This is a genomic window from Pseudoalteromonas sp. 2CM39R, from assembly GCF_023161845.1.
The window spans coordinates 288,358-403,700 of record NZ_JALNTM010000003.1; the positions used below are offsets into that span (position 1 = coordinate 288,358).

Annotated in this window: 106 protein-coding genes (2 of these 106 only partly in view); 39 read left to right on the forward strand and 67 right to left on the reverse strand. The window is 39.5% G+C overall.

Features of this window, described 5'->3' with window-relative positions; all coding sequences use genetic code 11:
- The 3 genes from MTF66_RS08595 to MTF66_RS08605 all read right to left on the reverse strand — a co-directional run.
- Nucleotides 1–313 carry the start of a GGDEF domain-containing protein gene (locus MTF66_RS08595; protein WP_138621378.1) on the reverse strand. Its footprint begins 596 nt before the window's first position, so 313 of the gene's 909 nt are visible here — the first part of the coding sequence; its start codon is at nucleotides 311–313; its stop codon lies beyond the left edge, outside the window.
- A gap of 5 nt (nucleotides 314–318) precedes the next feature.
- Nucleotides 319–1,125, reverse strand: a complete 807-nt coding sequence (locus MTF66_RS08600; RefSeq protein WP_010388977.1) for an alpha/beta fold hydrolase — start codon at nucleotides 1,123–1,125, stop codon at nucleotides 319–321.
- Between the two features lie 277 nt (nucleotides 1,126–1,402).
- Nucleotides 1,403–1,672, reverse strand: a complete 270-nt coding sequence (locus MTF66_RS08605; RefSeq protein ID WP_010388978.1) for a hypothetical protein — start codon at nucleotides 1,670–1,672, stop codon at nucleotides 1,403–1,405.
- A gap of 232 nt (nucleotides 1,673–1,904) precedes the next feature.
- On the opposite strand from MTF66_RS08605, the gene MTF66_RS08610 reads away from it, so the two are divergent.
- Nucleotides 1,905–2,171, forward strand: a complete 267-nt coding sequence (locus MTF66_RS08610; protein WP_008463845.1) for a type B 50S ribosomal protein L31 — start codon at nucleotides 1,905–1,907, stop codon at nucleotides 2,169–2,171.
- Nucleotides 2,168–2,302, forward strand: a complete 135-nt coding sequence (ykgO, locus tag MTF66_RS08615) for a type B 50S ribosomal protein L36 (protein WP_004586489.1) — start codon at nucleotides 2,168–2,170, stop codon at nucleotides 2,300–2,302. Before MTF66_RS08610 ends, ykgO begins: the two co-directional genes overlap by 4 nt.
- Nucleotides 2,303–2,352: 50 nt before the next feature.
- On the opposite strand, the gene MTF66_RS08620 is transcribed toward ykgO, so the two are convergent.
- Nucleotides 2,353–2,739 carry an OsmC family protein gene (locus MTF66_RS08620; RefSeq protein WP_008463841.1) on the reverse strand — a complete coding sequence of 129 codons (387 nt, stop codon included), beginning with the start codon at nucleotides 2,737–2,739 and terminating at the stop codon, nucleotides 2,353–2,355.
- A 9-nt stretch (nucleotides 2,740–2,748) separates the two neighbouring features.
- The gene (locus MTF66_RS08625; RefSeq protein WP_054201221.1) at nucleotides 2,749–3,138 is read right to left on the reverse strand and encodes a cytochrome b562; all 390 of its coding nucleotides are present in this window, start codon (nucleotides 3,136–3,138) and stop codon (nucleotides 2,749–2,751) included.
- A 133-nt stretch (nucleotides 3,139–3,271) separates the two neighbouring features.
- Between MTF66_RS08625 and MTF66_RS08630 the strand changes: the two genes are divergently transcribed.
- Nucleotides 3,272–4,351 carry an ABC transporter substrate-binding protein gene (locus tag MTF66_RS08630; protein ID WP_248527040.1) on the forward strand — a complete coding sequence of 360 codons (1,080 nt, stop codon included), beginning with the start codon at nucleotides 3,272–3,274 and terminating at the stop codon, nucleotides 4,349–4,351.
- A 66-nt stretch (nucleotides 4,352–4,417) separates the two neighbouring features.
- Here the strand turns inward: MTF66_RS08630 and MTF66_RS08635 are convergent, their stop codons facing one another.
- From MTF66_RS08635 to MTF66_RS08725, 19 genes are all read right to left on the reverse strand, one after another.
- Nucleotides 4,418–6,196 (reverse strand): alpha-amylase family glycosyl hydrolase, encoded by a 1,779-nt coding sequence (locus MTF66_RS08635; RefSeq protein ID WP_248527041.1) that lies wholly within the window; start codon nucleotides 6,194–6,196, stop codon nucleotides 4,418–4,420.
- 25 nt (nucleotides 6,197–6,221) lie between these two features.
- Entirely contained in the window at nucleotides 6,222–7,442 is a 1,221-nt protein-coding gene (locus tag MTF66_RS08640) for a glycosyl transferase (protein ID WP_075170245.1), read from the reverse strand.
- Entirely contained in the window at nucleotides 7,435–9,174 is a 1,740-nt protein-coding gene (locus MTF66_RS08645) for an HAD-IIB family hydrolase (RefSeq protein WP_248527042.1), read from the reverse strand. Before MTF66_RS08645 ends, MTF66_RS08640 begins: the two co-directional genes overlap by 8 nt.
- A 148-nt stretch (nucleotides 9,175–9,322) precedes the next feature.
- Nucleotides 9,323–10,561, reverse strand: coding sequence for a uracil-xanthine permease family protein (locus MTF66_RS08650; RefSeq protein ID WP_010388985.1), 1,239 nt, complete (start codon nucleotides 10,559–10,561; stop codon nucleotides 9,323–9,325).
- A 9-nt stretch (nucleotides 10,562–10,570) separates the two neighbouring features.
- On the reverse strand, nucleotides 10,571–11,203 hold the full coding sequence (gene upp / locus MTF66_RS08655) for a uracil phosphoribosyltransferase (protein ID WP_008466150.1): 633 nt from the start codon (nucleotides 11,201–11,203) through the stop codon (nucleotides 10,571–10,573).
- 133 nt (nucleotides 11,204–11,336) lie between these two features.
- Complete coding sequence (locus MTF66_RS08660; protein ID WP_248527187.1) at nucleotides 11,337–12,284, reverse strand: ecdysteroid 22-kinase family protein; 948 nt, start codon at nucleotides 12,282–12,284, stop codon at nucleotides 11,337–11,339.
- 211 nt (nucleotides 12,285–12,495) lie between these two features.
- Complete coding sequence (locus MTF66_RS08665) at nucleotides 12,496–13,602, reverse strand: serine hydrolase (RefSeq protein WP_055011978.1); 1,107 nt, start codon at nucleotides 13,600–13,602, stop codon at nucleotides 12,496–12,498.
- 109 nt (nucleotides 13,603–13,711) lie between these two features.
- Nucleotides 13,712–14,026, reverse strand: coding sequence for a hypothetical protein (locus MTF66_RS08670; RefSeq protein ID WP_008466158.1), 315 nt, complete (start codon nucleotides 14,024–14,026; stop codon nucleotides 13,712–13,714).
- 113 nt (nucleotides 14,027–14,139) lie between these two features.
- A complete protein-coding gene (locus MTF66_RS08675) occupies nucleotides 14,140–14,529 on the reverse strand; it encodes a hypothetical protein (RefSeq protein WP_248527043.1) in 390 nt (129 codons plus the stop codon).
- Nucleotides 14,530–14,652: 123 nt separating this feature from the next.
- Nucleotides 14,653–15,039: a hypothetical protein gene (locus tag MTF66_RS08680; protein ID WP_248527044.1), complete on the reverse strand. Its 387-nt coding sequence runs from the start codon at nucleotides 15,037–15,039 to the stop codon at nucleotides 14,653–14,655.
- 136 nt (nucleotides 15,040–15,175) lie between these two features.
- Nucleotides 15,176–15,565 carry a hypothetical protein gene (locus MTF66_RS08685; protein WP_374237036.1) on the reverse strand — a complete coding sequence of 130 codons (390 nt, stop codon included), beginning with the start codon at nucleotides 15,563–15,565 and terminating at the stop codon, nucleotides 15,176–15,178.
- Between the two features lie 113 nt (nucleotides 15,566–15,678).
- The gene (locus MTF66_RS08690) at nucleotides 15,679–16,191 is read right to left on the reverse strand and encodes a DUF4410 domain-containing protein (RefSeq protein ID WP_010388992.1); all 513 of its coding nucleotides are present in this window, start codon (nucleotides 16,189–16,191) and stop codon (nucleotides 15,679–15,681) included.
- A gap of 119 nt (nucleotides 16,192–16,310) precedes the next feature.
- Nucleotides 16,311–17,015: a polysaccharide deacetylase family protein gene (locus tag MTF66_RS08695; RefSeq protein WP_248527046.1), complete on the reverse strand. Its 705-nt coding sequence runs from the start codon at nucleotides 17,013–17,015 to the stop codon at nucleotides 16,311–16,313.
- A gap of 240 nt (nucleotides 17,016–17,255) precedes the next feature.
- The gene (locus MTF66_RS08700) at nucleotides 17,256–17,573 is read right to left on the reverse strand and encodes a heavy metal-binding domain-containing protein (RefSeq protein ID WP_010388994.1); all 318 of its coding nucleotides are present in this window, start codon (nucleotides 17,571–17,573) and stop codon (nucleotides 17,256–17,258) included.
- A 323-nt stretch (nucleotides 17,574–17,896) separates the two neighbouring features.
- Nucleotides 17,897–20,152 carry an acyl-CoA dehydrogenase gene (locus MTF66_RS08705; protein WP_248527047.1) on the reverse strand — a complete coding sequence of 752 codons (2,256 nt, stop codon included), beginning with the start codon at nucleotides 20,150–20,152 and terminating at the stop codon, nucleotides 17,897–17,899.
- Nucleotides 20,153–20,444: 292 nt separating this feature from the next.
- Nucleotides 20,445–21,470: a zinc-binding dehydrogenase gene (locus tag MTF66_RS08710; protein WP_248527048.1), complete on the reverse strand. Its 1,026-nt coding sequence runs from the start codon at nucleotides 21,468–21,470 to the stop codon at nucleotides 20,445–20,447.
- Nucleotides 21,471–21,481: 11 nt separating this feature from the next.
- Nucleotides 21,482–22,891 (reverse strand): TolC family protein, encoded by a 1,410-nt coding sequence (locus MTF66_RS08715; protein ID WP_248527049.1) that lies wholly within the window; start codon nucleotides 22,889–22,891, stop codon nucleotides 21,482–21,484.
- On the reverse strand, nucleotides 22,884–26,033 hold the full coding sequence (locus tag MTF66_RS08720) for an efflux RND transporter permease subunit (protein ID WP_248527050.1): 3,150 nt from the start codon (nucleotides 26,031–26,033) through the stop codon (nucleotides 22,884–22,886). The genes MTF66_RS08715 and MTF66_RS08720 overlap by 8 nt, the downstream gene beginning before the upstream one ends.
- Nucleotides 26,034–26,042: 9 nt before the next feature.
- Complete coding sequence (locus MTF66_RS08725; protein ID WP_055011970.1) at nucleotides 26,043–27,212, reverse strand: efflux RND transporter periplasmic adaptor subunit; 1,170 nt, start codon at nucleotides 27,210–27,212, stop codon at nucleotides 26,043–26,045.
- A gap of 117 nt (nucleotides 27,213–27,329) precedes the next feature.
- Between MTF66_RS08725 and MTF66_RS08730 the strand changes: the two genes are divergently transcribed.
- Entirely contained in the window at nucleotides 27,330–28,268 is a 939-nt protein-coding gene (locus tag MTF66_RS08730; protein WP_010389001.1) for a LysR family transcriptional regulator, read from the forward strand.
- A gap of 12 nt (nucleotides 28,269–28,280) precedes the next feature.
- Here the strand turns inward: MTF66_RS08730 and MTF66_RS08735 are convergent, their stop codons facing one another.
- Both MTF66_RS08735 and MTF66_RS08740 read right to left on the reverse strand, forming a co-directional pair.
- Complete coding sequence (locus MTF66_RS08735) at nucleotides 28,281–29,294, reverse strand: GGDEF domain-containing protein (protein WP_248527051.1); 1,014 nt, start codon at nucleotides 29,292–29,294, stop codon at nucleotides 28,281–28,283.
- A gap of 109 nt (nucleotides 29,295–29,403) precedes the next feature.
- Nucleotides 29,404–30,267 carry a DUF6279 family lipoprotein gene (locus MTF66_RS08740; RefSeq protein WP_138570228.1) on the reverse strand — a complete coding sequence of 288 codons (864 nt, stop codon included), beginning with the start codon at nucleotides 30,265–30,267 and terminating at the stop codon, nucleotides 29,404–29,406.
- Nucleotides 30,268–30,578: 311 nt separating this feature from the next.
- Between MTF66_RS08740 and MTF66_RS08745 the strand changes: the two genes are divergently transcribed.
- Nucleotides 30,579–31,304 (forward strand): tetratricopeptide repeat protein, encoded by a 726-nt coding sequence (locus tag MTF66_RS08745; protein ID WP_248527052.1) that lies wholly within the window; start codon nucleotides 30,579–30,581, stop codon nucleotides 31,302–31,304.
- Between the two features lie 68 nt (nucleotides 31,305–31,372).
- Here MTF66_RS08745 and MTF66_RS08750 read toward each other — a convergent pair whose 3' ends face one another.
- The 11 genes from MTF66_RS08750 to dnaK form a co-directional block, all read right to left on the reverse strand.
- Nucleotides 31,373–32,791 (reverse strand): coniferyl aldehyde dehydrogenase, encoded by a 1,419-nt coding sequence (locus tag MTF66_RS08750; protein ID WP_248527053.1) that lies wholly within the window; start codon nucleotides 32,789–32,791, stop codon nucleotides 31,373–31,375.
- Nucleotides 32,792–32,980: 189 nt separating this feature from the next.
- A complete protein-coding gene (locus tag MTF66_RS08755; RefSeq protein WP_248527054.1) occupies nucleotides 32,981–34,456 on the reverse strand; it encodes a DASS family sodium-coupled anion symporter in 1,476 nt (491 codons plus the stop codon).
- An 11-nt stretch (nucleotides 34,457–34,467) separates the two neighbouring features.
- Nucleotides 34,468–35,424 (reverse strand): porin, encoded by a 957-nt coding sequence (locus MTF66_RS08760; RefSeq protein ID WP_138593878.1) that lies wholly within the window; start codon nucleotides 35,422–35,424, stop codon nucleotides 34,468–34,470.
- Between the two features lie 174 nt (nucleotides 35,425–35,598).
- Entirely contained in the window at nucleotides 35,599–36,966 is a 1,368-nt protein-coding gene (locus MTF66_RS08765; protein WP_036954930.1) for a sigma-54 dependent transcriptional regulator, read from the reverse strand.
- Nucleotides 36,959–38,689, reverse strand: a complete 1,731-nt coding sequence (locus MTF66_RS08770) for an ATP-binding protein (protein ID WP_138621410.1) — start codon at nucleotides 38,687–38,689, stop codon at nucleotides 36,959–36,961. Before MTF66_RS08770 ends, MTF66_RS08765 begins: the two co-directional genes overlap by 8 nt.
- 172 nt (nucleotides 38,690–38,861) lie before the next feature.
- Nucleotides 38,862–39,125 (reverse strand): hypothetical protein, encoded by a 264-nt coding sequence (locus MTF66_RS08775; RefSeq protein ID WP_010389010.1) that lies wholly within the window; start codon nucleotides 39,123–39,125, stop codon nucleotides 38,862–38,864.
- Nucleotides 39,126–39,286: 161 nt separating this feature from the next.
- Complete coding sequence (locus tag MTF66_RS08780; protein ID WP_248527055.1) at nucleotides 39,287–39,538, reverse strand: hypothetical protein; 252 nt, start codon at nucleotides 39,536–39,538, stop codon at nucleotides 39,287–39,289.
- A 131-nt stretch (nucleotides 39,539–39,669) separates the two neighbouring features.
- Complete coding sequence (locus MTF66_RS08785; RefSeq protein ID WP_138621412.1) at nucleotides 39,670–40,038, reverse strand: response regulator; 369 nt, start codon at nucleotides 40,036–40,038, stop codon at nucleotides 39,670–39,672.
- Nucleotides 40,039–40,190: 152 nt separating this feature from the next.
- Nucleotides 40,191–40,652, reverse strand: a complete 462-nt coding sequence (gene ybaK, locus MTF66_RS08790) for a Cys-tRNA(Pro) deacylase (RefSeq protein ID WP_076919711.1) — start codon at nucleotides 40,650–40,652, stop codon at nucleotides 40,191–40,193.
- A 102-nt stretch (nucleotides 40,653–40,754) separates the two neighbouring features.
- Nucleotides 40,755–41,894 carry a molecular chaperone DnaJ gene (dnaJ, locus tag MTF66_RS08795; protein ID WP_138608032.1) on the reverse strand — a complete coding sequence of 380 codons (1,140 nt, stop codon included), beginning with the start codon at nucleotides 41,892–41,894 and terminating at the stop codon, nucleotides 40,755–40,757.
- A gap of 215 nt (nucleotides 41,895–42,109) precedes the next feature.
- Nucleotides 42,110–44,029, reverse strand: coding sequence for a molecular chaperone DnaK (dnaK, locus tag MTF66_RS08800; protein WP_138621414.1), 1,920 nt, complete (start codon nucleotides 44,027–44,029; stop codon nucleotides 42,110–42,112).
- Nucleotides 44,030–44,268: 239 nt separating this feature from the next.
- Between dnaK and MTF66_RS08805 the strand changes: the two genes are divergently transcribed.
- A complete protein-coding gene (locus MTF66_RS08805) occupies nucleotides 44,269–45,078 on the forward strand; it encodes an acyl-CoA thioesterase II (protein ID WP_138621416.1) in 810 nt (269 codons plus the stop codon).
- 3 nt (nucleotides 45,079–45,081) lie between these two features.
- Here the strand turns inward: MTF66_RS08805 and MTF66_RS08810 are convergent, their stop codons facing one another.
- The gene (locus MTF66_RS08810) at nucleotides 45,082–45,852 is read right to left on the reverse strand and encodes an ABC transporter substrate-binding protein (RefSeq protein WP_248527056.1); all 771 of its coding nucleotides are present in this window, start codon (nucleotides 45,850–45,852) and stop codon (nucleotides 45,082–45,084) included.
- 140 nt (nucleotides 45,853–45,992) lie between these two features.
- Between MTF66_RS08810 and MTF66_RS08815 the strand changes: the two genes are divergently transcribed.
- From MTF66_RS08815 to MTF66_RS08825, 3 genes are read left to right on the forward strand one after another with little or no spacing between them, the layout of a single operon-like run.
- Nucleotides 45,993–47,222, forward strand: a complete 1,230-nt coding sequence (locus MTF66_RS08815) for a paraquat-inducible protein A (protein WP_248527057.1) — start codon at nucleotides 45,993–45,995, stop codon at nucleotides 47,220–47,222.
- Complete coding sequence (gene pqiB, locus MTF66_RS08820) at nucleotides 47,219–48,874, forward strand: intermembrane transport protein PqiB (RefSeq protein ID WP_109875241.1); 1,656 nt, start codon at nucleotides 47,219–47,221, stop codon at nucleotides 48,872–48,874. Before MTF66_RS08815 ends, pqiB begins: the two co-directional genes overlap by 4 nt.
- Entirely contained in the window at nucleotides 48,874–49,491 is a 618-nt protein-coding gene (locus MTF66_RS08825; RefSeq protein WP_138621421.1) for a PqiC family protein, read from the forward strand. Before pqiB ends, MTF66_RS08825 begins: the two co-directional genes overlap by 1 nt.
- Here the strand turns inward: MTF66_RS08825 and MTF66_RS08830 are convergent.
- A complete protein-coding gene (locus MTF66_RS08830; RefSeq protein ID WP_075170363.1) occupies nucleotides 49,478–49,981 on the reverse strand; it encodes a GNAT family N-acetyltransferase in 504 nt (167 codons plus the stop codon). The genes MTF66_RS08825 and MTF66_RS08830 overlap by 14 nt on opposite strands.
- 98 nt (nucleotides 49,982–50,079) lie before the next feature.
- Complete coding sequence (locus MTF66_RS08835) at nucleotides 50,080–52,962, reverse strand: insulinase family protein (RefSeq protein ID WP_138621423.1); 2,883 nt, start codon at nucleotides 52,960–52,962, stop codon at nucleotides 50,080–50,082.
- 164 nt (nucleotides 52,963–53,126) lie between these two features.
- Between MTF66_RS08835 and MTF66_RS08840 the strand changes: the two genes are divergently transcribed.
- Nucleotides 53,127–53,546: an MAPEG family protein gene (locus tag MTF66_RS08840; RefSeq protein ID WP_138621425.1), complete on the forward strand. Its 420-nt coding sequence runs from the start codon at nucleotides 53,127–53,129 to the stop codon at nucleotides 53,544–53,546.
- A gap of 46 nt (nucleotides 53,547–53,592) precedes the next feature.
- On the opposite strand, the gene MTF66_RS08845 is transcribed toward MTF66_RS08840, so the two are convergent.
- Nucleotides 53,593–54,336, reverse strand: coding sequence for a peptidylprolyl isomerase (locus MTF66_RS08845; protein ID WP_138621427.1), 744 nt, complete (start codon nucleotides 54,334–54,336; stop codon nucleotides 53,593–53,595).
- A 294-nt stretch (nucleotides 54,337–54,630) separates the two neighbouring features.
- On the opposite strand from MTF66_RS08845, the gene MTF66_RS08850 reads away from it, so the two are divergent.
- Both MTF66_RS08850 and ushA read left to right on the forward strand, forming a co-directional pair.
- A complete protein-coding gene (locus MTF66_RS08850) occupies nucleotides 54,631–54,822 on the forward strand; it encodes a hypothetical protein (RefSeq protein ID WP_010389030.1) in 192 nt (63 codons plus the stop codon).
- Nucleotides 54,823–54,902: 80 nt separating this feature from the next.
- Nucleotides 54,903–56,522: a bifunctional UDP-sugar hydrolase/5'-nucleotidase UshA gene (gene ushA / locus MTF66_RS08855; RefSeq protein ID WP_138621429.1), complete on the forward strand. Its 1,620-nt coding sequence runs from the start codon at nucleotides 54,903–54,905 to the stop codon at nucleotides 56,520–56,522.
- Nucleotides 56,523–56,651: 129 nt separating this feature from the next.
- Here ushA and MTF66_RS08860 read toward each other — a convergent pair whose 3' ends face one another.
- The gene (locus tag MTF66_RS08860; RefSeq protein ID WP_054201248.1) at nucleotides 56,652–57,596 is read right to left on the reverse strand and encodes a hypothetical protein; all 945 of its coding nucleotides are present in this window, start codon (nucleotides 57,594–57,596) and stop codon (nucleotides 56,652–56,654) included.
- The gene (locus tag MTF66_RS08865) at nucleotides 57,596–58,465 is read right to left on the reverse strand and encodes a hypothetical protein (protein ID WP_041709394.1); all 870 of its coding nucleotides are present in this window, start codon (nucleotides 58,463–58,465) and stop codon (nucleotides 57,596–57,598) included. Before MTF66_RS08865 ends, MTF66_RS08860 begins: the two co-directional genes overlap by 1 nt.
- A gap of 236 nt (nucleotides 58,466–58,701) precedes the next feature.
- Here MTF66_RS08865 and MTF66_RS08870 point away from each other — a divergent pair, with 236 nt between their 5' ends.
- From MTF66_RS08870 to MTF66_RS08880, 3 genes are all read left to right on the forward strand, one after another.
- Nucleotides 58,702–59,556 (forward strand): S1/P1 nuclease, encoded by an 855-nt coding sequence (locus tag MTF66_RS08870; protein WP_248527058.1) that lies wholly within the window; start codon nucleotides 58,702–58,704, stop codon nucleotides 59,554–59,556.
- Nucleotides 59,557–59,599: 43 nt separating this feature from the next.
- Nucleotides 59,600–62,806, forward strand: a complete 3,207-nt coding sequence (locus MTF66_RS08875; protein ID WP_138621433.1) for a TonB-dependent receptor — start codon at nucleotides 59,600–59,602, stop codon at nucleotides 62,804–62,806.
- A 327-nt stretch (nucleotides 62,807–63,133) separates the two neighbouring features.
- Nucleotides 63,134–66,283 carry a TonB-dependent receptor gene (locus MTF66_RS08880; protein WP_138621909.1) on the forward strand — a complete coding sequence of 1,050 codons (3,150 nt, stop codon included), beginning with the start codon at nucleotides 63,134–63,136 and terminating at the stop codon, nucleotides 66,281–66,283.
- A gap of 48 nt (nucleotides 66,284–66,331) precedes the next feature.
- Here the strand turns inward: MTF66_RS08880 and MTF66_RS08885 are convergent, their stop codons facing one another.
- Complete coding sequence (locus tag MTF66_RS08885; protein WP_138621907.1) at nucleotides 66,332–66,763, reverse strand: MarR family winged helix-turn-helix transcriptional regulator; 432 nt, start codon at nucleotides 66,761–66,763, stop codon at nucleotides 66,332–66,334.
- Between the two features lie 152 nt (nucleotides 66,764–66,915).
- On the opposite strand from MTF66_RS08885, the gene hmgA reads away from it, so the two are divergent.
- Both hmgA and maiA read left to right on the forward strand, forming a co-directional pair.
- Nucleotides 66,916–68,217, forward strand: a complete 1,302-nt coding sequence (gene hmgA / locus MTF66_RS08890; protein ID WP_055011950.1) for a homogentisate 1,2-dioxygenase — start codon at nucleotides 66,916–66,918, stop codon at nucleotides 68,215–68,217.
- Between the two features lie 7 nt (nucleotides 68,218–68,224).
- A complete protein-coding gene (gene maiA, locus MTF66_RS08895) occupies nucleotides 68,225–68,854 on the forward strand; it encodes a maleylacetoacetate isomerase (protein ID WP_138621905.1) in 630 nt (209 codons plus the stop codon).
- On the opposite strand, the gene MTF66_RS08900 is transcribed toward maiA, so the two are convergent.
- On the reverse strand, nucleotides 68,851–69,084 hold the full coding sequence (locus MTF66_RS08900; RefSeq protein ID WP_008464346.1) for a TIGR02647 family protein: 234 nt from the start codon (nucleotides 69,082–69,084) through the stop codon (nucleotides 68,851–68,853). The two genes, maiA and MTF66_RS08900, sit on opposite strands and share 4 nt — an antisense overlap.
- 104 nt (nucleotides 69,085–69,188) lie before the next feature.
- Between MTF66_RS08900 and MTF66_RS08905 the strand changes: the two genes are divergently transcribed.
- Both MTF66_RS08905 and MTF66_RS08910 read left to right on the forward strand, forming a co-directional pair.
- Nucleotides 69,189–69,491 carry a DUF1496 domain-containing protein gene (locus MTF66_RS08905; protein ID WP_054201254.1) on the forward strand — a complete coding sequence of 101 codons (303 nt, stop codon included), beginning with the start codon at nucleotides 69,189–69,191 and terminating at the stop codon, nucleotides 69,489–69,491.
- Nucleotides 69,492–69,588: 97 nt separating this feature from the next.
- Nucleotides 69,589–69,900: a VF530 family DNA-binding protein gene (locus MTF66_RS08910; RefSeq protein WP_010389056.1), complete on the forward strand. Its 312-nt coding sequence runs from the start codon at nucleotides 69,589–69,591 to the stop codon at nucleotides 69,898–69,900.
- Between the two features lie 40 nt (nucleotides 69,901–69,940).
- Here the strand turns inward: MTF66_RS08910 and MTF66_RS08915 are convergent, their stop codons facing one another.
- Entirely contained in the window at nucleotides 69,941–71,569 is a 1,629-nt protein-coding gene (locus MTF66_RS08915; protein WP_138621904.1) for a diacylglycerol kinase family protein, read from the reverse strand.
- A gap of 320 nt (nucleotides 71,570–71,889) precedes the next feature.
- Between MTF66_RS08915 and MTF66_RS08920 the strand changes: the two genes are divergently transcribed.
- The 6 genes from MTF66_RS08920 to MTF66_RS08945 all read left to right on the forward strand — a co-directional run bounded on the left by MTF66_RS08920 (nucleotide 71,890) and on the right by MTF66_RS08945 (nucleotide 77,516).
- Complete coding sequence (locus MTF66_RS08920) at nucleotides 71,890–72,414, forward strand: sigma-70 family RNA polymerase sigma factor (protein WP_138621902.1); 525 nt, start codon at nucleotides 71,890–71,892, stop codon at nucleotides 72,412–72,414.
- A complete protein-coding gene (locus MTF66_RS08925; protein ID WP_138621900.1) occupies nucleotides 72,411–73,094 on the forward strand; it encodes an anti-sigma factor domain-containing protein in 684 nt (227 codons plus the stop codon). Before MTF66_RS08920 ends, MTF66_RS08925 begins: the two co-directional genes overlap by 4 nt.
- Nucleotides 73,095–73,230: 136 nt before the next feature.
- Nucleotides 73,231–74,823 (forward strand): DUF4331 domain-containing protein, encoded by a 1,593-nt coding sequence (locus MTF66_RS08930; protein WP_248527059.1) that lies wholly within the window; start codon nucleotides 73,231–73,233, stop codon nucleotides 74,821–74,823.
- An 11-nt stretch (nucleotides 74,824–74,834) separates the two neighbouring features.
- Nucleotides 74,835–75,347 (forward strand): Ig-like domain-containing protein, encoded by a 513-nt coding sequence (locus MTF66_RS08935; protein WP_248527060.1) that lies wholly within the window; start codon nucleotides 74,835–74,837, stop codon nucleotides 75,345–75,347.
- A gap of 46 nt (nucleotides 75,348–75,393) precedes the next feature.
- Nucleotides 75,394–76,419: a lipopolysaccharide assembly protein LapB gene (locus MTF66_RS08940; RefSeq protein ID WP_248527061.1), complete on the forward strand. Its 1,026-nt coding sequence runs from the start codon at nucleotides 75,394–75,396 to the stop codon at nucleotides 76,417–76,419.
- Nucleotides 76,416–77,516, forward strand: coding sequence for a HupE/UreJ family protein (locus MTF66_RS08945; RefSeq protein ID WP_010389071.1), 1,101 nt, complete (start codon nucleotides 76,416–76,418; stop codon nucleotides 77,514–77,516). The genes MTF66_RS08940 and MTF66_RS08945 overlap by 4 nt, the downstream gene beginning before the upstream one ends.
- Before the next feature lie 62 nt (nucleotides 77,517–77,578).
- On the opposite strand, the gene MTF66_RS08950 is transcribed toward MTF66_RS08945, so the two are convergent.
- The 7 genes from MTF66_RS08950 to MTF66_RS08980 all read right to left on the reverse strand — a co-directional run bounded on the left by MTF66_RS08950 (nucleotide 77,579) and on the right by MTF66_RS08980 (nucleotide 87,567).
- The gene (locus MTF66_RS08950) at nucleotides 77,579–78,202 is read right to left on the reverse strand and encodes a TetR/AcrR family transcriptional regulator (RefSeq protein ID WP_010389073.1); all 624 of its coding nucleotides are present in this window, start codon (nucleotides 78,200–78,202) and stop codon (nucleotides 77,579–77,581) included.
- A 129-nt stretch (nucleotides 78,203–78,331) separates the two neighbouring features.
- Nucleotides 78,332–79,741: an efflux transporter outer membrane subunit gene (locus MTF66_RS08955; protein ID WP_248527062.1), complete on the reverse strand. Its 1,410-nt coding sequence runs from the start codon at nucleotides 79,739–79,741 to the stop codon at nucleotides 78,332–78,334.
- Entirely contained in the window at nucleotides 79,741–82,872 is a 3,132-nt protein-coding gene (locus tag MTF66_RS08960; protein ID WP_248527063.1) for an efflux RND transporter permease subunit, read from the reverse strand. Before MTF66_RS08960 ends, MTF66_RS08955 begins: the two co-directional genes overlap by 1 nt.
- A gap of 11 nt (nucleotides 82,873–82,883) precedes the next feature.
- Complete coding sequence (locus MTF66_RS08965; protein ID WP_010389081.1) at nucleotides 82,884–84,047, reverse strand: efflux RND transporter periplasmic adaptor subunit; 1,164 nt, start codon at nucleotides 84,045–84,047, stop codon at nucleotides 82,884–82,886.
- A 218-nt stretch (nucleotides 84,048–84,265) separates the two neighbouring features.
- Nucleotides 84,266–85,555: a hemolysin family protein gene (locus MTF66_RS08970; protein ID WP_138621892.1), complete on the reverse strand. Its 1,290-nt coding sequence runs from the start codon at nucleotides 85,553–85,555 to the stop codon at nucleotides 84,266–84,268.
- Between the two features lie 103 nt (nucleotides 85,556–85,658).
- Nucleotides 85,659–86,360 carry an ABC transporter substrate-binding protein gene (locus tag MTF66_RS08975; protein ID WP_138621890.1) on the reverse strand — a complete coding sequence of 234 codons (702 nt, stop codon included), beginning with the start codon at nucleotides 86,358–86,360 and terminating at the stop codon, nucleotides 85,659–85,661.
- Between the two features lie 97 nt (nucleotides 86,361–86,457).
- The gene (locus MTF66_RS08980) at nucleotides 86,458–87,567 is read right to left on the reverse strand and encodes an arginase family protein (RefSeq protein ID WP_075170290.1); all 1,110 of its coding nucleotides are present in this window, start codon (nucleotides 87,565–87,567) and stop codon (nucleotides 86,458–86,460) included.
- 422 nt (nucleotides 87,568–87,989) lie between these two features.
- On the opposite strand from MTF66_RS08980, the gene udp reads away from it, so the two are divergent.
- Nucleotides 87,990–88,745: a uridine phosphorylase gene (gene udp / locus MTF66_RS08985; RefSeq protein WP_008112319.1), complete on the forward strand. Its 756-nt coding sequence runs from the start codon at nucleotides 87,990–87,992 to the stop codon at nucleotides 88,743–88,745.
- On the opposite strand, the gene cdd is transcribed toward udp, so the two are convergent.
- Complete coding sequence (gene cdd / locus MTF66_RS08990) at nucleotides 88,734–89,663, reverse strand: cytidine deaminase (protein ID WP_075170364.1); 930 nt, start codon at nucleotides 89,661–89,663, stop codon at nucleotides 88,734–88,736. The two genes, udp and cdd, sit on opposite strands and share 12 nt — an antisense overlap.
- A 122-nt stretch (nucleotides 89,664–89,785) precedes the next feature.
- On the reverse strand, nucleotides 89,786–92,431 hold the full coding sequence (ppc, locus tag MTF66_RS08995) for a phosphoenolpyruvate carboxylase (RefSeq protein WP_138621888.1): 2,646 nt from the start codon (nucleotides 92,429–92,431) through the stop codon (nucleotides 89,786–89,788).
- A 120-nt stretch (nucleotides 92,432–92,551) separates the two neighbouring features.
- Here ppc and MTF66_RS09000 point away from each other — a divergent pair, with 120 nt between their 5' ends.
- The 5 genes from MTF66_RS09000 to MTF66_RS09020 all read left to right on the forward strand — a co-directional run bounded on the left by MTF66_RS09000 (nucleotide 92,552) and on the right by MTF66_RS09020 (nucleotide 96,426).
- A complete protein-coding gene (locus MTF66_RS09000; protein ID WP_138621886.1) occupies nucleotides 92,552–92,950 on the forward strand; it encodes a thiol-disulfide oxidoreductase DCC family protein in 399 nt (132 codons plus the stop codon).
- Entirely contained in the window at nucleotides 92,947–93,672 is a 726-nt protein-coding gene (locus tag MTF66_RS09005) for an SDR family NAD(P)-dependent oxidoreductase (RefSeq protein ID WP_138570201.1), read from the forward strand. The genes MTF66_RS09000 and MTF66_RS09005 overlap by 4 nt, the downstream gene beginning before the upstream one ends.
- An 11-nt stretch (nucleotides 93,673–93,683) precedes the next feature.
- Entirely contained in the window at nucleotides 93,684–94,292 is a 609-nt protein-coding gene (locus MTF66_RS09010) for a flavin reductase family protein (protein WP_138621884.1), read from the forward strand.
- Nucleotides 94,293–94,431: 139 nt separating this feature from the next.
- Nucleotides 94,432–95,652, forward strand: a complete 1,221-nt coding sequence (locus MTF66_RS09015) for a Xaa-Pro peptidase family protein (RefSeq protein ID WP_138621882.1) — start codon at nucleotides 94,432–94,434, stop codon at nucleotides 95,650–95,652.
- 117 nt (nucleotides 95,653–95,769) lie between these two features.
- Nucleotides 95,770–96,426 carry a DsbA family oxidoreductase gene (locus MTF66_RS09020; protein ID WP_138621880.1) on the forward strand — a complete coding sequence of 219 codons (657 nt, stop codon included), beginning with the start codon at nucleotides 95,770–95,772 and terminating at the stop codon, nucleotides 96,424–96,426.
- 10 nt (nucleotides 96,427–96,436) lie between these two features.
- On the opposite strand, the gene MTF66_RS09025 is transcribed toward MTF66_RS09020, so the two are convergent.
- From MTF66_RS09025 to MTF66_RS09045, 5 genes are all read right to left on the reverse strand, one after another.
- Nucleotides 96,437–97,240: a transporter substrate-binding domain-containing protein gene (locus MTF66_RS09025; protein ID WP_248527064.1), complete on the reverse strand. Its 804-nt coding sequence runs from the start codon at nucleotides 97,238–97,240 to the stop codon at nucleotides 96,437–96,439.
- A gap of 73 nt (nucleotides 97,241–97,313) precedes the next feature.
- Nucleotides 97,314–97,592 (reverse strand): peptidylprolyl isomerase PpiC, encoded by a 279-nt coding sequence (gene ppiC, locus MTF66_RS09030; RefSeq protein ID WP_008464312.1) that lies wholly within the window; start codon nucleotides 97,590–97,592, stop codon nucleotides 97,314–97,316.
- Nucleotides 97,593–97,679: 87 nt separating this feature from the next.
- On the reverse strand, nucleotides 97,680–98,078 hold the full coding sequence (locus tag MTF66_RS09035) for a thiol-disulfide oxidoreductase DCC family protein (RefSeq protein ID WP_138570195.1): 399 nt from the start codon (nucleotides 98,076–98,078) through the stop codon (nucleotides 97,680–97,682).
- Entirely contained in the window at nucleotides 98,078–98,605 is a 528-nt protein-coding gene (locus MTF66_RS09040) for a response regulator transcription factor (RefSeq protein ID WP_109875211.1), read from the reverse strand. The genes MTF66_RS09035 and MTF66_RS09040 overlap by 1 nt, the downstream gene beginning before the upstream one ends.
- A complete protein-coding gene (locus MTF66_RS09045) occupies nucleotides 98,602–99,840 on the reverse strand; it encodes a HAMP domain-containing sensor histidine kinase (protein WP_138570193.1) in 1,239 nt (412 codons plus the stop codon). The genes MTF66_RS09040 and MTF66_RS09045 overlap by 4 nt, the downstream gene beginning before the upstream one ends.
- Before the next feature lie 364 nt (nucleotides 99,841–100,204).
- On the opposite strand from MTF66_RS09045, the gene MTF66_RS09050 reads away from it, so the two are divergent.
- Both MTF66_RS09050 and MTF66_RS09055 read left to right on the forward strand, forming a co-directional pair.
- Nucleotides 100,205–101,284, forward strand: a complete 1,080-nt coding sequence (locus MTF66_RS09050; protein ID WP_010389122.1) for a ketoacyl-ACP synthase III — start codon at nucleotides 100,205–100,207, stop codon at nucleotides 101,282–101,284.
- An 83-nt stretch (nucleotides 101,285–101,367) separates the two neighbouring features.
- Nucleotides 101,368–101,754, forward strand: a complete 387-nt coding sequence (locus MTF66_RS09055; protein ID WP_138621876.1) for a VOC family protein — start codon at nucleotides 101,368–101,370, stop codon at nucleotides 101,752–101,754.
- A 51-nt stretch (nucleotides 101,755–101,805) separates the two neighbouring features.
- On the opposite strand, the gene MTF66_RS09060 is transcribed toward MTF66_RS09055, so the two are convergent.
- Both MTF66_RS09060 and MTF66_RS09065 read right to left on the reverse strand, forming a co-directional pair.
- Nucleotides 101,806–103,167 (reverse strand): M17 family metallopeptidase, encoded by a 1,362-nt coding sequence (locus tag MTF66_RS09060; RefSeq protein ID WP_138621874.1) that lies wholly within the window; start codon nucleotides 103,165–103,167, stop codon nucleotides 101,806–101,808.
- 82 nt (nucleotides 103,168–103,249) lie between these two features.
- On the reverse strand, nucleotides 103,250–103,672 hold the full coding sequence (locus tag MTF66_RS09065; RefSeq protein ID WP_010389125.1) for a hypothetical protein: 423 nt from the start codon (nucleotides 103,670–103,672) through the stop codon (nucleotides 103,250–103,252).
- A 104-nt stretch (nucleotides 103,673–103,776) separates the two neighbouring features.
- Between MTF66_RS09065 and MTF66_RS09070 the strand changes: the two genes are divergently transcribed.
- The 3 genes from MTF66_RS09070 to MTF66_RS09080 all read left to right on the forward strand — a co-directional run bounded on the left by MTF66_RS09070 (nucleotide 103,777) and on the right by MTF66_RS09080 (nucleotide 108,427).
- Entirely contained in the window at nucleotides 103,777–103,935 is a 159-nt protein-coding gene (locus tag MTF66_RS09070) for an oxidoreductase-like domain-containing protein (protein ID WP_010389126.1), read from the forward strand.
- A 334-nt stretch (nucleotides 103,936–104,269) separates the two neighbouring features.
- Complete coding sequence (locus MTF66_RS09075) at nucleotides 104,270–106,840, forward strand: TonB-dependent siderophore receptor (protein WP_054201280.1); 2,571 nt, start codon at nucleotides 104,270–104,272, stop codon at nucleotides 106,838–106,840.
- 144 nt (nucleotides 106,841–106,984) lie between these two features.
- Nucleotides 106,985–108,427 carry a sulfotransferase gene (locus MTF66_RS09080; protein ID WP_138621872.1) on the forward strand — a complete coding sequence of 481 codons (1,443 nt, stop codon included), beginning with the start codon at nucleotides 106,985–106,987 and terminating at the stop codon, nucleotides 108,425–108,427.
- On the opposite strand, the gene MTF66_RS09085 is transcribed toward MTF66_RS09080, so the two are convergent.
- Nucleotides 108,396–109,304 carry an alpha/beta fold hydrolase gene (locus MTF66_RS09085; protein ID WP_075170323.1) on the reverse strand — a complete coding sequence of 303 codons (909 nt, stop codon included), beginning with the start codon at nucleotides 109,302–109,304 and terminating at the stop codon, nucleotides 108,396–108,398. The two genes, MTF66_RS09080 and MTF66_RS09085, sit on opposite strands and share 32 nt — an antisense overlap.
- Before the next feature lie 129 nt (nucleotides 109,305–109,433).
- On the opposite strand from MTF66_RS09085, the gene rlmF reads away from it, so the two are divergent.
- The gene (rlmF, locus tag MTF66_RS09090; RefSeq protein WP_138621868.1) at nucleotides 109,434–110,366 is read left to right on the forward strand and encodes a 23S rRNA (adenine(1618)-N(6))-methyltransferase RlmF; all 933 of its coding nucleotides are present in this window, start codon (nucleotides 109,434–109,436) and stop codon (nucleotides 110,364–110,366) included.
- Nucleotides 110,367–110,385: 19 nt separating this feature from the next.
- Nucleotides 110,386–111,390 (forward strand): low-specificity L-threonine aldolase, encoded by a 1,005-nt coding sequence (ltaE, locus tag MTF66_RS09095; RefSeq protein WP_008112280.1) that lies wholly within the window; start codon nucleotides 110,386–110,388, stop codon nucleotides 111,388–111,390.
- Here the strand turns inward: ltaE and MTF66_RS09100 are convergent.
- The 4 genes from MTF66_RS09100 to MTF66_RS09115 form a co-directional block, all read right to left on the reverse strand.
- On the reverse strand, nucleotides 111,373–111,957 hold the full coding sequence (locus tag MTF66_RS09100) for a thymidine kinase (protein ID WP_008112278.1): 585 nt from the start codon (nucleotides 111,955–111,957) through the stop codon (nucleotides 111,373–111,375). The genes ltaE and MTF66_RS09100 overlap by 18 nt on opposite strands.
- A gap of 77 nt (nucleotides 111,958–112,034) precedes the next feature.
- Nucleotides 112,035–112,502 carry a methylated-DNA--[protein]-cysteine S-methyltransferase gene (locus tag MTF66_RS09105; RefSeq protein WP_138621866.1) on the reverse strand — a complete coding sequence of 156 codons (468 nt, stop codon included), beginning with the start codon at nucleotides 112,500–112,502 and terminating at the stop codon, nucleotides 112,035–112,037.
- Nucleotides 112,499–113,851, reverse strand: a complete 1,353-nt coding sequence (locus tag MTF66_RS09110; RefSeq protein ID WP_138621864.1) for a DNA-3-methyladenine glycosylase 2 family protein — start codon at nucleotides 113,849–113,851, stop codon at nucleotides 112,499–112,501. Before MTF66_RS09110 ends, MTF66_RS09105 begins: the two co-directional genes overlap by 4 nt.
- Before the next feature lie 70 nt (nucleotides 113,852–113,921).
- Entirely contained in the window at nucleotides 113,922–114,410 is a 489-nt protein-coding gene (locus MTF66_RS09115; protein ID WP_010389137.1) for a GNAT family N-acetyltransferase, read from the reverse strand.
- 259 nt (nucleotides 114,411–114,669) lie between these two features.
- Here MTF66_RS09115 and MTF66_RS09120 point away from each other — a divergent pair, with 259 nt between their 5' ends.
- Nucleotides 114,670–115,343: the 5' portion of a cation diffusion facilitator family transporter gene (locus tag MTF66_RS09120; protein ID WP_248527065.1), read on the forward strand. It continues 187 nt past the right edge of the window; 674 of the gene's 861 nt are visible here — the first part of the coding sequence; it begins with the start codon at nucleotides 114,670–114,672; its stop codon lies off the right edge, out of view.

Below are 115,343 nucleotides of genomic sequence, written 5' to 3' on the forward strand. Positions count from 1 at the left end.
CAAGCTGAGCATTAACGGTAACCGCCATTCGCTCCCCCTGAGCACTGAGCATAATTAACTGCATTTCTTGGCATTTTTTTTCGTGTATTAAGGTAGGAAGCACATAACTTTGTAAAAATATTTTTGAAGATTTAGTTAGGATTTTGTCAATATACTTGCCAATAAGTTCATTGCAATGCCAGTGTAGTTCCTTTTTAAAATAAGTATTTACATAAACAATTACGTTATCCGCATTGGTCACCAATGCGCCACTTAAAAAGTAATCAGCAGAGTAATCTGTAACTCTATTATCATCTAATTGATGCAGTGGCATTAAGGTTAACTCACAAAGTCAATAATCGAACGGCCGACTGTTTCTGGGTGAGTCATATGAATACAATGACCATGTGCGCTTATAACTTGGAGCGTAGCGTTAGGTATTTCATTTGCGACAAATTCGCCTACAGATGGCGCGGCTAAAGCATCATGTTCACTTTGTAAAACTAATGATGGCTGTTTTATATGTTTAAGCGTCGCGCGATAATCAGATAAAAAAGTGGCTTCTGCAAAGGTTTTTGCAATCAGTGGATCGGTTGAACAAAAGCTCCCCGATAACTCGGCTATAAATTCATCAGGGTGAGAACTACCCATAACTAAAGGTGCTAAATAATTGGCCCAGCCAATGTAATTTTTATCCATCAGGTTAAGTAGTTCATGCAAGTCTTGTTTTTCAAACCCGCCAAAATAATCAGGGGGTAAATTTAAAAAGCACGGTGAAGGACAAACCATAACAAGCTGAGTAAATAACTCTGGCTGCTCAATGGCGGCAAGCGCCCCAATTGTTGCGCTAACAGAGTGACCTATAAAAGTCACATCGCTTAGAGCAAGTGCGCCACATATCTCAAGTACATCTTTGGCATAGCCATCAAGGGTCGAATAACGCTTTTTGTTGTATTGAGAAATATCAGACTTACCAGAGCCTACATAATCAAACAGCACTAAAGTAAAATGTTGCTCAAGCACTGGAGTAACAAACCGCCACATATTTTGGTCACAACCAAATCCATGAGCCAAAACCAAGGTTTTATCACCCTTGCCAATTATTTTGACGTTGTTTCTTTTGCGTATTTCATTTAAGTGCGGCATTAGAATGATCCTTTTCTTTGTTCACCCAATAAAAGTAGTATATTTATTAAACATAGTGAGGACTACTGTTTATATAAATAAGTTTAACTCATTGCAAAGCTTTATACATCAATTAGTTAGATGAAAAGTCATCAAGAGAAAAAGTACATACTATTGTATTAAAAAGTGTGATTATTTATTTTGCTTAGGGATAAAAACACACACTTTTGTTAACATTAAATTACATCCTTAGCAGCCGGCATCATCTTAAATAAAATGGCTATTACAACCAAACGGATTAGTTCTGGTGCTCGTACTGCCCACGATAAACTTCAAATACTTTTAATACGGTGTGTTGTTCTTTTGAAAGCGCGTCAAACCAATCGTCAAATAATTCATCATCTTCTTGTTCGCTTAATGCTAAATAATGAGCAAGTAATTCAATGATGTCGTTATGAGAACACCCTAACGAATCAACTTGTTTAGCCAATATACTGTGGTCACGCTCTCTGAGAGTATCCATGACTCCTTGGTCGATTTGGTCTTGTTGTGCCTGAGCGTCACTCATAAAACTACCTCTATTAACGTTATTAAATTCTTATTATTTTGTTCGCTGAGTCTAGTTATAGCAGCCTAAATACTAATAGCCAGTACTTTTGATCTAAGTGCTTATTTTTTGACTATTTTGTGCAAATACACAGCAATTACACTGCGTTTAAGGCTATTTAAAATGATTTGCAAAGGGAAAATAAATACGTTAAATTAAATGATATACTATCACATAACACTAAAGGCATTTTATGAAGCCCAATATTCACCCTGATTACCATGTGGTTGCTTTTCATGATACTGCAGCTGATTCTTACTTTATTATTGGTTCAACCATTAAAACCAATCGCACCATAGAAATTGAGGGTAAAACATATCCTTATGTTCCTATTGATGTCTCAAGTGACTCACATCCATTTTATACAGGCAAACAAAAAACGCTCGCTACTGATGGACGCGTTGCGCAATTTAATCGTCGGTTTAAAAACCTCTCTACAGCTAAAAAGGAAAGCAAATGAAAGTTTTAAGTTCATTAAAAAGTGCAAAACAACGACCAGGTTGTCAAATTGTAAAGCGCAAAGGGCGAGTATTCGTGATATGTAAAGATAACCCTAGATTTAAAGCTGTGCAGGGTATGAAGAAAAAGTAGCAAGATAAAATAATGCCGAGTTTATACTCGGCATTATTATTAGGGTCTGTTTATTTAACTACAACAGAAAACTCAGGCACTGCTTGAATAACCTTTTTCACGGTACATGTATTCACCGCAGCAATCAGCGCTTTTTTATATTTAGCTGGGAAACCTTCTGGCAAGCCAATTTCGATTGAAAAAAGCTTCTTACCGTTTTCATCTACATTTTCGTTATTTTGTGTCAGTGTCATCCCCTCGGTCGAGATCTCTCTTTGCTGACAAAATTTACGCGCATAAAAACCAGCACACAACACCATGCTTACTAAAAAATAGTCAAACGGTTCTGGATGTTCTGCATCACCACCAGCGTTTATGCTTTGATCGCTTATAACTTCATGCTCACCAAACTTAGCACTTAACTTTTGACCATCTAACATTGAAACCGAAATTTCCATTACTAATCCTTATTTTCCAAACAATAATTCAAAAAAGCCTGGAGGCTCGTGTAATTCGTGATATTTTTTGCGCAAATTATCAATCGCCTTAAGTGGTTTTTTTGCCGACTCAAGCCCCTGCTCGTTCGCTACTTTTTTGGCTAACTGGGCTTGAATAAGCACCTTATCTAGCCCTTGCACCGACTTTTCAGCTTCTTTATAAAACTTGGCTTGCTTACTTTGCTCTATCAATTTAATAAATTCATCGATAGCGCCATTAAATTCTGCTAACTGGGTTGCTTCAACACTTTGTTTATAAGCAAGCCCAATGTTTTTCATGGTCTTTTCTAAGTCGCTCATTTCATTTGCGGCAACTGTTTGACTAAATATTAATACCATTAACAACAAAACTGCTTTCATTAATACACCCTAAAAAATAATTGTTGCATACATACTAAACTTACTGAGGTATTATATAGCATAACGCCTAGATGTCATACGGAGCACTTGCACAAGGATAAAATTGGGCTTTAAAAAGTTTACAGAGAAATGTATGTCCTTGTTTAAATTATACCGCCTGCTAACGTTTACCTGCCTTCTGTTGGGTAGTTATAGTGCTTATGCCCTAGAAGTCATATTTATTAACCCTGGTTTTTCTAACACGGAAAATGCACAGAACAGCACCGGAAACTTTTGGTTTGATGTTTCTAAAATCATGCAAAATGCAGCCACTGATTTAGATGTTACATTAACGATAAAATACGCCAACCGAAATCATATTTTAATGAAAGAGCTTATTCAGCAGGCTATAAATGATAAGCCCGATTACCTGATCCTCGTAAACGAAAAAAATGTTACCAGTAAGTACCTCTCTAAAATAGACAGTAAACATGTCCCTATTTACTTTTTATTAAATCGCCCTTCGCCTGCGTCACTTGATATGTTACGTAAAAATGACACTAACATAGTCGGTAGTATTACCCCAAATAATCGCGTTGCAGGTAAATCATTGATGCAGCAGCTTTATAAAAAGTTTACCAATAAAACAACAACTAGCGCACATATATTGGCGTTATTAGGCGACTATGCAACGCCTGCTTCTATTATGCGCACTCAAGGGTTAATGGATTTTTTAGCGCAAACGCCGCAAGTTACTTTAATCGCTAAAGAGGTTGCCAATTGGTCTGAACAAGAAGGGTTTACAAAAACTTTGGCGTATATGCATCAAGCCCCTGAAATTAACATTATTTGGTGTGCAAATGACGCCATTGCTTTTGGCGCAAAAAGGGCATTAAAACAGCTAAACATGCAATCTCAGGTTATTGTGGGCGGTATTAACTGGGAGGTTCCACCTAATAATGGTTCAGAGCTTGATGTATCTATAGGAGGTCATGTTTTGTTAGGTGCTTATGCTCTGGTTAATCTGTTCGACAACCATACGCAACCAAAACTTAGTCCTTTGCTTCATCGTTCAGCTGATATTTTTGACCCACTTACTGATGAAAACACCCCCTTATATAAGGCGATAAATACAACAGGTCTAGCAGAAATAAACTTTATACAGTTTAGTAAAACACGCGCTGACTGGCATAAATTCACAATAGAAAATCTACTTTTAGCGCTTAAACAATAGCACTGTAAAGCCCCTTTACAGTGCGGTTACTTTATTTAAAACTCTGAATGTAATTGTTTGCGTTATTTATGCCTTATTAGATAGCCAAAGCGTTTGATAGGGTGCTAACTGCATGGTTTGTAACGCGTCATCGAGTGTTGTATTAGAAATTAGCTCAACCCATTGCTGGGTATTTATTAAGTTTAAGTCGGCTAAGGTTAAGCTTTGTGGCTGACTGCTAATATTATAAACACAAAAAATACTTTGTTGGCGGTCTATACTTTGTCGCCAAAAACCAAATAACCCCTCTCCTAAGTGCAAAGTAAATTGTGTTGCATTAGGATGGAATGCAGCTTGCCTTTTACGCACTGATAATAACTGTTTTATTCCCTTGAACACCTGGTGATGGTGGCTGTATTTTTCTTCAATAGCCGCTAATAATTTTGACTCTTGCCAGCGATGACGATTAATTGCGCGATTGTGCTGCGAATTTTCAAAACGCTCATAGTCATTAGTTGTACCAAGTAAACTATGTATGTATAGCCCCGGTATTCCTTCCATTGCAAACATAATGGCATGGGCACACAAAAAGCGCTCAAGGCCATATTTATCTGCGCCATTATGCGTACCTTGTAAGGCATCAAACAAGGCAATATTTAGCTCATAAGGGGTATGCGTGCCATCGTGACTGGTGCGCATTGAAACACGACCCCCAAATTGCATGGTCGTACTTACTAACGAAGCAACTTCACTCGGTTGTAATAAGCCTTCAATTGGCCTCAAACCAATGCCATCATGAGAGGCTATAAAATTAAAATATGCGGTACCGTTTTGCGCTGGCGGCATGCTCATCATCCAGTGCTTAAGCGCGGTACTATCGCCGCTAAGTAAGGTATGCAATAACAGCGGCGGCAAGGCAAAGTTGTAAATCGCATGGGCTTCGTTGGCATTACCAAAGTAAGATAGATTTTCTTGATTAGGAATATTGGTTTCGGTAATAATCACCACACTGGGCTCAGCATGCTCAATCAGCGTTCGCAATAAACGCACCACTTCATGCGTTTGTGGCAAGTTTATACAACTGGTATTTAGTTGTTTCCATAAAAAGGCCACAGCATCAAGGCGAAATAGGCGAATACCATTATCTAAATAATGGCGAATAATGCCAACAAACTCTTTTAATACCTCCGGATTTTCAAAATTAAAATCCACCTGATCATGACTAAATGTACACCATACATGCTTATCACCGCTTGCTGTGGCAACCGTATGTAATAATGGCGAGGTTCGTGGGCGCACGACTTGGCTTAAATCGTCAGATAAACTGGCTGTTTTAAAGTAGTCTTTCCCTGGGTGAGTATCGGTTAAAAAGTTTTCAAACCAAAGGCTTCGGCTAGAACAATGATTAATCACTAAATCAGCCATTAACTTTACATCGTTGGCAATCGCATTAATGTCTTGCCAGTCACCAAGCGCTTCATTAACTTGCGCATAGTTCATTACCGCAAATCCTTCATCTGAGCTGTACGGATAAAAAGGTAAAATATGCAGTGCATTAAGCTGGTGATCGCACTGCTCTTTTATAAAGCGATGCAAGGTTTTTAGCGGCGCCTCTAGGGGAGTTCCAACTGCTAACTCACTGTCTTCATGATTTATAATAGAATCGCCATAGGCAATTAAAACAATATCTTGTTCATCCCAGCGATTGGTGTGCGGCGTGGGATCGCGAAGTGGGTTATTACCTAGTATCAAGGTGATTAATTCTTCAGCCAACTCAGCTACCGACATAGGTAACTCAACCCCTTGATAAATGGTATGTAAATGTTGTTCGACTCGTTGAAAAAACTGTTCCCTAACTATGTTCACAGGCGCCTCGTTTAAGTATACCAATTTAACTGTATTGTTCGTTATCAAGCTCAACGGCTTCTTTTAATCGATCTAGTACATCGGGCATCGCCGAAGCTACACGGTTCCAACTCGGCACAAATGGCGCTTCCATTGGGTTTTCTAAAAAGTGTTGGCCAGCATTCATAATATTTTGCGCAAACATTTCTACCGCTTTTTCTTCTTGGTGAATATCAAGTGTTAAACCGTTCATTAACGCATCATTATGATAAGTTTCAATAAAGTCTAAACCAATGCGGTAATATGTCGCTTTTAATGAGCGAATGGTTTCGCTGGTAAAGGTAACCCCCTGGGTCGCTAGCTTTCTAAATAACGCTTTGGTTATATCAATAGACATTTTAGAAAGGCCAGCAGTTTGGTCGTCCAGCGATAATTCTTGGTGTTTATGATCGTAGTTATCGGCAATATCAACTTGGCATAAGCGGTTATGGGAGTAATTACGGTACATCTCGCTTAATACGCCAATTTCTAATCCCCAGTCACTAGGAATACGAATATCGTTTAATACATCGCGTCTAAACGAAAATTCACCGGCTAATGGGTAACGAAACGAGTCCATATACTCAAGGTAGTCTCTGCTGCCTAATATGGTTTTAAACGAGCGTAATAACGGAGTAACCAGTAAACGCGATACTCGACCATTTATTTTTCCATTGGCAGTACGCGGGTAAAAGCCTTTACAAAATTCATAGTTAAATCGAGGATGTGCAACGGGATAAATTAATCGCGCTAATAAGCCTCGGTCATAAGTTAAAATATCGCAATCATGTAGTGCTATTGACTCAACCTCCGCGGTAGCGAGTTTATAGCCCATGCAATACCACACATTACGGCCTTTACCGAGCTCGCGTGGCGCCACACCTAAAGCTTGAAGCTCTTTATCAAGCGCCTGCAAACGTGGGCCATCGTTCCACAACACTTTATGGTTTTGATCAAGCGATTTAAAAAAGTTCAATGCATAGCGATACTGGCTTTCGTCGGCTCTGTCTAAGCCTATAGTTATTTGCGATAAATACGGTACTTGTTGCAGCTCTTTAACAATATTTTGTAAAGCAGGGCCTTCTAACTCGCTAAATAATGAAGGCAATATAAGCCCCATTGGTCGCTGTTTACTAAAGCTAAGTAACTCTTTTTCTAAATCGTCTACGGGTCTATTGGCAATGTTATGTAGTGTTGTAATAATGCCATTTTGGTAAAAATCAGCCATGTAAACTATACTCCTCAGAACTGGGTAAAATACTGTTAATACAAGGTAGTGCTGTAATTTCTTCAACCCAGCCTAGCGGTGCCGGCAATTGAGAATAGCGCGCTTTGTTATAGGTTAATTTAACTGGCTTTTTACTCTCTGGATTGGTAATGATGATGGCGATATCAGCCTCTTCTAGCATTTGCTTATCGTTTTCACTATCCCCTAGCGCAATAATGCTCAGCGCTTTAGTAAACTGCGTATTAAACTGCTGCACTAACCATTGCTGAGCCATGCTTTTATCGGTATTTTTTCCAATGTGAACAAAGCGCCCGCCTACTTTAACCTCGTAGCCATATACTGATATCGCATTGATAAATTCATTTAGTTGCTGCTCATCGCCATGCCAGTAGAGCGGATCTGAGTATTGACGGGTTTGTGCTTGCGTTGCTTGTAGCTGGTTTAATCCTGTCATTTTCATTACCTGCTCACTGGTCAGCTCACTAAACAAACTATATTGGTCGCCGAAGTCTTTTTTTAAGCGTTTTAAATCAGTCCATAAATTGCTAATGGGTGCAGCAAACGAGTAACACCAGTAGCCTTGGTATTCGCTGCAGCCAATTGGCCTGAGATTAAAATAATTTTTAGGAATATAAACAGCCGAGCCATTTTCAACAATGAAAGGCTGTGTAATATTAAGCGCTTGTTGCAGTGCCACTACTTCACTAAATGTTTTGCTGGTATTAAATACCACAGGTACACCGCTGTATTGCAGCTCTTGTAATAAGGTATCTACCGCATCGGTGTTGTAATCTCTGTGATTGAGTAATGTGCCATCTAAATCGGTAAAAATGATAGGTTGTACAATACTATCGCTTGTAAGCACCATCGCAGTTACATCTCGATTACTATCGAGCTCTATAAGTGCATTTGCTTTAGCACTAAGGGTGTTGAGGTTTTCACGCGTGATGCGTTCAAAATGAGAAATAAACCACAATAACTGCTCATCAGTCATAGTGCCTGCGCCCTGCCCTTGTTTGGCAATTAACTTGTGTTCTTGCTCTTGGCGCCACGCAAACACATCATCAAAACTCGGGGCTTTGAGCATAATTGTGTAATCGATTTTATCAAAAACGGTTTTATATTCATTGGCTAAACAGCTGTTAATACAGCGACGCCATAACCCTTGTTGATCGTATGATTTTTCTAGCTCGTTAATAGGCTCAACTAAAGTAAAAGGCTGCTGTGGTTCACTGGCTACACACCACCCTTCTAAAATAACAACATCGATCGGCTGACTATTAGTTAACCATTTATTTTTTGCTACGGGTTCATCTTGTTGCTTATCAAAACGCGGCAGCGGTACATTTACTTCAGTATTTAATAAACGGCTAATGGTGTTATCCATCAGCGCAACATCATGTGTACCCGGAACGCCTCTAGTGGCGAATAAACAATGCACATCTTGGGCTAACTGTTGGCGTTTTTGAGTTGATAAATAAAAGTCATCAATAGAAAGCGCAACACAGTTTAGGTGGGTATTTTGGCTAAACCAAGTTACTAAATAATCACCAAGTGTGGTTTTTCCTGAGCCTTGGCAGCCATTAATTGCGACAAATATAGGGGCTGTTTTTTTACTGGTTAGAATGTCCTGCGCAATAGCAGAAAAATACTGCTCGCTAATATACTGATATTTCAACGGCAGTTGGTGTTTTACTAAAAAAGCATTTATATCCACACTCTTGGTCTCCATATAACAATCCCTGAGTCAACTATAGGGTATGACTAAGGAAATGCAGTTACTAGACCAATATTATTTATTGTTACTTTTTAGTAGGTTAAAAAAAAAGCGCATTTAAAATGCGCTTTTTTGGTGCAATATTTTTAACCACAGTGCAAACTTAACTCTGGTCGCTCTGTGCTTTGGGTAATACTAAGTTTAATACTATGCCTAAAATAGCACACAAGCTCACACCTTCTAGGCTGAACTCACTACTACCTATGTACATACCACCAATACCACAAATTAAAATAAGTGCCACAATACTTAAATTACGCGGTTCACTTAAGTCATCGCCCGATTTAACTAAGGTGTTTAAACCAATAACCGCAATAGAGCCAAATAATAAAATCATTATTCCGCCCATTACTGGCACCGGAATGGTTTGCAAACTAGCGCCCATTTTAGCAACAAATGCTAAGCAAATTGCGATAATGGCAGTCCACATCATTACTTTAGGGTTAAAGTTTTTAGTAAGCATTACCGCACCGGTTACCTCTGAGTAAGTGGTGTTCGGTGGGCCGCCAAATAAGGATGCGGCAGACGTGGCTAAACCATCACCAAATAAGGTGCGATGTAATCCTGGTTTTTTCAAATAATCTTTTTTTGTAACTTGGCTAATTGCCATCATATCGCCAATGTGTTCAATAGCAGGTGCAATTGCCACCGGCACCATAAATAATATGGCTTGCCATTTAAACTCTGGTAACACAAAGTTTGGCACAGCTAACCACTGTGCATTACTTACGGCTTCAAATTGCACTATACCCATAAATAACGATAGCGTGTAACCGGCAACAACACCGGCTAAAATAGGTATTAATTTAAATACCCCTTTACCCCACACGGCAAACACTAAAGTCACGAGCAATGAGAACATAGAGATAATAATAGCGCTATCGTAGGCAATAATTTGTGTGCCACCATCGCCACTTTTACCCATCGCCATATTAACCGCCGCAGGCGCAAGCGCTAGACCAATCACCATAATGACTGGGCCTACCACAATTGGCGGCAAAATTTTATGCAAGGTTTTTGTGCCTTTAAACTTCACTAATAAACTTAATAGCATATAAGTAAAGCCCGCCGCCATTAACCCCCCCATAGTGGCGGGTATACCCCACATTTGTACTGAGGCAATAATGGGTGCAATAAACGCAAATGACGAAGCTAAAAAAATAGGCACTTGGCCTTTAGTCACAAATTGAAACAACAAAGTACCTAAACCAGCGGTAAACAAGGCTACGCTAGGATCTAGGCCAGTTAATATTGGCACTAATACCAACGCACCAAATGCAACAAACAGCATTTGGGCACCGGTTAAAATGGTTTTTATAGAAAATGTAGAATTATTTTGCACTGCTAAACCTTAGTAAACCGTACCGAAAATTTTGTCACCTGCATCGCCAAGCCCTGGGATAATGTAACCTTTTTCATTTAAATGGCTATCAACTGAGGCAGTAAAAATCTCAATATCAGGGTGAGCGGCTAATGTTTTTTCAACGCCCTCAGGTGCAGCAACCAGTACGATTACTTTAATTTCTTTACAGCCCGCTTTTTTAAGCATATCAATGGTGGCGATCATAGAACCACCAGTAGCCAGCATTGGGTCAATCACTAAGCTTAAACGCTCATCAATATTACCCACTAGTTTTTCAAAGTAGGGAACTGGCTCAAGAGTTTCTTCATTACGCTCTAAACCCACTACACTCACTTTAGCCGCTGGGAGTAACGACATTACGCCGTCCATCATACCAAGGCCCGCACGTAAAATTGGCACCACGGTAATTTTTTTACCCTTAATGTGCTCAACTTTAAGTTTATTACCGTCCCAGCCTGTAATTTCGTTATCTTCTAATTCTAGATTTTTAGTGGCTTCGTAAGTTAATAATGTGCCCACTTCTGAACACAACTCGCGAAAACTTTTCGTGCTAATTCCATGCGCGCGCATTAAACCTAACTTATGTTGAACAAGGGGATGAGAAATAACGTGAATAGCCATAGTAATAAACCTAGTGATAAAAAATTTGACGTATTTTATATTAAAACAGGCCGTTTGACTGTTAATTTTAGTCTTGATTTCATAGTTCGTGCCAAAATATTTAATTTAGCCACAACTATAAAGATTTTTGTGTTTATGAGTTGTTACTCGCTAACCAATTATTTACCTGATCATGCATGTAGCTGTTAACCTTTTTGTGTTCTGGGCTCCACCCAAGTAAAAACCGATAAAAGTCTGCCCATGCCACTGGCCATAAATGAGCCCATTGTGTAACAACATCATCAGCATTAATGTGTGGTTGATAGTCACTCAGAGCTTGCTTCAATTGGCTAAAATAATAATCAAGGTAGCTCTGTGCGTGTTTATGAAGCTCAGAATCATCCATACAGCTGGTCATAAAATACATTACATCAATCACCCCAACACCCGCACCCACATATTGAAAATCGTAACCGAGAATATGCCCTTGGCTATTAGCGGCAAAGTTAGCAAGCTTGGCATCACCATGAATTAACGTTTTATAATCACACTGCTTTAACGCGCTGTTTAACAGTGATGCAGCCTGTTTAATATCGGACTTTTCAGGTAAGTTATTAAATTCATCAGGGCGTGTATCTAAATGCCAATAACTTCCTTGCTGCCATAAGCCATCAAACTTTGCATTTAAATGAAAGGCATGAAAATGTGCCAACCACTTTAATATTGCTTTTATATTCTCGGTGGTTGCTTGGCTGTACCCCAGCTTTGAAAAATCTGTAAACACCAAGGCAAACTCATCGCCTTTGTTGATTGCTTTAATGCATTCAATAGCTGCCGCTTGCTTGGGCAGCTTATGACTAAATTGCTGATAAAACGTATATTCAACGTGGTAAGAGTCACGCTTTCTATTAAGCGCAAAGCTGCTTTGTTTAATTTTAGGGTGATTAATATGATCGGGTACTTTAATCGCTTTAATCACACAGGCTTGCTCATCAAGTTGACACTTCACAATTTGACCACAGCCACTCCAAAGCGAGGTTAGGGTTTCGCCAATAGCTATACGTTCAAAATACGGGGTAAGTAATGGAAGATAAAAAGACATAGCCATATTAGGTTGCTAAATTTTAGTTAGCTTAACATTAGACGGTGTTTTTAATAAAAGGTCTTAGTAAAAAGCTCTGTATGTTTTTTCACAACCCTGTATGTAAAAAACGAATGCTAGTTTTTGAATGGGCGGCAAAATTAACTATGCCACTACAAACTTATCGTCGAATTGAGCGCTTTACCCGCTGAAATACTTTGTTGTATCCATTTTAGTTATGGCTTTGTTTAACAATAGAAAGGATAAGACTATCAATGTCATTATTCACTGCGCCAATACTACTATTACTTAAAATCACATAACCAAAGTTAAGGTCAGTGATAGAGCGTGATAGCGAGACCCAACCACGATTAAATCCAGCAAAGCCAAGACTGCTATTCTTTGCGTCAACAACATAGCTCATACTCCAGCGCCCATTAGTGTTTGGCGCGGGCTTTATCATCAGATCAATTAATTTTTCTGGTAGCAACCCTAAACCATTATAATCACCATCGTTGTTGCGCAACACAGCCATATTAAAGCGGGCTAAGTCTATTGGCGTTGTCTGTAAACCAGCAGCTGCTTTCTCATTAAAATAAACCATGCCCGTGACTTTGCCGGAATTATCGTAAGGTGTTGCCGACTTTTTGATAACTTTTTTAGTAATTTTAAAAGTAGAATCCTTCATATTTAGAGGCTTAAACACGTATTGCTGCATATAGTCTTCAAATGCCATGCCTGACACATCTTCAATTAAAAGTTGCACCACTGAATACCCACCACCAGAATAAGACCATTTTGTATCGGGCACATGAATAAGTTCAACAGATCCGGCGCCATTGTTATTGCCATTTAGTGAGTCAACTATAGATGTTAACTTTTCTGGAGACTCCCAGCCTGTATATGGGCCAAGTGACAAGCCTGAAGTGTGAGATAAGATATTTCTCAATGTTACTTTTTTTGCGTTAAACTCAGACTTAGGGATCTGCCAACGTTTGAGGTATTGGTTTATTGGCGCATCTAAATCGACTTTGCCTTGAGCTACAAGTTGCATTACTCCCCAAACAGTAACCAGCTTAGAAATAGACCCTACGTTAAACATTGTGCTTTGGGTAATCTCAGTTTTGGCTGCTACGTCGGCAAAACCATAGGATCGAAACTCTAGAACTCTATTTCCATTGACAAATGCAAGTGCAACACCAGGAGCTTTGTGTTTATCTAAAATCTTTGGTATGTCATCTTCCAAGCGCTCTGTGATCTCAGACACATCAGTAAACTCTTCAGCGGTAGCAAGACTAGCTAAAAACAATGTAAATATTATCAGTATTGATTTAATCATAACTTTCCTTAGTTCGTAAAACGCCAATATAAACAGACTTGAAATAGTTGGCTAAAATATTAAACAGTGTGAAAACAGCCAACGGTTTTTTTTCGTTTGAATATTCTTACTAAATACCGTTTGTTACCGATAAGTATTTGCTTTTACCGAAACTGACATAATAAATAGTTAAAAAAAGCAATTTGAATATATTACTACCAAAAGAATTTTTAATAATAATTCCTTTGTCAGTAATTGAGGCTACAGGAAAAGTTTGGCTTGAACACCAATCTATTTTCGCTTGAATAGTTTTAGTTGAATCAGGGATGTTTACTGTTTGCGTAACCCCTCTTTTTATAGTGGCAACTTCTACGTCATCCGCAAACAACTTATAGTCTCTCGCCATATCTACAAATTGTTTTGGTCTAAAAACTTGAATATTCATCTAAACTCCATTTATGTATTTAACACCCCATTAGAGGCAATAAAATAGTTGGTTAAAATAAGCGACGTAGAAACAAAAGCCAACTGTTTTGTCTTGCTTAATGTGTTTGTTGTCTAAATAAAGCTATTAGCAAGTAACCCTACGCCAACCCCTAAACCAAATATAGAAAAGTTGCGTAATATATAGACTTTTTTAGAGATATCATAAATAGTTTTACCTTTTGTTAATGACTCAACTATATATTCTTGAGCAATTAAAGAGTTAAGAATTGAAAAACAAAAACAACCTAAAGGAATATAAACCTTTGAGCCAAAGGTAAGTACTTTTAATTGAATAAGTATAACAACAGCACCTATTATTGCTGATGATAGCCATGCATACTGTTTTAACAACTCAAAATGTAACTCTGTTGTAATAGTTTCATTTTGGATTTTATTTTTTTCTACACTTCGAGATTTCTCTATACTATCTTCATTATTTTCGACTTGAACTGATTCTTCCATAATTAGAATAAAACTCCATATTTTGATAAAAACCTAAAGCCCGCATAATGGGCTGATAATTGTTGGCTAAAGTGTATGTAGCGAAGCTAAGTCAGCTGTTAGCAGCCCGCGCTTAAGCGCCTGTTATGTGCAGTTATTGACTGTTGCTAAACCTAAATCTATATTTGCAACAATATAGCCATACTCTTTCTTAGTTAACTTTTTAGCCTGATATTGTTGCTTAGCTAATTCGTGAGTCCAAGCCTTTTCACATGGAGCTAAGGGAATAGCTGTATCAACCATTAAAAGGTGCTCTTCCTGAATAACGCCGCCTTTTTTAACAATGCTTTTAGCGCAAAGGCTTAAAGCATATTCAACAGCAAATTTATCAACACTTGGCATACCTACAAATTCTACATCACAACCAAGTTTCTCATTACCTTTAGCATCAACATAATAAAGCTGGCCTGACCTAGTACAACCAGATATAAATAAGATGATAACGAGTAATAAAATATGTCTGATATTCACTTTGCCTCCTTGTGCAAATAAGCCCGTATAAAGGGCTAAAACGTAACGGCGATTTAGTTAAACTTGGCCAAGCCCAAACTCAATCACCGCGTAGTTTTGATGTTCCTGCCAGTTTGCGAGCACCTTGATGTGTTTGTTATTTGCCAGACCTTGAATATATTGATAGCAAAGGAAATTTACTTTCACCAAAGTTGATAGTTAGCGATAGTGTCTCATCTGCTTTGAATGATTGTAAAAACTCCAATGGCGCAATTCGCTGCCCATCTGCAACGATAGCCATTAGGTGTTTATTAGTTAGACTTCGTCGACCTGATGCCATATTAGTCAAGGTTACTACCGCCCAACGCTCACCAGAATCATTACTCATTAATACAAAATTATTTACACTAAAATCACTCTGCTCTGGCTGAATGTTTGATTCATTTGGGAAGGCCAAATCAAAACTATTAGGTACAACTCTATCAATAGAAAGTACCTCTTCACTTGAATGGGCACAAAATGTACAAACCAGCAATATCCAAGACATCCTTCTCAACATAAGTTCTCTCCTAATTTCATATAACACCTTACAACAGGTGCTCATGGGAGCGTTTTGGCCGTTGTTTGGCCAACTAGCATTTGTCCCTGCCTGATTGCTTGTTAGCTATTCTTTGCACTTGAATTGATGATATCAACTATCTTTTTAGACATAGCTTCTAACTGTCTAGAAGTTGTAGCACCGAATATTCCTTCACTAAACTCTGAACGAGTGTCTAGTTGCGATTCACTAACTATTTGGTTTGTGGATAGGTCTACGAGCTTAACGTTTAGCATCAATTCGGCATCACCTACCATTACACCTGCCATAAATCGACCAAACCCTGAAACATAACGAAAATGCTCTATTGTTATTTCCACGGAGATATCAGCCTGATTAGATGAGTTGCTTGGTATCAAATTACCTTTGTAATCTGTAGTTATTAATGTATTAAGTTCAGTGATACTTTTAGTTAAATCTCTACTTTTAGAGATTGAATTAGATGAGGATATAGCTACTGATATACTATTTGGTATGGCTCCTTGCTGCATGTTCGATGTTTTTACTGATTGCTTAATGTTTGCAGCACAACCCGCAATTAAGCTTACTAAGATGATTAAAATAAAGTTTTTCATTGAATGCTAAATTTCCTTGAATAGCTAACGCTTTGCTAAGAGGCTAAAATGGTTGGCTGGCTTTTTTGCGGTACTTTGCAAAAAACGAGCAAACTGTTTTAGTCCTTTTAAGCACCTTGTTATGCGCTACTGCCTATTAATTCAGATACTGTAACAAAGCGATAACCTTTATCTTTTAACTGCTGAACAATTAAAGGTACCGCAGCCATTGAATTACTTCTAGATTTAAACATTACATGTAAAAGAATAATTGACCCTGGCTTAGTATTTTGGACAACGTAATCGGATATATCACTTGCACTAGCATTTTTATCTAAATAAGTTTCAGGCTCCACATCCCACGTAACGGTAGTTATATTATTATTATTTAGATAATAAGGTAGCGAAAACAATTTTTTACCATAAGGTGGTCTAAAATGTATTTCACCTTTATAACCTGCCTCTGTAATTAACTCATTAGTTTTTTCTAGCTCATCTGTAACAAAGTTATAACTTTTCAAAACCATACGTTGATGAGTATATGAATGGTTTCCAACTTCATGACCTTTATCAATGATATTTTTTGTTTCTTGAATGTTTTCTTCTATAGCTTTGCCGACTAGGTAAAATGTAGCTTTAATTTCTGATTCATCTAGGATTTGGAGAATTTCTTTTGTTTTAAGTCTAGTCGGACCATCATCAAAAGTTAATGCGACTACTTTTTCAGTTGTTTCTACTCGATCTATAAGGTTACCAAAAAATTGAAATTTTTCATTCTTACTCAGCTGCCATAAAGCAATAAATATGATCAGCACTAATGCTGATAGTTTGATTATTTTACTCATGCAGACTCCATTTGCGCATAACAATTTTATAGTGTGCTCATCGCGCATATCTCTGCCAGCGCCCCACTAATATATTTATTAATTTCTTTTTAACAAATAAGTTAACACATTGCCAACTTTAAACTTTTAGTCAGGCTGTTCTTTTAATACAGTGCAGAAAAGAGGAAAGCGTCCTCATTTCTTGGCTTTGGAAGAAAACACCAAAAATGCCAAGCGTTTCGAATCTGCTTAAATTGTTTGTTATGTTCGAAGTTTAACGGCTGTGCCAAACACTAATATTTCTGATGCCCCATCAGTAACTGAGCTAGTTGTAAATCGTATTCCTACTATTGCATCGGCATTTAACTTTTTTGCATCTTCTATTAATCGTTCTAACGCTACATTTCGAGCTTCCATCAACATCTCGGTATAGCCTTTGAGTTCGCCGCCCACTATTCCTTTTAAACCAGCCATGATATCTCGACCAACATGTTTAGACTGAACCATGTTGCCATTAACTATGCCCAATACAGCTTCGATTTCCTTGCCAGGAACAGTTTCCGTTGTCGTATAAATCATAATTTTTCCCTAAAACATAACAGCTTATTAAACACCACTTTGGGGGTTATAACCTTCAAAACGGCGTATATTACATTCGCTTAATAATTCCACTAAACAACTCTATTGTAAACAAGTAATTACGTAGGTTATTTACCACCCATTGTTAAAACACACTAAAACAACGTTTAATAATGTTCTGTACCATCAAATTAGTCGTAATTAGTTATGAGCTTAAATCACACCCATAAAAAAGCCCCGCTTGATGTTACTCAAGCAGGACTCCACACTAATTTTGTATCAATAAAAGCGCCTAAACTGCAGGCGCTTTGCATTATTGAATTTTATTGGTTAACCACGCTTTTAAGCGGATTAACTGGCTGTGCGTTGTCGTCTAGGATGTTCATATCGAAGTCGAACTCATCAACACGAATCGCTTTTTCACGCTTTTTGTTGTAATCACTTAACTGAACAAATTCAGCGTCGTTAATTACTTTTGCAGCAAGTGCATTTTCAAGTGTGATTGAAAAACGCGTGCCCGGCTTAAAGGTTTTAGCACGTAGCGCTTTTTTCACTTTAGCTAATAGCTCTAATGATGCCATTTTAGCTTTGTAAGCTTGCTCGTTGATGTGATGACCATCACCTTCAATTGGCTTAACTAAATGGGTGATTTGCGCTTTAAATGCCGTATCAAGCTGAGCTTGTTTTGCTAATTCACGAATTAAATCATCGCTAATTTTTGGCATTTTAGTTGAGTAGTTCATAGTAATGAAACGAATGAACTTACGAGTACCACTTGCAGGGAAGTTATCTAAGAACTTGTGCAATGCTTCTTCTGCACTTTGTAGTGCAAAACGAGTCGCATAATGGAAGTAAGGAGCCGCTTGCTCACGCTCGCTGCTTGCTACTTTTTGCTCGTAATACTTAATAGATGCCATAGCTGCATACAAGAAGCTCATTACATCGCCTAAACGTGCTGAAAGCATTTCAGCTTGCTTTAATTTACCGCCAAGTACTAGTAACGAGAAGTCAGCATAGACAGCTAATTTAGCTGATAGTTTTTGCACTGCTTTTTCGTAGTCACGTACTTCTGGTAATGCTGAGTTTGCACTCGCGGTAAACGGTAGCACACCTAAACGGAACGCACGTAAGCTGTTTGCTGTGCTGTAACCAATTGTTTTACGTAAAATACCGTTAAATTCTGCATCTGCGTTTTTATCATCGCTGTGGATAGACTCAACCATAGATTGTAAGTATGGGTGACAACGCATAACACCTTGACCAAAGATCATCAGGTTACGAGTAAGAATGTTTGCGCCCTCTACCGTAATGGCAATTGGCTGCGCCACATAACCGCTAGCAAGCGTGTTTTGAGGACCATTCTGAATTGCTTTACCCGCTTGAATATCCATTGCTGAGTCAAGCACATCACGGCCAAGCTCTGTCATATGGTATTTAGCGATTGCAGTTACTACCGATGGTTTTAAGCCCATGCCTAAACCTTCAGTTGTCAGTACTCGCATTGCTTCTTGTAGGTATGTTTTACCTGCAATGTCAGCTAGCTTTTCTTGAATACCTTCAAATTGGCCAATTGATAAACCAAACTGCTCACGCACTGCTGCGTATTCTGAAGCTGATTTTAACGCCACTTGCGCTGTACTTACACCCAACGCTGGTAATGAAATACCACGACCTGCGCCTAAACAGCTAACTAGCATCTGCCAACCACGGCCGATATTTTTCTGACCACCGATAACAAAATCCATTGGTACAAATACTTTGTTACCACGTGTAGTACCGTTGTAAAAACGAATGCCCATAGGATCATGACGATTACCAAGTTCTACACCTGGGTGCTCTTTTGGAATAAGTGCACAAGTAATACCTAGGTTTTCTTTACCACCTAGTAGACCATCTGGGTCAACTACTTTAAATGCTAAACCAAGTACAGTGGCAATTGGCGCGAGTGTAATGTAGCGCTTGTCCCACGTAATTTCTAGGCCAAGTACTTCTTCGCCGTTGTACATACCTTTAGTAACAGTACCTACATCAGGAATACCGCCTGCGTCAGAACCTGCTTCTGGGCTGGTTAATGCAAAACATGGAATGTCTATACCATTTGCTAAACGTGGTAAGTAATGTGCCTGTTGCTCCTCTGTACCAAAGTGAAGTAGTAACTCACCTGGGCCTAACGAGTTTGGTACCATTACAGTTACCGCAACCGCTGAACTCTTAGTCGCAATAGTACCTACAATTGTTGAGTTAGCGTATGGGCTGAACTCTAAACCGCCAAACGATTTAGGGATGATCAGCGAGAAGAAACGCTCTTTTTTCAAAAACTCTAAAATGTCGTTTGGTAAATGAATACCATTTTGAATGACTGAATCATCAATCATGCTTAGTAGTTCTTGTACTGGACCGTCTAGAAACGCTTGTTCGTCTGCGGTTAGTTTTGCCGCAGGTACATCGCGTAGCGCGCTAAAATCTGGTTTACCTTGGTAGATAGACCCTTCTAGCCATACATCGCCAGCGTCTAGCGCTTCTTGCTCAGTAACTGAAATACTTGGTAATACTTTTTTTAATTTTGTACGTAAACTCATAACGAACTCATCCGACCAGATAAATAATACCTACATTACGTCATAAAAATCGGTTTAGATCAATTACTCTATTCAATTAATTAACAGTTTTTGCAATTTATTTTCTTTACCGGAACGTAAACTGTTGAAATAAAAAGGCTTACAACTGTACGCTGAATTATTATTTTTTTTGTAAAAAATTTAATAATTCAGACCTATATCGCCGTAAATACAGATTTGGTAAGAAAGTAGAAACAAAAAAGCGCAGCCTAAAATTAGGCTGCGCTTTTTAAATATGGGAATGTGAGTAAACCTAGCTTATTTTAACCACTTGTTTACCTGTAAAACCACCTGCAAGCTGTTTATTTAATGCGCTAGAAACAGCCTTTGCGTTAAAATCAACAGCTAATACTTCTGGAGGAGTTATTTCGCCATTAGAGACCGTTTCAAGCAACAAATTACCCATAAAACTCATGCGCTGCTGCGCGCATAGGCTATTGGCTAACCACGCGCCACCTAAGGATACAATACTAATATTGGGTGCTCTACGGTACATTAGCTGCTGTTCAAAATTAGGCAGTGGGTTTAAACAAGCAATACGACCGCAAAAACGCATTAGTTCGATATTTTGAATGGTCGATTCCCCACCCATAATATCAATAACGGCATCAAATCCTTGTGGGCCAAGCTCTCGGCGAATTTTGTCACACAAGGTTTTGTCATTGTAATCAAAAACTACATCAGCCCCTAGCTGCTTAACCAATTTGTGGTTACGCTTGGAGGCGGTTGTAAATACATCGGCACCACGCTGCTTTGCAAATTGAATAGCAAATTGACCTACAGCACCTGCCCCGCCTTCAACAAAGAGGGTATCGCCTTCAGTTACGGCTAATTTATCTAAGCTGATAAGCGCTGCCATTCCGGCGCAGGGCAAAGTAGCAGCCTTATCACTGGCTAATTGCTTGGGAATGATAGACACTGCATAATTAGGCACTTTTGCGTATTCGCTCAATATCCCTTGCTCGCCAATACTGGCGTGCCACATTACACGCTCACCCACGCCAGGAAATACGCCTTTACCCGCTTTAACCACTACACCCACTGCATCCAAGCCTAAAACATGCGGATACTGCCATAAACAAAAGCCAGATTTAGCAAATTGCGCATCCACCGGATTTAAACCAACATACTCCACTTTTACTAACAGCTCATTACCTGTGCATTGAGGCACAGGTAATTGCATATCAACTAAGTGAATATCCTCATTAGGCTCTATTAAGGCAATAGCCTGCATAGATGAAGGAATAGTATTTGGGTTTGTAACTACAGTATTAGGCATCAAAAACTCTACTAGTTAGTACTACTTAACGCGTAACTCCATCGTCCATTAAATGACTGGTAAGCATTTACCTTAGCCAATAACGATGAAATAGTTGAATCAACGGCATTTTCTTGTGCTATTAAAACATCCTGACGTGCATCTAACAACTCTAAGTAAGGAATTTGCCCTTCTTCATACATTGCTTGTGCTTGTAAAAATGCATTATTAGCAAATTGATACCGCTGCTCAGCAAAACGCGATTGCTGTGCTTGATTGACCAAGTATTGCAATGAAAGTTCACTCTCGTTAATGGCTTTTAACACCACTTGTTGATAGTCAGTATAAGCAGCTTGACTTAAAAATTGCTGCGCATCACGCTGAGCCATCAACGCAGGATAACTTAATAAAGACCATTGTACTTGCGGTGCAACTTGCCACTGCTGCTGGGTGTCGCTAAAACCATTACTACCCAGACTTAGTACGCCCGCAAAACCACTTAAGCTGATATCGGGTAATAGAGCTTTACTGGCTGCCACACTTAAACTATTTGCTTGGCTAAAGTCATATATTGCTCGGCTAATATCGGGCCGCAGTGCAATCGCTTGATTAGGCTTTGCTAATGACACTTGAAATGCCTTACTCAATATAGCGCGTTCATCATCAATACTCAGTGATTGCGTTGGTTGTGCACTTAATACCGCTAGTGTAGATAAGTCACGAAACTTAGCATATTCAATCGCCGGAATGAGCGCTTGTTGCTGCCTAAGTTGCGCCATGGTGCGGTTTAAATCAAGCTCATTTGCCACACCTTCATCTACTTGCGCTTGCAGCACTTGAATACTTTGTTCGAGCGCTTCAATTTGCATTTCAATAATTTGTTGCTTTTGCAGGTTGCCCTGATAGCTGGCAAACCCTTTAACCACAGATGACACAATTTCAATTTGTAATAGCCTAACTTGCTCTGCTTGGCTCATAGCTTGTGAATTTGCTGCATCAACCAGTGCAGTTATTCGACCAAATAAGTCGAGCTGCCAGTCAAGTGCAACATTTGCACTTGATTGTCGGCTATTGGTATCGCCTAGTCCACTTCGTTTAGCTCCAACCTCAACACCGCCTTGCGGTAAGTATTGTGCTTGTTGTTCACCAATACGTGCCAACGCACTTTTAAGCACTAACTGACTCGTTTGTAAGTCGTAGTTATTAGCCAAAGCGTTGCTAACAAGCTGGTTTAATTGCGCTGAACCAAGCTTGTGCCACCAGTTTTGCTCATCTTCACCAACATACTGTTCTGCCGATATTGCTTGGGCAACAAACTTGTTTACTTGTTGTTGCTCAGCTGCTGTATCTATTTTGCTCGCACAGCCAGATAACACTGCAATCGCTAACACAGAGCCTAAAAATGCCGGCATTTTAAATTTGTTTAAATGTAATTTAGTCATTTGAAGACTCCTCAGCGCGCTGCTTTTTTACCACCAGCATGTAAAACACTGGCGTAAATAATAGCCCAAATACAGTCACACCAATCATACCTGAGAATACTGCGTTACCCATTGCATGACGCATTTCAGCACCGGCGCCGGTTGCCAACACTAACGGAATTACACCCGCGGTAAAGGCAATTGAGGTCATTAAAATAGGACGTAAACGCATGCGACACGCTGCCAACATAGCCTCAAGGTGCGATAATCCAGTGTCGTGTTTATCTTTGGCAAATTCCACCATTAAAATGGCGTTTTTAGAGGCCAGTGCCACCAGTACAATTAGCGCTATTTGGGTAAATATATTGTTGTCTGAGCCTACAAACCACACCCCTAATAACGCAGAGAATATAGTCATAGGTACAATTAAAATAATGGCCAATGGTAAACGTAGGCTTTCATACTGTGCAGCCAGTACCATAAACACAAGCAATACCACCAGTGGGAACACGTACACCATAGTATTGCCGGCAAGTACTTGCTGATACGTTACCTCAGTCCACTCATATTCAATACCAGTAGGTAGCGTTTTCGCCAATACATTTTCAATCGCTGTTTGCGCTTGGTCTGAGCTGTAACCTGGCGCTGGGCTGCCGTTAAGTTCAGCACTTGGGTAACCGTTGTAGTGCATAACACGATCAGGGCCTATAGTTGGCGTTACCGTAAGCACTGAGCCTAGTGGCACCATATTACCTGCACGATTACGTACTTTTAGGTTTAGTATTTGCTCTGGGTCTACCCTAAATTCAGCATCTGCTTGAGCATTTACTTGGTAAGTACGACCAAACATATTAAAGTCGTTTACATACACTGAGCCTAAATAAATCTGCAATGAGTTAAATACTTCATCAAGCGCAATACCTTGGATAAGTGCTTGTTCGCGGTCAATATCAATATCCATTTGCGGTACTTGAATTCTAAAGCTTGAATACAGCCCCATTAACGCCGGATCTTTTTGCGCCGCAGCAATCACTGATTGCAAGCTATTAAATAATGCTTCAAAGCCTTTGTTTGCTCTATCTTCAATTTGCAGTTTAAAGCCACCTGTAGTGCCTAATCCTTGAATTGGCGGTGGCGGAAATACAGCCACAAACGCTTCATCAATTGCCGCAAAACGCTGATTTAACTGCGCCGCAATAGCCGAAGCCGACATACTCGGATCGGTACGCTCTTCAAAAGGCGCCAAAGGTGTAAACACAATGCCGCTATTAGGGCTATTAGTAAAACCATTTACAGATAGGCCTGGAAACGCCACAGTGTTTGCAACACCTGGAACCTCGAGCGCTATTTGCTGCATTTGTTTTACAACCGCTTCAGTTCTGTCTAAACTTGCTGCATCTGGTAGCTGCGCAATGGCAACTAAGTATTGCTTATCTTGCTGTGGTATAAAGCCACCAGGTACCGCGTCAAACAACTTAATCGTGCCACCAACTAAAGCAACATAAGCAACCATTACCACCACGCTCATACGAATAAGCTTTTGTACTAGCTTTTCATACCCTGTTGCACCACGGTTAAACAGTCGGTTAAATGGCTTGAATAACCAGCGACCAAATAACTTATCTAATAAGCGGGTAAACGCATCTGGTTTTGCGTCGTGCGATTTTAACAATAAGGCTGCTAGCGCCGGTGACAATGTCAGTGAGTTAAACGCTGAAATAACTGTTGAAATAGTTATGGTTAAAGCAAATTGCTTATAAAACTGTCCAGAAAGTCCAGTAATAAAGGCCGTTGGAATAAATACCGCACACAATACCAATGCAATGGCAATAATTGGGCCGGTTACCTCTGTCATTGCAACGCGTGTTGCTTCAAGCGGCGATAAGCCGTTTTCTATATTTCGTTCAACATTTTCCACCACTACAATCGCATCATCAACCACAATACCTATAGCCAGTACTAAACCAAATAGCGATAAGGTATTAATAGAAACACCAAGCCATTGCATTACAGCAAAGGTACCAATGAGTGAAACTGGCACAGCTATAAGCGGAATAATAGATGCGCGCCACGTTTGTAAGAATACAATAACTACAATAACAACCAATGCGATTGCTTCAAGCAATGTCGCTATTACCGCATCAATAGAGCCACGAACAAACACAGTTGGATCATAAACAATGTCGTATTCAACACCTTCAGGAAAATCTTTCGATAAACGTGCCATGGTTTCACGGACCTGATCTGAAAGCTCAATTGCATTTGAACCCGGGCGTTGAAATATTGGCATTGCCAATGCGGGTTGATTATCAAGTTCAGCACGCAGTGAGTACGAGTCTTGGCCTAAGTCAACACGCGCCACATCTGACAAACGCGTAAGTTGCCCTTGCTCACCTACTTTAATAATGACCTGCTTAAACTCTTCAATGCTGTTTAGGCGGCCTTTCACGTTTAATAAAATTTGAAATTGGCTATCGTTAGAGATTGGTTGAGCACCTAAGCTACCCGCTGCAACTTGCTGATTTTGCGAGCGCAAAGCAGCCACAACATCGGTTGCTGTAAGCTCACGTGCTGCTAATGCATCTGGATTTAACCACACACGCATAGCATATTTACCACCGCCAAATAGCTGAATATCACCCACGCCAGGTAAACGAGCTATTTCATCTTTAATGTTTAAATCGGCATAATTTGATAAATACGCCGTATCATGGCTATTCTGTGGTGAATATAAATGCACCACCATGGTTAAATCGGGTGATGACTTTTCAGCAACTACCCCTAAACGCTGTACCTCTTGTGGTAACCTCGGTAATGCACTATTTACTCGGTTTTGCACCTGTACTTGAGCACGGTCTAAATCCGTCCCTAAGGCAAATGTTACGGTTAAAGTCATGCGCCCGTCACTGGTCGCTTGTGAAAACATATATAGCATGTTTTCAGTGCCGTTTATTTCTTGTTCAAGCGGTGTTGCCACTGTTTGTGCAATAACCGTTGGGTTTGCGCCCGGATAACTGGCTGTCACTACCACTGTGGGTGGCACAACTTCTGGGTATTCACTGACTGGCAGCTGAAATAAAGAAATGCCACCCGCAATCAAAATAATTAGCGACAGCATAGCCGCAAAAATCGGTCGCTGGATAAAAAAGTGTGAAAATTTCATTTAATAACCTTATTGCTTAGCAACTAAATCGGCAGGGTTAGCAGTGAGTGTAAATGCCACACCTTGGGTATTAATTGTCACTTTATTTGGTGATATTGGCATGCCAGGCCCTACGCGAGCTGGCCCATTCACTGCAATCACATCACCTTGTTCAAGGCCAGAGGTAATGGCACGTAATGCGCCATAGCGCTCACCGACAGTAACCAATTTATATTGCAGTACATTATTTTCGCCCACAGTAAGAACAAAACGATTTTTTAAATCAGTACCAATAGCTCTATCTGGAATAATGACGGTTTCGCGTATTGCATTAGCAGCCAATTTAATGCGTGCAAAAGAACCTGAGCGTAACTCGTTACTACGATCTTCAAATACCGCTCGTACACGTAATGTGCCAGTAGAAGCATTAATTTGGTTATCTATAAAGTTGATGTGGCCGTTGTAATTAAAATCACTCTGCCCTACTTTTTGCATAACAACAGGTTGCTTGCTTGATGCAGTAACATCATCAAATGCATTGTTCCAAGTACGTTCATCGACATCAAAGTAAGCATACATTTTGTCATTAGACACAATTGAAGTGAGCACGCTTTGCCCGGCAAGGACGTTGTTACCTTTAGTGATGTTTGCGCGAGAGATAATTCCATCAATAGGTGAAACCACAGAGGTAAACTCTAAATCAAGTTCTGCGGCTTTAAGCTGAGCTTTAAGTGCAGCAAGTTGTGCTTCACGTTGACGTAACGTTGAGGTACGAGCTTGCGCTTGTTCTGTAGAAATTGCTTTACGCTCAGTTAGACGCACTGCACGTGATGCTTCGCTTTTTGCTTGTTCAAGAGCCGCTTGTGCACTTTTAACCTGAGCTTGTAAACTAGCTACCGTGGCTCTAAATGAACGATCATCAAGGCGAAATAACACATCACCTTGTTTAACAGCATCCCCTTCTTTAAATTCAATTTGCTCAATAATGCCTGATACACGCGGCATTAATGCCACTTTTTGCGGTGACTCTAAGCGCGTTGTATAGGTATGCCAACTTTGTACAGGCTTGACCAGGACTTGGGCTACATCAATAGCTTGATATTGTTGTGCGGGTGCTGATTGCGCTGTGCTTTCTTCAGCACAACCGGTCAGAGTAATTAATGCAACAGATAAGGCTGTAGCAACTAAGTGTTTGTTCATAACGACGCTCCTGTTAATTAGGCGATACATAATACGGAACATACTTGTTGACAAAAACAATAGATTTTTAAATTCATTAGTGCCAAAATGGCATCAAAGTGACACAATGGTGCAATAATGGATACAACAAGCCGACTCTTAATGCTGCTTGAAGTGGTTGAGCAGGGATCATTTGCTAAAGCTGCTGAAATACGCAACATTGATCGTTCCGTGATCTCTAAACAAATTAGTCGTTTAGAAGATGAGCTAGGCGTGAGGCTATTAAATCGAACCACCCGCTCGTTTTCACTTACCGCAGCAGGCGCTGAAATGATAAAAAAAGCGGACGAGTTGCGAAGCCTACTCGGCGATACCCTGCGTATGGCAGAGAATTATCACTTAGAACCTCGTGGCGTATTAAAAATTACCTCATCGACTTTAATTGGTCGGCGTTATTTACAACCAGTGATCAACGATTTCCAAAAGCGCTTTCCGCAAGTGGAAGTAGAACTTCGTTTAGATGATCGGCTTGTCGATATTGTCTCAGAAGGATTTGATTTAGCATTTAGAGTGGGTGAGCCAAAAGACTCCTCTTTGATTGCTCGAAAGATTGCGCGTAATCGTTTATTACTTTTAGCTTCCCCTGCATTTATCGAAACCTATGGAATGCCGAAAAACATAACTGATTTAGCACAATTACCCGCCGCTAGTTACGCAAGTAGTTCACTGCGAGTTGATGGAGTAAGTTACTACAACCACCTGGGTGAACAATGCGAACAAAAAATTAAAAGTGTATTTAGAGCCAATGATGCTGAAGCACTGTTAATGAAAACACTCTCTGGAACCACTTACGTTTTAGCTCCCGCGTTTATATTGGATAAAGAAGTGATTGATGGACAACTGGTGCCTTTATTAACGGATCTAAAATTAATGGAACACAGTGCCATGTATGCAGTATACCCACATCGTGATTTACCGGTAAGAACCCGGTTATTTTTTGATGCTGTACGTGAATATATTGGTAAAGAAAAACCGATTTGGGAAAACAGTATTCCTGATTTTGAACAAATGTATTAAGCCGCACTAAACTTAACCATGCACTAAAATATCAGTACAGACCTCGTTGCGGCCAGTTTCTTTGGCTTTATAAAGTTGTTTATCAGCCAAGTCTATTAGTTCACTTAGGCTTTGTTGCTGGTATTGAACAACGCCTATACTAGCGGTTAACTTAATGGTTTCACCATTGGCAATGATGTGCTTATTTTGTATTGCGAGTCTTAACTTTTCTGCCATTGCTAAGGCTGCTTGCGGGCTATCAAAATTGCTCATTAGTGAAAACTCTTCACCTCCCACTCTAAATACATACCCTTTAGCAAAAGTGACACGCAATAATGTTGCTAGCTCAACCAACACTTTATCGCCCACCTCGTGCCCGTACTGATCATTAATTTGTTTAATGTAGTCTAAATCGAGTAAAAATAAGTAAAGTTGAGATTTATCTCTGAGCTCTACTTCAAAATACTGGTTCATTGATAAACGATTACCAGCACCGGTTAGGGGATCGAGTAACGCTAAATTTTTTAAACGTTTCGAAAAATCAGCTCTATTACCTTCAAAAACATGAGATATGGCCCATATGCTTATGTATACGAATAATAAGTTAAGTCCTATGTTAAAAGCTGAAAACGATGAATGTGGCAGTTTTTGAGATAACACCATCAACTGCAAAAAAAGTAATGCCGAAGACAAAATTAACCCATAACGCCTACCAAGTAGTAAGTAATAAAGAATAGGCAAAATAAATGTCCATAAAAACAGACCGTTTTTAAGGGGGGCTAAGTAAGTGCCGCACAACACAATTAAAGAGATGGCTAAACACATGATAATGGCATGCCAGCGCTTAGGGTAGTGTTTTTGTGAGTGCTTAAAAATATACAAGCATAATAAGGAAAAGCCGACTTCGAGACCACCAACAAGGTGTAAATTATTTACTAATAAATTAAAAACGGCAAACACCAACGACAAAAAACCAAAGCAAATACACATCCATTTAAGAACGTGCTTGCGTAGCGTTTTTGTACTATTAAGAGCAGCTATATCCATGGATAACTTAAAATATTTTTGATGGCTTATAATACCCCTGAAATGCAAAAATCACAATTTTCAGCTAAATAAGCCAGTAAAAACAAGCAAAAAGAACTAGAAAACAACCTCAATCTGTAAGCAAGTCATTAACAGTACCCACTAAATCTGCAAATTCTTCGTCAACATGCGCTAACTGTTTAACGCTCAGCGTTTTATTTAACTTGAGTAGCAAATGCGCATAAGCTTTTAAATTTTGTTCATTTTGCTCAAGCAGCTCATTACTCATATATTGCTCACGCTCAGTGATAATGGTGTGTAATTGCTGGGTAAACTCTGCCTCGCTAAGTGTTTGCTGGCTAAAAAGGGCTTTAAGTGCGGCTAAACGAGTTAATTTATAGTCGTACCATAAATCACTGGTAGAGATATGCTCACTATTGGCTTGTGATATGAGCGTTTGCTGCTCAGAAGTGAGTTTGCCAAGCCACTGCTTGTAGTAGTCTAGTTGCCTCTCTAAGCGTTGTTGTTGGTGCTCCTCTTTAGTTAATGAAGCGTGCTCTTGGATTTCATCATTAATTTGCTCGCGAATATTTTCTACCATTTCACTTCGCTGTGATGGGGTTAAGGTCAGCGCTAACTCAATTAAAGGGTCACTAGTATGCAACAGCAAGTTTCGCCAATGCTGCTTCACTTGGGTTATTTTATCCATCAACTGCGCAGTATCGGCTTCATTGTTTAGCAATTGTCTTAGGTCGAGTAAATCGGCTTTATATTTTGGTAATTCAACTTCACGATGCCAATCTCGGGTGTCGTTAATAATAGCTTTTAACTGCTTAGATTGGCTTTTATTAAGATCAACGTAATCATCTATCCAAAATGACGATAACCAACCTAGGTTGTTATAGGCAAATGTCGTTGAACAGCTGGTAATAAATAACAAACTGGTTATAAAAATAATTTTGCCTAGTTTTATATTTTTTAAATTATTTAACATGAAAAGACCCCGTTGTATGATGCTTTGGTTGCCAAAAATCATCATAAGTAATTATGTAAGCTACTGCTTGCTTTTATTTTTTTCATTTTTCTATAGAATCGCAAGCTAACGCAATTTATATCATAGCTATGTGCTTAAGTTTAGAATTTTTGAGCTATAGTTAAAGCTACTTGTTAATACGTTTGTATATCTAATTTATAAACGTTGGCGTTATTGATTTAGCTCATAATTTATTAGCTACTCGAGTAAGAAGTAAATGATTAATCGTTATGATGCTTACCAACAACGATAACTAATTTGGAGACATGCATATGTCACAGTCTAATTTAAAAGCAATGTTCTTTGCGGGCATTATACTTGCTACACCTTATGCTTATGCAGGGCTTGAGGAAGGCATAATAGCTGCAAACGCAGGGCAATTTGAGGAAGCACTAAAAGAGTTTAATTACCTTGCAGACAAAGGCTATGCCCCAGGTATTTACGAACTAGGTAAGTTGTACGAGGGCGGACATGGAGTTACTCGCGACTACTACAAAGCTGCAGAGCTTTATCAACAAGCAGTTAAAAAGAATCATGTAGATTCGATGTTTGCACTTGCAGTATTGTATGACGAAGGCAATGGCGTAAAGTTAGACAAACAAATGGCTATTAGCTTATTTGAGAAAGCAGCCAATAAAAACCTTCCTGCTGCACAGTATAATTTAGGGGTAATGTACGCCAACGGCGATGGCGTGAGCCAAGATTATAAAGCCGCCAGAACATGGTATGAAAAAGCCGCCGCAAATAATTACACTCTTGCACAATTTAATTTAGCACTGATGTATTTCGAAGGCTTAGGAATGCCAAAAAACCTTGAAATGTCGTATGTGTGGAATACCATTGCTGAGTATAGCGGTAATATGCAAGCTAGTCACAGTCGTAAACTTGATGAACGCACTATGCTCCCTAAGGAAGTCGCTGAGGCTAAAGAAAAAGCCGATGCTATTTATAATAAAATTTTAGCGGGTACTTATGCGGGTGAAGGGCGAATGTTTTAAGCCAAAAGAATAACTAAAAAAGCTGAATGAAGTGATTCATTCAGCTTTTTTATTTTAAGTACTACAGGCTATTTTACATAAAGCCACTTTAGCACTTTGATCAGTAATTTATTTTGTTTAAGTAATAAACCTATACGCGGATTAAACGAGCCTGATACTAAGGTATTTTTTGCATGGCTAAAGGTTAAAAAGCCTTCTTTAGCATGATAATGCCCCATTCCTGAATGACCCACCCCGCCAAATGGTACATCATCGGCAGCTACTTGTATTAATGTATCGTTAACGGCAACGGTTCCGCTAAGTGTTTGCTTAATAATGTACTGTTGCGCTTGCTTGTCTTGGCCCAAAATATAGACCGCTAATGGATGATGGCGTAGTCGAATATAATTAAGCGCATCATCTAATTTGTCATAATTCATAATCGGTAAAATAGGCCCAAATAACTCTTCTTGCATTAATTGCATCTCGTCGGTGACATGCGTCACAATATGCAGACCCATCCGGTGTTTTTCAGCATCTTGTTGATTTTGCTCAAGTGGCTTTGTTATTTTAGCGCCTTGTTGTTGTGCTTGTTCTAAATAACCTAGCAGACGTTGATAATGAGCTGGACTAATAATAGAGGTCAGGTTTTTCCCTTCAACACCTTGCTTAAAGTGCTTTTTATAAAGTGTGCACAAAGCTTTAATAAACTGATGTTCTAATGCTTTAGGAACAAATACGTAGTCAGGAGCCACACATATTTGCCCTGCATTGGCCATTTTGCCAAATAATAGAGCACGAGCGGCTTTATTTACGTCTGCTTTTTCTAACACAATGACTGGCGATTTTCCGCCTAGTTCTAAAGTGACTGGTGTTAAATTTTTACTCGCTGCGCCCATGACCAACTTACCGACCGCTGTTGAGCCAGTAAATAATAAATGTGCAAAGGGTAATGATGAAAACTCACTCGCCACCTCGCTGCCACCTTGAATAATGGTGCAGTGTTGGCTTAATTCACCTATAAATATTTTTTCAAGAACCGCATTGGTATTAGGCGTAAATTCACTGAGCTTTAGCATAACCCTGTTGCCCGCTGCAATCGCGGTGATGACCGGTACCAATGCCAATTGAATAGGATAGTTCCACGGTGCAATCACACCCACCACGCCAATAGGCTGATAGGTTACACTTACTTTTGAGGGCCATAAGCTTAACCCCGCGCTGCGATGACTAGGCTTAGACCAGCGAGGTAACTTTTTAATAATATGTGCAAGCCCCTGCATGGTGGGCAAAATATCACCTACTAAGGTATCAAAGGCCGTTCGGTAACCAAAATCTTTAGATACTGCAGCAATTAAGTCTTGCTCTAGCGTTACAATGTTAGCGCGTACTTGCTTAAGTAAAGCAAGGCGTTGCTCAATGGGTAAGTAAGGGGTGTCTTCAAAAGAGTGCTTTAGTTCATTAAATTGTGAACGCAAAGTCCCTGTAGATAATGTATCAGTGGTCAAAATAGGCTACTCGATTTATAACGTTTTCAAGACTATAACCTTGATCTGTTACACGAGCAATAAAGAGTGATTTTGCAACATAATGAAAAGCGTTGCAAAAACACTCATAAGGTTGGTTGGAACTCATACCGATGCACTGCTTTTGTGTGCATCGGTTATCTGTTTTGTTAGCTAATTAGAGGGAAGCTATTAAAAGCCAAAAACCTGAGCTGCTATGGTCATTGTTACTAAAGTAATTAAAACAATAGCGACAATATTTAACACAAAGCCAGCACGGATCATGTCTTTCATTTTAATTTCACCCGAGCCAAACACAATCGCATTGGGTGGTGTGGCTACTGGCATCATAAACGCACAACTACACGCAATCGCAGCTGGAATAACCCACACTAACGGACTGCCAGTTATTGACTCAGCAACTGGGCCTAGTAAGGGTAAAAAGCCTGCGGCTGTTGCCGTATTACTGGTAATTTCCGTTAAGAAAGTAATGAGTGCCACCACCACAAGAATGCTCATAACTAAAGGAATTGCACTGGCCCCCTCAATCATGTTGGCAATGTAATCGGCTAATCCTGATGATTTAATTTGCGAGGCTAGCGTCAAGCCACCCCCAAATAAAAGCAACACACCCCAAGGTACTTTAGCTGCACTTTCCCAATCTAAAATTCGCTCATCACTGCCTTTATTAGCAGGTAGTACAAATAAAAGTAATGCGGCTGCAATTGCAATACCCGTATCTGAAATTTTAAGGCCGGTTACATCGCCTAGTAATGGTCTAAATATCCAACAAACAGCCGCAAACGCAAATACAAACAACACGCCCTTTTCAGCACGTTGCATGAGTCCTAGGTCTTTTAGCTGCGAAGAAAATACCGCTTTAGTGTCAATTTGCTTGTTTGCTTGTACATTCGCATCAACTTTGTAGGTAAATTTAGTTAGCCAAATCCAGCTGATGATTAACATGCCAAGTGCTAATGGCACACCAACTATCATCCACTGAGCAAAGCCAATTTCAATCTGGTAGCTATCTGATAGGTATGCAGCCATTAATGCATTCGGAGGAGTACCAATTAAAGTAGCAATACCACCAATACTCGCACCATAAGCAATAGATAGTAAAAGTGCTTTACCAAACCCCTCATTACTAGGATCTGAGCTTTTAACTAAATGAGTGATAGATAAGGCAATAGGCAACATCATTACTGCGGTAGCGGTATTAGACATCCACATTGATAAAAATGCAGTCACTAACATCATGGCTAAAATTTGTAAGCTTGGTTTTTTACCTGCATAAAGCATAGTTCTTAATGCAATACGCTTGTGTAACCCCCAACGCTCCATAGCAATTGATATTAAAAAACCGCCTAAAAATAAAAAGATCAATGGATGCGCATAAGGAGCTGCAACACTTTTTATAGCCGCTATATCTACAATAGGCGAAATCACTAAAGGAAGTAATGCGGTAGCAGGAATGGGCACAACTTCACTTACCCACCACGACGCCATCCAAAATGCTAAGCCTGCAGTTTTAAAAGCAGCAACCGACATTCCTACTGGCGGATCAGCTAAACAGGTCAGTAACATTACACACGGACCAAGTAATAATAACAGCCACTGTATAAACGGCTTTTTATTGGCGTTATTTTCTAAAATACGTTTTGTCATATTAACAGCCTTTAAAATTTATATTTAAGACCAAGCGCAACACTACTATCAGCATTCTCTTCTAGGTCGAGGTCAGTATATAAAAGGTAAGCGGTAGTTTGCTTATCAAAAATGTAGTCTACACCGGTAGTCCACTGAGTAGCGTCTGATGCTTGACGTAGTTTTGAATCATCTTTTGCAAATTGTACTTTAGGAACCCATTTATCGAGCTTGTAACTTGCACTTAACACATAACCATTCCCTGATTTAGTACCATCAATTGATTCTGAATGTTGGTATAACGCACCTAATTTTAGCTTTTCAAATTTATACACGCCTGCAACACGACTTGCTTTAATGTTATTAAGTGAGTCAACATGGCTAATTGAAATAGAGTAAGGTGTTTTATTTAAACTACGGTCACCATAAATCAGGGTTGCCGCAAATCCAGCTTCGTTATCTTTGTTGTCATCTTTTGGCGCATAGGTAAATGAAAACTGTGCATTGTGCCAGTATTTAGAGGTATAAGTAATGGTGTCGCCTAATCGGTCTTGTCCGGCAATAACTTGTGAAATATCTGCTTGGGTTTCGTTAAAGTTATCGAGTTTACCTTCAGAGTATTTAAAGCGAGTGTCGTTTCGCCCAACGACCACTTCACCAAACGCACCTTTTAGGCCAAGGTAAGTATTACGTGCTGCAAAAGGCTCATTGGTATCGTCGTGTTCAAAACCTTTTACTTGAACCTCGTATTTAAATACGGCAGTAAAATACTCATTTAATTTATGGTCCCCTTTAATACCAATACGCGAAAAAGGGGCATCTATTTGTGTGCCTTCATCTGCGTAACGCATAATGCCAGTATCGGTGTTGGCAATTTGTACTTCGGCTTTACCATACACAGTGTAATCTGCAGCAAACGCTGTTACAGGTAGTGTGGCAGCACTGCATAACGCAGCAAGTACTGAACCTTGGAATAGATTATTTTTCATTATGTATCCTAATTATGTGATGTTACTTGTTGTCTACAACTGTAGAGCAAGAACATGACCAACTGGATAATAACAATAAATTTCAGTGACTTAAAAAACAAAACCATGATAAAAAGCTTTAAAATGTGCGGATTTCCACACACTTTAAATACCTACTATCACCATTTCCACCCACTAATCGGTAAACATATCTCGATTAAGGTTATATTTACTCATTTTATCGTAGAGGGTTTTGCGCGCGATTTGCAACGTTGCCATGGTGTCTTTAATACTGCCATGATTAAGCTCTAAGGCTTCTTCAATTAAAGACTGTTCATAAAAGCTGACCTTTTCTGCAAGGCTTAAGTCCAATGATAACGACGAGCCACTACTGCTTGAGTCACTCTGTGCAAAAGCCAGATCGGGGCCAAGTAGTACCGCTCGTTCAGCCTGGTTTCTTAATTCACGAACATTACCTGGCCAATCATGCGCAAGTAGGCGCTGTTGTAACTCAATATTAAGCGCACCTAAAGGTTTATGAAAACGAGTGGCCGCAATAGAGCTAAAGTGCTTAAACAACAAAGGAATATCGGCTTTTCTATCTCTTAACGCGGGAATGCTGACTTTAACTAAACTCAATCGATAGTATAAATCGGCTCTAAACTCACCTTTTTCTACCAACGAAAGTAAATCGACCTTAGTGGCCGCAACAATACGAATATCAAGGTCAATGGCTTTATTTGCACCAACGGGAGTAACTTTTCGCTCTTCAAGCACCCGTAGTAATTTAACTTGTAGTGACAAGGGAGTGCTTTCAATTTCATCTAAAAAAACCGTGCCGCCTTGTGCAAACTCAAACTTGCCTTTGCGATCTTGTGTTGCGCCGGTATATGCACCACTAACAGCACCAAACAATTCACTTTCTATTAGTTGCTCAGGCACCGCACCACAGTTAATAGCCACAAACTGACAGCTGGAACGGTTACTATGATCGTGTAAATAACGGGCAACCAATTCTTTACCTGTACCAGTTTCACCTTCAATTAATACATCTGCGGGTGTATCAATCACTGTGTTGAGTAAGTTCATCATGTGCTGCATTTTAAGGGTCTCTCCTAAAATGCGCACACCGGGCGCAGAGGTCTTTTCAACCGCACGCTTCAGAGCTCTGTTTTCCATAACTAAAGCACGTTTGTCTGAGGCCCTAGCAATGCAATCTAATAAATTTTCGTTCAGGGGTTTTTCAAATAGATCATAAGCACCTAATTGCATTGCTCTAACCGCTACAGAAACATCGGCATAACCTGTTAAAAATATTACCGGAAGTTCACTGTCAAATGCTTTTACCTGCTCAATAAAAGTTAAACCATCCATAGTTGGCATATTTATATCACTGAGGACAACGCCATAAAAATTGCGACTTAAACGGCTTAAAGCAATACTCGCATCACTAAAGCACTGCACCTCATACCCTTCGAGGGTTAAAAGCTGATTTAACGAATCACGGATCATCGCCTCATCATCAATAACAACCACTTGCTTACAAACAACGGCTTCAATCATTTTTTGGGGCCTCTATGCTTGATAAACTAATAATAAACTGTGCACCGCCTTGAGGACGATTGTGCGCCGTTAAGTAACCATTAAATGAATCAATAATTTGCTTTGATATTGATAAGCCCAGCCCTAAACCATTACTTGACTTGGTACTGTAAAAGGGTTCAAAAATAGATCCCAGCACATGGTGTTCAATACCTGGACCACTATCTAAAATAGAAAGCTTAACGCGCTCCTCAAAACACTCAACATCGAAACTAAGCTCTCGTTTAGGCTCACCTTTCATTGCTTGTGACGCATTGGTGATCACATTAACCAGTACTTGTTCAAATTTTAATGCATCAACCCACACCGTGATCTCTTGCGAAAACTGCGGAGCACTGACGTTCACATCGTCTTGTTTAAGTTGCGGGTGGGTGATCATCAACGCATTGTTTAATAACGCCGACAGTGGATGTGGTCGCAATTGCATTGTCGCCGGCTTACTAAAGTGTTTAAGCTGCGCCACTATTTTATGCACCCGCTCTACTAAATTCTCAATAATAATTAAATTTTCACTTAATGCATTGAGTTTCCCCTTTTTGAGGAAAATTTTAGCGCTTGCCAAATAAGTGTTCATGGCGCTCAGTGGCTGGTTAATTTCATGATTAATACCCGCACTTAGTTGCCCTATTGTGGCTAATTTTGCCGACTGTACTAGTGCTGTTTGCGCTTTTTCAAGCGCTTGGGTGCGCTCTAATACTTCAAGTTCTAAACTGTGACGCGAGTACAGTAATTTTTTATATCCGGCAAAGCGTGCCAATAAGCTATATCCGACAAAAATAAATACCCAATAAAACAACACAAGCCATAACAATCTGGGCACCTGTAATGCATTTATGCTTGAAATATCAACCAATACCGTCATCGTTGCATTTAGGTGTGTCAGTGGTCTTGAAGCGGCAACATATTGATCTTTAGCAATTTTAAATTGCTCAATGCCCTGACTTTTGTAGCGCTGCTGCTTTATTTGTAACGGTTGATGATCTAAGTAAGCACGGCGCTGTTTAATATCGCGGCGTGTAGTAATATCAAGCTCTGTAAACGTGTTTAAACGCCATGCTGGCTCATCTGACATAGCAATAACTTTATCCGCAAGCTGCAAATAAAAATGACTGCCTTTTGAAGTATTTAATAACGAACGATCGTTTTCAAATTTAGCGACATTAATTTTTAGTGCCACAACGCCAATGGCTTTGCCATCTTGGTAAATAGCCTGCGAGAAGTATATTCCGCGTTCTTTCGAGCGTTGTCCAAGAGCAAAGTAGGCGACCTTTTCTCCGGCAAAAGCTTGTTTAAAGTAAGGCCGAAATGCAAAGTTGCTCCCTAAAAACGTATAATCGGTTTGCCAGTTGCTACTGGCAATAACGTCGCCATGAGTATCTAGTATGTATACATCTGAGGCACCGCTGGCTTGTTGAATATCAGCCAAGTAATTATTAATTGCATTGAAGTGTTGTGATTCATTATTAGTAAAACGAATCAATAAATTATTTTCGGTAAGGAGCTGAGGAATAGCTGCAAAGCGCGCGAGTTCATTATCAATATAATTATTTAATTGAATGACCTGTTGGTCAGCTTGAATTTTAGCTTGGCCTAAATCATAAGCACGGCCAAATGAAAATGTAACCACTAATAACAGCACTAACAGAATACAAGCAAAAATAATTTTTTTAGGGATGGAGAACATAAACGCCTATGACACCAAGGTGCCAATAATAAGTAATAGCCACTATTGTATCGATTTATAGGTCTTTGCAGAAGAAACTTTTTGTTAACAAGTGTATTAAAACTAAAAAACCGTGAAACTAAAAATATTTCACGGTTTAATTCCCTGCAAGGGGATGCTGTTTTAGCTTAATCTACGCTTTTGCAAGCGCTGGCTTGTCTTTGAAGTACTTATACAAACCAATTAATGAGGCTGCGATCCAGAATATTTCAATTACAAAACTCGCTAAGTTAAAGTTATAGCAAAGACTAATAAGTAACAAAATAGCGCCACTTAAATTCATTAAGTTATACGTCAAACTTTTTGGCGATACTTTATTTAGTTGCAGTAAAAAAAACGAACCAACCACTAAAAAAGTGCCACTCATACCAACAATATCAAATAAAAGTGCAATCACACGTCTATCCTTTTCCATTTTAAAACCCAACTGACTGGCCCAATCCATGGGGAGGGTTTTTTTCAATCATTGAAACAGCAAAACCAGCGAAGTTTACCAGTGGAAAAAAAGCAAACAAGGGCTTATGTCCGCCTCTTGATAGTTTGGGTTAAATAGCTACTTTATTTAAAAGTGACTTTACCACCTATCATTTTATAAGCTGCAGTCCCTCTTATAGTCGTTGGGCGAGCAAAAGGCCGCTCACAGCCTGGACATACGCATTCAGTATGGGTGTGATCTTGGGTTATTCTTTCTATAAAGCATTTAACTAAAGCACCTTTACCCCCTTTACGGTATTTGAATAACGGTGCCTTACACGCAGAACATAATATATCGACCGTTTTTGTAGGCCCTTTTTTATTGGGCTTAGCCATACTTCCTCAATCATTACTTTTTGATTAGTTAATAGCATATGCTATCACATGATAGAAAAGAAATTGATGGGCGTAGGAATTAATAATCAGAGTTATGTTTATTAAGTAATTAGATTAAAAATATTGTGCGATTAAACTTTATTAGCTAAACGTGTTAATTGAGCTGACAGCACATTCATACTAAGGGGCTTTATAATAAACCCTGATACCTTTGCATTAATTATCTTTTTTACAGTCTCAGAGCTGTCTTCACAAGTCACCATAAGTACGGGGAGCTGAGCATGCTCAGTATCCTTTCTAATAGCATCAAGTAGGGTAAGGCCATCCATTTTTGGCATATGTAGATCTGTTATAACCAAATCTATAAGTTGATTTTTAAGTATAGTTAACGCTTGCAGACCATCGGTTGCTTCAACAATGTCTTTATAATCTAACTGCCTCAACATATTAATGAGCACATGACGCATTAATGGCATGTCATCAACAACTAATATTCTCATACGAATGATTAACCAAAGTAGGTACAAACAAATCTTCATTAAAATGAATTAACAAAAACTGCTATAGGTAGTATTTACATTAGTTAACTATATTTGTTGAAGCAAATAATCAGTTTTATTTACACGACGCAAGTTTGATAATTAAGTCAGCATTAGAAATTACCAAACGAAGCTTGAATAAGCTCAGCTAAGCATGCTGGGCTGAGTGTAATTTCAAGTCCTCGCTTACCTGCGCTCACATAAATAGTATCAAAGTCTAATGCGCTTGAGTGTATGTAGGTCTTTAAGCGCTTTTTTTGTCCAAGAGGACTAACGCCTCCCAAAATATATCCTGTACTTGCCTGTACTTTTTGCGGCTCTGCCAGCATTACTTTTTTTACTGCGCAGAGCTTAGCCAATTGCTTTAAATTAACCTGCTGAGTAACTGGCGTCACAGCAACAATTAGTTGTTGTTCTGAGGTTTCTAACACCAATGTTTTAAATACTTGAGCGCTATTAAGATTTAGCTTTTCAACTGCTTCAAGGCCGTAATTAGTATTGTTTACATCGTGCTCATAGCTGAGTATATCAAATTTAATTCGGGATTTTTTTAGCTGTTCTATTGCAGGGGTCATCTGATATTGTCCTTAATAAATTTCTGATAACTTACCATATTAAACAAAAAAACGGCGCTTAAAAAAGCGCCGTTTTTACCTAAGTTCTGTTAACCCTAATAATTACTTAGTCAGGTCATCAAAAAACTTTTTAACGCCATCAAAAAAGCCTTGCTCTTTTGGACGATTTTTTGAGCTATCTTTGCCCATGCTTTCTTCAAGTTCAGTAAGCAGCTCGCGTTGACGCTCGTTAAGATTCACAGGTGTCTCAATCACCACTTTACAAATTAAGTCACCTTGAGCACCACTACGTACAGACTTAACACCTTTACCACGCATACGGAACATTTTGCCCGTTTGTGTTTCTGAAGGTATTTTAAGTTTCGCACGGCCATCTAATGTTGGCACTTCAATTTCACCGCCAAGGCCTGCTGTAGTAAAGCTAATAGGCACTTCACAGTATAAGTTGTTCGCTTCACGAACAAATATCTTATGTTCACGAACCGACACTTGAACATACAAATCACCTGCTGGTGCGCCGTGCATACCAGCTTCACCTTCGCCAGATAAACGAATACGGTCACCTGTATCAACACCTGCTGGAATTTTTACCGATAGTGTTTTGGTTTTCTCTACACGGCCTTGGCCATGACATTTGTTACAAGGATCTGAAATAATTTGACCTTGTCCATGACATGTTGGACATGTTTGTTGTACGGCAAAAAAGCCTTGGCGCATTTGTACTTGGCCTGCACCGTGACAGGTTGTACATGTTTTTGGCTTAGAACCTGCTTTGGCGCCGCTGCCGTCACACGGGTCACAACTAACCCAAGTCGGTACTTTAATTTCAACGTCTTTACCACGAACCGCTTCTTCTAAGCTTAAGTCCATGTTGTAACGTAAATCGGAACCACGTTGCTGGCGAGATTGGCGTCGGCCACCGCCGCCACCAAAAATATCACCAAATACGTCACCAAAAATATCACCAAAGTCACCTTGGCCGCCGCCAAAGCCACCGTGACCACCGCCACCACCTTGTTCGAAGGCTGCATGGCCGTATTGGTCATACATTTGACGTTTTTGATCGTCCGTTAATATTTCGTAGGCTTCCTTTACTTCCTTAAACTTGGTTTCAAGGTCTTTATCACCGGCGGTACGATCTGGATGATATTTCATCGCTAAGCGTTTATACGCTTTTTTTATGTCTCGCTCACTCGCATCTTTGCTTACGCCGAGGACTTCGTAATAATCGCGTTTTGACATATCTATCACACTACTCTTTTCTATATGCAGCGCTAGCTGCTGGACAAACCGATAAATCATATCGATTTATCATTGAATTTTTAAAGCACTTTACTTACATCTCTTACATGCAAAAGGCGCGTTAAGCTTTAGCCTACGCGCCTCAGGTGTTCATCCTAACTTAAACACGCAATGTAGTCATGGTGTTTTCGGTTAGCGAGAAGCGTTAGTAACAATTACTTGTCGTCTTTAACTTCTTCGAACTCTGCATCAACAACATCGTCGTCTTGCTTAGCAGACTGTTGTTGCTCTGCACCGGCATCACCACCTGCTTGTTGTGCTTTAGCTTGGGCAATTTCCATTAGTTTTTGAGACTTTTCAGCAAGTGCTTGTGTTTTAGCTTCAATTTCTGCTTTGTCGTCGCTCTTAATTGCTCCTTCAAGGTCAACAACAGCCGCTTCAATTGCTTCTTTGTCTTCGCTTGGTAGTGCATCACCCGCTTCTTCAATTTGTTTACGTGTACCGTGAACAAGTGCGTCAGCTTGGTTACGTGCAGCCACTAACTCTTCAAACTTTTTATCGTCTTCAGCATGTGCTTCTGCATCGCGAACCATTTTTTCAACTTCTTCATCACTTAAACCTGAAGACGCTTGAATGGTGATTTTTTGCTCTTTACCTGTGTCTTTATCTTTAGCAGATACATGTAAGATACCATCCGCATCCACATCGAATGTTACTTCGATTTGTGGTGTACCACGTTGTGCTGGGCGAATACCTTCTAGGTTAAATTGACCTAGAGATTTATTGTCGCTTGAACGTTTACGCTCACCTTGTAGCACATGAATGGTTACCGCAGACTGGTTATCTTCTGCTGTTGAGAATGTTTGCGATTTCTTAGTAGGAATCGTGGTGTTTTTCTCAATCAGTGCCGTCATTACTGAACCCATCGTCTCAATACCTAGAGATAATGGTGATACGTCTAGTAATAGTACGTCTTTCACGTCGCCAGCAAGTACACCACCTTGAATCGCTGCACCTACTGCAACTGCTTCATCAGGGTTAACGTCTTTACGTGGCTCTTTACCGAAGAATTCCGCTACTGTTTTTTGAACAAGTGGCATACGAGTTTGACCACCCACAAGAATGATATCGTTGATATCGTTCACAGATAGGTCTGCATCAGCAAGTGCGCGTTTAAGCGGTTCAATTGACTTAGTTACTAAATCTTCAACTAGTGACTCAAGCTTAGCACGTGTTAGTTTAACGTTCATGTGCTTAGGACCTGACGCATCAGCGGTTACATACGGAAGGTTAACTTCTGTAGATTGTGCTGATGAAAGCTCAATTTTTGCTTTCTCTGCTGCTTCTTTAACACGTTGCATAGCAAGTGGGTCAGTTTGTAAATCAATACCTTGATCTTTCTTAAATTCAGCTACTAGGTAGTTGATAACACGGTTATCGAAATCTTCACCACCTAAGTGAGTGTCACCGTTAGTCGCTAGAACTTCAAATGTGTGCTCGCCTTCAACTTCATCAATTTCAATGATTGATAAATCGAAAGTACCACCACCTAAGTCATATACCGCTACTACGTTTTCGCCACGGTTTTTATCCATACCGTATGCAAGCGCTGCAGCCGTTGGCTCATTAATAATACGTTTTACTTCAAGACCCGCGATACGGCCAGCATCTTTGGTTGCTTGGCGTTGTGAATCGTTAAAGTATGCTGGTACTGTGATTACCGCTTCAGTTACTTCTTCACCTAAGAAGTCTTCAGCTGTTTTCTTCATTTTTTTCAGTACTTCAGCAGAGATTTGTGGTGCAGCGCGTTTTTCGCCGCCCGCTTCAACCCATGCGTCGCCATTATCAGCTTTGATAATTTTGAAAGGCATGATGCCGATATCACGTTGTACTTCTTCGTCTTCAAAACGACGACCAATTAAACGCTTAATTGCGAACAATGTGTTTGTTGGGTTAGTTACCGCTTGACGTTTTGCAGGTTGACCTACTAAAGTCTCACCGTCTTGCGTGTAAGCAATAATAGACGGGGTTGTGCGATCGCCTTCCGCATTTTCAATAACACGTGCTTTGTCACCATCAAGTACTGCAACACAAGAGTTAGTAGTACCTAAATCGATTCCAATAATTCTACCCATGAATCTTCTCCAACTTCTAAATTCGTTAATACGTTCGATGACTAGTTAATAGGGATGCTACAAACTTAATTCAACTGTAAAAATGAAAAAAAATTCATTTTTTTTAATTTATTTACTAAATAACCCTAAAAAGAGTAAGGATTGCTCATTTTTTGTTATTTAAGAGGACCTTTATTATCTGGTCTGATGAGTTTGTGTGTGATATAAATTTAGTAAATAACATCAAAAGGACATTATTTGTGCACTTTGAACAATTATTACAACTCGCCTCTCAAGTAAGTCAGAAAACAGGCCCAGAAACCAATACTATGCAGTTCCCTGCTAATTGGTGCCAAGGTAGAACGGCTTTTGGCGGACTCTCTGCGGCGCTTCTTTATCAAGCAATGCGCAATAAAGTTGATTCAACAAGACGACTGCTTTCTTTAAGCACAAACTTTGTAGGCCCTTTGTTGGCTGAAAAGCCATTTTCTTTGTCGGTAGAAATATTACGTGAAGGGAAAAGCAGCACCCAAGTGCTCGCCAAAGCAATTCAGGATGATTCAGTATGCGTAATTGTGCAGGCCTGTTTTGCTAAAAATCGTAATTCATCAATTAATGTACCGGTATCAAAGTCGCTAAGCTTACACCCTGTGAACGAACGTCACTGCTTAGGGTTTGTGCCTGGGCAAATGCCAGAGTTTTTTCAACATGTTGATTTGTGCCCTCAACAAGGAGCCATGCCGTTTAGCAGTGCTGAGACCTCTCATTTAGGTGGTTGGATGCGTTTTAAACATGCGCCAGAAGAAATTACTGAAGCCCATGTTATTGCCCTTACTGACGCATGGCCGCCAACATTGCTGCAAATGTTTAAACAACCAGCACCGGCAAGTAGCATGTCGTGGTATTTAGAGTTTGTACAAGCGCCTAACTTAGCGCCAGGTGAATGGCTGGGGTTTGAAGCAGTCACTCATCATTCAAAAGATGGGTATGGTCTTGAAGATGGCTGTATTTGGTCGCAATCAGGAGAGCTTATAGCCTTAACTCGCCAAACCGTGGCGTTATTTGATTAACAACTAAAAACGAGTGAAGTCGCGCTGAGTATATTGTTTATCTAAATTAAGCATTATGGTGCGATATTCACCGCTTTGAATTATGTTGGCTAAGCCTTTGTCAAACTGCTGTCTCAGCAAATCATTATTAAAGTACGCAGGCCTTGCCGCAGATGGAAAAATAGCATGGATAACAAAATCTTTTGTGGCATTGGTTTTTTGATATTCCTTTAAGTAGTAAAGGAATATGCGTCTATCGAGAATAATCGTATCAACCCAGCCTGCCATTAAATGGTGAATCTGCGCTTGTTGATTAAGTACTTCTTCGTACCCTCTCAAGTTCTCTAAGTTGTGGCCAAACTCTTTTGGTAAATAAGCGGGTGCGTTTTGAAATGCTAAAACGCTTTTAGTGGCCAAATCGTAAATCGTATTAATATTGAAGTTACTCTTTTTAAGACTCACCACTACATTCTCATAACTTACAACAGATTGGCTTCGATATATGCCAGTAATTAAAATACCCGAATAATTTAATGCAATATCGACATGCCCTCGGTTCAATAAAGCATCGGCACGCTGATTTGACATATATTGCACATCAACCTTATTTATATTTTGGTTACTAAGTGCTGCTTTTACAATCTCGAGCTGAATACCTGAATCATTTTCACTTATTACATAAGGTGCAACTGTAGGGTTAGCAGCAATAGTAACTCGCTGCTGATTAATGCCTTTAACAAATGCCAATCTATCGCCACATAAGCACACTAAGGCTAATAAAAATACCACTTTCACACTATCACCTAATCCGTTTTTATTTTCAGTTGTTGGGGTTACTTTTCTTATTATATTGTTAGTAATTTAGCCGCAGTGTTTGTATTTAGCTATTAATTATAGCAATATTTAAATTATTGAATTAACTATAAGCTAACATTTTGCAAACTGCCTGCCCAAGCTGTGATCTTATCATTGATATTCCCGTCATTAATGCAAAGCAAGTCGCACTGTGCCCTCGCTGCAACCATAAGATTCGCGGTATTAATGTTAATAATGACATCGAAATAGTCGCCCTGAGCCTCAGCGCACTGCTGATGTTGCTCAGCAGTATGTTTTATCCATTTATTTCTTTTAGTAGCAACGGTATTACCCAAACGATTACCCTACCTGACGCTGCTCGTATTTTATTTAATTATGATAGTGACCTACTTGGCCTATTTATTGATATCAGCATTATTATTTTACCTATGAGCTTGCTCATTATTTTAATCCCATTGCACTTAGGAGCACTTAAAACACTACCGCAAGCAATTGCAAGAAGACTATTAAAATTTACCTTGGCACTTGAACCTTGGATCATGTCAGAAATATTTTTGATTGGTGTTTTGGTTAGTATGGTTAAAATAATGTCATTAGCTGATGTTAGTTTTGGCACTAGCTTTTTTGCCTATGTGGGATTTGTAGTTTTATATGTTAGTGCGTTAACACGGTTAAATCGTGCCCGGTTATGGTCTCAGGTAAGCCCTGCAACTCGACTTGAAGGTAGTGCTGGCATAAAGCGTGCGATAGATGACAATATAAAAGCCTGTCATGTTTGCCACCAACTAAGTATCGAATCCACCTGCCCTCGTTGTCATAGTAAAACATATTTAAGAAACCCCTACAGCGTACAAAAGGCAGCGGCATGGTTAGTTACTTCACTTATTTGTTATATCCCAGCAAATTTACTGCCCATTATGTACACTATTAGCCTAGGGGATGAAACTCCTGCAACCCTTATTTCCGGTGTAATTACCTTATGGAATAGTGGCTCATACCCTATTGCGCTGATTATATTTTTTGCAAGTGTAGTGGTGCCATTAGCCAAGGCGCTTATTTTAAGCTTTTTGTGCATTATGGTTACAAAGCCCGCCAACCTTTATACAAAAGGTTACACAAAAGTGTACCAACTAACTGAATTTATAGGAAAGTGGTCTATGATTGATGTATTTGTTGTGGCTATATTAGTCGCCCTTGTGCAGTTAGGAAACTTAATGTCGGTTATACCGGGTTTAGGCATCGTCTTTTTTACTGTTATGGTATTATGCCAAATGATGGCAGCACACGCATTTGACCCTCGTTTACTGTGGGATTCACCTAAAAATAAAAACGCAGAGAATAAAGCATGACTAAAACAGCCAACGTAGCACAAAAAACACGGATTTCTGCGATTTGGATTATTCCAGCGGTTGCCTTATTTGTTGGTATTTGGATGCTTTATCAGTATCAATTAAATAAAGGGCAAACAATCTACATCACTATGCCGCAAGCCGAGGGCATTATTGCTGGTAAAACAGAAATTAAAGTGCGTAGTGTAAAAATAGGTCAAATAGATCATATACGCCTTTCCGACAGCCAAGACAGCGTAATAGCTCGGGCACAAATAGATAAAAATTACGATAATTTACTTACCGAAGATGCCAGCATTTGGGTTGTAAAACCTCGCATAGATGAAACCGGCATTACTGGTATGAGTACTTTACTTTCAGGGGTTTATTTAGAGTTTTCACCAGGCGAGAGCAAACAATTAAAGAAGCAGTTTAAACTTCAAGAAGAGCCTGCATTAATAGGCAAAGATGTACAAGGTGGACGCTTTAAGTTGCTCAGTTACAATGCAGAAGTACTCGATGTGAGTACTGGCATATTTTTTAAAAACTATAAAATAGGCCAAATAGAAACCGCCACCTTTGATTGGAAAAACCAAGCAATGCAATACGGTATTTTTATTAAAGCTCCCTACGAGAACTTGATCACCTTAAACTCTATTTTTTGGGTTAACTCAGGAATAGAAATAGATCTTTCTGCTGATGGCATAAATATTAACACCGGTTCACTGAGCAAGTTATTAAAAGGTGGTATTTCTGTTGGTTTACCTGACCAGCAAGCTCCCGGCGATTTGGCAAAAGACGGTCATAGCTTTTCTTTAAGTCAAAGTTACAAACAAGCTCTAGAAGAACGCTTTTATGACTTTGATTATTACCTTATCGAATTTGAACAATCCATTCGTGGGTTACGTGTAGGTGCGCCAGTAGAATATCGCGGTACACGCATAGGTACTGTAGTTGAAGCTCCCGCGAACGTAATAATAGATGGCAAACCCGCTCACTTTCGTGCTAAAAACACCGCTGTCCCTGTATTGATCAAAGTGGAATATGGACGTTTATACCACAACAACGCCTTAGCTAAAGAGTATTGGAAATCAAGCATAATCGAGTGGATAAAAAATGGTATGAGGGCATCATTAAAGCCAGGGAATTTGTTAACCGGTGCAGTTTATGTTGATTTTGACTTTTATACCGACACCCCTAAAAGCGAACTTAAAAAGCTTGCTCAATATGATGTATTTCCTAGTGTATCGAGCGGTATAACCGTGCTTGCTGACCAAGTGTCTGATGTACTGAATAAGGTAAATAATTTAAAAATTGAAGACAGCTTGGCAAAAATGCAAACAACCTTTAGCGAGTATCAGGCATTGGCCAGCGAGATGCGTATATTATTAAGTAAACCTGATACCCAAAATTTACCCGGTGACTTTAATCGTAATCTCGAAAAAATAACCAAAAGCATGGAACAGTTTGAAATAACCATGCGTCAATTCGATAAAACAATGGCAAGCTACCAAGCAGGATCTCAAATGCACCACCAGCTTGAACAAACACTGCTACAAATTAAACGTTTATCTGAAGAATTCCAACCACTTACACGTGGTTTAAACGAACAGCCTAACATGCTCATTTTTGATAAGTCACTGCCTAGTGACCCGCAACCGAGGAAACAATAATGAAAGCACTATTTTTACTTTTAACAAGTGTGCTCTTTATCAGTGGTTGTAGTTCGGCTATTCAAACTGCAACTCAATATTACCAGTTTGAGCAACCCATTAATGACTCTTCTCGTAATGTGCAAGATACACAGGCACAACTCAGAGTGCAAACAGTTACCTTAAGAGGGGCATTGAATAATCGGGGTATTGCGATGAAAGTAGATAGTAATCAAATTCATGCTGCTAATTATCATCTATGGGGGGAATCACCAGATGTTATGCTGAGTGCCAGCGCGCAGCAAACATTATTTAATACCATGACCAACTGGATGGTTATTAAAGGATTACCGGTCATTACCGACCAAGAGCAACAAACATTTTACGAATTAGAATACGAACTACACCACTTTAACGGTGATCTGCAAGGTAATGCAGATATTTCAGGGCTATGGCGTTTATACTACACTCACCCAGAATCAGGTAGACGTTTACTAAGCATCCATAATTTTTCATCTGTTATGCCAATCGACGATGATGGCTATGATTCATTGGTGGCGACTCTTGAAAAAATGTGGCAACAAATCAACATTCTTGCGGCAAAAGAAATTGAAAAAACAAGACTCAATCATAAATAAACACTTTGATGGTGGTTTTATCAGCATTGGTGACTGCCTTACCCACCTCAGTAAAACCTAGTTTATATAGTACATTTTGAGACCCTAAATTAGCCGTTGAAGTAATTGCGCATACATCTTTTATACCTAATTTATGCCTGTTATTTAAAAGTATTGTAGCTGCTTCAAAAATATATCCCTTTTTTTCAAAGCCGTCTTTTAACGCAAACCCTAAATCGGGATGTTGCATAGTCGCTCGCTGATAAAAACCAACAATACCAATAACCGTTTCATCATGAAGTGTGATTATATAAGGCCCAAAACCGTGTTCTTTGTGGGCAGATATAAAACTGTCTTTGATGTATTTTTTAGCGTCGTCTAAAGTGTAAATACCTTTATCACCAATGTATTTAATAAAGTTGGCCTGATTAACTAACTTAAGTAACTCCGCCGCATCTGCTATTTGTGCGAAGCGTATAAGTAAACGTTCAGTTTTAAAAGCAATATTCAAAATAACTCCTTAGAGTTCAATACTATAATTTAACGACATTAAAACAAAACCCAGTCAACAATGACTGGGTTTTTTGGTTTTAGAGTATAATTTCAAACTTACTTTTGCAATTTTATATCGCTGTAGTAAGCATCTAAACTCGTCACTTTAGTTTGATTTGGCAAATCAGCAAACTCGCTATCACTAAACTTAGTACCGCGTAGCTGCACATTTAAACGTGCTGCTTTTGGGTTTAACATTGTTTGCTGGTAGTAATCTTTAATATCAGCAAGCGTGACTTTTTCCACCTCTGCAATTAATTTTTGTCTTGAATCAAAATCAAAGTTTTCACGATACCAATCGTTAATCAATGGACTCATTTCGTCGCTTAAATTCTTTGGCTGTTCTTTTAACGAAACCAAAGTTGCATTTTTAAGCTGTGCAAATGTTTCCTCAGTCATGGCATTAAGCTCAGAAGCGTACTCTTTTTTAAACTTGTCAAAGCGCACTTGAATGTCTTTCGGCCCTTTCACTGGTGTTTGAATAAATAAACCAATACCTGAGTAATCTTCAATAGGACGCGCTAATGCGCCTACTGCATAAGCAAGTTGCTCTTCAGTACGCATTTTATCAAACGCGATTGTTCTAAAGTGACCTTGCAATACAGCTGCCTGTGCTTTTTGTTTGTAACCAGGAGTTGGGTGAATGGTCATATCGACCACAGCTACATCGGCGACATCAATATCTTTGTGTAATACACGCGCTTCACCCGGTTGCGGTAACCACGCTTTACTGCGTGCAAACTCCGTTTGAGTATGTTTGCTTGGTAAGATAGCCGCTAACTCAGCAGCAATAGCATCAATGTCTTTTTGGTTGTAGTTACCGAAGCTAAATACACGTAAGTTATTATTCGCTAAGGTGCTTTGCTTTAAAGCGTGTAAATCAGCAAGCGTTAGTGTTTTTGCAGCCTTAATTAGCGCTTCTGTATCGAAACTGCCAGTACGAGTCAGCTTTGAATACTCACCAAATGCTTGTGCATAAGGGAACTGTTTTTGTTGATTCAGTAAATCTCGCTGATAACGGTCAATCGCTTGATTAAACGCTTGTGCTGAAATTTCAGCATCAAACCCAGCTAACGCTTGTTTAAGTAAAATATCTTGTTTATCGGTAAAACCACTTAACGATAGCACCAATCCATTACTTGAGCTTAAATTAACGTTCATGCCAGCAATGGCAGCTTCAGTTCGTAACTGACTTAATTGAGTGTTATACAGATCAGCCCAAACAGAATAAAGTACGGTTGAGTTAATATCATGCAAACCTGTTTGCGTGTTGATATACACCTCAACTAAACCTTTAGGTTGCTCTGCAAACTGCTGACTTGCTTGGCGCCAAATTTTCACGCCGTTTTTATCATAGCTAAGCTCAGGGTGCTTCTGCTCTTTAAAAGCTTGCGTTTTAATAGCAAAACTCTCTGGTAGTAAATTGTTAACACTTGGCAATGCTAAATTAAAATCACTTGGTTTTTCCCAGCTGGCAATTTCTGCATCGCTAATATCGTTAATTTTATATTTGCCATCGTAAAAATGCAGCTCAGAATCTGTATCTTCCTGTTGAGAAATATACCAGATGCGAAGTGTATCGGCATTAAGTTGCTTAAGTACATTGTTCACCGCATCAGCATCAAATTGAGCATAGTAGTACGGTGCGTTTATCGCATGATTTAACGGGTAATCTTGCATGCTTTGAGTCAACGCACTGACATAGTTAAACTCATCGCCCTTTTCTAAAAATTTGAACTGATTATTTAAAGAAGTGCGAATTTCATTAAAGTACTTACTATTAACGCCCTCACGCTTAATCAAGTCAATGTATTGCATGATTGTCGCGACAATTGATTCGCGGTTTTTCATACCCTCATCAGTCAGCTCTATATTCACGTTCAAAGAACCGTAGTTGCCATATTGATTTGGAGAGGCAGAGGCTGATAACTGAGATACCCACCCTTTATCACGTAATATTTGCGCTGGACTACCTGGCATTTCATTACTAAGTAAATAGGCAACAAAGCGATTAGGTTTTACTGCAAATTCATTTTGGTTATTAGTAATTGTGAAATCGAGTTGTAATTGTTTTACGTCTTCATTTGGTGAGTAAAAAACACGTTTACCACCAGCATTATCAAAATCTAAGCTAGCAGTAACACTTGGCTTTTCAATATTTTTATTTTCAATGTCAGCAAAGTATTTTTGTGCTTTTTTCTGCATTTCTGAAATTGGTAAGTTCGAAATCAGCGCCACTTTCATAATATTTGATGAGTAATATTTATTATAAAAGTCAACCGTTTCTTTGTGTAATGAACTATCAGCTTTATCGCCTAGGGTTTCAAGGTTACCAATTAAGAATCGGTTAGCCGGATGTTCACCCATCATTTTACGTGCAAGTTTAAATTGGCCGAAAAAGTCCATTTCACGACGCATTGACCATTCAGCATTTACTGCATTTTTTTCTTTTTCTGTGTATTCTGGGTAAAGCTTAGGGGCTTTAAAAAAGTCTGAAAAGCGGTCTAAGCCTTCATCAAACGCATCGTTATTAATTTTAAACATGTAGTTAGTAATATCGAGCCAAGTGTAAGCATTATGCGCGCCGCCGTTTTTAGTCATAAAATCGGAGTACCCTTTAGTGTCTGGGTATCGCTCAGTACCTAAAAACAACATATGTTCTAGGTAATGCGCCATGCCTTGTTGGCTCATTGGGTCGTGTAACAGACCTACACCTACACTAAGTGAAGCCGCTGATTTTTCTGCGCTTGGATCAGAGACTAAAATCACTTCAATATCGTTAGCAAGCTTTAGTGTTTTATATTCACGATTATCGTTAGGGCTTACAACGAGCGTTGGTGATAAAAGTGAGGTTTTTGGTGATTGAGAAAGAGTGGCGGTATTTGAACAACCGCTTAATATTGCTAGTGCAATTGCACTTAAGCCGATGATGTGTTTCATTTTAGTTTTATCCGTTATCGTAGAATAAGGTATTAGCGTTTTAAAAAGACTAAATCAGCTATAAACTACCACTATCAATTAATACTATGCTACTAATTAGCACTTAATTATGTAACACATTGTGAATAACAATCGAATACTCAAAGAAAATAATAAGGTAAGTTATGGAAAAGATAATAATAATGGCCATGTTTGTGCAGGTAACACTTTCATTAGTTGTTATGGTGATTATGGGAAAACGTCGTTTTGCAGCGGCTAAAAATAAACAAATACAGTTAAGCGACTTTGCTGCTATGCGCCTCGATAATGCAGGCGATCATGTGAGAGTAGCGGATCGTAATTTTAGTAATCAATTTGAAATACCTGTGCTTTTTTATGCGGGATGTTTACTTGCTTTACAGCTTAATATGGCAAGTGTCCCTATCGCAGTATTGGCGTGTATATTTGTAGCGACACGCATTATTCATAGCCTCATTCACCTTGGTAGTAATCATTTAAGAGTCCGTTTTAGAGTGTTTTTACTAGGCTGCTTATCTGTATTTGTAATGTGGACTTTGCTAGTGTTGGGCATACTTTATAACTAAACAAAAATAACGGCGAATTTAGTAATTCGCCGTTATTTATTAAAGTTTACTTAGCACGTTTTAAGCGAGGTGCTACTAGCAATAGTGCACCTAATAACCATGCCATACTGCCACTAGAGTCTGACGTTTTTGGTGGTGTAACTTCAACGTTATCAATTAATGTATTCTCTTTTGGTGTTAAGTTTTGTGCTGAATTAGGATCATCATCAAGCACAACCACACTTTGAATTGATACCAAGTTTTCATTACTAATGATTAAGTTTTCATCTGAACATTGCTCTTTAGTAACACCAACTAATGGCACCTGAGAACAATGAACTAAGGCAGCAATTTTATCTAAGGTTTCTTGGCTTTGCGCAGTGACTTGTCCGAATACTGTAAATCCACCATTTTGCAAATCTAAGTTTTGGCTATTATCACTCATGTTAAAAAACCATTGGCTAGTAGCGCTGTTTTCATTACCGCCCTGCTTTGCCATAGCAATTGTCCCTTTAACGTTTGAATAAACAGGTTCGTTTATTACCGCAGGCTTAGTTGTAATTGGATCCATTTCATCAGAAAAAGTAAAACCCCCTCCTTGAATAACAAACTTATCAACAGAGCGATGTATAACCGTTTGATTGTAGGCGGCATCATCAACATAACTTAGGAAGTTTTCTACTGTTTTAGGTGTTTGTTGATCAAACAAGTTAATTTCTATCGTTCCTTGGCTCGTCTGCATTTCGACTACGGTTGCTACGCTTGAAAAACTTGCTGCAGTTAAAATTGACGCTAAGATAAGCTTCTTCATTATTTTTCCTATTTTTTATTGTCATTAGGCGTCATAGAGTAGTGTTATTCATTTTATAAATCGATACATAAGTACTTAACGCTACAATTCATAGCAAATAGATTACACCATAGTTACAACTGTTTACATTTTAATTTTAAACATGTTATGGGGAGTTAATTGCCTGAGTGCCCTAGTGTGCATCACGGTTACTCTTTCTAATGAATTTTAAACCTAGCAAGGTACTTAAAAAGCCCCTTATCAATCACTTTTTTTTTGTTATTATCAACTCACAAAGTGATAGGAGTAAATATAATGACTAACAACACGACTATTTGTGACTTTGGACTACACCAAGGTGAACCTTACACCCAATTGCCCGTTAGCTTTTTGAAGTGGATGATTGATGTTAATCATCAAAAATCTCAATATGCACGAGATGAACTAGCACGAAGAAACAGAGTTGTAGAACAACAGCGTGAAGCCTCACTGGCTGAAAAAACATAAAGAAGTGCGTTTTTTTAATCTCGAACTAGTTTAAACTAGCCACCTACTAGATTGAGCTTTTATTCATCGATAGGTATTTTATGCGTACACTTATTTTTCTTGTTGCTTTCCTTGGTTTATCTGGCTGTGCCAGCGACTCTGTCAATAAACCTGCAGCACAATATTTAACAGTTCTTCATACCAATGATAACCATGGTCGCTTTTGGCATAACGAAAAAGGCGAATATGGTATGGCTGCGCGTAAAACCTTAATTGACCAGCTAAGAGCAGATGCAAAGGCACAAGGACATCAGGTGTTATTATTATCAGGTGGCGATATTAATACCGGCATCCCTGAATCAGACCTGCAATTTGCTGAGCCCGATTTTAAAGGCATGTCGAAAATTGGCTATGACGCAATGGCATTAGGTAACCACGAGTTTGATAATCCATTAAGTGTATTAAAACAACAACAGCAATGGGCTAACTTCCCTCTTTTATCTGCCAATATTTTCGATAAACAAACTAACGAAACTATTTTTGAGCGCTATAAAATATTTAATAAAGGCGGCTTAACCATTGCCGTTATTGGTTTAACAACCACAGACACTGCTAAAATTGGTAACCCGCAATACATTGGTCACTTAGATTTTAAAGATCCGGTTGAAATAACCGCCTCACTTACACAAACATTAAAAACAAAATATAACCCTGACATTACCATTGCGGTAACGCATATGGGCCATTATGTAGATGCTAATTATGGGATCAATGCCCCTGGTGATGTCACACTTGCTCGTTCTTTAGATAAAAACGCCCTTGATATGATTATTGGTGGCCATTCCCAAGAGCCAGTGTGTATGGCTGCTGAAAATGTTACTGATGAGCACTTTAAACCGGGTTTAGCCTGTAAACCAGATCAGCAAAATGGAACATGGATAATGCAAGCCCATGAATGGGGCAAGTATGTGGGAAAAGCGGAGTTTAAATTGGAAAGTGGCCAATTATCACTGCTCAGTTATCAATTATTACCCGTTAATTTATACGTAGATAAAAAGCAAAAAGACGGGAGCGTAAAATCCGTACTTTCAGCAAATTACATTAAACCAGATCCAGAACTGCAAACCTTTTTAGCGGCGTACCAACAAAAAGGAGCAAAGCAAATTGAAGGTAAAATTGGCTTCGTCAATGACAGACTTGAGGGAGATCGCAACAAAGTACGCTTTGAACAAACAAACCTTGCGCGCGTCATCATCCAAGCACAAATGAACACCGTGGGTGCGGATTTTGGTATTATTAGTGGTGGCGGTGTTCGCGATAGCATTAATGCAGGTGACGTGAGCTATAAAGATATACTTAAAGTACAACCTTTCAAAAATCGTGTCGCCTATATCGACTTCAAAGGCAGTGATATTTTAACCTATTTAAACGTTGTGACACGTTTTCCACCCGACTCTGGGGCTTACATGCAATATCATAACTTAGCATTTGAATTGAAAGGTGAGCAGGTAACTAACGTGTTCATTGCTGGAAAACCGCTTGATATAAGCAAAACATACCGCATGAGTATTAATGAATATAACGCTTCAGGTGGCGATAGTTATCCAAAAATCACACAAATTGCAGGTTTTGTAAGTACTGATGAAACTGACTCGCAAGCTTTAAAGCGATTTTTTGCTGAACATAGCCCCGTTGATGCTAGTGAATTTGCACCTAAATAATCTAATGTGAACAGCGAAGAGTGTCATTAAAATGCTAATGACACTCTTCATTAAACTTTATGTGAGAGCAAAGTTAGTTAATCAAACATTTCAGCCCACAAATCACTCACCCTAAACGATAAAACTAAATTACTTTCCTATTATTTCTATATTGCCTTGGCTAACATTTACTAAGCCATAGCTGTGCATCCGTGAACGAGAGCCCTCTCCAAATGCCTTTGGCGGATAATACAACTCCTTCTGCTCTGGGCAATCATTTAATACATCATCTAGCGCCGCACGTATTTCGCTTAAGGTTTTTTCTAAACTGTTATTAAAGTTTGGCCGTTTTCTAATAGTATGCCCGAGTTCAACTAACCGATAAAAGTACTTATTTGCAAGTTCTAGCAACTCCTCGGGCACATTTTTATTATGGTTAAGTTTAACCTCTGGATTATTAGTACAAAATTCAACAAGTGCTAAATAAAAACATAGTGGCTTATTTGCTAAGGCTACTTGTTGCTCAGGATAATAACTATTGGATAATGTTTTACTTTTTAAATCAATCACGAGTGTTAATGACTTTGATTCTGGGGCAATTGAGTCTTGCTCAGTACCTAGTTTTTTATTTTTTTGATAAGTAATACTCTGCTTCATCATGAACATAAGTAATACACTAATACCAAAAAGTAGTATATAAATAGTCACTACATCAGGCGAAAAATATGCTTGCTTTAAAGATAAAACAATAAACACCACGCTATTATTACTATTTAGTTTTCGAATAAACTCATCGGCTTTCAAGGATAAGTTAAACTCGTGCTTTGGCACTATCGAAATCACCTGTATACCCGTACCTTGAATCTGAGCATTTACTGTTTGAATATAATGCTGTAAAGCCGCTTTATTACCCGAGTGCTTAAGCAGCTCATTTGATAAATCGAGCAAAGGTAAGTCTAAAGCGATTTGTTTTTCTATTTGGGTTATTTGTAACTTGTTTACCTGTTGCTGTTTATGTGTTGTTGAAATATAAAACACGACAGAAAAAACGATGAATAATATAAAAACACCTAATGACGATACAAGCTTTCTCATTACGACTCCCCTATAAAGGTAACGGGGTAATTATTACATTGCCAATATGGCTCAACATCTTGATAGTATCGAAACGATTGTTCTTTAGACATACTTAGTAAGTGAGACTGCACAGCACATAGTAAATCGGTATTGTTATGCTGCATTTTTAAGTACCAACGGGTACCTGCAACATTACTGCTTATAGGGGTAATATAATTTTTTGAGAAGCGCTTACTATCATTTTCTCTCCAAAAGGAGGCAATAAGATCAACTTGCCCGTTCGCCAATAATTCCCTCAATTCATTATGTGAGCTGGCATAGGTTATTTTTAGCTGAGCAATATTAAGCCCTAATTGCTTAAATGTTTGTTTTGGTAAAATATGCCCAGAGCGGCTAGTTGGATAATCTAGCAGGCCTATTCTTTTGTCTAAAAAATACTGTTTAGTGATCAGTGGCTTTTCTTTTGAAGATATAAAGAACGCGGTGTAATCTGAAAAGCCCACCACGGGTTGATAATTGTAAGTAGTCTCAGCTCTAAACGCTTCCATAATATTATTTTTAGCTAAAATTAAATCCGCAATACCTTTTCCTACAAACTCTAAGCTATCCACTGTTCTGTAGCCCCAATAACCAATCACAGACCCATATTGCTTTGCCACGACTTTATCGTCACACAGGTTTTGAGTGAGCAATTGAGCAACATACTTTGAGGGGGTAAATACTATAAGCTGATTTTGATTAGCTGTTGTCGTTGTTTGACATGTCGTTGATGTTTTTATCATCACAGGAAAGACTATTTCTTTTTCACCCACAACTAAGTGACCTGCAAACCAACTAAACAACAGTGCTATAAACATAAATGTAACAATTGCCGTTTTATGCAACATTAACTTTTTAATATTCAAAAAACACCGATTTAAAATAGAGTAATAACTCATTTGAACAATTTTATTTACTTATTACAATAGGTAATTTTACCCATAAAACTCAAGGTGTTGATTTTAAAGAGCATTAAATAGGAAAGTATGAATTTTATTGAGTCCTTTCTATCATGATGAAAAATGAGGACAATTGACCTTATAAGCTTTTACAAATTAGATATCACACTTACTAGGATGCCTCGATGCAGATAAATGTAAAATATTCGCTTTCATTAACACTATTAATTAGTGCAATATTTGCAAGCACAGACTGTAATGCTTGGGGGCAAAATGGCCACCGCGTCGTTGGGAAAATTGCAGAGTCGCACATAAGCGAAAACACTAAAGCTGCACTTATTCCTTATCTTAATGGTGAATCTTTAGCACAGGTTTCAACATGGCCAGATGAAATGCGCTCTGCACCAGGTGATTTTTGGCAAAAAAAATCATCATGCTGGCACTATATTAACGCAGATGACGATGCAAAATTCAGCTTTAACCACGAACACACTGAACATAAAGAATCAGTAACAAACATATTAGAAGGCATTCACTATTCAATTAAAGTATTGAAGGATGACAAAGCAAGCCTTGCAGCCAAGCAGTTTAGTTTACGTTTTTTAGTGCACTTAGTCGGCGACAGCCATCAACCATTTCATGCAGGTAGGGCTGAAGATAGAGGCGGTAATCGCATTAAGGTTTCTTTCTTCAACCAACAAACCAATCTTCATAGCTTGTGGGATACTAAGCTAGTAGAAAATGAAAATTTATCTTTTACTGAATATGCTCAATTTATAAATACCAACAACAGCGAACTAATTAGCGAGTATTTACACAGTACGCCAACAAGTTGGCTTGAAGAGTCACACAACCTTGCTTTACAAATATACAAATCAACAGATGAGAATATTAGCTACGACTATATTTTCACTAACACCCCTATTGTGAAAACCCGCTTACAACAAGCTGGTATTCGCTTAGCTGGATTGTTAAATACATTATTTGATCCTACTAACAAGAAATCAAAAATGGCTTTAACACAGCAAATCAAAAAATAAATTCAGTTTCTAACTTAAATCATCTAAATGGGAAATCAACATTATGACTAAGCTTCGCCTTTCGAAATTAACTGGAGCAGTAATTCTTGCTCTAGGAGTTTCAACAAGCGCTATGGCTGCTGACACCTCGTCTGCAATGCGTGGTAAAATAACCACACCTTCAGGTGCGAGCGCTGCAAACGTTAAAATTAAGGTCGTTCATCAGCCTACCGGCACAATCAGTGAGCTAACCACCAATGAAAGTGGTACTTTTATAGCCAATGGTTTACGTGTTGGTGGACCATATACAGTGATCATCGACTCTGATACGTTTAACGATACCACCGTTGAAAACATCTTTTTAAACCTTGGCGAAACTTACCGATTAACGTCGCAATTAGCACCACTCAATATTGAAAAAATTGAAGTGTCTGGTTATAAAATTGTCCAACAATCGGGTGGTTCTAGCAGCACGTTTGGTGAAGATACCATCAACAACATGCCTAGCTTTAATCGTGACATTAAAGACATCGCACGTTTAAACCCACTTGCTAGTATTAATGGTAGCGGCGAGCTAACCTTTGCCGGTAGCAACCCACGTACAAATGGTTTAACTGTAGATGGTATTGGCCAAAATGACGACTTTGGTTTAAGTTACGGCGGCTACCCTACTTCGCAGCCCCCTGTAGCCCTTGATGCGATTGAGCAGATCTCTGTTGATGTTTCTCCATTTTCAGCCTCTAAAGGCAACTTTGGTGGTGGTACTATTAACGCGGTAACTAAGTCAGGTACTAACGAACTTAAGTTTTCTGGTTTTTACGAAACATCAACACCAGATATTGCTGGCGATGTAGACAGCATATCTCAAGTGTTTGCTGATAACCGCCCTGTTTTAGATGACGATGGTCACCGCACATACATTGTTGAACAAGTAGAACCTAACCAAACTGAAAAACGCTACGGTTTTAATGTTGGCGGCCCACTTATAGACGATACCTTATTTTACTTTGTTAACTACAATAAATGGTCAAGCGAACTAGATTTAGATTATGGTTTTGAAGGTTCAGGCGCAACCAACGAATACGATGTGAGTGAAGAAAGCTATAACCGTTTCCTTAATATTCTAAATAACGAATACGGCTTAACAGACTCTCTTGGAGGCGACCCTAAAGACACCAACGAAACATTACTTGTAAAATTAAGCTGGAACATTGCTGATGATCATCGCTTAGATTTTACCTATCAGTGGCAAGATGACAAAGATGAAACAAACTTTGGTACTGGTGGCACATCAGTTCAGTTTGCATCAAGTCGTTATACCTACGCAACCAAGTTTAATAACTTTGCTACTAAGCTATATTCAGATTGGAACGAAGACTTTTCAACTGAAATCGGTATTGCATACAAAGATGTATCATCGAGAAGTTTAACAAATTCTGATATTGGTAGCGTTAAAGTTGAAGAATACTTCCGCGGACCTTCTTATAACTTTGGTACCGATGAGTTTCGCCATGCAAATAGCTCAGCAACAGAAAATTTAACACTTTCTCTTGATGCCACTTATTTAATGGACGAGCATGAAATTAACTTTGGTATGCAATATGAGTCGTTAAACTTATACAACCTTTTTGCAGCTAACTCACTCGGTTCATGGGAATTTGATAACTTTAATGGTTTCGAAAATCGTGAAGTAGGTAACTACAAAGGAAAGTACGATTTTAGCTACAGCAATGCCTTTACAAATAACCCTAATGACACCGCTTACGACGCAACCCGTAATCAATTAGCACTTTACATTGAAGATACTTTTTATGTTGGTGATGATTTAGAAGTAACAGCAGGTGTTCGTTATGAGCGTTTATCTTCTGATGATAAACCAACACTCAACGAAAACTTTTTAAACACCTATGGCTTTAGCAATCAAGAAAACCTCGATGGGTTAGATATTATTCTACCGCGTATTGGCTTTAAGTATTTCGCTACAGAAGCATTAACAGTTAACGGTGGTGTAGGTCGTTTCCAAGGTGGTATCCCTAACGTTTGGTACAATAACTCATTCCAAAACGATGGCATTACTTTTGTAGATGCACCTCAAAGTGCTATTAACGATTATTATGCTAATAATCAAGCTGATATCACTCAAGTACCAGATGCCATAAAAGGCTCTTTAGTTCAAGGTGCAGGTAGCACAAACTATGTTGACCCAAATTTTGAACTACCGTCAAGCATCCGTGCACAACTTGGTTTTGAGTACGACTTTGATTCTGAGTTATTAGGTGAAGGCTTTAAATGGCAAGCAGAAATTGCTTATCACAAAAAAGAAAACGAAGCTGTGTGGCATAACACCGCCATTAAACCTGTAGGTGTAGCGGCAGACGGCGAACGTATTATCTATGAAAGTATTTACAGCGGTGACTTAGCTGATAACTTTGATATCGCAATGACTAACTCAACTGATGATGGTCGTTCTGTTATTATTTCAACAGCACTTGCTAAAGAGTGGGAAAATGGCCTTTATATTTCAGCAAGCTATGCACATCAAGATGTAACAGAAGCGTCTTCAGGTTCTTCATCACGTGCACAAAGCAACTATCAGTACAATATCACTAAGAGCCGAAATGAAGACTTTGCTGCCCGTGGTGCATATGAAGTAGAGCATAGCTTTAAAGTTAATTTAGCGTATAACACTGAGTTCTTCAGTGGCTATGCCACAAGATTTAATGTGTATTTTGAACGTCGCTCTGGTCGTCCATTTAGCTATACTATGGGTATGTATCAAGATAGTGACTTAGGTGATACGCGTGACTTTTATTCAAGCTCAGCTTATTTAGCGTATATTCCAACTGGTGCAGATGATGCAAACGTAAACTGGGATGAATCAGGGCTATCATGGAGTGAACTTGAGACACTACTTAATAGAGCGGGTATTTCTGAGCGAGGTCAAATCTTAGGCCGTAACTCAGGCACGCAACCATGGGTTACCACTATGGATATTAGCGTTAAACAAGAGATCCCAGGTTTTGCAAAAGGTCATAGCGGTGAGGTTTACTTTATGATTGATAACTTTGCCAACTTATTAAACAGTGACTGGGGCGTAGAAAAGCGCTTAGGTTTCTCTGACCAAGCAGTTTACGACTTTGGCGGCTTAGACGATCAAGGTCGTTATATAATTGATAGCAGATTTAATGGCGCTGATGTTCGTAACTATAGCCAATATCAAACTAGCTCATCAGCTTGGCAAGCTAAAATCGGTGTTAGCTATAAGTTTTAACCTATAACTTGCACATCAAAAGCTCATAAAATTAAAAAAGCCATTACATGCATGTAATGGCTTTTTTTATGGAAAAAATAATTTTTCATCTGTTTGTCATAAAAACTACTTACTATCTGCACGGTAAAATATTGAAACATAGATAAAATGCTAAATTTCAAAAATAAAGTGTTTTATAATAAAAAAATTACAGTTGTATTTTATTTGTAACAAACAAATAAGGTACACTATGTAAGTATTTTGGATTAAGTGTATTTTGCGGTCGCTTAGTCCAAAATTAAAATAAAAAAGCTATTAAAAGTTTATTTAACTACACGGGAAAATAAAATGAAAATTCAACTTCGCAAAACAGCTCTATCACTTGCTATAGCAGCATGTGTTGGTGTGAGTGGTGCTGCAATTGCAAACGAAACAACTTCTGCAATTAAAGGGCAGATTATGGGCCCTAACGGTAACCCTGCTGCCGGCACTAAAGTAAAAATTTTACATGTGCCTTCTGGCTCTGTTAAAACAACGCAAGTAAATGACGCTGGTTACTTTACTGCTAAAGGTCTTCGTGTTGGCGGCCCTTACAAAGTAATCGTAGACTCAGACATCTACGCTGACCAAGAGTTCAATAATATTATTTTGAACATTGGTAGCGACTACCCTGTTAATACTTCACTTGAAAATATCTCAGATATTGAGCAAATTGTTGTTACAGGTCGCCCTATCAGCACTATGTCTGGTGGTACGGGTCCTGCTTCAACATTTACGTTAAGCGATCTTGAAAATCAACCAGCTATTAACCGTGATTTAAAAGATATTATTCGTATTGACCCTCGTGTTGCTATCGATGATAGCCGTGGTTCAATCAACTGTGGTGGTGGTAACCCACGCTTTAACAGCTTAACCCTTGATGGCGTTCGCATGAACGATAACTTTGGCTTAAGCTCAAACGGTTACCCTACAATTCGCGCTCCATTCTCTTTTGATTCAATCGAGCAAGTAGCAGTAGAATTAGCACCATTTGATGTTCAATATGGTGGTTTTACATCATGTAACATCAATGCAGTTACCAAATCTGGCGGCAACGACATTCACGGTGGTGTATTCTACGATTACACTAACGATTCAATGAAAGGCGATAAGATTGAAGGTAATGACGTTGATAACGGTGACTTCAGTGAAAAGCGTTATGGTTTCAACGTTGGCTTACCACTAATCAATGATACGCTTTTCTTATTCACCTCTTACGAAAAACTTGAAGGTGTTAAACAGTTTAACTATTCATCTTTAGTGTCTTCTGCAGAAATTGATGAAATTAGACAGATTACACGTGATGTTTACGGTTACGAAGCCGGTGCTACACCAGCAAGCTCACCAGTAGAAGATGAAAAAATCTTAGTAAAATTAGATTGGAACATCAACGATGATCACCGTGCTAACCTAATTTATAACTACAATGATGGCTTTACTTTATCGCAATCTGATGCTGATGGTGATGAGCTTGCATTTAACAGCCACTTTTATGAGCAAGGTGCTGAGTTTACTTCAATTGTTGCATCACTTTACTCTGATTGGAATGATGATTTCTCAACTGAAGTTCGCTTAGGTAAATCAGAGCTTGACGCTCGTGTTGAATCTTTAGACGCGGCAAGCAGCTTTGGTGAGTTCCAAATCAATACTAAAGCTGCCACTGTTTACGTAGGTCCTGATGACTCTCGTCAATCAAATGATTTAAACTACGACACCACAACAGCTAAGTTCTCAGGTACTTACTACCTTGATCAACACACGATTACTGCTGGTTTTGAGTATGAAAAGTTAGAAGTATTTAACCAATTCGTACAGCATACTGAGGGTGAGTGGCGTTTTGCATCTATCGATGATTACAAGCAAGGTATAGCAAGTGCTGTGTATTACAATAATGCAGCAGGCACAAATGATCCAACAGATGCAGCTGCTAACTTCGCTTACTCACAAAATACATTCTATGTACAAGATGAATACAGCTTTTCAGATATCGATGCATCATTAACATTTGGTCTTCGTTATGATAGTTATTCAAGCGATGACAAACCAGCATTAAACCAAAACTATACTGATCGCTACGGTTTTAGTAACCAGTCAACGTTTGACGGTATTGATTTAATTCAACCACGTGTAGGTTTTGAGTGGTATGCAACCGATGCACTAGAAGTGCGTGCAGGTGTTGGCTTGTTCTCAGGCGGTAACCCAAATGTATGGTTGTCTAACTCATATTCAAATGATGGCATCACAAATATCGGAGCTAGAATTGGCGATATCAGTAACTCTTACGTAGTAGGTACTGGTGACGATGCTAAAACATTTGTAGATTTATTTGATACACCGAATGTAAACGGTGGTACGCCAGGTTATGAAGTTCCACAAGATATGTTTGATAAAGTAGCGAATACTGAAATTGGTTCAGGTGATGCTACAACAAATGCAGTAGATCCTAACTTTGAAATTCCATCAGAATGGAAATATTCGATTGGTGCAACCTACACTACTGAAAACGATTATGTAATTGCTCTAGATTACCTTTACACTGATAAGCGCGATGCAGCTACATTACGAGATATCGCACTTCGCCCTACTGGTGAAGTAAGTTTTGACGGTCGTCCATTGTATGAATCAATTGAAGGTCGTGATGGCGAGCTATTATTGACTAATGTTAACGGTGATAGCGGTTCATCATCAATTATTTCAGCAGCAGTAAGCAAAGCATTCGATAACGGCGTAAGTATGCAGTTCTCTTACGCTTACACTGATGCTGATGATGTAAACCCAATGACTAGTTCTGTAGCCAGCTCAAACTACGGTAACCTAGCAACATCAAACCCGGGTAACCCTGGCGTGGCATCTTCTGATTACGAAATCCCACATCGCTTTACATTAAACCTAGGTTATAAGCACGAGTTCTTTGATGGTTATAACACTCGCTTCAACCTATTTGGTGAAGCATACAAAGGTTTACCTTATAGCTTCACATTTAACGGAAGCGATAGTGCATTTGGTGACGCAAACTCTAATCGCTCGCGTCAATTGCTATATGTACCGCTTGAAAACGATCCTAATGTGATCTACGACATGAGTGCTGATGAAATCAACGAGTTTAACGACTTTATCGCATCTGAAGGTCTTAAGCGTGGTGAAATCGCAGGTCGTAACCAACAGAACTCTGATTGGTTCGTTAAATTTAACTTTAAAATTACTCAAGAGTTACCAGGCTTTATGGACGGCCATAAAGGTGAAGCATTCTTCGTAATCGATAACTTAACTAATATGTTAAACGATGACTGGGGTGTATTAAGAAAAGGCTCATTCGTAGGTAATAGAATGCTTAAAGTTAAAACGAATGATCAAGGTCAATACGTCTACTCAGACTTCAGTGCACGTAGTGCTGAGCAATCTGTTCAACGCGATGCCTCTTTATGGGAAATGCGTGTAGGTGTTCGTTACACGTTCTAATTTGATTAATTAAATTAGTCTATTTAAAAGCCCACTTTGTGGGCTTTTTTATGCCTGTAATTTATTTTTTAATTTTTCAAAAATAGCGATTAACTGGCTTTGTTCATCATCCGACAAGCAGCTTAATAATGCACGCTCCCACTGCAATGCCTGTGGCGTTATTTTTTCATACAAAGCCATGCCCTTATCAGTTAACATTAAAAATGCAGCGCGCTTATCATACTTATTTAACTCACTATAAATAAGCCCTTCATCTATTAGCGTTTTTACTGCCCTTGATACTGTCGACTTATCCATATCTGCTTGAATACATAACTGTTTTGCTGTGCTTTGGCCTGATTGCGCTAAATTAGCCATTATTCGCCACTGAGGAATAGTTAAATCAAACTCTTTTTTATAAATACTCGAAAAATCATTACTTACCTGTGTTGCTAAGTGTGTTATTTGATAGGGTAAAAATGTCGTTAAATCTATTTTCATATTGAATCACTTATTTATTTACATACGACTTTTATCTGTTCACTTTTATTTACAACGGTCATAAGCAGTGTATTTGATATTAGTCTCACTTGAGAGTATCTTAGCGTAAATAACAAAAACATAACACTCCCCCACTTTCACAGGAGTCTGTAATGGCGACACGATTAAACTACATGACCGGCTTTGGCAATGAATTTGAAACCGAAGCGCTGCCTGGTGCATTACCGATTGGGCAATTCAGTCCGCAAAAAGTAAAATATGATTTATACGCGGAGCAATTCAGTACCACTGCATTTACCGCTCCGCGCTCTGATAACCGCCGCACTTGGATGTATCGTATTCGCCCATCGGTTGTGCAAGGCGATTATACAGCCATAGACAATGGCTTAATTAGAACCGCTCCCATTACCGAAGTACCGACTCCACCAACTATGCTCCGCTGGGATCCAATTGATATACCAGCAGAACCCACTGACTTTATCGATGGCTTAATCACTATGGCTGCCAATGGCAGCGCGAATGGGCAAGCCGGTATTGGTATTCATGTGTATGTCGCCAATAAATCCATGGACAAGCGCTTTTTTTATAATGCCGATGGAGAAATGTTATTTGTACCGCAACAAGGTGAACTACTACTTAAAACAGAACTTGGGCATTTAACTATTAAAGCCGGCGAAATTGCCGTTATTCCGCGTGGTATTAAATTTCAAGTAATGTTACTAACCGACACTGCCCGTGGCTATATTTGTGAAAACTACGGCCATGCCTATGTCCTTGCTGAGCGCGGCCCTGTGGGTGCCAACGGTTATGCGAATGATCGTGACTTTCACTATCCAGTAGCGGCTTTTGAAGATATTGAGGGTGATTTTGAACTGATTGCTAAATTTAATGGCAATATGTTTCGTTGTGATATTGGTCATTCTCCTCTGGATGTTGTTGCTTGGACAGGCAATAGTGCGCCTTATAAATACGACTTAGCTCGCTTTAATGTCATGAATACCGTTAGCTTTGATCACCCCGACCCTTCAATCTTTACCGTACTCACTTCACCATCGGGTACTGAGGGCGTTGCGAATATCGATTTTGCTATTTTCCCACCGCGTTGGATGGTGGCTGAAAACACTTTCCGCCCGCCTTACTATCACCGTAATATTATGAGTGAGTTTATGGGCTTAATAGAAGGGGTATATGATGCAAAAGAGCATGGCTTTGTGCCAGGTGGCATGAGCTTACATAACTGTATGTCGCCGCATGGTCCTGAAGCAGACGTATTTGAAAAAGCGTCAAACGCCGATTTAGAGCCACAACGCTACGATAATACGTTGGCGTTTATGTTTGAGTCACGTTATGTAATATCGCCGACTAAATACGCATTAGAAGGTAAAGAGCGTCAAGCTAATTACACTGATTGCTGGCGCACAATCAAAAAACACTTTAATGGCAATCAAGGATAATAAGATTATGAAGCTTTATACTTATTTTCGCTCATCTGCAGCGTATCGTGTTCGAATCGCATTAAATCTAAAAAATATTGATCATCAATTGGTACCTGTTAACTTATTAAAATCAGAACAACAAAGCACAGATTACTTACAGAAAAACCCTCAAGGGCTGTTACCGGCTTTAGAAACAGAAGACGGCGTATTAGGTCAATCTCTAGCAATTTTAGAGTACCTTGAAGAGCAATACCCTGAAACACCATTACTGCAAGGTAATGCTTGGCAAAAAGCACACATTCGCAATTTAAGTTATGCAATTGCCTGTGATATCCATCCTATTGATAATTTGCGAGTGCTTAAATATTTAAGTAGTGAACTTAATGTTGATGATGAAGCAAAAAATAAGTGGTACCGACACTGGGTTGAAGTTGGTTTTGATAAAATAGAACGCATGCTTGATAGCAAAAATACATTTTGCGCAGGCGACTCGCCAAGCTTAGCTGATGTATGTTTAGTGCCACAGGTATTTAATGCCATTCGCTTTAAAGTAGATATGGCTGCCTACCCTAAAATAGCAGCCGTTTATCAGCGTTGTAATGAGTTGACCGCCTTTATTGATGCAGCCCCAGAAAATCAACCCGACGCAAACTAACTTTTTAACGCACTGTGTATTACAGTGACGTGCTCAATTAAGTCTAAGCCCAGATCAGTTAAATAACCGCCATCTGGGCTATCAATAACGCCTTTATCAAACAAACGTTGTGCTGCGCTCAGTAAAGCGGGTTCAGCATCTGAATGGAGTTTAATGCCCTGCATTTTGCTTTCGCGTGGGAATTTGGCAAGTAGTGTAAATTCGTCAATCATCGTTTGATTAAATAGCATATGTGTTCACCTTTTTATTGTTCTGTGTTTTACTGAAGTTGTCTTACTTACCCTAGCATGTTTTTTTGCTAAGTGTAGTTATTTTAAACACCTTGAGGTTATTCATGCGTTATTATTTTACTTTTATTATTGCTGTTTTATGCTTGTGTTTTTCAGCTTTAAGCTACGCTAACACAATACAAACGCTTCCTATTGTTGATGCTACCCAGCTTATAAACACTAATACTGAGTGCTGGTATGATAATAAACGCTATAGCGAAGGTGCCATACTGCAAGTTCATTCTGTTACCCTTATTTGTGCTGCTAAATACCCCCAACATAACAACAGTCAGTTAATTTGGCTAAAGCTCGATAAACAAGGTAACCTTATTTATCCTAAGAAGCCCTCTACTATTACTGTAAATTAATCAAGATTAACAATCTGGGATTTGTCAGCCATCTCTAAACTATTAAGATGCGGTGGGATACGCTACAATACATGCAGTTTAAAAAAGCAGTGTGACTATGAATAATCAACCAAAAAACCCGCTTCATGGGGTAACTTTAGAGCAAATTCTTGTTGAACTAGAACAACGTTTAGGCTTCAAAGCAATGGGCGAGCAAGTAAATATCAAATGTTTTACAGATTCGCCAAGTATAAAATCAAGCTTAAAATTTTTACGTAAAACGCCTTGGGCAAGAGATAAAGTAGAAGCGCTTTATATCCATACCATTAATAACAAGCCGTTACGTAAGCCTAGAAATAAACCGACTAAGCAGTCAGAATCCTCACAACCTGATACATCAGGTTTTGTATGGCCTTCTATTAAAAAATAAAAGGCTCATAAAATAACAATGGCGTAATACATACGCCTTTCTAATCAGGTGTTTGCTCTTGGCATATTACATTTAACGACGCTGGGTGAATTCTCACCACCACTTTATCTGCAGATTTAACCTCGCCATCAATCACGTAATTTAGCGTTTCATCTGCGCTTATTTCTACACGTTTTGCATTGGTATAATGCGAGTTAATAGCAAGATGCGTTTGCGTAATACTGCTAAACATCAGCTCAGCAATACTTAATACCGTGGTTTCATTATCTTTGTTTGGCGTTAGCCAATTTACATCCAACAACCCATCGCGGTGGTCGGGTTGCCCGCCCCCTTGCGCTAATAACGTAGTGAATGGGGCAGCATTTGCCACAATAAAACTATTTGTATTAATAGTCTCAGGCTCATTATCATCTAATTTAACTATTAGCTGTTGCGCTTTATTTTCGCCAAATGAGTGTAAAAAACCATTTAAATAAGCAAGTTGACCTGATTTATTTTTAGACTCTCGATCCGCTTTTTCAATCATTGCATGCTCAAAACCAATACCAATTAATAATAGCATCAGCTCATCATTACAATACGCGGTATCAATAAGGTTAGCTTGACCATCAATGATTAAATCACATGCTTGCTCAACAGGAATAAATTTAGATTTTATCCCCATTAATACATGAGCGAGTGCATTTGCTGTGCCCAGTGGTATTATTCCTAATCGACAAGACGTACCTACCAACACACTGGCAACCTCAGTTACAGTTCCATCGCCACCACAAGCAATAATAATATCGGGGTGGCTTTCTATAGCCTGTTTAGCCAATGTAATGCCATTTTGTTCTGGCGTAGTTTTTAAAATGGTTAAATCGTAATACGCAGATAAACGCGCAACAATTAAATGCTCTTTTTCAGACCACAACTTAGTGCCTGAAACCGGATTAGCAATTAAGTACGCTTTGTTTTTTATCAGTAGCTCCCCCTTACGGTGGCGCTTAACTAAATGGCGTAATTGGCGTTTGTTAAGGTTCGCAGTTTCACGTGTTTCTTTTATTTGTGCAAGAATATCATGCACATCCGCATCTTTATTTTGACTCAATAAATATGCCGCCATAACAAACACCGAGCGTCCACGCCCTAATGCACAATGCACCACAACACGACGGTCTTTTTTAATATGATGATGTATCCAGTTAATGGCTTGGTTTAACTGTGAGTGTGTAGGCACACTGTGATCAAGAACAGGAATATTTAAATAATCGATATTTTCTTGCGTAGATGTCCATTCAAGGCCATCAAATTCACAGGTAACGTCCAAAATAGCGGTAATGCCATTTTCTTTCAATGTGTCTATATCAGAGGGGAATAAACGACATGCTAAAAATAGGTTATCATTTATTTGCTGAATAGGCGGTACTTTGTCACGCTTACGTGACCATGCATTATAAATTTGCGCACCTAATAAAAAAGGCACAAAGGCCCAGCGAATGTAAAAAGGGATAACGCCATTTTCGCGTTTTCTAAATACTTTCCCTGCGTTGAAAAAATAAGCGCCGCTGACTAATAGTAGCGAAAGTGCGGTCCAAAAAAACACAACTGCAAAGTAAATGGAGTTAACCGTTAATCCCAATACTATAAATACCAATGCTGTTACAAGATAACTTACTGCAGCCCACATAATTTTTCCTTTTTATTGGTGTTACACTTTTAAATGATCATCATATCCAGCAATCATTATGCCATAGTAAACTTAGGTAGTAACTTAGCTAGCTACCTGCTCTGTATCGATAGTTCTAAGTTAAATCAACATAAGAAAGATTAACATGGTATGCAGTTTTTACATCTCATCGAATAAATTATTCACAGTATGATAAAAGCATACTATGCTCTTTGATTGCTATCTATATAAAAAATTTTGATAAATTTTAATTTTCAACTTTTTGCATCTAAATATCGTGTTTACTCGTTCTAATACTAATAATAAAAAATAGGATAATTATGGAAAATAACGAATTACTTTCTTTGCTGTGTGCAACAGCACAAGGAGACAAACATGCTTTTTCACGTTTATATCAGAAAACGAGCGGCAAACTCTTTGCAATTAGTTTTAATATGTTGTCTAACAGAGCTCATGCTGAAGAAGCACTACAAGATGCCTTTATTAAAGTTTGGCATAATGCGTCTGAGTATAACGCCTCCAAAGGAACTGTAATAAGCTGGATGATTAGTATTATTCGCTACAGAAGTCTTGATCTACTCAGGTATTATAAAGTCCGTAAGGAAGAACCCTTAGCTGAGAATCAACAAGATACTCACATCGTTGATGTCAATTATGATGAAAACACTAAATTAGTCGACTGTATCGAACAACTAGAACCACAACAAAAGCATGCTATCCACCTTGCCTACTACAAAGGGTTAAGCCATAGAGAACTCGTGAATCATATTGACACACCATTAGGAACAGTTAAGAGCTGGATTCGCAGAGGTTTAGTACAGTTACAAAGGTGTTTAACAATATGAACTATAACAAACCAGAATTACTTAACTCGCTTGCTGCAGAGTATGTACTTGGCACATTAACAGGCTTGGCGCGTAAACGTTTTCAGCGACTCATGCTAGTTTCAAATAAAGCGAGAGAAGCGACCAATATATGGGAGCAAAACCTTAATAACCTAGCGAGTGCTATTAGCCCACAAACACCATCAGATGCCACATGGCATGAGATAATGCGGCGTATCGAAAATAAACCACAATTAGAAAAATCACAGCTAATAATAAAACCTTCTATTTGGCGTGCATGGTCATTTTTAGCGACCGCCGCATGTATTATTTTAGCTGTTTTAGTTACTCAACCTACTACCAACAGTAAGCAGACACAACAAATAGCTTTAGTAAAAAATCAAACTGAGCAACCGTTGTGGTTTATAAATGTAAGTAACCATAAGCTCTCTATTAAAGCGAGTAACCAACTAATAGCGCGAACAGATAGAGACTACGAACTGTGGATGATACTTAAAGGGCAAGATACCCCTGTCTCCCTTGGTTTATTACCCAAAAATGGCGATAAAACTATTCTCAAAAGTAAACTATTTAAAGCAACCGACATAACATTATTAGCGGTTAGTTTAGAACCCGTTGGCGGTTCACCGAATGGTTTACCTACTGAGATACTATACACCACAGAATTAGTACTTTTATAAACTGATGCTGGTCGCTTTACTTCAAGCGATCAGCATAAAAAGTAACAAAAAATAAATACTTTTAACTTTTTTGCATCCACTTAACTATCCTGTCCGTTATTAGCTATGACTTCAAACAAAACTAAAGGACAAAGTCATGAAAGCTTTTACTCCATCAATACTTGCAGTAATGGTATGCAGTACATTTATAAGTGCACCAAGTGAAGCATCTAGCCATAGAGAAGCACCAAATATAAGCCGCTTCCCAACTTTAGACTCTACCGATTTTTATATATTTAATAGTTATGAGCAAGGCCGAGGCGATTACGTAACCCTCATCGCAAACTACATTCCTTTACAGGATGCTTATGGTGGCCCAAATTACTTTGCAATGGACCCTGATGCTACTTATAGCATCCACATTGACAATGATGGAGATGCTATAGAAGATATTACATTTGCGTTTAACTTTGAAAGTATGCTGCCAAATGATAATCAAGGGGTACAACTGACTGTAGGACCAGAGGGTAATCAGCGGACCGTTTCAGTACCTCTTAAAAATGTTGGCGGCATCTCTGCAGGTAATGACGCTGCTGTAAACTTTAGCGAGTCCTACAGTATGACCATGATCAGCGGACCACAACGAACTGGCACTACCACAACCCTAAATAATACCACTACAAACTCTAGCTCGTTCTCTAAACCACTTGATTATGTAGGTAATAAAACCTTTGGATCGATGACAGAATATCAAGCCTATGCTGATCAGTTTGTCTATCAAGTTGCCATACCCGACTGTGAAGGCATGGCGAGAGTTTTTGTCGGTCAACGTAAAGACCCATTTGTAGTTAACTTAGGTAAAACTTTTGATTTAGTTAATTATGTTCCAGTTGAAGGTGACAGCTCGCCAGGGGCAGCCGATGGTGGAGGTTTCCCAGGCGGTATAACCCAATCAGCCGATAATGATGATCTCGCAGACAAAAATGTTACGTCAATAGCTATTGAAGTACCAAAAGCCTGCATTGTAGGCGAAGGTAATCAAGTCATTGGTTCGTGGACAACAGCTAGTTTACCTCAAGCTCGCGTGCTTAACCCTAATGCAAAATTTGCAAATAATGCGGTTAATGGAGGGGCATTGACTCAGGTTTCTCGATTAGGTAACCCGCTAGTCAATGAGCTTGTAATTGGCATTAAAGATAAAGATACATTCTCAACATCTCACCCTAAAGACGATGGACAATTTTTAGATTATGTATCACACCCCTCTTTACCCGAGCTTCTGAATATCTTATTTAAAGATGCGGTTAATACAACACTAGGTGCTAGCCTAGAGACTCTTGCGCCCACTAATTTTCCACGCACAGATTTAATTACTGCATTTTTGACAGGCTTTGCAGGGGTAAACCAACAAGCAACGGTAACACCTTCAGAAATGCTGCGTCTAAATACCGCTATTGCAGCGACTGCGCAGGCCGACCAATCAGCATTTGGCGTTGCAGGTGACGACTTAGCTGGTTTCCCGAATGGACGACGCCCTGGTGATGATGTTGTAGATATTGCACTACGAGTTGTAATGGGGCGTTTGTGCCACCCTATCCCCGTTGCAGGTACAGATGCTGATTTAGGGCTGTGTACTCCAGAAGATGCAAACGTAGGCACTGTGCCATTTACTGATGGCGCACCTGTTAATTCATCAATGATGAATGCCACATTCCCATACCTTGCAACGCCGCTTGCAGGCTCTAAATAAGGAGTGAGCTAATGCATAATCTAAATTTATTACGTCATGTCTGTATACTATCTGTAAGCCTGATTATGGCAGCATGCAGTAACGATGACGACAAAAATAAATCACCAACTATAACCAACTCTGCGCCCTCAGCAAGTGATGTAATACTCACCACTCAAACAGAGGTCAGTATCTCTGATATGCTCAGAGCCACTGATATAGATGGCGACACATTAAGTTACTCACTATCAAGTGAGCCTGCGTTAGGTGTTGTTGAAGTAAATAGCGATGGTAGTTTTACTTACACCCCTAATAAAGAGACAACAGGTACAGACAGCTTTATGTTTGGCGTAAGCGATGGCATAAGTTCACAAGTAAACGCCACTGTGAGCATCACTATTGAAGCGTTGCAAGTTGAATTTGCACAGTTTGCCACGGATGCTTTAAATCAACAGCCTACGGCTGAGCCATTGTCTGTGAATGGTAAAGTATTTACCAATACAGATACTGATGTTGGTGATCTGATTTCAGCAAACGGAAATTAATCAATCAACGGACTAGCCAAGGAAGGCTAACTTTTAGGAGAAAATAATGCACTTACCTTTATATTTGCCATTCACTTTTATCGCTGTCTTTTTAATGCCGCTCACTCTACAAGGCGCACCTTTTGTACCAAAGGATGATGCAGTTATTGCAACTAGTAACACTAAATTAAAAGCATCTCTTTCTGTTGAAGAGATAAAGAACTTACTCGACAACAGTCAATTCTCAGGCCAATCTGAGCGGTTACAAGGGGCTCTTAAAACACATTTGGTAAAGCTATATCAGGAAAACCCCACTTCAGAAGTAAGCTATCTGTATGCACGTATATTACAAAAAGAACATTTATTCGAGCAAGCCATAAATATTGCAAAAGAGGCAATAGATGACGATCCTAACCATGTTAATAGCCATTTACTACTAGCAAATATTTTTATGACGCAAGGGCGTTTTGAAGCAGCAACAAAACACTGTATATCTTTAATTGGTTTAGTAAGTACCCTCACTGCAAGTACCTGTGTGCTTGATATACAAAGCCAACACAAAAATGTTCAACAAAGCTATCAATCGCTATTAAAAATAGTTGATAACAAAGAAACAAATCTTGCAACCAAGCATGTGTTAAGTGAAATGAGTTACCGAATGGGTCACTATACAAAAGCACTCTCTCATATTAATCATATAAAATTATCGAATATGCCTGTGAGCCTTGTTGTTTTATGGGCTGATATTCAGCTTAGACTTAATAACTCTGAGCATATTATTAACAGCCTAAGCACATTGGTTGACGATAATACTAATTTAGAGGATGCGCTGTTGCTTAGGCTAGCTATTGCAGAAAAAGATCTAAAAACACACGGGCAAAAATGGCAAAAAATGATGGCTGAAAGAGTCTCTTTACGCGAAATTCGCCAAGATACTTTCCACGCCAGTGAACTAGCTAAATATTACATTAATATTCAGCCAAACCCCGACAAAGCATTGTACTGGGCAAACATTAATTGGCAACAAGCAAAGATGAGTATGGATCAGCAGTTACTTAAAGATGCACAAGCAATGCCACGAGGTAAGCTATGAGATCAACTTATCTATGTTTTTTCGCTTTATGTTTGTTCGCTTTTACAAACAATGGCTTTGCACACCAGTTAAGTACCAGTTATATCGTGTTAAATAACAATATAGATAAAACGCAATATATTGGTCACTGGCAAATCAGTATCGCTGACTTGGAACATGCAGTAGCACTTGATTTAAACAACGATGGGCAAATTACATGGGCCGAAATAAAAGCAAAACGTAGCTCACTTACTCAATTTGTTGAACAAAACATAAGTTTTACCCAAGACTTAAAAGCCTGCCTTTTAAATAATGAAGGCCCGTTTAAGCTCGATACTCACTTTAATCAACCTTATTTGCAAATTCCTATTCGCTTTTATTGCGATAATAACACTACAACCTTACTTACATACTCAGCTTTTTTTAACCGCGATGCTAGCCATAAATCTATCGTTAACATCAACGGTGTGTCGCGTGTATTTGACTATCATAACCAAAAACAAGCATTTAATTTTGAACAAACAAGCTACCTAGAAACCTTCAATCAATATGTTTACCAAGGCGTGTTACATATTTGGATTGGTATAGACCATATTTTATTTTTAATTGTATTGTTACTTACTTGCGTGTTGGTAAGACGAGATAAAACATGGCAAAGAAGTAGCTCTAAAATAAAAATCATAAAACACACTGCATGGATAGTCACCGCGTTCACACTGGCACACTCTATTACGCTTACAGCCACAGCTATGAACCTTGTCTCCCCAAATAGTCGCTGGGTAGAATTAGGAATTGCAGTGTCAGTATTGTTTGCAGCACTTAATAATGTTTGGCCCGTCGTAATACGTTTAGGCTGGCTTACTTTTGGTTTTGGGTTACTTCATGGGATGGGATTTGCAAGTGTCCTCGGTGAACTAGGCTTGTCAGAAGACTACCAGCTGCTAAGTATTATTGCTTTTAACCTCGGTGTTGAATTGGGTCAACTGAGTATTTTGTGTCTCAGTTTACCAATACTTATTTACCTAAGAAACTATAATTGGTATCAAAAGTGGTTAATGCCTTCAGGTTCAATCTTGATTGCTCTAATCGCTCTGCAATGGTCAATAGAGCGTTATTAATGAATAACATTTAGGCTAACCCACAAAAAGGTTAGCCTAATTTTCCTCTGCTCATTCTTATTCTAATTTTTATCAAATGGCATAAGTAATGTTTTCATTGCTGGACGCAGTGCGATAAGCACGGTTTCTTCTGTTAACTCAGGAAACAGCATTTTTCGTAATAACAATCCTGCCATCACTGAAAAAATCACATTAATACGGCTCTCTAATTCTTGCTCTGAGTGTGATTTTATTAAACTGCTTTCACTGACTAATAAATCCCGCATTCTGTTACGTGCTTGCGTGTCAGCCTCGCGTAGTAGTAAAGCAACTTTTTTGTTTCTACTCGCCTCTGCCATCATATCTAGGTCAATAACGCAGGCCCCAGTGTCCATATGACGCTGTACGCCATGATGTAGACCATCAAGTAACACAGTTAAAATATCACCAGGTTGATCTTCAAACTCTTGAAATATGGAGAACATTTCTTCCATATCTTTTTCAATAATACTTTCGATTATTGCTTCTTTACTATCAAAATAGTTATAAATATGGCCTGCGCTCATACCTGCTGTTCTTGCTATTTCAGCCATACCTGCGCCATGATAACCTTTGCGATGAAAGCAATCAGCAGCCGCTGTTAATACCTGTTCACGACGCGCTTGTGCTTGCACCGGATCAAGGTGTTTTTTATTTTTAGAATTCATTCGAAACTCCATTATCGAGTCACTAGACTCGAAACGTCTAACGTTTACCCTTGATAATAAAGAGGTAAACGTTAAACGGTATCACTTTACTACAGATAAACCAGCCATAACTCACCGGTTTAATGCATGCTAATTACTTTGATCGGTAATTACTTCCCACCCACCACCAACGGCTTTGTACAAATTAATTTGACTTGCAACCAAAGCTTGTTGACCGGTGATCAGTTGTTGCTTTGCGCTATACCAAGTTCGCTGAGCGTCGAGCACTTGTAAAAAGCTATCGACCCCTTTATCGTATCGCGCCTGTGACAAGTCATAGGTTATTTTTCGGCTTTGTAGTAGCTGTTCAAGTGCGCTTAATTGGGCATTGTAACCCTCTCTATCAGCAAGCACGTCAGCAACTTCACGAAACGCTTGCTGAATTTTTTGCTGATACGTTGCTACAGCAACTTGTTGCTCTGCATTAGCGACATCTAAATTAGCTTGGTTACGTCCCATATTAAAAATAGGCAAATTTACCGACGGCATAAAGCTCCACGTACCTGATCCTGCATCAAATAAATTACTTAAATCACGTGATGCTGTTCCTGCATTGGCTGTTAAACTAATACTTGGGTAAAACGCTGCCCGCGCAATCCCTATATTGGCATTTGCAGCAAATAATTGGTGCTCGGCCGCTTTTATATCAGGACGCTGTGTTAGTAAATCAGACGGAAGGCCGACAGGAACAGCGGGTAAATCAAGTAATGAGTTCAACTCTTTAGTCGGTAGTAAGTCCTGCCCAACCGGATTACCTACTAATAAATCAAGCGCATTTTTATCACGTTTTAATAAACGCTTATACTTTGCAATATCAACCTTTGCAGTAGCTACGGTACTTTTTAATTGCTCTAGAGTAATTTCAGAGGCAGCACCTAAATCAACACTTTTCTGCGTTAAAGATAAAGAAGCTTGCTGCGATGACAACGTCTCTTGAGCTAAAGCAAGTAATTGCTGATCGGTCGCATAATTAAGCCACGCATTTGCCAGCTCAGAAATTAACGATACCTGCATGCTATATTCACTAAGCTGCGTAGAGTAAAGCGTTTGTAATGCTTGCTCTGATTGATTACGCACTTTGCCCCATAAATCTAACTCATAAGCGGTCATGCCCACAGTTGCGCTGTATTGGGAGCTAATTTGAGGCTGGTCACTTGCTGATAAATCAGCTGGCAAGCGCTGACGACTGCCTGATGCATTGAAATCAAGCGAAGGATATAGCGCTGAGTCTTCTATCTGATATAAACCACGCACTCGTTGCACATTAAGTGCTGCTATTTGCAGGTCTTTATTGTGCTCGAGGCTTAATGATATCAGTGCTTTGAGCTTTTCATCATTAAAAAACTGCTGCCATTTTAGTGACGAAACTTGTCCTTTGCCTGCCTCTGATGCATACGCATCAGGGACAGGTAAATTAAGTGTTTTTTGCTGAGGAGCTAACTGACATCCAGATAAAATGGCTAAAGTTAAAGCACTAAAACTAATTGTTCTTACACTCATTAAACTTCCTCCTGCGAGGTGGTTTTAGCTTTACCTGAAAACAGTCTACGTACTAAAACAAAAAACAACGGTACAAAAATTACCACCAGTGATGAAGCAGCAAGTGTTCCGCCTATAATTGAAATACCTAAGGCGTTTTGAGCACCAGAGCCTGCACTCGAGGCTATTGCAAGCGGTAAAACACCACAGATAAATGCCATTGAGGTCATTAAAATAGGACGTAAACGAAGTCGTACAGCTGCAATGGCTGAATCTACCAAACTTAAGCCTTCATCCATTTTATGGGTGGCAAATTCAACAATTAATATCGCATTTTTAGAGGCAAGCCCTATGGTGGTTAATAAGCCAACTTGAAGGTAAATATCATTTGATAAGTTACCTAAGAAAGCAGCCACAACAGCCCCCAATATACCCAGAGGTACAATCATCATAACTGCAAATGGGATAGACCAACTTTCATAAAGTGCTGCTAAACACAAAAATACAAATAATAGTGAAAGACCATAAAGAAGCGGCGCTTGACCACCACTCGAACGTTCTTGGAATGAAATACCAGTCCATTCAGAGGAAATCCCATTAGGTAACTGCTTAACTAAGCGCTCCATTTCATCCATAGCCTCACCTGTACTGTAACCAGGCGCAGCACTACCTTGAATTTCCATAGCTGAAAAGCCGTTATAGCGCTCTAAACGAGGCGAACCATATGACCAATATGAACTAGCAAACGCTGAGAATGGCACCATGTCGCCGCTTTTATTTCGCACATACCATTTATTGAGATCTTCAGGCACCATGCGCGCATCGGCCTTACTTTGCAGATATACCTTTTTAACACGGCCACGGTCGATAAAATCGTTCACATAACTGCTACCCCAAGCAGTAGAAAGCGTACTGTTAATATCACCTTGTGATACACCAAGGGCTTCTGCTTTTGCAAGATCAATATCCAGTTGTAATTCAGGCATATCTTCTTGCCCGTTTGGACGAACACCTGCCAGTATTGGACTTTGACTAGCCATACCCAATAACTGATTACGCGCCTTTAATAGCTCATCGTGACCTAAACCAACCCGGTCTTGTAAAAACATATTAAAGCCGTTGGCAGTGCCAAGTTCAATAATTGCCGGAGGTGGGAATGCAAATACAAGCGCCTCTTTTATCGTTGAAAAATAGCCCATGCCTTTTCCTGCAACCGCCCCAACTGATAAGTCGTCACGTTGGCGCTCATCCCAGTGCTTTAAGCTCACAAAACCAATGGCTGAGTTTTGTCCTGAGCCTGCAAAACTAAAACCGGTAACTGTGAAGATTGAAGCAACGGCTTCTGACTGTTCTTCTAAATAGTGGTTTTCTACTTTTTTAACCACTTCAAGCGTTTGCTCTGTAGTAGAACCTGCTGGCAGCATTACTTGGCTAAACAAAATACCTTGGTCTTCGTCCGGTAAAAAAGCAGTAGGTAAGCTTGAAAAAATAGTGACCATACCACCGACAATCAAAACATAACTAAGCAAATAACGTTTAGAGTGCTTGATCATTCGCCCAACAAAGCCTTGTGCACCTCTATTAGTTTTATCAAAACCACGGTTGAAGCCTGAGAAAAAACGACCTATAAAGCTACCATCAGTATGCACATGACTCGGTTTTAATAACGTAGCACACAGTGCAGGTGTTAAAATAAGCGCCACTAATACCGATAACCCCATTGCTGTTACCAGCGTTATAGAGAACTGACGGTAAATAACCCCTGTAGAGCCACTGAAAAATGCCATAGGGATAAATACCGCCGACAGCACCATGGCAATACCCACAAGCGCGCCCTTAATTTCATCCATAGACTTTCGAGTTGCTTCGACTGCAGAGAGTTTTTCTTCAGTCATTAAACGTTCTACGTTTTCAACTACCACTATCGCATCATCTACCAGCAAACCTATGGCCAATACCATCGCAAACATAGTGAGCGTATTAATTGAATACCCAAAGGTAAATAGAACGCCAAACGTACCTAGCAGTACCACAGGAACGGCTATAGTAGGGATAATAGTTGCTCTAAAGTTTTGTAAAAATAAGTACATAACAACAAACACTAGTACTACGGCTTCTATTAAAGTATGTACTACTTTTTCAATTGAAAGTGCAACAAAGGGAGTCGTGTCATAAGGCACAACCGCTTCAAGCCCTTGTGGGAAGAAAGGCTTAAGCTCTTCAAGTGCATCCTTTACTCCTTGCGCGGTATCAAGTGCATTAGCGCCACTGGCTAACTTTACACCGAGTCCCGATGCTGGTTTACCATTAAAACGAGCAACCACACCGTAGCTTTCACCGCCCAGTTCAACTTCGGCAACATCTTGCAGGCGAACAGCCGAGCCATCGCTGTTGGTTTTTACTAAAATATCTCTAAATTGCTCTGGTGTTTGTAATCGACTTTGTGCAGTTACAGTCGCATTAAGCTGCTGCCCAGCAAGTGACGGCATACCACCGAGTTGACCTGCTGACACCTGTGCATTTTGTGCTTTAATTGCTGCTGATACATCGCTTGGGGTTAGCTTATAGTTTTGTAATTTAGCCGGATCGAGCCAAATACGCATTGCATATTGAGAGCCAAATAACTCCACTTCACCCACACCATCTACACGTGACACAATGTCTTGCACGTTCGACGATACATAGTCTCCAATATCAATATTAGTCATACTGCCATCTTGCGACACAAAACCAACAACCAGTAAAAAGCTTGATGATGATTTAGCCACTACCACACCTTGGCGCTGTACTTCTTCAGGCAATAATGGCGTAGCGGTCGCTAACTTATTTTGCACTTGTACTTGGGCAATGTCTGGATCGGTCTCGGCATCAAATGTTAGCGTCAGTGTTGCTGATCCGCTCGACTGTGAGGTTGATGACATATATAACAAGCCATCTAAGCCTTTCATTTTTTGCTCAATAACCTGAGTCACCGAGTCTTCTAAAGTACGTGCAGATGCACCAGGGTAGTTAGCCGTAATGGTAATCGCTGGTGGCGCAATAGACGGATATTGGGCAACGGGTAGGCTTTTAACGGCAATAATACCCGCAAGCATAACAACAATTGCCAATACCCAAGCAAAAATAGGCCTATCGATAAAAAATCGTGACATAAAACTCTCCGTTATTGGCTGTTATTTGCAGAAGACTGAGCAGCGGTTGCCGTAACTGGTGCTCCTGGGCGAATCTTTTGTAGCCCTTCCACAATCAATTGGTCGCCATCGGCTAAGCCTTCGCTCACCAACCAATTAGCGCCTAAAGTACGCTCTACTTTTAATACACGGCTTTCAACGGTGTTGTTTTTGCTAACAACCATAGCTGTAGGTTCACCTTTGGTATTACGGCTCACACCACGTTGAGGAGCTAATATTGCGTCTGACTTAACACCTTCAACCACCTCAGCACGCACATACATACCTGGTAGTAATAGCTTTTCAGGGTTTGGAAATTTAGCACGTAAAGTCACTGACCCAGTACTTGGATCAACCGTTACTTCAGAGAACTGTAATGTACCTTTATGAGGATATACTGAGCCATCTTCCATTATTAGTTCTACATCGGTTTGTGTTGTAGAGTCGACACCTAAAGCACCTGATGCCAGCGCTCTTTTGAGTTTAGTTAACTCATTACTTGATTGGGTTAAATCTACATAAATAGGATCAAGCTGTGTAACTGTTGCCAGCGCACTTGTTTGACCTGCGCTAACTAATGCGCCTACAGTAACGCTTGATTTACTAATTTGGCCGCTAATTGGCGAAGAAACATGGCTATAATCAAGGTTGATTTGCGCGCTTTTTAATTGCGCTTGTGCCGTTAATAATTCTGCAGAGGCTTGCTTAGAAGCTGCATCGGCTTCGTCAAAATCTTGCTGGCTTACAGCTTTAATTGCTAATAATTCTTTGTAACGCGACGCTTTAGATTTACTACTGGCTATACTGGCTTCTGCGCGAGCAACCGCCGCTCTGCTGGCTGCTAATTCGGCTTCAAAAATATCGGGATTAATTTGGTAAAGTGCTTGGCCTTTCTCAACCTGAGTCCCCTCTTCAAATAAGCGTGATTGCACAATTCCACTTACCTGAGGACGAATTTCAGCAATTTGAAACGCACTTACACGACCAGGTAATTCTTTTTTAAGTGTAATTGCTTGGCTGTTTAATGTGACAACACCAACGGGTGTTGCTGCAGGAGCAGAAGCCTTAGGTTGCTCAGCTACCTGATCACATCCACTTAAAGCAACAGAACCAACGAGGGCTGAAAATACAAAAAAAGCGATGCGGGAACGCTGCATGTTAAATACCTTTTAGTTTAGAATGAACGATCATTCTAAACTATAGTACAACAATTAAAAATAGCTAATGGGCAACATTTACACATTTTTACAATTGATTATAGTTGTCACAAAATTAACTCAAACAATAGTTAAACTATATCAGTGACCTCCATAAAAAAGGCAGCCAATGCAAATACATTGACTGCCGTTAATCAATTATATAATTTTAGCGACTGTTACTCGCTCTCAGGATTTATTCTAGAGACGAGTAACTGCTCAATACGAATGCCTTCTACATCCACTACTTCAAATTTAAAGCCTGAAAATACAATAAATTCTGCACGTTTAGGAATATGCTTCATGGTGTAAATTAAATACCCAGCGACCGTTTCATAATGGTTTTGATCAGGAAACTCATCAATTTCTAATACCTTAGCTAATTCAACAATAGGTGTTAAACCATCGACCAACCAAGAGTTAGCATCACGCTCAATGATTAGCTCCTCACTTTGGTGCGTGATTAAATCACCCATAAAGCCTTTCATTAAATCTTTAACTGTCACGATTCCAACCACTAGCGCATATTCATTGACCACCACAGCAAAAGGGTGAACCGCAGTTTTAAACGCATTTAGCGACTCAGATAAGCTCAGTGTTTCTGGTAAGTAAAAAATATCTTTATCAAGCATATCCGCATTAATATTTGCCGCCTCACCTTTAAGCACTTGGCGTAAAATATCTTTTGACTCAACCGAGCCAATTAACTTATCAAGGTTGCCTTTACACACTAAAAAGTGATTATGTGGATGCTCTATAATTTTATTGGCTATATCTTCACTCGACTCATCAATATCAAAGTAAACTATTTGCTCTCGTGGCGACATCACGCTTGATAAAAAGCGCGCTTCTAAATCAAATACATTACCAATTAAGTCATATTCCTGCTGTTGAAGGCTGCCATACTCAGCACCAGCATCCATCATGGCAACAATATCTTCAGTAGTAACAATATCCTCACGCTCACTGGGTACTTTAAACACCCGCAATACGATGTTGGTTAAGCCGTTAAAAAATAATACCAAGGGTGTTAGCGCGAAAGTCACCCATCGCATAATTGTAACTACACGCACAGCAACAGCTTCAGGTAAAATCATTGCTAATCGCTTTGGGAGCAAATCAGCAAATAATATAAATAATGAGGTAATAATTAAAAACGACAGTAAAAAGCTAATTTGACCAAGTAACGGCCCCTGATAAAATAATTGCAGTATTTCTTGCACGTAAGGCGATAATGCCTGCTCACCAACAATCCCACCTAATATGGCAATCGCATTGAGCGTAATTTGGATCATGGCAAAAAAAGCCCCGGGCTGCTCTTGCAGCTTTAAAACCGCCAGCGCTTGCACATTTCCTTCGTCGGCCATAACTCTTAACTTTATTTTGCGTGAAGCGGCAATCGAAATTTCTGACATCGCAAATAACGCACTCATCAAGATTAATAATGCAATCCCGATTAAATCACCCATTTATAACTCCAAAATAATCGCTTTTATTAGCAAAAGCAGCTGGATTATAGCCGCTTTTATAAACAGGGCAATTGATATTTATATAATATTATTTTCTTAATATTTATAGTTGCGATTCATACAAAGCAAAGGCCTTGCTAAGTTGCTGCTTTAATTTATTAGGTAGGTTTTTGTTACACGCAAAATATAAGGGAGCTTGGCTGACGTTGATGGGCATTAATGGCTCGAGCTGTAGTTCATTTAATAAGTGGGACTGTTCATGATTTATTCTCTGTGCAGGTATTACAACCAAATCAATGCTGGAACTTCGCGCTCTAATTATTTTAAAAATATTATCAAAGCTATTAAAAAGCATTAAATTTTCGTTTTCTTTAAAGCCTTGGGAGATTAAATAGTGGTGGCTGTAATTATCTTTTAATACTGCAATTCTATATTGCTTCGCCTGATCAAGGCTTGTTAGCACAATGCCTTTGCTCTTAAGTGAGTAGAAGTTAGTATCAAATTGAGCTAATTTAGCAAACCAAACAAAGCTACTCTCACGCTCAGGTGAGCGAGAGATTGAGAAGATACAGGTTTGTGGATCTCTCAATGCAATATTATAAGTCATGCTCCAATCGTTTACTGAAATTGAATAATCAATCCCAGCACTATCAAGCACTAATCGTACTATATCGGCAGCATCACCGACTAAATTGTTGTTCGCATCAAGATACTGCGCAGGTGCAAAATTCTCTGTTACAACAGTGAGTTTAGCTGCACAGTATTGGCTTACAATGAGTAATAATACAAAACACCACTTAATCACAATAACCCGCTCTATTAAATTTAAGACGTCACTTTTCAATAAAAGCCAATTAAATATAGCGGGTTATTTGCAAATAGCCAATTTTTAGCTTTTGAAATTAGCGGTTCATTGCGTTAATTAAAAACGCTGAAATTTTAGCGCCTTCTCTTAGTGTCGTCTCAGAGCTTGATTGACCCACTAAAGAGCTGTCAGTAAACGGAGCTATCTCCATCATATCAGCCCCCGTTATAGGGAATTCATCAGCAATCGCTGACAAAATATCAAGTGCGTGTTGTGGCGTTAAGCCATTTTCTTCGGGTGTACCTGTTGCTGATGCAAACTCGGCATCGAGGGCATCAATATCAAAGCTTACATACACTTCATCGACCTTGTCTGCTTTTAATTGCGCAATAGCATCAGCCGCAACCGCAGCTGCGCCACGCTCTATAATGTCAGCAGCCCAATGCTGTTTTACGCCAAAAGTACTTTCCCAATGTGATTTAGGCTTGCCACTTGAGCGAATACCAAATTGAATTAAATGATGCGGCGCTGGTAAGAATTCTAAAATATGTGTGCACCAAGAGCCAAAACATAAGTCGATGCCCAAACGCTCTACGAGTAAGTCGGTGTGAGCATCGAAATGAATAATTGCCGTACGTTTACCTTGCTCGCGTTTGGCTTTTAAATACGCTTTTGTTAACGGGTAGCTAATTGAGTGGTCGCCGCCAATACCAAAAATACCTTTGTCTTGGAATGTCGCATAAAAGCTATCACACACATCTTCAGTAATAGACAATGGGCTTACATAATGATCGTTATTGTCATTTCCGTATAGGGCCTTTTGGCAATTAGTGATAGTGGCCTCATTTAAATACTTATCGTGTAATAAATGCGGTATTACACGTACATCACCTAAATCAAACGAACGACACTGTGTTTGTTGATCAATCAATGCTGAGCGTAAAAATAAAGGCCCCCAGTTAGCGCCACGTAAAATCCCACCACCGCAATCAGAGCTAATGCCTAGCATTACTGCTTTATGTGGTGAATTAGGTAGCTCGTTAAGTGAGTCACGCCATAAAACATCGACATTTTCAGTTTGCCCATATAATTTATTTCTAAGCGCTGCTTTGCGTTCTTTAGCCGTATTGACCGTAAAAACACCGTCGCCAGGTGCACATAAACAGTGTTCAACTTTATCTTTAAATGCTTGAAATTGTGTGCTCATTGTAAACCCTTTTTCAATCTGAATATCTTGTCTATTATTGAGTAGTTATGCAAAACATCGCACGCTGAATTAATTTTAGATAATTTGCATAGTATGCTAAAAATCACAAGGCGCTTTGTTTTGCTCTCTTAGGTTAGTGGTAAATAAAAACCAAACCAACTTACTAACCAATTGAATATAAACAATTTAAATTATAGCTACCGACTCTTTAGCCTAGCTATTGGTTTGCTATGAGGTATGAATATAGTGTCTGAGCAAACAAGTCAACTGGCTCATTTTTCTAGTAATTTTTTTCATTGATTGAATATTCAGAGTTGGTGAATAAATCAAATTAAGTCAATACGGACATCCGTCCTGTACTTCACTTATGTTTCTCGTAATCATGGTAAATTGACAACAATTCTTATTAAAAAGGCTTAGTTATGGAAAAGGTATTTCACTTAGGACTGTGTATTGATGATTTAAAAGGTGCAAAACTGGCAATTGTTCCAGGCGATCCAGATCGTGCAGCACGTATTTCACAGTTCTTAGATAATCCAACCTGCCTTGCTCAAACGCGTGAGTTTCACATTTATTTAGGCCAATTAAACGGTCACTCTGTAGTGGTATGCTCAACCGGTATTGGCGGCCCTTCAACTTCAATTGCCGTTGAAGAACTGGCACAACTAGGCGTACGTAGCTTTCTTCGCATTGGTACAACAGGTGCAATTCAACCGCACATTAACGAAGGCGATATTTTAATTAGCCAAGCTTCGGTACGATTAGATGGCGCGAGTCAGCACTTTGCACCGCTGTGCTATCCTGCCGTATCTGATTTTTTTGCTACTCAAGCTATGGTAAAAGCCTGTGAAAACCTTAATATCGATTTCCATATTGGTATAACTGCTTCGAGCGACACCTTCTACCCAGGTCAAGAGCGTTATGATACGCATTCTGGCTACGTACCTAAATCATTACAAGGTAGCTGTGAAGAATGGCAAAAATTGGGCGTAATGAACTATGAAATGGAATCAGCTACTTTATTTACCATGTGTGCCGCACTTGGCTTACAAGCCGCTTGTGTTGCAGGTGTATTAGTAAATAGAACACGTCAAGAAATTCCAAACGTGGACCACGGCGAGATTGAGAAAAAGTCTGTTGCCGTGGTGCTTGAAGCCGCTAAAGTGTTACTTGGCTAATGTTGCGCTAATAACCTCAAGTGTTGGTAAGCTATCAAAGCTTGCTAACACTGCTTTTGCTACCCCTGATTGGTTTTCATGACCAGCAGTTTCTAATAAAGTAATTGATTTTACTGTTTGCTTATCAAAACTTAGTCCTGCTACAAACAATTGACTCACCGCGCTTTGCAATGGCGATAAGCTCGGGCTGTATGCTGCATTTTCAGCATAGCTGCCATAAAAGTCACCATTTTCGAACGTGCTTATTTTTACCGCACTGTAATTTTGACTGTATGGAACATAAGCCGCTAAAGCATAACTCATCAGCTTTTCATCAAGGTCTGTCTCTTTAAAGCACTTAGTTTGCTCTGCTGGGTTAAATAAGCTGTGCTCATTGCCTAAATCGGTTGGTCCAAATGAATGCGGTAATAGCTCTGCTAATTTAAAGTTTTGTGCTGGCAGTAAAATATCAAGCTCTTTTGCATCAGCCAATTCATTCATAAACTGACGGCAATACCCACATGGTGCATCACTAATGGCTATTTTCAGCACTTTCTTAGCGCCATTTAACCACGCATTATTAATTGCTGATTGCTCACCATGCACCACTAAACTAAGTGCTTGATGATCAAACTCAGCATTGGCACCAAAGTAAAAAGTGGTATTTCCTTGTGAATTAAGCCCTTTAACAATTGCGCCGACATGAAACTTGGAAATAGGTGCAACTGAAAATTCAGAAGCCATAGGCACCAAGCCTTGCAATAAAGTATCTTCGCTGACATTAAGTTCAGTACAAAGCGCTTTAATATCGCTTGAATGTAAAATACCGCGTTGAGTTTTTAATTGACTACGTAATGCTTGGGTTTGCGCTACGTTTAATGAGATGTGTGAATTGCTAAGTGCTGTATTATGTTGCACTTTAAAAGTTGCTGAAGCCATAATAGTTTTTATTTGTTCAATGGCCAAGTAGTGTAAAAGGTTGGCAAACGAAATACCAGCCTATTCAGCGTAAAAAAAGGGAACACGTCGCGTGTTCCCTTTAAAACTAATCTAATTTTGGATTAACCTGTATTTCGCATACCCGCTGCAATCCCCGTCATGGTGATCATTAAGGCATTATCTATATCGCTTTCATTACCTTTATCATCGCCACGAGAGCGACGTAATAGCTCAACTTGTAACACGTTAAGGGGATCTGTGTATGGATTTCTAAGCCCAATAGACTCTTTGATCCAAGGTTGGTCGGCTAATAGACTTTTTTGCGGGCTCAATGATTGCACTAAGGTTATCGCCTCAGCTAATTCCTCACGTAAGGCAACACCTAAAGGTTTATACATGTCTTCCACCAGCGCATTATCGTAGTGCTCACTTAACCAGTTATCCGCTTTACTAAATACCATTTCTAGCATTTCTAAACGAGCTCGAAAGAAAGGCCATTGCAAACTCATTTCGCTTAGGGTTTCAATCCCATATTTTTCAAGCGCTGCTTTAAGTCCACTTAATGCGCCTAACCATGCAGGTAACATTAAACGATTTTGACTCCACGCAAATATCCACGGAATAGCGCGTAAGCTCTCTACCCCACCATTAGGATTACGTTTAGCTGGCCTTGAACCTAATGGCAATTTAGATAGCTCCAATTCTGGTGTTGCCATTCTGAAGTAAGGTACAAAGTTTTCATCGTAGCGTACCACATTGCGGTAGTGCTCGCACGATACATCACTAATTAATGCCATGACTTCGCGCCATTCATCTTTGGGCTCTGGCGGTGGTAATAAGTTACTTTGCAGCACCGCACCCGCGTATATGTTTAAGCTTTGCAATGCCACATTGGGTAAGCCAAATTTAAAGCGGATCATTTCGCCTTGCTCTGTCACCCTAAGGCCCCCTTTGAGTGAACCCGGTGGCTGCGAATGCAAGGCTTGTGCAGCAGGTGCACCGCCTCGACCAACCGTGCCTCCACGACCATGAAATAAAACCAGCTCAATACCGCGTTCATCCGCCAGTTGCACTAACTTGTCCATTGCCTCATATTGTGCCCAGCCAGCAGCCATCATACCCGCATCTTTGGCTGAGTCTGAATAACCAATCATCACATTTTGAGTATTTTTAATATGACCTCGGTACCACTCATTATTAAGCAATGTAGTAATAACATTATGACCATCGTTTAAGTCATCTAAGGTCTCAAATAAGGGCGCCACGGGTAGTTCAAAACCGCAGCCTGACTCTTTAAGTAATAACTGCACCGCTAAAATATCAGAAGCAGTTCGGGCCATAGAAATAATATATAAACCAAAGGTTTTTGCATCTTGCTGCGCAATAACATCAAAGGTGTCGAGCACCTCTTGCACTTCAGGGCTGGGTTGCCAATGCTTAGGAATAAGCGGACGACGAGAGTTAAGCTCAGCAAGTAAAAAAGCCTGCTTATCTTGCTCTTGCCATTGGTTGTAGTCGCCAATACCTAAGTAACGAGTTAGCTCAGAAAATACATCACTGTGTCTCGACGAATCTTGGCGCACGTCTAGTTTTGCCAAACGCAGTCCAAAGCTATTTACTCGGTGAATCATATCCAGTAGTAAGCCATTGGCCACTACTTGCATGTTGCACTTTAATAAAGAGCGATAACACACTTCAATGGGGTGCTTAATTTGATTAATATCGGTGATTAAATCTTGAGATTCAGTGCGCTTATTTTTAATTTTAGCGCTTAAATGCATCACCGTTTCTGCAACTTGGTTTTTAACATCTTTCAAAACAGCACGGTACGGTTCAAACTCTTGCCCTGCCAATTTAATGAGCTCATCGCTGGCATCCGACATAGAAAGTTCAGCACAGAGCGTTTCTAAATCACGCTGGTATAAATCCAGTGCCATCCAACGGCCATGGTCGAGCACTTGCTTGGTTACTTCGGCGGTTACAAACGGGTTACCATCACGATCTCCCCCCATCCAAGAAGTAAATTCTATCGGGCTATAATCTGCTGGCAACTCCAAGCTTAAATGTTGTTTTACATGCTGGCTAAACTCACGTAAAAAACGGGGCACCGCTTCCCACAAACTGTTTTCAATGACTGCGTAGCCCCATTTAGCCTCATCGACAGGGCTTGGACGTGAACGACGAATATCGTCAGTATGCCATGCTTGACTAATTAACTGCGCAATACGATTTAAGATTGCTTCGCGTTCTTGCGCTAGATTGTCGGTACGCTCAAGCGATGCTAAACAATCGCTAAGTTCAACATGTTTATTAATAATAGTACGGCGAGTCACCTCGGTTGGGTGTGCTGTTAGTACTAAGTTTATGTGGAGTTTTGAGAGGGTTTCAGCTAAATGATTATGATTAAGCTGACCTTGTTCGGCCTTTGCTGCTAACGTTTTTAATGTTTGAGTGAGAGGGTTTAGTTGGCAAAAACCAATATCATTAAAACGTGATATGGTATGAAACTGCTCTGCAACATTAGCTAAGTTTAAAAAATGATTAAATGAACGGGCAACCGGTAAAAGCTCTTCATCACTAAGCGCATGCAGTACATCTATAAGCGCTTTACGATCAGCTTCATTGCCACTGCGAGATGATTTTGATAAAGCCCGAATTTCTTCTACTTTATCTAAAATATCTTGTCCTTGAGCATCTTTAATAGTTTGTCCTAATAATTGCCCAAGTAAATTTACATTACCTCGCAAGGCGGCATATTGTTCACTCATTTTTAGCTCTCCTTTGTTTCTTTGAGGCCTATTAATATCATTATGTTTACTTATTTAATAGATCCATTTGCAACAGCATGTCGTAAAAAAGCATATGTAAAATAAACACAAAGCGATGACATGATCATTTTTTACGATGGTAATTGCCCCCTTTGCAATGCAGAGATGCAGCATTTAAAACGTGTCGATGTTGATCATAAAATTACACTAGAAGATTTAAATTCTGATGACTTTAGTGAGCGTTTTCCCGCAATCGATAAGCAATACGCCATGAATATACTGCACGCCCAAACTGATAATGGGCAGATAATTTACGGCTTAGACGTGACTTATCAAGCCTGGCGTACTGTTGGAAAATACCCTTGGCTCAAGATTATTCGTTTGCCCGTCATTCGTTTTTTTGCCGATCATGCTTATACTTTTTTTGCAAAATACCGTCATCACATTAGCCGTTTTTTAATGCCTAATGCACAGTGCAACTCAGGTCAATGTAATATCAAAAGCAAAGGTGAAAAATGAAAACAGTGATTTTATTTGGCGCTAGTAGCGCCATTGCCCAATCTTACGTTAATCACTTAAACCAACAAGCAACACAATTTAATATTATTTGTGTCAGCTCATCGAACATTAATCACAGCGACATAAACGTAAACTATTTTCAGAGCGACTATTCAGCGCAAAGCCTAAACGAGCTAACCGAGTCGTTAAAATCTCAGCAAGTTGATATAGCTCAAGTGATTATATTTAATGGTCAATTACACAACGACCAGCACATGCCAGAAAAAAAGCTTGAAGAAATCAACAGTGATTATTTTATGCAGCTTATGCACTCTAATACGCTTGTACCCCTGCTGTGTTTACAAAGTATAGTGCCGCTGCTTAACCACAAAACTCACTGCACAATTACCGCTCTGAGCGCTCGTGTAGGTAGTATTAACGACAATAAATTAGGTGGTTGGTATACCTATCGCGCATCAAAATCAGCACTTAATATGCTATTTAAAACAGCCGCCATTGAGCTTGCTCGTCGCGCTAAAAATACTAAACTGATTTTATTTCACCCAGGTACCACAGATACACAGCTTTCTAAGCCATTTCAGAAAAATGTTCCTGCAGATAAACTGTTTACCCCTGAGTTTGTTGCCCAGCAATTATTTAAATTTACTTACGAAAATCCACAATTAGAACTTAACAACGAACCTGCCTACCTAGATTGGCAAGGAAACACCATAAAATGGTAAGGAATTAACACATGCATTTTTCCAAAGACCGCATAGCCGCGCTTGAAAAGCACACACGTACGCATTTTATAAATTCATTGTCAGGGTTTAAAAGTGCTAACTTAATTGGCACACAGGATGAGCAAGGTAATACCAATTTAGCCATCGTCAGTTCGGTTATTCATTTAGGCGCACACCCACCACTTGTTGGCATGATCATGCGCCCGCACAGCGTACCAAGGCATACATTTGAAAATATTCTAGAAACAGGCATTTACACTATTAATCAAGTAAATAGTGACATTTACCAGCAAGCGCACCAAACCTCGGCACGTTACGCTAAAGATGAATCTGAGTTTGATGCAACGGGGTTAAAAACAGAATACTTAAATGAGTTTAACGCTCCATTTGTTGCACAAAGTCGACTTAAATACGCGGTAAAATTTGTAGAGAACCAGCATTTAGCTGTTAATGGCACTGAGCTGGTTATTGGTGAAATAATGGATGTGTATGTAGATGAATCAGCACTCCAAAGTGATGGCTTTTTAGACTTACAAGCCATCGACACAGTTGCAGTAACCGGATTAGATAGTTACCACACGACAAATAAGCTCACTCGCTTACCCTACGCGAAAAAATAGCCCAAGGTTATCAAGTCCTTGGTAATGAGAGACTTGATAACTCATCCCCATTTGTTCAATCCCTTGTTCACTAATCGCAATTAATTTGAATTGAACGCATTTAGCCTACACACTATGCAAAATTTTGTAGGAGAAATATATGACCACAGTTGGTATTGGTACACACACACCCGAGCAAGCACTTGCTAGTTTAAGCAATATGACCCACTCAGTAACGCCAATTCAGGCCGATGAGTATTTAGCGCGTATGGCCAAAGCGCAAGCCTATATGCAAGCGCACAACATTGATGCCATTTATTTAAACGCAGGTACCAACTTAACGTATTTCACCGGAATGAAATGGTATGCCAGTGAACGACTTGTTGGCGCTATTTTACCTGCCGTAGGTGATGTGCAATACATTGCTCCACATTTTGAAATTGGCTCTTTAAATGGCTTTAAGGTTATTGATGGCTCAATACACGGCTGGCAAGAGCATGAAAACCCATTTGAGCTATGTGTTAAAGTGCTTAAGCAGCTCAATATTAGCGACACCGCTACCGTTGGTATTGATGAAAGCGCACAGTTTTTTATTTTTGATGGTATCAATAAAGCCAGTTCAGGATTAAAACTAGTTAACGCACAACCTGTAACCGCACATTGTCGAATGCATAAATCAGCCAATGAATTAGCATTAATGCAATGTGCCATGAATATGACTTTAGCGGTTCATCAGGCTACAGCGAGCATGCTTTATGAAGGAATTAGCACCGTAGAAGTCGAAGAATTTATAAAAAAAGCCCATCAAAAAGTAGGTGCCCCAGGTAATTACTTCTGTATTGTATTGTTTGGCCTTGCCACCTCATTCCCACATGGCGTAAAAGATCCACAAATTTTGAAAAAAGGCGACATGGTGCTTATCGATACTGGATGTAAAGTGCACGATTACCTTTCTGATATTACCCGTACTTACGTATTTGGTGAAGCAACCAGCCGCCAACGCCTATTTTGGGATTTTGAAAAAGCGGCACAATTAGCAGCTTTCAATCAAGCAGCCCTTGGCGAAACCTGTGAATCGGTTGACGAAGCAGCCCGCAGTTACTTAGCAGCTCAAGGCTTAGGCCCTGAATACCAAACACCAGGTTGTCCGCATCGTACGGGCCATGGTATTGGCTTAGACATTCACGAATGGCCATACCTAGTTGGCGGTGATAAAACCCCGCTTGCCACAGGCATGTGTTTTAGTAACGAACCCATGCTGGTTATTCCAGATGAGTTTGGGGTTAGATTAGAAGATCATTTTTACATGACAGATGACGGTCCGCGCTGGTTTACTCAACCGAGTCATAGCATTGACGACCCGTTTGGCTTAAACAGCTAACCTGAAAACATTCAATAAAAGAGCAGCACTTTCGTTGCTCTTTTTGTTTAAATATTGATAAGGTAGGCTCTATCCCAATATCCATTGCTATTACAAAGCAATCCTTAAAGGACTCTTATGAAAAACTTTAAAATAGATATCGTTTCAGATGTAATGTGCCCGTGGTGTATTATCGGTTACAAGAACTTAGAAACCGCATTGGCAGAATTAAAAGAAGAAATGAGTGCGGATATTACATGGCACCCTTTTGAGCTTAATCCAGATATGCCACTTGAAGGGCAAGACTTAGACGAGCATTTGCAGCAAAAATACAGCTTAACCGAAGAAGAAAGCGCGCGAAATCGTCAAAACATGGCAGATGCGGGTGAGCGAGCTGGGTTTACCTTTAATTTTGACGGTAAACGCATCATGATCAACAGCTTTGATCTTCACCGCTTGCTAATGTGGGCTCGTGAAGAAGGCAAGCAAACTGAGTTGAAATTGGCGTTTTTTGAAGCACACTTCACCGATTTAAAATATTTAAATCAAGAAGATGCACTACTGGATGTGGTTGAAAGAGTAGGCCTTAACAAAGATACAGCCCGAGATATTTTACACTCAGATAAATACGTACAAGCGGTTCGCGAAGAGCAAAATAACTTTAAGCAAATGGGTATTACTTCAGTGCCTACTTTCATTATAAATGATAAGTATGCGCTTACCGGTGGGCAGCCGAGTGAGTCGTTTATTCAAGCACTTAAGCAAATAAGCGAAGAAGAAGCTAAGCAAGATTAGTTAACAGGCCCTAATGCTTTAGTTTAAATACAGTTCGCTGATTTAAACCAAGCCCGTCCTCAACATCATGGTAAAAATGCGTGTAGAGGGCATCAAGCTCACCTTTTTTTGCTAGCTTTGTTAAACCCTGCTGTAATAAGTCGATAATTGCTTTATTTTTTTCGTTTGCATAAAAGTAATAAAAATTATCGTACTGCAGCATAATATGTGGCTCAATTACAAAGTTGTATTGTGGGCTTTTTTGTATTTCAGCTCTAATCGCAGTTACTGAACGAGGAAAGTAATCGCCAAGTCCTTCATCTAACGCTTTTAACATGCTTTCATAACTCAAATCACCATTAACTGTTAAGCCATTGTTCTTTAATACATAATAATCAGACCAACTTTGCTTTTGTAAGGCTATAAAAGGCTTTAGTTGTTCAAGGGTTTTTATATCTGAAAATTCGCCCAGCCGGCTTTGTTTTATCATCAGTAAACGTTTTGAGTGCAAGCCGTTGTATATTGGAAAGGTTGTGTGTACGAGGCTATTTGCTTGCTCTTTTGACATACTTAACCAAGCAAAATTAATAGCCCCATAGTGCTTTAGCTCTTCTAATACTCGCTTGGTATTCATCGGCTCAACACTATAACTAATATTGAGTTTTACATTCATCTGCGCAAAGCTTTTTTCTAATAAGCTCAAAACATAGTGGTTTCTTGGCATATTAGGTGTGCTTGGTTTTCCTATTTTTAGCGTCACAGTTTGCTCGCTGCCACATGCAAAAAAAGACAGGGCAATGAGGATAACACTGCAGCATAAATTAAATAGCTTCATAGTCATTCCAAGGTGTTTTAGCAGTTATAAAATGAGAAATAGTAAGTATAGCGGGAACTTAAAATTCCGCTTTTTAAGTGCGATAAAGCACCTTAATCACATGCCAACCAAATTTTGTCTTCACTAAATGCGGCTCTAAAATTGCACCACTAAAAGCAACTTTATCAAACTGCGGTACCATTTGGCCGCGTCTAAACTCACCTAAATCACCGCCCTTTTTGCCCGACGGACAAGACGAATATTTTTTAGCTAAGGTTTGAAACTTTGCGCCTTTGCCTAATTGCTTAATGATGTCTTCCGCAATCTCTTTATGTTTTACTAAAATATGCAGTGCGTGCGCTGTATTTGCCATGAAAAAGCCCTTAAAACCTATTTACTAGTAATTAAACGCCGCGATTTTAGCACAGCCTAAGTGATCCAGCACTTGCTAAAAATGTGGTTATAAGTAGTGATCTTCATCTTTTTGTTGAGGAATTCGACAGTACTGGTATTTACCAAATAATGTATAACGGTTTTTAGCCACTTTGTTATAAAGCCAATCAGTCAGCTTTCGTGGTAATAACTTAAATACGCTAATCAACTTCCACGGATAGCCTAACTGACTGAACACTCGAAAAACGGCTTGGCTGCGGGTATATGGCTTTTGTGCTTCTATATAAATCATCGAAGTAAAATCGGTAGTGGAAAAACCAAATTGAGCAAGTAGCGTTTGCCCAGCCGGCGATTGCACGCTGCACAATTTAAATTTAATGCTCGGATCGTGAGCTATAACAAAATTGCACCATGCACTACACAGCTTACATTGCGCATCAAATAAAATAATTTTTTGATTTTGCATTACTGCTGCACTGGTTTTTTTTGTAATTTACGCTGTAGTGTCCGCCTATGCATATTAAGCTGCCTTGCGGTCATTGATACATTACCATTATTACTGTGTAAAACATGTTGAATATGTTCCCACTCTAACCGCTCGGGCGACATAACCCCCTCAGAAATTTCAGTTACTGCCGAACTTGCCACCTCAACTTTAAGTGCTTTTAATAAACTTGCCATATCAACAGGCTTAGTTAAATAGTCATTAGCACCTAAACGCATCGCCTCTACGGCTGTAGCTATACTTGCAAAGCCAGTCAGCAATACAATATGTGCATGAGTGAGTAAATGCCGCAGCGGTGCAATAAGCGACAGTCCATTTTCATCAGCCAGTTTCATATCTAATAAAATACAATCAGGCTGTTGCTGGCGAGCCTTTAGAAGTGCATCAGTTTGATTATGAGTGATCTCGCAGTTAAAACCGTGCTTAGTTAGCCGCCGTGCCAACGTTGTCGCTAAATTAATATCATCCTCAATAATAAGTAGCTTCATGCTTTTGTCTCTGCTGTTAATAGTGGCATCGTTATCTTTGCAACCGCTCCGCCTTCGGGGTGATTATATACAGTTAACGAGCCATTTAACCGCTCAAATGTCACATTTGATAACATAACTGCGATCCCCATGCCTTGCTCACTAGGCATTAACTGCCCACCTAACTCTGCTAACTCTGAGGATGAAAAACCAGCACCAAAATCACGAATAATTAACGCAATGTTTTGTGCGTCAGGTTGCTGCCAACTTAGTTCAAGTTGCACTTGGGCGTTTTTTTGATTAGCAAGTACTGCATTTTGTAATAAATTTAAAATTGCAGGTAACAGCATAGCGTCACTTTGTAATGTGGCTTCAGGTGACTCGTTAAGCCAGTTTATTTGTTGATTGGGGTATTGTAATAGTAACGTATCATGAATTTGATTTTGCAGCTGCTCTGCTTTAATTGGTGCTTGAGTGTTTTTATCTCGTAACTGCGTTGAGAGCTTTCTAAAGTCGTTAAGCTGAGTGCGGCATTGCAATAGCGGCGTTTGCATTTGCTGAATAACTTCATTGTTAGGATGCTCTTCTAAAAGCTCTTCAAATAATAATTGTAAATTAGCAATTGGTGTTGCTAATTGATGAGTAATTTGCGCCGCTGCGCCATCAAGTGTTACTAGTTGTTCATTGCGTAACTGTTTTTCTCTAACTTTGGCAATAGTGCGTTCACGCTGTTGCAAAGCGCGGTTCATAGCCCCTATAACTAACGCAATTACGCAAGCACTTATAACAAAATTAACCCACATACCAATAAAATGACCATTCATATTCATTTGGTGCATACTGTGTTCGGGCATTTTAATTAATAATAAGCTATAGGCGGCAATGGCCAATACAGCAATATAGGCAAGCCCTCGAGCGCTTAGTGTGATTGCAGCTATCATAATTGGCAGCAACAATAACGACACAAATGCGTTAGTTGCACCGCCGCTTAAAGACAACAAAATAGTTAAAAAAAGCACATCGGCGGTCAGTTGCATTAACATGCCAATTGGCTTTGCTTGGCTTACATGCCGGTAGGCAAATACACTGGCTAACTGAAAAACCGCCTCAACAGCAATAACCCCTAACAACGGCATAAGTGCAATTTGATGTTCTAGTAAAAAATACACACTGAGTACCGCAATAAGCTGAACAACAATGGCACCACTGCGCAACATTAATAATCGGCTAATAGCTGGGTCGGTTTTAATTAACACAATAGGGTTCCTGGATACACTGGGTTTTATTATTCATGATTAACATGCTTTTTTTATTGCATCTATTATACACTAAATCGCCTTATATTAGCTGCTGGCTGAGCTGCACTCAAGCATACGTCACGAATGCTTGAGTAAGTATTCAAGGTGATGGACTAGCTTATAAAAAGCACCTAAGCTAAACACTCATTTAATTTACAAAGTAAAAACTTACAATTAACCTTTCACTAAAAATACAACAAACAATTGGTAAAATAGCAGTAATTACAGCTCTATAGCTGCTATAAACTAGAGTTAATAGCTAATTTTTGTTATAACGTATTCATTAGACGAACACGTCATACCACTTTTAAGAGAACACACTATGCCTTACGCACATATCACTGGTTGGGGCAAATGCATTCCACCAGCCAGCATCAGCAACGACGAAATAAGTGAAATTGTAGATACCACCGATGAGTGGATCACCACGCGTACCGGTATCAAAGCCCGTAGAGTTAGCCATGTAAGTACTGCCGAGCTTGCTAGTGTGGCTGCAAAACATGCTATTGCTTGCGCTGGCGTAGATGCAAAAGATATCGATTTAGTTATTTTAGCAACATGCACCCCCTCAACAGTAGTTGCAAACACTGCCTCATTAGTACAAAAAAATATTGGCGCCACTGGCGCTGCAGCCATGGACACCAATGCAGCATGTTCTGGTTTTTTATATGCTTTACAAGCTGCGACAGCGCAAATACAGGCTGGGATGATCAAAAAAGCCGTAGTTATTGCCGCTGAACGCATGACTTGGTATGTAAACTGGGCGCGACGCGACAGTGCTGTTTTATTTGGTGATGGTGCCGGTGCCGTTGTGCTTGAAGCAGCAGAAACACCTGCAGGCTTATTAGGAACTAAAACCGGCTGTGACAGCGAAGATCGTGATATTTTACACATTACTAATTTTGGCAGTGATTTAAATAAATATGAGCCAATTGGCCCATCAGACCTTTTATTTGAAGGGCGTGAAATATTTAAACGTGCCGTTAAAGGCATGAGTGAAGCCTGTGACGACGTGCTTGAACAAGCCAACCTTAAGTTAGACGATATCGATGTACTAGTTCCGCATCAAGCTAACTTACGCATTATTCAAGCAATTCAAAACCGTTTAAAGGTTGAAGACAGTAAAGTAATGGTTAACATTGGCGAATACGGTAATACCTCTGCTGCAACGATTGCCATTGCGCTGTGTGAGGCCGTTGAGCAAGGTTTAATTAAGCCGCATGCCAATATTATGTCGGCTGCATTTGGAGCAGGCCTAACGTGGGCGGCAAGCTATATCAAATGGGGCGAGCGAGTAACCCCCATTGCTGTTAGCGATGCTAAACTTCCACCGTGTGATAAAACAGGTTTAGAGCTTGTTGCACCAGCTGTAAAAGCGTGTAAAGACGCAGAGCCTAGCTAAAAGCTAACATTACACCAAGCAAATATGTATTGATAAACAGCGCACTGCTTTCAGTGCGCTTTTTTGTTTTTTAAGGAAAATATATGCAACTACTAGGCATTCATCATGTAGCCATCATTTGTAGCAACTACCCACGCTCTAAACATTTTTATAGTGAAATATTAAAGCTCTCAATTATTAATGAGCATTATCGAGCAGAGCGTCAGTCTTACAAACTCGATTTAGCTTTACCTGATGGCAGTCAGTTAGAATTATTTTCGTTTAACGATGCGCCAAGTAGACCAAGCTATCCCGAAGCACAAGGACTTAGACATTTAGCATTTAAGGTTAGTAATGTAGAAAACAGTAAAACGTATTTAGAGTCGCATGGAATCGACGTAGAAGAAATAAGAGTGGATGAAATTACCGGCAAAAAATTCACCTTTTTTGCCGATCCAGATGGTTTACCCCTTGAGTTATATGCGCTTTAACATCAAATAACTCAAGGCAAGGTATGTTTGATTTAGTTAACCCTAGTTAGGTTAGTTAAATCGATTTTGTAGGTAAGTAAATACTGCACGAATACCCAGAGCTTCACCACCTGCAGGGCGCCCTGGTAATGCTCGTAAGTTCCATGCCATTACATCAAAATGAACCCATGGTGTGTTTGGCTCTACAAATTCTTTCAAATAAAGCGCAGCGGTTATTGCGCCACCAAATGGCGTACTTGAACAGTTAGTCATATCAGCCACATCGCTTTTCAAAAATGGGGTGTATTGCTCGAATAACGGTAATTGCCAAACAGGGTCGTTAACTTGCATCCCCGAATCCATAATCGCATTAGCGACATCACGTTCCGTTGAGAAAAAGCCTGGCAGTTCTGTCCCTAAAGCAACACGGCACGCGCCGGTTAAGGTAGCAAAATCAATAATTAATTCAGGCTCATCGTTTTGTGCTTCGCTCAAAGCATCACACAGAACTAGTCGCCCTTCTGCATCAGTATTATCTATTTCGACCATAATACCTTTACGGGTTTTTATTACATCGCCAGGGCGAAATGCATTACGCGAAACAGCATTTTCAACCGCAGGTACTAAAACGCGAAGGCGTATTGGTAAGTTAGCAGCCATAATTAATTGAGCCAAGGCAATAACATGCGCTGCCCCGCCCATATCTTTTTTCATGTTACGCATGCCTGAACTTGGTTTTAAATCTAGCCCACCTGAGTCAAAACATACACCTTTACCGACTAATGTAATTTGTGGCGCATCAACCGCCCCCCACTTCAAATCGAGTAAACGCGGTTTGTTTTCACTTGCACGGCCTACCATATGAATAGTTGGATAATTTTGTTCTAATAGCTCATCGCCTACCCATTGGGTAAACTCGCCGTCGAATGTATCAGCTAAATCGCTCATTACCTGTGATAAGTGCTGCGGCATCATATCGGCAGCTGGGGTATTAACTAAGTCGCGAGCTAGATTAATTGCATCTGCTTGTTGTTTTACTTGCTCATATAATGTTTTATCGGCAATGCCAAGCTGAGCTTTTGCTGTGGCTTTTTGTTTATACTCACTGAACTCATAACCACCTAACACAAAGCCTAAAGCAAGTTGAGAAACTAAAGACTCATCACCCTGAATTTGATAGCAGCCTTTAGGTAATTTATTCGCAAGCTCGCCAGCAGCCCAAAAATCATCGACTCGTTGCATAATACAAAATACTTGGCTTAATTCACCGGTTTCTGCGTTTGGTATTAGCGCAAGTCCTGACTTTTCAAAATCGGTATTTGCAAGCCACTGCTGCACAAAGCTTGGTTGCTGAGTAAGCCAGTCTGTTAATTCATTTTTAACAATAAAAGATAGAGGAATTCCTGAAGAGGTATGACGAAGTAAAGCGCTCATTAATGACTCACATAATAGAAAATGATGTCCTAGCATAACAATAAGCACTATTAAAAGGTATAGCTAATTATGTTCTGCTAGCTTACTTCTTCTTTGAGGGAGTTGAGTCTTGCTGTTGGCTTTGTTGGGCAATCTGTTGATCAATTTCTTTAATAGGCTTATTCATACTAAAAGAACTCGGTAATACATCAACACCCACTAACTGCCCTAGTTTAACAACCAGTGGAATAGTTAATGGTGCAAACGGCAATAACGCAAAAACGCCTAGTCCTAATCCTTTTAATATATCTACAAACTGCTCGTTGGCGCGTTTTAGTTCTGCTTTGTTTGTTTGCCCTTGGGTATAACGCCTATAAGTTATTAGCATTTCTTTGGTTTCTTGCTTTTCCTGAGCAAGAGCTATTTTAAGCGCGACCATAGCACGACGAAAGCGTAGTTGTTGTCGCTTTTTACTTATTTTAGCAACCCGCCAGGGTGCACGATGAATGACTTTATATAATCGCATAGCCTGTATTCTCACACAGCGCTCTAAGTTCACAAAGAATAATTTACACGCTTTATTCAATCATTTATTCTAAGCGTCCTTTTTTCCACTTTTGTAATAAAAAAATGCAAAAAAACATCCCTAGTACTAAACCCGAAAGACCAAAATCTGATGAGTGCTGTGGCGGCGGCAGTTGCTGCCCTTGTGTGTGGGATGAATATAAAGAAAAGCTGGCTGCGTGGAAAAAACACCATGGTGAAAATATCAACAGTAAGTCAATTTAATTCAATAATAGAAAATAACTAAAATAGCTTATTTAGTTAGTAATTATGTATCAATGTCTGTTTTTACCCCCTTTTCTCGCCCTAGTTGTGATTAACTCTGCGTTATTTTTAGATAAACCATTTGTTTCCACTTGTTAAATAGTGGTTAATTAGCCATTGCCCTCTTTAGTTTTTTTATCTATAGTCTATTTCGAGGACTCACAGGAGGTGCGCTTAATTAATTAAGCTTTTAGGAGTGAGTTAGCTATATTTGCTCCCCATTGAATGTGAAATGTCCACAAAAATAAGTCAGTAAATAGACTATACAAATCAATTCTAACTGGGGATATTTAGAATGAAATTAAAAAGCAATGCGCTTCAACAGGCGATCAAATTTGCTCTAGCAACAACAGCCGCAGGCTTGTTTGTTTCTGGTTCAGCAATTGCTCAAGAAGAGCAAACCGAAGTTAAAGTAAACAAAAACGTAGAAAAAATTGCCGTAGTTGGTACCCGCTCTGCGCCTCGCTCTATTGGTGACTCACCTGTTCCTATCGACATTATCGGTGGCGAAGAGCTTAGCAAGTCAGGCAACACAGATATGCTAGAGCTGTTAAAAGGGGCTATTCCTTCTTTAAACGTTCACTCAATGCCAATCAGTGATGCCGCTTCATTAGTACGCCCTGCAAACTTGCGCGGACTTCCTTCTGATAGCACACTAATTTTACTTAACGGTAAACGTCGTCATCGTGCCTCTGTTATTGCCTTTTTAGGTGGTGGTATTAATGATGGTGCTCAAGGTGCCGACATTTCAGTTATTCCAAGTATTGCACTGAAACAAGTGGAAGTACTTCGCGATGGTGCTGCTGCACAATATGGTTCTGATGCGATTGCTGGGGTTTTAAACTTCCAACTTAAAGATGCCTCAGAAGGCGGATCTTTCGAAGTTCGTAAAGGCCAATATTACGAAGGCGATGGTGATACAACCCAAATTTCAGGTAATGTGGGCTTACCATTTACCGATAGCGGTTTTGCAAATTTAAGTTTTCAGTACAAAACAGCCGATGCGACCAGCCGTTCAGTACAAAGAGCCGATGCCACAGCACTTGATGCTGCAGGCGTTCCAGACATTGCCCCAATCACCCAAGTATGGGGTGCACCTGAGGTAGATGACGACATCTCTATCTTTGGTAATGTTGGTTTAGAGCTAACTAACGACTCTCAATTTTATATGTTTGGTAACTACTCAGAGCGTGATGTACGCGGTGGTTTTTATTACCGTAACCCACATACTCGCCCTGGTGCATACTCAAATGATGGTGGCGAAACACTTCTTGTTGGTGATTTAACCGGTGATATGAGCGGTAACTGTCCAACCATTATGATTGATGACAACGTTCTTGATAACCCTGACTACATTAATGGTGTAGCAAACAACCCTGATTGTTTCGCATTTAACGAAATGCTTCCGGGCGGTTTTACACCAAACTTTGGTGGTAATATTACAGATACGTCACTCACTATTGGTACTAAAGGTGAGTTTACTGGCGGCTTTTTAGAAGGCGCTTACTATGATTTAAGCGGTACTGTAGGTTACAACGAATCTCGCTACTTTATATACGACACAATCAATGCTTCATTGGGTCCAGATACTCCGCGTGATTTTAGCCCAGGTAAATATGAACAATTAGAGAAAAACTTTAATTTTGATATTTCAAAGGGTTTTGACTTTGACTTAGCTTACGATGTAAACATTGCCGGTGGTTTAGAGTGGCATGAAGAAACCTTTACCGTAGTAGCAGGCGATGAAGCTTCATTTATTGCCGGCCCATTAACTGATCAAGGTTTTGGTATTGGCTCTAACGGTTTCCCTGGATTTAAGCCATCAGATGCGGGCGAATACGACCGTCGTAACTATGCAGCTTACATTGATATTGAAGCGCCATTTACTGAAGAGTTCTTAATGGGCTTAGCGCTTCGCTACGAAGATTACGATACCTTTGGTTCAACCACTAACTATAAGTTAATGGGTCAATACCATCTTACTGAAGATCTAAACGTTCGAGGCTCAATTAGCACCGGTTTCCGTGCGCCTACCGTAGGCCAAGCAAATGTTAGTAACGTACAAACTAACTTAAGCAGTGGTGTACTGGTAGATTCAGCATTGTTACCACCTACAAATCCAATTGCTATTCAACTAGGTGGTACTGAACTTGAACCTGAAGAATCGCAAAGCTACACCTTTGGTGCGGTATACACCATCGGCGATTTATTCTTAACAGTTGATTACTACAACATCCAAGTAGATGATCGTATTAGTCAGTCAGATAAAATAGAACTTAGCCAAGCAGATAAAGACACGCTCGAAGCTGCTGGTGTACCTAACGTACAAAACTTAGCGCAAGTTAGTTTCTTTACCAATGACTTTGATACCACTACTCAAGGTGTTGACTTAGTTGCTAACTACTCGGCTGAGTTGTTCAGTGGTAGCTCTACATTCAGCTTAGCTTACAACTGGAATGAGACAGAAGTAACACGCTCAAGTGATATTACCGGAGCATTTAAAGTAAGTCGTCTTGAAAATGACTTACCTAATCACCGTGCAACACTGAGCTGGGCACAACAATGGGAAAGCTTTTCAGCATTTTCTCGTCTTAACTACTTTGGTGAGTACCAAGGCGTTCACGTAGATTATGATGAAACGGCTAAAATGGCTGATGCAGCAGTCACATTAGATGTTGAAGTAACTTACTTCATGAATGACTCAATTAGTTTCTCAGTCGGTGCACAAAACCTACTGGATCAAGAAGCAGAGAAACTTGATTTCGCCGTAGCACCAAATAACAACTGGGGTGGTAAGTACTACGAAACATCTCCATACGGAATTAATGGTGGCTTTTACTACGCTAAAGCAACCTATACTTTCTAAAATGTGTTAATGATAATCAAAGGCGAAATGTGTAATGCATTTCGCCTTTTTATTACCCTCTATAAACCCATTTAAAATGACTTTTACACTCGCATTTTTTGTGGCTTTGGGGTTATAGTAAATAAAAAGAATATTAGTTGTATTATGCTACTAAAAAAAGCGAATGAGTTATTGTCACAAAACAAGCTTAGAGAAGCTGAGTTTCATTACAAAACGCTATTACAAGCAGAGCCTGACAATGGTGACGCCCTGTTTGGCCTAGGTAAAGTAGCACTGCGTTTAGAACAATTTGATGCTGCTGTGTATATACTACAACGAGCGTGTCAGCACCTCCCTTATGTATTAGAACCTTTGTATGCATTAAGTGATGCATTTAATGCGGTCAACTCCCCTGAAGATGCGCAAAAAGTACTCGAATACGCAACAAGCATTGCCGCAGACAACCCAGACACCCATTATTATTTAGCTCAGCATTATTTAAATTTTGGCGAGCTTGATAAAGCGCAGATCACATTAGAGGAGGCATTAAAGCTTGGGATAGCTCCGGTTACGGCTTATGTTTTATTTGAATTGGTACAATTAGGGCGCTTTAATAAAGCAAATAATTACATTGATCAGTTACACCATTTTTTAACGCAAACAAATAACCTACGCTTAAAAATGGTCTGCTACTATGCTTTAGCTAAAAGTTACGACAAGTTAGACGATACTGATCAAGCGTTTAACTATTTTGTGATTGCCAATCAGCAACAACACAAACTCAGTGAATTTAATACTGAAGATTTAATTGGGTTTTATGATCAACTTATTGAATATAACAATGAAAGTGTGCTCAATTTAGCAAAACTAAATAAGCAGTATCCTGTCACACCTGTGTTTATTATTGGCATGCCACGAAGCGGCTCAACCCTACTAGAACAAATGTTAGCAGGGCACAGTCAATGGGCAACGCTTGGAGAAGACTCCAGTATTAGTAATAAGGTAGTCGCCTTTTTAGAACATAAAACAGGGTTACGCTACCCTCAATGCTTAACTAAGCTAACAACACCTTTAATTAACCAAGCCAGAGCTATTTATTTAGATACGTTAAGCTCTTTTGAGGGCAATTGCGCATTTGTGATCAATAAACTGCCTAGCAACTACCAAAACTTAGGGTTAATTTATATTTTATTCCCAGATGCTAAGTTTATAAACCTGACCCGCAACTTTCATGCAACCGCATTTTCAGTGTTTACTAATTACTTTGCTGAAAACGAACCCTATTTTTGTGATTTAAATGAATTTGCTTTGTATCATCAGCTTTATGAAAAACTGATGAGCCATTGGCAGCAATTTAACCGCTTAGCTATTTATAATTTAAGTTACGAGCAGTTAATTGAAAATCCTAAAGATCAATTAACCGCACTATTGAGTTTTACTGGCTGCGAATTTGAACAGACTTGTTTGGACTTTTACAAAAACAAAAGCGCCGTTACAACGCTCAGTAAACATGCCATCAGGCAACCTATAAATAACAAAAGCCTTGATAAATGGCAGCGTTATGAAGCCCCTTTACTTAGTTTGCTCTCGTTGCCTCAAACCAATTAAGCACATCCATAAACTGTTCTTGGCGTGCCTGAGGGTGAGTAAGCATATTAATATGGTCGTAATCTACTTTGTGCCCAAAGCGGCGGCCATATATTTGCATTTTTTGCACCCCAGTACCTGACTCATCAATAAACTTTTGAATATCGATAGGCTGTGCCAATGCTTTATCTTTTACTGCCGCAATATGTAACGTTGGAGGAAGCGTGAGATTTGCTAATGTTTTAGCGTAATCAAACCCGTCATCACTGTCTATCCACGGGTTTTGTTTCGCCCACTGCATACTTTGATAGTGCGACTTTTGAGTTTCATCATCACTGCCCCACTTTAAGCGTTTTGCCGGTAAATAACCGTGTTTTTTCGCTAAAATTGGTGCCATAAAATACCAAATCAAATTGGCCTGAAATAACTTTTTAGGGTGGTTATTAAATAGCGAACGCTTTGAACCAAAATAGGCACACGCTTTTACATCGTTTATCAGCTCAGGAAAGCGAGCAAACACGCTATTAAGCAACACCCCCCCCCAAGAATGAGCAACTAAAAAGTCAGGTTTTTTACTCTCTAACTGTTCAATTTTCTCAATAAATGCCGGAATATCCTCAACAATCGCCTCAGTTTGTCCATACCGTGCTTGCTTACAAATAGCTGGCTTACTTTCACCACGCCCACGTAAATCAGCTACGTAGCAACAATACCCTTGTTCAGCTAAAAAAGGCGCTAACCCTTTATTGCTATGAGTGTAAAATATTTTGCCATTTTCTACCGCACCATGAATTAATAACACCACAGGCCCACTTGGCTGCTGGTTGGCGATACGGCGCAAATGCAGTGTTTGATGGTCACCTAATTTAATAAAAACAGACTCTTGAGTAACTGCCAAAGCGAATTCCTTATAATTGCTAACAACTCATCCTACCAGTAATAACTGGTAAGCCAAAGGGAAAATTATGCACTTTTTCTGTCTGTATTTGTTACTATTGGCTTTTATTCCTGTTGTTAAAAAAGCCTCATGAAAGCAAAATCAACTCGTTCTAAATTACATCCGCGCAATCAACACAAAAATGGTTACGATTTTAATTTGCTTACCTCGCAAACCCCTTCGTTAACTGCTTTTTTAATTACGACTCCAGCAGGCAATCAAAGTATTGATTTTAGTAATAACTTAGCTGTAAAAACCTTGAACCAGGCGCTATTAAAAAGTCATTACAACATTAACTTTTGGGACATTCCTGAGCACAACTTGTGCCCACCTATTCCAGGTAGAGTAGATTATATTCATTACTTAGCTGACTTACTCAGCGAAAATAATCAGCAGGTTATTCCCACTGGCCGACAAATTAAAGTGCTTGATATAGGCACTGGCGCTAACTTAGTTTACCCGCTAACGGGCAATAGCGAATACCAATGGCATTTTACTGGCAGCGACATAGACTCTGCAGCAATAAAAATAGCCAAGCAGCTCGCTCAGTTCAATAATCTAAAAATAACGCTTAAACAACAAAAAAATCCCGAGCATATTTTTAAAGGGGTGGTTAATGCGAAAGATTTGTATCATTTAACGATGTGTAACCCGCCATTTCACGCCAGTGCAGAAGAAGCCAGTAAAGGCAGTGAACGTAAATGGAAAAACTTAGGCAAAGCGCCTTCGCAAGCACTTAATTTTGGCGGACAAAGTAATGAGCTGTGGTGTGAAGGTGGTGAGTTAGCATTCATTTCTAACATGATCAAAGAAAGCAGGGTTCACAGTGACCAAGTAATTTGGTTTACCTCGTTGGTTTCTAAAAAAGAAACTCTAGCAGCCTTAGAAGCACAGCTAAAACAACAGCCTATTAGTGAATTTAAAATTGTTGAAATGGCACAAGGGCAAAAAGTCAGTCGCTTTATTGCATGGAGCTATTTTGATAAAGCCACCCGAGAACAAATTTGTGAAGAATTAGTATAAAGCCACTTAAGGACACCCCATGATAGATTTTCGCTCAGATACAGTAACAAAACCGTGCAGCAAAATGCGGGATATTATGTATCATGCCCCCGTCGGCGACGACGTTTATGGCGATGATGAAAGTGTAAACCAATTAGAAGCTTATGCTCGATTACGTTTTAATGTGCAAGATGCACTTTTTTGTAGCTCAGGCACACAAACAAATCTGCTTGCATTAATGGCCCATTGTGAACGCGGCGACGAGTATATATGTGGCCAAAATGCTCATAACTACAAGTTTGAAGGCGGTGGCGCTGCCGTTTTAGGCTCTATTCAGCCACAGCCTATTGAAAATGAAGCCGATGGTAGTCTATGTTTTACTAAAATTGCTGCAGCAATTAAACCCGATGATAGCCACTTTGCAAAAACCCGCCTGTTAAGCCTTGAAAACACCATAGGTGGTAAAGTACTCGGTATTGATTATTTACTCAAAGCACGCGAATTTGTTAACCAACATAACTTAGCACTGCATTTAGATGGTGCTCGCGCTTTTAATGCCGCTGCCGAGCTTAACGTTGATATTAAAGAAATAACCCAACATTTTGACTCTGTATCTATTTGCTTATCAAAAGGATTAGGTGCACCTGTTGGTTCATTATTGCTTGGTTCAACAGCATTGATAGCCAAAGCAAGACGCTGGCGAAAAGTGCTTGGCGGCGGTATGCGCCAAGCGGGTATATTAGCTGCTGCGGGACAATATGCTTTAGAAAATAACACTCAACGTTTAGTCGATGACCACGCTAATGCACGTTATTTAGCAAAGCAGTTAAATAACGTGGCAGGTTTTAACGTAAACATGAGTAATACCACAAACATGGTTTACGCTACGTTTGATAACAACATAAACATCACAAAACTAGCAGCCGATTTAAAAGCACAGGACATTGTGTTTAGCCCAAGTAAGCAACTTAGGCTAGTAACCCATTTAGGTATTACCAAAGCGGATATAGATACCTTTATTAAAGCCTTAACGGCCCATATTTAACGCGGCTTTATAATGTTTGCGGCACACCGATTCATAACGGTCGTTGCCGCCAATTTCTACTTGGTTGCCATCGGCAATAGCCTCGCCATTTTCATCGGTACGTAATACGTGATTTGCTTTACGCCCACAATGACACACCGTTTTAAGTTCTATTAACTTATCAGCCCAAGCAAGTAAATATTGCGAGCCGCTAAATAACTCTCCTCTAAAGTCGTTTCTTAAGCCGTAACATAATACGGGAATGCCTAATTCATCGACTACATCGGTTAACTGCATAACTTGATCTTTAGATAAAAACTGACATTCATCCACGAGTACACAATGACGTTTTTTATCACTATTGAGCGATTTAATTAGCTCGTACACGTCTTTATCCGCATCATAAATATGCGCATCTGCTTGAAGGCCTATACGAGAGGATACTTTGCCCACTCCTGCTCTATCGTCAATGGCAGCCGTGAGGATCACCGGCTCCATACCGCGCTCTTTATAATTAAACGCTGATTGTAATAAAGTGGTTGATTTACCTGCATTCATTGCAGAGTAGTAAAAGTATAATTGCGCCATGGCCGTGCCTTCAAATAAAAAGTGCGCTTATGCTACCCTAAAGTGCAGAGAATACAAATTTGGAAACGCTATTTTATTTATTTTGCTTCGTGCTCTAGTAACCATTGCTTACGCTCTAAGCCACCAGCATAACCAGTTAGCTTTTTATTTGCACCAATGATGCGGTGACACGGCACAATAATACTGATTGGGTTTTTGCCATTTGCAGCCCCCACCGCCCTCACTGCTTTAGAATTATTTAATTGTATGGCAATATCTTTATAGGTTGCCACTTTAGCAAACGGTATGCTTTGTAATGCCTGCCATACGCTTTGCTGAAATGGCGTGCCGCCAGTATCAAGCTCTAAATCAAACTCAGTACGCGTATGAGCAAAGTACTCATTAAGCTGCGCCACACAAGATAAAACATGTGAATTAGTCACCTTATTTAAAGGCGTACTGGTATAACTGGTTGGTGGATAAAACCCCACATAACTAATACCGTTTTCAGTTGCCTGAATAATAATATCGTCAATCGGGCTGGGTAAACTGGTTTGCACTATCATAATTGCTGCCAAAGTTGAAAAGTTAAGTAAGATCGAAATGGTGCACAGTTCGCAGATTCAAACGAGCTTGCTGCCGCTTGGGCTTTTTTAACCCCTAAATCGCCATCAAGTAAAATATCGGGTTGGCTTTGACCGCGCAGTTTTGCGTAATTAACCGTCCAAGGGCCAATTCCTTTTAAAGTAAGCCATTGGTCTAAATCATCCTCCTTGGGGTGAATAGCACAAAATTCAGCGAGATTATGCAGTGCATTTTTACGTGCCTGCGGCATTTTAAAAAAAGCAAAATCACTACCTGCCACTACTTCAGGTGTTGGAAAGTACACCTTTCCCTCTTGTTGCTCTGAAAGCTGTTGCACTAATTGAGTCACTAAATTATGCGCCGCAGTTACACTCACCTGCTGACCTAACACAGCGCGAATACCCGCTTCAAAGGTTGACCAAATACCCGGTAACCTTAAGCCTTTAGTAAGTGGAAATGCATTATTAATGTGTTCGCTTAAATGCGCCTCAATTAAATAAGTATCTGCATCTAAATCAAGTACACGGCGAATGTTGTTAATAACTGGCTGTAAATATTGCGTATTATCTATATCAATTTGCACCCGAAAATGATGTTTATCTGCAATAAATTCAGCATTAAAGTGGCCTCTACACGATTTATAAGTAAAAGTACGCCCATAACTGGTTGGCGTTAACCACTCTATTGGCTCTATAAGTCGTTTTGCTAAAAACCCATGCAATGCTTGCCAGTTATACGGCGGACGAAAAGGCAAAATTAAGGTGAGCCCAAGATCAGTTGAGTGCTTGGCGGTTCTGAGCGCTGAGGGCGCGATATTAAGTTGTTTTAAAAAAGCATCATTGAATCGTCGCACACTTTTAAAGCCGGAAGCAAACGCTATCTCGGTAAGCGGTAAGCTGGTTTCTTGAATCAATTTTTTTGCAAAATGGCATTGATTAAATAACCGATATTGAGTTACTGAAAGACCAAAATATTGAGAAAAAAGCCGCCTTAAATAGCGGCTGCTTATTCCTAAACGCGCAGCAAGAACTTCACAATCGCACTCGTGATATTGATCAATTAACTGCTTAGCACGCAATGCAGTGGTTTGTGATCCCAGCCAAGCAGCACTACCTGGTGCGCTATCGGGCCTGCAACGAATACAAGGCCTAAACCCGGCTTGCGCTGCAGAGTGCGCAAACTGATAGTAGGTTACATTTTTTTCATGCGCAGTGGGCGCGGGGCAAATTGGCCGACAATAAATACCTGTGGTTTTTACCGCTACATAAAAAAGCCCATCAAAACGCGCATCGCGGCTCTGACGCGCTTTTTGCCAATGCTGATTAACCATAAATTGCTCTTATAAGTTATGTAGCGCTTAGCTTAACAAAAACTAGGTATATTACTGGCCATATTCGGTACTAATCTTTGTTTGCAAAATCAATCAATGCTTGGCCCGTTAAACGATATATAATCCATTCATTCTGTGGCTCAGCGCCCATGCTATTATAAAAATCAATTGCGGGTTTATTCCAATCAAGCACTACCCACTCAAAGCGGCCACAGTCTTTGCTTATTGCTCTGTTTGCCAGCTCTTTCATGATAGCTTTACCGGCACCATTTCCACGGCTATCTGGGCTAACATATAAATCTTCTAAATAGAGACCATTTTTACCTAACCAAGTAGAGTAGTTGTAAAAATACACCGCAAAACCAATCGGTTCATCATCTTGTAAACAAATTAAACTATGCGCTGTTGCGCCGTCGCAAAACAGTGTATCTAAAATTGCTTGTTCATCTGTTTTAACTGCATCTGGCTCTTTTTCGTAAATGGCAAGCTCATTAATAAAATGCAGAATTGTTTTTGCATCACTTGGCTGTGCATCGCGAATTTCTATTGCTGTGTTCATTGTTATTAACCCTTCAAAACGACTTTTATGCCTATTAAATTTAAAATAAAAAGTGCCTAAATAATTATGATAACTTAAGCCATTAATACATTTACTTATACCCTAGCATATCGTTTTTATATTCAATACGTAACTATCACGGGCTTATTTAAATTTAGCCATTACGATATCTAAAAAACAAATTAAAACAGCGCTTTTATAAATGGTAAAAAGTTGTCATTATGAGTAAAAAGTAAAGCAATAAGAGAGTTTAACTAAAATGGGTCATGGTCACTCACACAGTCACGTTGATGATAACCAAAGTGATAAACAGCTCACCCTTGCCGTATTTATAAATATTTTACTGACTGCAGTGCAAGTTGTTGGTGGCGTATTTTCTGGCAGCCTTTCATTAATTGCCGATGCATTACATAACCTAAGTGATGCGGCCTCTATTTTTATTGCCCTCGTTGCCCGAAAAATTGGCAATAAACAGGCTGATACAACCCATCATTTTGGCTACAAACGCGCAGAAATACTAGCAACCCTTTTTAATAGCACTACGTTAATAGTCATCGGTGGTTATTTAATTTTTGAAGCCATAAATAGTTATTTAAACCCCCAACCTATCAATGGCTGGATCATTGTATGGGTTGCCGCAGTGGCGCTACTCATTGATTTAGTCACTGCGTTATTAACCTTTAAAGCCGGCGCTAAAAACAACATGAATATAAAGGCGGCGTTTATTCATAATGTGTCTGATGCAATGGCATCAATAGTCGTTATTATTGCCGGTACTTTAATCATTTTATACCAGTGGTATGTAGTTGATTTAATAGCGACAATATTAATATCACTGTACGTTATTTATCATGGCGTGCTATTACTGAAAGCGAGCTGTAGTATTTTAATGCAAGCAGCACCCATTGGTTTTGATCAGCAACTTATAAGCAA

Excerpts from the sequence above, each read along its gene's own strand:
- MTF66_RS08600 (WP_010388977.1), bottom strand. The coding sequence starts at position 1,125 with ATGCCGCACTTAAATGAAATACGCAAAAGAAACAACGTCAAAATAATT.
- MTF66_RS08605 (WP_010388978.1), bottom strand. The coding sequence starts at position 1,672 with ATGAGTGACGCTCAGGCACAACAAGACCAAATCGACCAAGGAGTCATG.
- MTF66_RS08610 (WP_008463845.1), top strand. The coding sequence starts at position 1,905 with ATGAAGCCCAATATTCACCCTGATTACCATGTGGTTGCTTTTCATGAT.
- ykgO (WP_004586489.1), top strand. The coding sequence starts at position 2,168 with ATGAAAGTTTTAAGTTCATTAAAAAGTGCAAAACAACGACCAGGTTGT.
- MTF66_RS08620 (WP_008463841.1), bottom strand. The coding sequence starts at position 2,739 with ATGGAAATTTCGGTTTCAATGTTAGATGGTCAAAAGTTAAGTGCTAAG.
- MTF66_RS08625 (WP_054201221.1), bottom strand. The coding sequence starts at position 3,138 with ATGAAAGCAGTTTTGTTGTTAATGGTATTAATATTTAGTCAAACAGTT.
- MTF66_RS08630 (WP_248527040.1), top strand. The coding sequence starts at position 3,272 with ATGTCCTTGTTTAAATTATACCGCCTGCTAACGTTTACCTGCCTTCTG.
- MTF66_RS08640 (WP_075170245.1), bottom strand. The coding sequence starts at position 7,442 with ATGGCTGATTTTTACCAAAATGGCATTATTACAACACTACATAACATT.
- MTF66_RS08645 (WP_248527042.1), bottom strand. The coding sequence starts at position 9,174 with ATGGAGACCAAGAGTGTGGATATAAATGCTTTTTTAGTAAAACACCAA.
- upp (WP_008466150.1), bottom strand. The coding sequence starts at position 11,203 with ATGGCTATTCACGTTATTTCTCATCCCCTTGTTCAACATAAGTTAGGT.
- MTF66_RS08660 (WP_248527187.1), bottom strand. The coding sequence starts at position 12,284 with ATGTCTTTTTATCTTCCATTACTTACCCCGTATTTTGAACGTATAGCT.
- MTF66_RS08665 (WP_055011978.1), bottom strand. The coding sequence starts at position 13,602 with ATGATTAAATCAATACTGATAATATTTACATTGTTTTTAGCTAGTCTT.
- MTF66_RS08670 (WP_008466158.1), bottom strand. The coding sequence starts at position 14,026 with ATGAATATTCAAGTTTTTAGACCAAAACAATTTGTAGATATGGCGAGA.
- MTF66_RS08675 (WP_248527043.1), bottom strand. The coding sequence starts at position 14,529 with ATGGAAGAATCAGTTCAAGTCGAAAATAATGAAGATAGTATAGAGAAA.
- MTF66_RS08685 (WP_374237036.1), bottom strand. The coding sequence starts at position 15,565 with ATGTCTTGGATATTGCTGGTTTGTACATTTTGTGCCCATTCAAGTGAA.
- MTF66_RS08690 (WP_010388992.1), bottom strand. The coding sequence starts at position 16,191 with ATGAAAAACTTTATTTTAATCATCTTAGTAAGCTTAATTGCGGGTTGT.
- MTF66_RS08695 (WP_248527046.1), bottom strand. The coding sequence starts at position 17,015 with ATGAGTAAAATAATCAAACTATCAGCATTAGTGCTGATCATATTTATT.
- MTF66_RS08700 (WP_010388994.1), bottom strand. The coding sequence starts at position 17,573 with ATGATTTATACGACAACGGAAACTGTTCCTGGCAAGGAAATCGAAGCT.
- MTF66_RS08705 (WP_248527047.1), bottom strand. The coding sequence starts at position 20,152 with ATGAGTTTACGTACAAAATTAAAAAAAGTATTACCAAGTATTTCAGTT.
- MTF66_RS08710 (WP_248527048.1), bottom strand. The coding sequence starts at position 21,470 with ATGCCTAATACTGTAGTTACAAACCCAAATACTATTCCTTCATCTATG.
- MTF66_RS08715 (WP_248527049.1), bottom strand. The coding sequence starts at position 22,891 with ATGACTAAATTACATTTAAACAAATTTAAAATGCCGGCATTTTTAGGC.
- MTF66_RS08720 (WP_248527050.1), bottom strand. The coding sequence starts at position 26,033 with ATGAAATTTTCACACTTTTTTATCCAGCGACCGATTTTTGCGGCTATG.
- MTF66_RS08725 (WP_055011970.1), bottom strand. The coding sequence starts at position 27,212 with ATGAACAAACACTTAGTTGCTACAGCCTTATCTGTTGCATTAATTACT.
- MTF66_RS08730 (WP_010389001.1), top strand. The coding sequence starts at position 27,330 with ATGGATACAACAAGCCGACTCTTAATGCTGCTTGAAGTGGTTGAGCAG.
- MTF66_RS08735 (WP_248527051.1), bottom strand. The coding sequence starts at position 29,294 with ATGGATATAGCTGCTCTTAATAGTACAAAAACGCTACGCAAGCACGTT.
- MTF66_RS08740 (WP_138570228.1), bottom strand. The coding sequence starts at position 30,267 with ATGTTAAATAATTTAAAAAATATAAAACTAGGCAAAATTATTTTTATA.
- MTF66_RS08745 (WP_248527052.1), top strand. The coding sequence starts at position 30,579 with ATGTCACAGTCTAATTTAAAAGCAATGTTCTTTGCGGGCATTATACTT.
- MTF66_RS08755 (WP_248527054.1), bottom strand. The coding sequence starts at position 34,456 with ATGACAAAACGTATTTTAGAAAATAACGCCAATAAAAAGCCGTTTATA.
- MTF66_RS08760 (WP_138593878.1), bottom strand. The coding sequence starts at position 35,424 with ATGAAAAATAATCTATTCCAAGGTTCAGTACTTGCTGCGTTATGCAGT.
- MTF66_RS08765 (WP_036954930.1), bottom strand. The coding sequence starts at position 36,966 with ATGATTGAAGCCGTTGTTTGTAAGCAAGTGGTTGTTATTGATGATGAG.
- MTF66_RS08770 (WP_138621410.1), bottom strand. The coding sequence starts at position 38,689 with ATGTTCTCCATCCCTAAAAAAATTATTTTTGCTTGTATTCTGTTAGTG.
- MTF66_RS08780 (WP_248527055.1), bottom strand. The coding sequence starts at position 39,538 with ATGGCTAAGCCCAATAAAAAAGGGCCTACAAAAACGGTCGATATATTA.
- MTF66_RS08785 (WP_138621412.1), bottom strand. The coding sequence starts at position 40,038 with ATGAGAATATTAGTTGTTGATGACATGCCATTAATGCGTCATGTGCTC.
- ybaK (WP_076919711.1), bottom strand. The coding sequence starts at position 40,652 with ATGACCCCTGCAATAGAACAGCTAAAAAAATCCCGAATTAAATTTGAT.
- dnaJ (WP_138608032.1), bottom strand. The coding sequence starts at position 41,894 with ATGTCAAAACGCGATTATTACGAAGTCCTCGGCGTAAGCAAAGATGCG.
- dnaK (WP_138621414.1), bottom strand. The coding sequence starts at position 44,029 with ATGGGTAGAATTATTGGAATCGATTTAGGTACTACTAACTCTTGTGTT.
- pqiB (WP_109875241.1), top strand. The coding sequence starts at position 47,219 with ATGACTAAAACAGCCAACGTAGCACAAAAAACACGGATTTCTGCGATT.
- MTF66_RS08825 (WP_138621421.1), top strand. The coding sequence starts at position 48,874 with ATGAAAGCACTATTTTTACTTTTAACAAGTGTGCTCTTTATCAGTGGT.
- MTF66_RS08835 (WP_138621423.1), bottom strand. The coding sequence starts at position 52,962 with ATGAAACACATCATCGGCTTAAGTGCAATTGCACTAGCAATATTAAGC.
- MTF66_RS08840 (WP_138621425.1), top strand. The coding sequence starts at position 53,127 with ATGGAAAAGATAATAATAATGGCCATGTTTGTGCAGGTAACACTTTCA.
- MTF66_RS08845 (WP_138621427.1), bottom strand. The coding sequence starts at position 54,336 with ATGAAGAAGCTTATCTTAGCGTCAATTTTAACTGCAGCAAGTTTTTCA.
- MTF66_RS08850 (WP_010389030.1), top strand. The coding sequence starts at position 54,631 with ATGACTAACAACACGACTATTTGTGACTTTGGACTACACCAAGGTGAA.
- ushA (WP_138621429.1), top strand. The coding sequence starts at position 54,903 with ATGCGTACACTTATTTTTCTTGTTGCTTTCCTTGGTTTATCTGGCTGT.
- MTF66_RS08860 (WP_054201248.1), bottom strand. The coding sequence starts at position 57,596 with ATGAGAAAGCTTGTATCGTCATTAGGTGTTTTTATATTATTCATCGTT.
- MTF66_RS08865 (WP_041709394.1), bottom strand. The coding sequence starts at position 58,465 with ATGTTGCATAAAACGGCAATTGTTACATTTATGTTTATAGCACTGTTG.
- MTF66_RS08870 (WP_248527058.1), top strand. The coding sequence starts at position 58,702 with ATGCAGATAAATGTAAAATATTCGCTTTCATTAACACTATTAATTAGT.
- MTF66_RS08875 (WP_138621433.1), top strand. The coding sequence starts at position 59,600 with ATGACTAAGCTTCGCCTTTCGAAATTAACTGGAGCAGTAATTCTTGCT.
- MTF66_RS08880 (WP_138621909.1), top strand. The coding sequence starts at position 63,134 with ATGAAAATTCAACTTCGCAAAACAGCTCTATCACTTGCTATAGCAGCA.
- MTF66_RS08885 (WP_138621907.1), bottom strand. The coding sequence starts at position 66,763 with ATGAAAATAGATTTAACGACATTTTTACCCTATCAAATAACACACTTA.
- hmgA (WP_055011950.1), top strand. The coding sequence starts at position 66,916 with ATGGCGACACGATTAAACTACATGACCGGCTTTGGCAATGAATTTGAA.
- maiA (WP_138621905.1), top strand. The coding sequence starts at position 68,225 with ATGAAGCTTTATACTTATTTTCGCTCATCTGCAGCGTATCGTGTTCGA.
- MTF66_RS08900 (WP_008464346.1), bottom strand. The coding sequence starts at position 69,084 with ATGCTATTTAATCAAACGATGATTGACGAATTTACACTACTTGCCAAA.
- MTF66_RS08905 (WP_054201254.1), top strand. The coding sequence starts at position 69,189 with ATGCGTTATTATTTTACTTTTATTATTGCTGTTTTATGCTTGTGTTTT.
- MTF66_RS08910 (WP_010389056.1), top strand. The coding sequence starts at position 69,589 with ATGAATAATCAACCAAAAAACCCGCTTCATGGGGTAACTTTAGAGCAA.
- MTF66_RS08915 (WP_138621904.1), bottom strand. The coding sequence starts at position 71,569 with ATGTGGGCTGCAGTAAGTTATCTTGTAACAGCATTGGTATTTATAGTA.
- MTF66_RS08920 (WP_138621902.1), top strand. The coding sequence starts at position 71,890 with ATGGAAAATAACGAATTACTTTCTTTGCTGTGTGCAACAGCACAAGGA.
- MTF66_RS08925 (WP_138621900.1), top strand. The coding sequence starts at position 72,411 with ATGAACTATAACAAACCAGAATTACTTAACTCGCTTGCTGCAGAGTAT.
- MTF66_RS08930 (WP_248527059.1), top strand. The coding sequence starts at position 73,231 with ATGAAAGCTTTTACTCCATCAATACTTGCAGTAATGGTATGCAGTACA.
- MTF66_RS08935 (WP_248527060.1), top strand. The coding sequence starts at position 74,835 with ATGCATAATCTAAATTTATTACGTCATGTCTGTATACTATCTGTAAGC.
- MTF66_RS08940 (WP_248527061.1), top strand. The coding sequence starts at position 75,394 with ATGCACTTACCTTTATATTTGCCATTCACTTTTATCGCTGTCTTTTTA.
- MTF66_RS08945 (WP_010389071.1), top strand. The coding sequence starts at position 76,416 with ATGAGATCAACTTATCTATGTTTTTTCGCTTTATGTTTGTTCGCTTTT.
- MTF66_RS08950 (WP_010389073.1), bottom strand. The coding sequence starts at position 78,202 with ATGAATTCTAAAAATAAAAAACACCTTGATCCGGTGCAAGCACAAGCG.
- MTF66_RS08955 (WP_248527062.1), bottom strand. The coding sequence starts at position 79,741 with ATGAGTGTAAGAACAATTAGTTTTAGTGCTTTAACTTTAGCCATTTTA.
- MTF66_RS08960 (WP_248527063.1), bottom strand. The coding sequence starts at position 82,872 with ATGTCACGATTTTTTATCGATAGGCCTATTTTTGCTTGGGTATTGGCA.
- MTF66_RS08965 (WP_010389081.1), bottom strand. The coding sequence starts at position 84,047 with ATGCAGCGTTCCCGCATCGCTTTTTTTGTATTTTCAGCCCTCGTTGGT.
- MTF66_RS08970 (WP_138621892.1), bottom strand. The coding sequence starts at position 85,555 with ATGGGTGATTTAATCGGGATTGCATTATTAATCTTGATGAGTGCGTTA.
- MTF66_RS08980 (WP_075170290.1), bottom strand. The coding sequence starts at position 87,567 with ATGAGCACACAATTTCAAGCATTTAAAGATAAAGTTGAACACTGTTTA.
- udp (WP_008112319.1), top strand. The coding sequence starts at position 87,990 with ATGGAAAAGGTATTTCACTTAGGACTGTGTATTGATGATTTAAAAGGT.
- cdd (WP_075170364.1), bottom strand. The coding sequence starts at position 89,663 with ATGGCTTCAGCAACTTTTAAAGTGCAACATAATACAGCACTTAGCAAT.
- ppc (WP_138621888.1), bottom strand. The coding sequence starts at position 92,431 with ATGAGTGAACAATATGCCGCCTTGCGAGGTAATGTAAATTTACTTGGG.
- MTF66_RS09000 (WP_138621886.1), top strand. The coding sequence starts at position 92,552 with ATGATCATTTTTTACGATGGTAATTGCCCCCTTTGCAATGCAGAGATG.
- MTF66_RS09005 (WP_138570201.1), top strand. The coding sequence starts at position 92,947 with ATGAAAACAGTGATTTTATTTGGCGCTAGTAGCGCCATTGCCCAATCT.
- MTF66_RS09010 (WP_138621884.1), top strand. The coding sequence starts at position 93,684 with ATGCATTTTTCCAAAGACCGCATAGCCGCGCTTGAAAAGCACACACGT.
- MTF66_RS09015 (WP_138621882.1), top strand. The coding sequence starts at position 94,432 with ATGACCACAGTTGGTATTGGTACACACACACCCGAGCAAGCACTTGCT.
- MTF66_RS09020 (WP_138621880.1), top strand. The coding sequence starts at position 95,770 with ATGAAAAACTTTAAAATAGATATCGTTTCAGATGTAATGTGCCCGTGG.
- MTF66_RS09025 (WP_248527064.1), bottom strand. The coding sequence starts at position 97,240 with ATGAAGCTATTTAATTTATGCTGCAGTGTTATCCTCATTGCCCTGTCT.
- ppiC (WP_008464312.1), bottom strand. The coding sequence starts at position 97,592 with ATGGCAAATACAGCGCACGCACTGCATATTTTAGTAAAACATAAAGAG.
- MTF66_RS09035 (WP_138570195.1), bottom strand. The coding sequence starts at position 98,078 with ATGCAAAATCAAAAAATTATTTTATTTGATGCGCAATGTAAGCTGTGT.
- MTF66_RS09040 (WP_109875211.1), bottom strand. The coding sequence starts at position 98,605 with ATGAAGCTACTTATTATTGAGGATGATATTAATTTAGCGACAACGTTG.
- MTF66_RS09050 (WP_010389122.1), top strand. The coding sequence starts at position 100,205 with ATGCCTTACGCACATATCACTGGTTGGGGCAAATGCATTCCACCAGCC.
- MTF66_RS09055 (WP_138621876.1), top strand. The coding sequence starts at position 101,368 with ATGCAACTACTAGGCATTCATCATGTAGCCATCATTTGTAGCAACTAC.
- MTF66_RS09060 (WP_138621874.1), bottom strand. The coding sequence starts at position 103,167 with ATGAGCGCTTTACTTCGTCATACCTCTTCAGGAATTCCTCTATCTTTT.
- MTF66_RS09065 (WP_010389125.1), bottom strand. The coding sequence starts at position 103,672 with ATGCGATTATATAAAGTCATTCATCGTGCACCCTGGCGGGTTGCTAAA.
- MTF66_RS09070 (WP_010389126.1), top strand. The coding sequence starts at position 103,777 with ATGCAAAAAAACATCCCTAGTACTAAACCCGAAAGACCAAAATCTGAT.
- MTF66_RS09075 (WP_054201280.1), top strand. The coding sequence starts at position 104,270 with ATGAAATTAAAAAGCAATGCGCTTCAACAGGCGATCAAATTTGCTCTA.
- MTF66_RS09080 (WP_138621872.1), top strand. The coding sequence starts at position 106,985 with ATGCTACTAAAAAAAGCGAATGAGTTATTGTCACAAAACAAGCTTAGA.
- rlmF (WP_138621868.1), top strand. The coding sequence starts at position 109,434 with ATGAAAGCAAAATCAACTCGTTCTAAATTACATCCGCGCAATCAACAC.
- ltaE (WP_008112280.1), top strand. The coding sequence starts at position 110,386 with ATGATAGATTTTCGCTCAGATACAGTAACAAAACCGTGCAGCAAAATG.
- MTF66_RS09100 (WP_008112278.1), bottom strand. The coding sequence starts at position 111,957 with ATGGCGCAATTATACTTTTACTACTCTGCAATGAATGCAGGTAAATCA.
- MTF66_RS09105 (WP_138621866.1), bottom strand. The coding sequence starts at position 112,502 with ATGATAGTGCAAACCAGTTTACCCAGCCCGATTGACGATATTATTATT.
- MTF66_RS09110 (WP_138621864.1), bottom strand. The coding sequence starts at position 113,851 with ATGGTTAATCAGCATTGGCAAAAAGCGCGTCAGAGCCGCGATGCGCGT.
- MTF66_RS09115 (WP_010389137.1), bottom strand. The coding sequence starts at position 114,410 with ATGAACACAGCAATAGAAATTCGCGATGCACAGCCAAGTGATGCAAAA.